This window comes from Ruegeria sp. CH10 (genome assembly GCF_056537125.1).
Window position 1 is genome coordinate 444,145 of the sequence record NZ_JBQFQY010000003.1, and the last position, 108,240, is coordinate 552,384.

The following is a 108,240-nucleotide window of genomic DNA, read 5'->3' on the forward strand; positions in this document are numbered from 1 at the left end:
TTTCGACAAAGGGATGCAGGCCTGCCAAATCCAGCCTGCGGTCATTGCCAAGCTGCTTCATCGAGGCAACGATGGCCCCCAAACCGCTGGAATCAATAAACTCGACACTGCTGAGATCCAGAACCACACGCTTTATGCGACCGTCGGCCTGATTTCGCATATCTTCCTTGAACTGAATGGCCATAGCGGCATCAATGCGGTCAGAATGGACCTTGATGATCTGAGTGTCGTCGGTCGTAGTACTTGTCAGGGCCATTCGCGACGGTCCTTTGATCTGAAATTCACTGGTAGAAATACGCTAGACGGCAAATCTTACCATTCGGTATCCATCGATACTGAAAAAGAGGAGGAACATCGTGATGAAACAGGTCGTAATCGCGGGTGCCGCACGCACTCCTATGGGTGGGTTTCAGGGTATGTTCGACGGAGTTCCGGCGGCGGAACTTGGCGGAACCGCCATCCGCGCTGCGTTAACGGGCGCTGGCACCGCGACGGTCGATGAGGTTCTGATGGGCTGTGTTCTGCCCGCAGGGCAGGGGCAAGCGCCCGCACGGCAGGCCGGTTTCGCGGCGGGTCTGGGCGAAGAGGTGCCGGCAACGACGCTCAACAAGATGTGCGGATCGGGGATGAAAGCCGCGATGATGGCCTTTGACCACATCGCGCTCGGCCATGCCGATACGATGGTCGCAGGCGGGATGGAGAGTATGACCAACGCCCCGTACCTTCTGCCGAAAATGCGTGGCGGCGCGCGGATCGGGCACGGTCAGGTGGTTGATCACATGTTCCTGGACGGGCTCGAGGACGCCTATGACAAAGGCCGGTTGATGGGTACATTCGCCGAGGACTGCGCCGAAGCCTATCAGTTCACTCGCGAGGCGCAGGATGAATACGCGCTGCAATCGCTGTCGAACGCCCTGACCGCGCAGGAAAGCGGTGCCTTTGCAGATGAGATAACATCTGTGACCACCCGCACCCGCAAGGGCGAGGTCACCTGCGCACAAGACGAACAACCCCAATCCGCACGCCCCGACAAGATCCCGACTCTGAAACCGGCCTTTCGCAAGGACGGAACCGTGACAGCCGCCAATTCCTCATCCATCTCGGATGGTGCGGCGGCCCTTGTGCTGGCCTCAGCGGACGCGGCCGAGGCGCAGGGCCTGACCGTCCGCGCCCGGATCGTCGGCCACGCCAGCCACGCGCAGGCACCGGGCCTTTTCACCACCGCGCCTGTTCCCGCAGCTCAAAAGCTCCTCTCTGCCATCGGTTGGTCCAAAGACGATGTGGACCTGTGGGAGGTGAACGAGGCTTTCGCCGTCGTCCCCATGGCCTTCATGCAGGAAATGGGCCTGCCGCGTGACAAGGTGAACGTCAACGGCGGCGCCTGCGCGCTGGGCCACCCAATCGGTGCCTCAGGTGCCCGGATCATGGTCACATTGCTCAACGCGTTGGAGAAACGAAACCTCAACCGTGGCATTGCGGCCATCTGCATCGGCGGCGGCGAAGGTACAGCCATCGCCATAGAACGCGTTTGACCCTTCTTCTTGTTTCAAATACGGCGGGGGTGAATTGAGCCATCGGCTCAAGAGGGGGCGGCGCCCCCTTGCCCCGTCGCAAAAAGGCACCACCATGACCACAGACTTCGCCACGCTTGCAAAAACCATAACTTCAATCACCGAAGGTGAAACGGACCAGATCGCACTGATGGCCACGATCGCCTGTGAGTTGCACCACGCCGATGACCGCTTCAACTGGACCGGCTTTTACCGCGTGACCGAGCCCAATCTGCTGAAGATCGGGCCCTATCAGGGTGGGCATGGCTGTCTGGTCATTCCCTTTGAACGCGGCGTCTGCGGCGCAGCGGCCCGGACCGGAGAAGTGCAGCTTGTTCCCGATGTGGACGCTTTTCCGGGCCATATCGCCTGCGCGTCCTCAACGCGTTCCGAGCTGGTGCTGCCGGTGCGGGATACATTGGGCACTGTGATTGCGGTGTTTGATATCGACAGTGATCAGCCCGACGCTTTTACGGAAACGGACGCGGCAGCACTCACCACGATTCTGAACAGCGTCTTTGCCAGATGAACTCGACCGAGCGCGCCCGGTCGACACTCTTTTCAGAACAAGAGATCAGGCGCCAAGCACCTTGGCTTTCTGTGCGGCAAATTCCTCATCCGTCAGATGGCCTTTGTCCTTGAGCGCGGCCAATCGCTCAAGCTCGTCTGCGGCAGATACGCTGGCAACGGACCGGATGTAGTCCTTTTGTGCCTCTTCGATCTGGGTCATGGTTTCAACGCTATGCTGGTGCATCTTGTCGCCGCGAATGATCAGGTAGCACAAGACGCCAAGCCATGGGATCAGGATCACAAAGGCGATCCAAACAGCCTTGCCGCCACCGCTCAGGTCTTTTGAGCGAAAGACATCGGCCACCACCGAAATCATCACCCAGAACCAGGCGACCATCAGGAACAGCCAGAAGATCGACCAGACGATATCGAAGAACCCAAGTCCGTTTTCCATTGTTTACATCCTTTGAATGCTAATGAGGAACGACACCTCTCAATAGTGCCCGTTTGTAACAGGCGTCGAGCTTTTTGGTTAGAGTGTTGTTACAAGTATCAATTTCATGGATAGCTCTTGGTTGTACTTGCGATGAATTGAGGGCGGAAAAATGCTGGGTTCAGATGGGCTATTCATCAACCGTGTGTATGATGCCCCGATCAGAAGAATTGCCGTTATGGGTGAACGATCTTCGGGCACAAACGTTAGTAAATTTGTGCTTGAACGCGCATTTCGCTTGGAAAAAGATGGAAAGCTTGGCTGGAAACACGGCTTTGTTCAGGGTTCTGGAATTGCTAAGGACACTTTGGTCGTTGTTTCTGTACGCGCGCCATATGACTGGGTCATCAGTATGTTCGACAAACCATGGCATTGTACCGAAACGATGCGAAATCTTGAGTTTCCTGGGTTTATTCGCGCCCCGTGGGATACCGTTGTGGATCGGCCCAAGGCATATTTTGGACTGCCGCGAAAAGAGTACGCAAGCGTGCCGTTGTTGCAGGACCGTGATCCTATGACCGGTAGACGATTTAGTAACCTAATGCAGATGCGGACTGCAAAGCTGAGACATTGGACGGGATTGCGCCATGACCTTTGCAATTTGGTTGTTTGGCGTTTCGAGTCGTTCAAAAAGACTCCGGAAGATATTATTCGAGCCGTTTCCAGAAGTTTTGATCTGGACGTCGACAAAGTTGAATGGCCTGTGCGGGCCTTGGGAAGTATGCGGCCTGATTTGCGCCAGGGTAAAATTCAAAAAGTAGAAGCCCAAGACATGCGTTTCATCAATTCTCAACTCGACCCGGCTTTGGAGAAAAGTCTTGGCTACCAACTACAAGAGCCTGGCGGTCAGTCATTTTGATCGTCACGGAATAGGCTAGTTTTCTCGCCTTAGATTACCGGTTCGGCCAGCCCCTCCAAAAAGGCATACTTTGGTGACCCGCGTGAAAAAACGCTTGGAAATTTCACCGACTCGGGTCATCGTGAAAAAAGACCGTCAATTTTCACGCACCCGGAGATGTCAGTGAACACCCAAGCCCCGAACCGAGCGACCCTTGGTGCCGATATCCGGGCCTTGCGCAAGGCGCGTGGGTTGACCTTGACCGAGATCGCAGAGCGGCTGAACCGGTCGGTCGGCTGGCTCAGCCAGGTTGAGCGGGACATGTCTGACCCCTCGATTTCCGATCTGCGGCAGATCGCGACATGTCTGGGTGTTCCGATGTCGATGCTGTTCGCCCATTCCGCGGCACCCGCAGATGAGCAGGGATACGTGGTGCGCGCAGGCTCACGCCGCCCGATGGGGTCGGGTGAGGAAGGGTTGATCGAAGAATTGCTCTCGCCCGATCTGACCGATGATTTTGAGATGGTGCATTCCACCTTTGAGCCTCGTTCCAAGATGCAAACCCCGGCCCACCGTCCGACGCAAGAGGTCGGCTATATGGTCTCGGGCCGATTGGACCTGATCATCGGAGGGCGGCAATTCTCGGTCGGGCCGGGTGACAGTTTCCGCATCAAACATGAACCCTATCAATGGGCGAACCCTTTTGATGAGCCCGCCGTGGCCATCTGGGTCATCGCCCCGCCGGTGTATTGAATGAGCTTTGAGGCATGGACCATATTCGCCCTGTTCTGGGTGGTGTTCGTCACCACGCCGGGGCCGAATGCGGTCAATTGCATCTCAAACGGGATGAGCCTGCCCTTTCCCAAAGCCATGCTGGGCGTGCTGGCGATCTTGACGCAGGCCAGTGCGTTTCTGATCCTGTCGGCGCTGGGCATCACGGCGCTGATTGCGGCTTCGCCCATGGGATTTTTCATTGCGAAACTGATCGGTGCCGGGTTCCTGATCTGGATGGGTATCCGCGGCTGGATCAACGCCAGCAAGCCCGCACCCGCGTCCGAGCGGCCCGCGCGCCACGTCTATCTGCACGCGCTGGCTGTAGCCACGATCAACCCCAAAAGCGTGGCCGGGTATCTGGCGGCGTTTTCACAATTCGTGCAGCCCGACGTGCCGGTCTGGCAGCAGATGGGGGTGATCATGCCCACTGCGCTGGTCATCACGACGCTCAGCTATACCGGGTTCACCCTGCTGGGCGCGCTGATGGGCAAAGCCGCGCTGGGCGCGGTGTTCAACATCTGGGTCCGCCGCATGATGGCGACCTGTTTCATCATCTACGGCGTGTTGCTGGGCACCAGCACATCGCCCACAGCAAGGGGGTAAAGACATGCACACCGGTTCCTGCCTCTGCGGCAAGGTTGCCTTCACCATTGACGGAGACCTCAGCCCGCCCAATGCCTGCCATTGCGGCCAATGCCGCAGGCAATCGGGACATCTTTGGGCCTCATGCGAGACGCATCAGGACAACCTCAGATTTACCTCGGACGAGACGCTGGGATGGTACCACGCCTCGGACATCGCCAAGCGCGGCTTTTGCAGCGCCTGCGGCTCGTTCCTGTTCTGGCAGCACAATGACGAGGACACGATTGCAGTTTCGGTGGGATCGTTGGACGAACCCACCGGGCTGAAACTCGCCCAGCACATCTTTGTGGCGGACAAGGGCGACTACTACGACATCACAGACGACCTGCCCAAGCGGGCACATTAATAGGGAAGCAAGACCATGAGTGATTTTCCAACCAAGGCCCGTGTGGTCATCATCGGCGGCGGCGTTGTCGGCTGTTCGTCGCTTTATCATCTGGCCAAAAAGGGCTGGACCGACTGCGTTCTGCTGGAAAAGAACGAACTGACCGCCGGCTCCACCTGGCACGCCGCGGGCAACGTGCCGACCTTTTCGACCTCTTGGGCGATCATGAACATGCAGCGCTATTCGACCGAGCTGTATGCGCGCCTTGCGGATGAGGTCGATTACCCGATGAACTACCACGTTTCGGGCTCGATCCGTCTGGCGCACAGCAAAGAGCGGATGCAGGAGTTCGAGCGCGCCCTGTCCATGGGCCGCTACCAAGGCATCCCGATGGAGATGTGGACGCCCGAACAGGCGAAAGAGCGGTATCCGTTCCTTGAAACCCATGACCTAGAAGGCGTGCTGTACGACCCGACCGATGGCGATATCGACCCGGCCCAGCTGACGCAAGCCTTTGCCAAAGGCGCGCGGGATTTGGGCCAGAAGATTATCCGCTTCTGCCCGGCGACCAATGTGACCCAGCATGACGATGGCACCTGGACCGTGCACACAGATCAGGGCGACATTGCCTGCGACTACGTGGTCAACGCCGCAGGTTACTATGCGCAGCGCGTGGGTGAGATGTTCAAGCCATACGGTGGTCGCACCGTGCCCGCGATGGTGATGAGCCATCAGTATTTGCTGACCGACGAAGTGCCCGAGGTTGAGGCGTGGTCGAAAGAAAACGGTGGCAAGCTGCCCCTACTGCGCGACGTGGATATTTCGTACTATCTGCGGCAGGAAAAGAATGGCTTCAACCTTGGTCCCTATGAGCCCAACTGCAAGGGCCACTGGATGACCGAAGATGACCCGATGCCCGAGGATTTCAGCTTCCAACTGTGGAACGACGATCTGGACCGGATCGAGGATATCATGATGGACGCGATGGAGCGGGTGCCGCTGATGGCAACTTCGGGTGTGGGTCGTGTCATCAACGGCCCGATCCCGTACGCGCCGGATGGTCTGCCGCTGATCGGCCCGATGCCCGGCGTGGCAAACGCGTTTGAGGCGCACAGCTTTACCTTCGGCATCGCGCAAGGTGGTGGTGCGGGTAAAGTGCTGGCCGAATGGATCGTCGATGGCGCGACCGAGTGGGACATGTGGGCCGTCGATCCGCGTCGCTACACCGACTACACCGATCAGGATTACTGCAACCAGAAGGGCATGGAGGTCTATGGTAACGAATACGCCATGCACTTCCCGCATCACGAATGGCCTGCGGCGCGGGATAAGAAGGTTTCGCCTGTTCACGCCAAGATCAAGGAACTGGGCGGTGTCATGGGCGCCTATAACGGCTGGGAGCGCGCCAACTGGTTCGCCAAGCCGGGCGACGACACCTCGCTTGAGGCCACGCACACATGGGGTCGGTCAGGCCCGTGGGAGCAGCGGATCAAGGAAGAATGCGAGGCGGTGCGCGATCATTGCGGCGTGCTGGACCTGCCGGGCTTCTCGCGCTTCATGGTCAAGGGCGACGGCGCGGCTGAGGCGCTGCGTGGTCTGGTTACGGGTGGTCTGCCCAAAGTGGGTCGGATCAATCTGGTCTATATCTCGGACGACCGGGGCCGCATCCTGACCGAAATGTCCTGCCTGCGTCTGGGCGAGGATGAGTTCGTCATGATCACCGCCGCCACTGCGCAATGGCATGACCGCGACATTCTGGTGAATGCGATGCCCTCGGGCGTCAGTGTCGAGGATGTCACCACCACCCGCGATACGCTGATCGTAACCGGCCCGAAATCGCGTGAGATCCTGTCGGGCCTGACCGATGCAGATCTGTCGCTGGGCTGGCTGACCCATCAGTCGGCCACCGTGGCGGGGCAGCCTGCTCATCTGATCCGCGTCTCCTTTGCCGGTGAGCTTGGATGGGAGGTTCACGCCCTGAACGACCACATGCCTGCGATCTATGACGCGATCCTCGGTGCGGGTGCCACACCGTTTGGCATGTATGCGCTGAACTCGCTGCGGATCGAGAAAGGCTACCGCGCGTGGAAGGGTGATCTGTCCACCGATTACTCGCTGCTGGAAGGCGGGCTGGGGCGGTTTGTCAAACTGGACAAACCGCAGGACTTCCCCGGCAAGGCCGCGATCCTGAACGAAAAGCAGCAGGGCGTGAAGAAGTCGTTCGTGACCCTGACGGTCGAGGCCGGTGACTGCGACGCGCCCTACATGTCCTGCATCTGGCAAGGCGATCAGATCGTGGGTGAGACGACGTCCGGAGCATGGGGTTATCGCGTCGGCAAATCCATCGCGCTGGGCATGGTCAAGGCCGAACTCGCCAACCCCGGCACCACGTTGGAGGTTGAAATCTACGGTCAGAAATACCCTGCCGTGGTGCAAGAAGATCAGCCCCTCTGGGATCCGGCCAACGACCGGCTGCGGGCCTGATCCATGACTGCTCCGCGCGTCATGCAAGGCGTCTACCTGACCCGTCACGGCGGGCCAGAGGCGCTGGAGTGGCGCGCGGATATTCCCGTGCCGCACCCCGGACCCGGCCAGGTTCTGGTTCGGGTCGCGGCAGCCGGGGTGAACAACACTGACATCAACACGCGCGTCGGTTGGTATTCGTCGGATGTGACCGGTGCGACCGACGCGGTGGATCAGGATGTAGAGGCCGGAGGCTGGGGTGGCGCGCTGCACTTCCCCCGCATTCAGGGCGGCGATCTGTGTGGCGTTGTCGAACAGGCCGCACCGGATACCGGGTTCCGCCCCGGTCAGCGCGTGACCTGCCCGATCAACCTGCCACGTCCGCGCCCCGGCAACCCGACCGGGTTTATTGCGCTGGGGTCGGAAATCGACGGGGCCTTTGCGCAGTATTGTCTGGTTGAAGCGTCTGATCTGTATGATGTCTCAGCCTCACCCTTGTCGGATATTGAGATTGCCGCCATTCCCTGCGCCTTTGGTACGGCTGAGAACCTGCTGACCCGGGCCGGTGTGACTTCAGGGCAAAAGGTGCTGATCACCGGTGCCTCGGGCGGAGTCGGCTTGGCAGCGGTACAACTGGCCGCGTTGCGCGGGGCCACGGTGTGGGGTGTGACCAGCCCCGCCAAGGCCGATGTGGTCAAAGGGCAGGGCGCGGTCGATATCTTTGCGCGCGATGCGACACTGCCTGCGGACATGTTTGACGTGGTGATTGATGTGGTGGGCGGACCCGCATGGCCCGGCCTGATCCTCGCCCTGAAACCGGGCGGTCATTATGCGGTGTCCGGCGCGATCGCCGGGCCGATGGTCCAGGCTGATCTGCGTGACATCTATCTGCGCGACATCACCATTCACGGCTGCACCCATCAGGCCTTTGACGTGTTTGGACGTCTGGTCGAGATGATCAATGCCGGTCGGATCAAGCCATTGATCTCAAAAACTTATCCGTTAAGGGATATCGCCACGGCGCAGCAGGATTTCCAATCCAAAGCCTATCCGGGCAAACTTGTCCTGATTCCGTGAAAGGGCTGGGAAAATGGCACAAATCACTCTACTGGATGGCTCTGTCGGGCAAGAGCTGGTCAAGCGCAGCGGTGAAAAGCCGACCCCTTTGTGGTCGACCCGGGTAATGATCGACCACCCCGAACTGGTCGGGGATGTGCATGCCGATTACTTCCTTCGCGGTGCGACCGTCGCCACCACGAATACCTACGCCGTTCACCGCTCGCGCCTTGTGCGCGAAGGGTTGGATGATCAGCTGGCCGCGCTGATCGATGCTGCGTTGACACAGGCTGAACAGGCGCGCGCGAAAACAGGCGGGCGGATCGCGGGGGCATTGGGGCCCTTACTGGCCAGCTACCGCCCGGACCTGAACCCCGACGTGACCGAGGCAGCCGAAAAATTCGGCGAACTGGCCGCCCTGATGGCCGGTCGGGTCGATCTGTTTCTGATCGAAACCGTCTCATCCGTGCAAGAGGCCGAAGGGGTCCTGCGCGGTGTGGCAGATCTGGGCAAACCCGTCTGGCTGGCGCTGTCGGTCATGGATGCGGATGGAACATATCTGCGCTCGGGCGAGCCCTTGTCAGAGATCGCGCCTTTGGTTGCCCAATTCGCGCCCGAGGCCGTGCTGATCAATTGCTCGCGCCCCGAGGCGATTCCGGCTGCGTTAAAGGTCATTGCCACACTGGGTCGGCCGTTTGGGGCCTATGCGAACGGTTTCACTGGGATCACCCAGCAGTTTCTCGAAGACGCGCCCACAGTCGATGCGTTGGAGCAACGGCAGGATTTGGGGCCTGATGCCTATGCCGATCATGCGATGGCCTGGGTCGAACAGGGCGCCAGCATTGTCGGCGGCTGTTGCGAGGTTGGCCCCGATCACATCGAAACCCTTGCCAAACGGCTGCGCGCCGCCGGGCATGAGATCGTCTAGGGAACCGCTGATGCCCAAGGCTGCGCCCTCATCCCCCCGGACCGATCAGCACCATTTCGATATTCTGGTCGCGCCGGGCTTTGTGCTGCTGGAGCTGGCGTCGCTGGTCGAGGTGCTGCGCCTGGCAAACCGGGTGTGCCCGGCCCCTCCGTTTACCTTTACCTACAGATCGCTCAGGGGTGGGCCGATTGCCAGCAGCAGCGACGCGGTGGTGCAGACCGAGCCCGTTTCAGCGCAGCCCCGGGCCGACTACCTGTTCGTGGTTGGCAATTCCGACCCGGACCACCCTGACCTGTCCCTTGGGCGCGTTGTCTCGGGCTACACATATCGCGGGGCGCAGGTGTTTCTGCTGGCCGAGGCCGCCAGCCGTTACATCAAAGAACAGGGCAAGGACAATATGGCGACCCATTGGGAGAACGCCTCGTTCCTGCGCGAGCGCGGTGCCCGGTTCGAGGCCAAGCTGTCTATCGCCACCGAACAGGGCGCCGTCGTCACCTGCGCCGGGATGGAGGCGACAACGGATGTGGCACTGGCCGTGATCGGGCGGCATATCTCGGGGCCGGCCAAAATGACGGTGGCAGACATCATGCTGCATGAAAACATCCGCGATTTTTCATCGATGCAGCCTTTTTCGGGCACGCGCCTGACGGCCACCGGGGATGCCAAGCTGGATCAGTGTATCAAGCTGATGCAGGCCAATATCGAAGACCCTCTGCCTATCAACCAGATTGTCGACGAATTGCACCTGTCCAACCGATCGCTCGAACGTAAGTTCAAAACGTTCTTTGGCACCACCCCCAACGGGTTTTATCGCGAAATGCGGCTGGCCAAGGCCAATAACCTGCTGCTGAACACCACCATGAGTGTGCGCGAGATCGGCCTGGCCTGCGGCTTTCCGAACGGGTTTTCCTCGGTCTACAAAAGCTTTTTTGGTGTGACGCCCTTTGTTTTGCGGCGCGAGAAACGGGCGGCTGCACATCGGTGATTTTCGCCAATAGAGTGACGCTTTTGGTGCATTTATTGTCGATCTTTCATGGCATTTTGCCCGAAACCTGACAGTGCGGAGATTTCAGGATGGTTGATCTTCCCAACAAGGCCCGTGTGGTCATCATCGGCGGCGGCGTCATCGGATGCTCGGTCGCGTATCACCTGACCAAAAAGGGCTGGAGCGATGTTGTCCTGCTGGAACGCAAGCAGTTGACCAGCGGCACCACATGGCACGCCGCCGGCCTGATCGCGCAGCTGCGGGCGACGGCAAACATGACCAAGCTGGCGAAATACAGTCAGGAGCTTTACGGCTCGCTCGAAGAGGAAACCGGTGTTGCGACCGGGTTCAAACGCTGTGGTTCGATCACCGTGGCCCTGACCGACGAGCGCAAGGAAGAGATTTACCGTCAGGCCGCCATGGCCCGCGCCTTTGGGGTCGAGGTTGAAGAAATTTCGAACGAGCGCGTGGCCGAACTGTATCCGCATCTGAACATCGAAGACGTCAAAGGTGCTGTTTACCTGCCGTTGGACGGGCAAGGCGATCCGGCGAACATCGCGCTGGCGCTGGCCAAGGGTGCGCGTCAACGCGGCGGGATCGTCAAGGAACGCGTAAAGGTCACTGACATTGTCCGACAAGGGCGCAAAGTGACCGGCGTGGACTGGGTTGTGGATGATGGCAGCGCCTCGGGCCATATCGAATGCGACATGGTGGTGAACTGCGCGGGGATGTGGGGGCATGAGGTCGGCCGGATGGCAGGCGTGAACGTTCCCCTGCACGCGTGCGAGCATTTCTATATCGTCACCGAAGGTATCGATGGCCTGACCCAGCTGCCGGTTCTGCGCGTGCCGGACGAATGCGCCTATTACAAGGAAGACGCGGGTAAAATTCTGCTGGGCGCGTTTGAACCCAACGCGAAACCCTGGGCGGTGGAAGGCATCCCCGACAGTTTCGAGTTCGACCAACTGCCCGAAGATTTCGACCATTTTGAGCCGATCCTTGAGGCCGCAGTGAACCGGATGCCGATGCTGGCCGAGGCGGGGATTCATACCTTCTTCAACGGGCCTGAATCCTTTACCCCCGACGATGCCTACCATCTGGGTCTTGCGCCCGAGATGGACAATGTCTGGGTCGCCGCCGGGTTCAACTCGATCGGTATCCAATCCGCCGGCGGTGCTGGCATGGCGCTGGCCGAGTGGATGGATAGTGGCGAAAAGCCCTTTGATCTGGGCGACGTGGATATTGGCCGGATGCAGCCGTTTCAGGGCAACAAACAGTACCTGTTTGAACGGTCCAAGGAAACGCTGGGCCTGCTCTACGCAGACCACTACCCCTATCGCCAGAAGGCCACCGCGCGCGGAGTACGGCGCACGCCCTTCCACCATCACCTGCTGGAGCAGGGTGCCGTCATGGGGGAACTGGCCGGGTGGGAGCGCGCCAATTGGTTCGCCAATGAAGGCCAGGAACGCGAATACCACTACAGCTGGAAACGCCAGAACTGGTTCGAAAACTCAGCCGCAGAACACCGTGCGGTGCGCGAGAATGTGGGCATGTATGACATGTCCTCCTTCGGCAAAATCCGCGTCGAAGGGCCGGATGCGGAACGGTTCATGAACTATATCGGCGGTGGCGATTATTCGGTTCCCAATGGCAAGATCGTCTATACCCAGTTCCTGAACCGCACAGGCGGGATTGAGGCGGACGTGACCGTCACCCGCCTGTCCGAGACCGCCTATCTGGTGGTCACGCCCGCAGCGACACGTCTGGCGGACCAGACCTGGATGATGCGTAACAAGGGTGATTTCAATGTGATCATCACCGATGTGACCGCAGGCGAAGGGGTTCTGGCCATCATGGGCCCGAACGCGCGCACGCTGCTGCAAAAGGTCTCGCCCAGTGATTTCTCAAACGCGGCCAACCCGTTCGGCACCGCGCAAGAGATCGAGATCGGCATGGGCCTCGCCCGCGCCCACCGCGTGACTTACGTGGGTGAACTTGGGTGGGAGATCTATGTCTCTTCTGACATGGCCGGACACGTGTTTGAGACGCTGCATGAGGCCGGACAGGACATGGGCCTCAAGCTTTGCGGCATGCATATGATGGACAGCTGCCGGATCGAGAAGGGCTTCCGCCACTTTGGTCACGACATCACCTGTGAAGACCATGTTGTGGATGCGGGGCTGGGCTTTGCCGTGAAAACTGACAAAGGCAGTGATTTTATTGGTCGCGAAGCAGTGATCGCACGCAAGGAAAGCGGGCCCAAAAGCCGTCTGGTTCAGTTCAAACTGGCTGATGCCGAGCCACTGTTGTTCCACAATGAGCCGATCATCCGGGATGGCGAATATGTGGGTTATCTGAGTTCGGGCAATTACGGCCACACCCTTGGCGCTGCCATTGGTCTGGGATATGTGCCATGCGAGGGTGAGAAACCAGCGGATGTGCTTTCGTCTACCTATGAGATCGACGTCTGCGGCGTAAAGGTCAGGGCCGAGGCCTCGCTGAAACCCATGTATGACCCAAAATCCGAACGCGTCAAACTGTGATGAGGGCCGAAGGGGGCGCTGCCCCCGCCGCCCGTTCCGGGCGACTCCCCCGGGATATTTAAGGCCAGATGAAGTCGGGATCCCTTGTTCATCTGTCCAAAAATATCCCGGAGCGCGAGGCAGAGCCTCGCATGTTGACAGGGCGCCACCAGCGTGACCTATCACGTTTCCTGATGACCTGCTTCACAGTTTTCGCAGTTTCCAACCCGGTCTGATTTGCCGTAGAGAAGCGCAATATCAATCGGAGACGTGCTGTGGCAGATACCCCTGTACCACCGAACAGAGAAGACACGCCCAAAGGGTTGGCGCTGGCCGTGACGGCCTATCTCCTGTGGGGGTTTTTGCCTTTGTATATGAAGGCTTTGTCCCATGTTGGCCCGATTGAAATCGTGTCGCATCGCATCATCTGGTCGGTTCCGGTGGCGGGGCTGCTCTTGGTGGCACTAGGGCGGACCCGAGATATTAAAGCTGCCGTGACGAACCCGAAAATGCTGGGCATGGCCTGTTTGACGGCTGCGCTGATTTCGGTGAATTGGGCGATATATGTCTGGGCGATCGCCAATGACCGGGCGCTGGATGCGGCGCTGGGCTATTACATCAATCCGCTGTTCAGCGTTGCTTTGGGTGCGGTTCTGCTGCGTGAGCCTTTGACGAAGACGCAATTGGTCGCCGTCGCGATTGCCGCGCTGGGCGTGCTGGTGCTGGTTGTTGAGGCGGGCAGCTTGCCCTGGCCCGCCTTAGGACTGATGGTGACGTGGGGCTTTTATGCCTTTTTCAAACGATCCCTGCCCATCGGCCCAAATCAGGGGTTTTTGCTTGAGGTTCTGATCCTGCTGATTCCGGCCCTGATGTATGTCACGTGGCTGGGCGTGCAAGGTACGGGGCATTTTGGCGTCGGGGCTTCGGACACGCTTTTGCTGGCCAGTGCCGGGGTTGTCACAGCCGTGCCGCTGCTGGTCTATGCCAACGGGGCCAAGCTGGTGCGGCTGTCGACCATGGGCATTCTGCAGTACATCGCGCCGACCATGATCTTTATCACCGCCATTACTTTGTTCGGCGAACAGATCGACCGGGGCCGCATGATCGCCTTCCCGCTGATCTGGACGGCGCTGGTGGTCTATTCGATCCCAATGATCCGGCAGATGCGGGCTCAGACCTGACGCAACAGCCGGGCGGCTTCTTCTGCCCAGATGGCATAGGTTTTGGGGCTGGGGTGATAGCCATCCGGTGCTGCCAAAGCAGGGTCATCGGGTAGATCCAGCTGCAGATGCCGCGCCTGCGGGTATTGGGCCGCGACCTGTTGCAATCCGCGATCCAGCCGCGCGGATTGTTTCCCCAGAACCCAGGCCAGCGGTTGCGGCAGGGCCGGAAAGCGGTGCATCTGTGGAACCGCTGTGACGACCAGCCTGCGCACGCCAAGCGGACCGGTGAGGCGCTGCAGCAATTCAGTTTGGCGGGCGATGAATTGTTGACGCGTTACACCTCGGGTCACGTCGTTTACGCCAAGCGCTGTGATCGCCATGTCAAACTGGCCGGTTAGGCCGCTCAGCCGGTCTATTGTGTCTGACGTGGTGTGCCCGGTTGTGGCCTCCAGCCGCCATTCGACCGCATAGTGTTTGGCCAGCTGTGAAACGAGATGCCCGGACAGGGCCTGCGTTTGCGTTCCGGCGCCGACGCCTGCTGCCGAACTGTCGCCCGCAATGAGCAGCCGCAGACGGGGGCCGCGACCTGCGCGCCCCTCGCGCGGGCCTGTGGGTTCGGGCAACAGCTGCGCCCTGCGGCGCACAGACAGGCCCTGTGCGGCCAAAACCGGCAACAAGGGAACCCGCAACAGCTGATCAGCGGCCACGGGCATGGTCAGCTCAGCGCGTTCTTGTATTCGAGGAAGCGGGGATCAGTCATAACCCGTGCCATCATCGCCTCTCGCAGGGCACCGATGGTTTTAGAGGGGCGCATGACGACCTCAAACTCCTGGATCAGCCCGTCATCGTTCAGGGTGATCAGGTCAACACCCACCGCATCCAGATCACCAACCTTGCACTGAAACTCCAGCGCCCAGTCGTTCCCCGCGCCCATCACGCGGCGGTAGCGAAAGTCGGAAAACACCTGCCCCACGTGGCCCAGCACCGCCGCCACCGGCGCACGCCCGGTCCATGTGCTGTAATAGGTGGGCGGGGAGAACCGGACATCTTCGGCCAGCAGGTCATGAATCAGGCTCTCATCGCCTTTGGCGACCACCTCTTGCATGCGTTCGATCGTGGGGTGCATGGGCTCTCCTCTCAGTTCGCGGTCAGAGTTGCTGAACCGCTCCGTTCAGGCAAGGCCGACGTTGCGGGAGGTGGCGCGCTGCGATAGGCAGGCGCGCATGAGCGAGACCTATGATCCCCCGATGACGCCCTTGGATGTGCTGCACGAGGATGCGCAGCTGATTGTGGTGAACAAACCGCCGGGCCTGTTGTCGGTGCCGGGACGGGGAGAACATCTGGCCGATTGTCTGCTGACCCGTGTACAGGCGGCGTTTCCACAGGCGTTGCTGGTGCATCGGCTGGACCGGGACACCTCGGGCGTGATGGTCTTTGCCCAGACCCCCCATGCGCAGCGTCATCTGAGCATGCAGTTCGAGGCTCGCCAGACCCGCAAGACCTATGTGGCGCGTGTCTGGGGACGGGTTGAGCCGAAAACCGGAACCGTCGATTTGCCGCTGATCGTCGATTGGCCCAACCGTCCGCGTCAGATGGTGTGTCATGAGACCGGCAAACCGGCTGTCACCGATTGGCGCGTGTTGAAACACGAAGGCGATACGACCCGTGTGCGCCTGTCCCCGAAAACGGGGCGGTCGCATCAGTTGCGGGTACATATGCTGGCGCTGGGCCACCCGATTTTAGGTGACCCGTTCTATGCCGAAGGCGCTGCGCGGGACTTTCCGCGCCTGATGCTGCATTCCGAGGAACTGCGCCTGAAGAACCCCGAAGGCGGTGTCTCGATGAAATTCCGCGCCAAGGCAGATTTCTGACCCTCAGGCCGCGCTGGTCCACAGCATTTTCAAATTACCCAACGAAAACCGTCTGCGCCGCGTGCGCGGGGCGCTGGGCTGGCGGGCGGCCATGATCTCGCGTTCGATCTCAAAGCCGCGCAGGGTGTGATCCTGTGCCCAGCGGTCCAGTTTCAGGGTCATCAGCACGTGATTGTCGTGATACGGCATCGGTGATCTCCTTTTTTCCGCGATCAACCTTTGCCCATTACTGCTGACACCACCTTGTCAGGGGGGTGTGCTAGAGTGTCAGCAGATGAACCGGAGACACCCATGCGCCGTTCCACCCGCTTGTTTGAGATCATTCAGATTCTGCGCGCCGCCGAGGCCCCTGTGACGGCGGACACGCTGGCCGAAAAACTTGAGGTGTCGGTGCGCACGGTCTATCGCGACATCGCTGCCCTGCAGGCGCAACGCACCCCGATTGAGGGCGAGGCGGGCGTCGGCTATCTGATGCGGCGCGGCTATGATCTGCCACCGCTGAATTTTGACGCCGAAGAGGTTGAGGCGCTGTGGGTTGGCTTGTCGATGCTGGCCCGGACCGGGGACAGCACGTTGCAACAGGCCGCTGATCGGGTGTGCCGCAAGATCGAGGCGCTGCGTGTGCCCACCGACTGGTTGCAGGTCGCGCCATGGGGTGCGCCGCTGGACGACCCGGAAAAGGGCTGTATCCCCGTCGTCAATTACCGCGAGGCCATTCGGGATGAACGCAAGATTCGCATCACCTATATCAGTGGCGAAGGCGTTCAGACCGAACGTGTCATCCGTCCCGTTGCCCTGATCTATCATATCGAATGCACCATGCTGGCGGCCTGGTGCGAGCTGCGCAACGGATTTCGCCATTTCCGTACAGATCGTGTCTGGGCCTGCGAACTGACGGGCGATCACTTTTGCGGACAGGGGCAACCTCTGCGGGCAATCTGGCAGGAACAGACGGACTGGGATCAGACGACGCGGGTGTCCTGAATGGCGGGTATTTGCCGCATTCACCGGATTGTTGCTTGAGAACACAGGCTGACAAGGCGATATACTGCTTTGAACAAGACGTACCCGGTAAACGGGTGCCAGAGCAGAAGGTGATACCATGACGATTTCCAAGTTTGTTTTGTCTGCCGGGCTGTGCTCGGCTTTGTTTCTGGGCGCCTGTACGGACCCGGGCACGCTGAACCTGCCGGCCGATCCCAACCAGAACGCTAAACAAGGCGCGATTCTGGGTGGTCTGATCGGCGCCGGGGTAGGCGCGATCGCAAATGATTCCGATCCGCTGTTGGGCGCGCTGGCCGGGGGCGCCATTGGCGCAGCCGGTGGCGGTGTGATCGGCAACCAGTTGGACAAGCAAGCGGCCGAGCTGCGCCAGCAACTGGCCAATCAGGGTATCACCGTGACCAATGCGGGTGACCGCCTGATCGTGACCGTGCCCAATGACATCACCTTTGACACCGACAGCGCGACGGTCCGCCCGGCGCTGCGGGCCGATCTGGTGCGGGTGGGTCAGAACCTGACGCGCTATCCGAATTCGAACGTGCAGGTCATCGGCAATACCGACAGTGATGGCTCGGCGGCGTATAATCAGGGTCTGTCCGAGCGTCGCGCGCGCTCGGTTGCGGATATCCTGCAGGCCAACGGCGTCAACGGCGCGCGGATCACCACAATCGGTCAGGGTGAAAGCCGCCCCATTGCGTCCAACCTGACACCCGAGGGCAAGGCCCAGAACCGCCGCGTGGATATCGAGATCATCCCCAGCGGCTGATCCAATCAAACAGGGCACCTTCGGGTGCCCTTTTTTGCACAGTGACTGCGCGTCATGTGGTCTTTGGCTACCCGCCCTGTTGCGCTAGCTATTGGGAAACATCATGACGGAGTTTTCCAATGTCCGAACCGATCCTGCTGAGCCTGTCGGGTTCCCTGCGCCAAACCGCCACCAACCGCAAATTGCTGCGCGAAGCAGCACGTCTGTTCAATCCCGGCACGCATATCGAGGCTGATCTGAACCTGCCGCTCTATGACGGTGATCTGGAGGCTGGCGAAGGTATTCCCGCAGCCGTGCAGACCCTGTCGGATCAGATCGCGCAGGCGCATGCGGTGATCATTTCGACACCGGAATACAACAAGGGCCCCTCGGGCGTTCTGAAGAACGCGCTGGATTGGGTGAGCCGGACCAAGGGTAGCCCCTGGGCCGATAAACCGGTGGCCGTGATGTCTGCGGCAGCGGGCCGTGCAGGTGGCGAACGCGCGCAGATGGTGCTGCGTGGGTATATGGTGCCGTTCCAGCCGCGTATCCTGCAGGGGCCGGAAATCCATCTGGCCGACAGCTCCAACGAATTCGACGAAAACGGCAAGCTGACCAGCGAGCGTTATGAGAGCAGTCTGAAGGTCCTGATGGATAAACTGCGGGCCGAGGCAGGCTTCTGACTATATGAAACCATTAAATAACATTGGTTTTTTCTCGAAAGCCAAATTACATAATCTCAAAACAGGACATATCTAAGACGCAATTTTTTCCTAACTTCTAACCATGGAACGGCCCGTTTTTACATTTAGACAAGCGCAGTCTGCATTTGACCTGATCTCGCATTTGCAATCGTTTGATGATGAGCGTTTGATGCGCGTTGGTGGTGACGCACTTGTGAGAATTGTGCGCGAATGTGCGTGCCGTTTTGAGCGTCAGACCGATGCCGCATGCTTCGAAGCGCTTGCCACTTCGGCGTTAGACGCGGCAGAGGAATCGGAGATTGCAGTCGCTTTGCTTGTTGCTAACGCACTCCAACAAGGGTTGTGGGCCGATGACACGGCTGAGTTTGCCGAGGCAGCGGTTGAACGCGTTTGCAACGCACCCAGAAGTCTCCGCACGGCGGTTTTGCGCGGTTTGGATACCGTTCAGGACTTTACCAATCCGTACGAACAGGCGGTGTACCTCGTGCCGAACGAAGACCGCCTGACCCGGCCTATGGATCAGATTTTACCATCTCTATGCAAGATCGCACGCAACATGGACCAGTCGACACGCAGCAGTGTTGCTGCCGCCGATTATGGGGATCGTACAGACGAACACCTGAGAGCGTTGAATGAAGTTCTTTCTACTGCTGACTGCCGGTTTCCTGATGGCGAAATGTGGTTTCCAAGCGAAGTCGTCGAACTTGTGGCGCATGTCAGAAGTACCCCTGGATTTGTTCCCTGCACGGCCCTTTTATTGGCAAATGCCCTTCCGGTCATGGATCACTTCGGATGGTTCGAGTTTCGTTGGGAAAATCTTGCTGTTGAGTATAATGCCTTGCCTGACAGCGTTCGTCCGACCATTCTGGCGGGGATAAGGTATCTCTACGAAGAGGATACCACATTCCTGCAGCACTCACCGGGGGCGTCCTGGGATCCCGTTCTCGCTCCGGGCCGCATGATACATTTGGTTGATCTTCCCGAAGACTGAAATTTGGATTGAGGCGCATTGAAAAGGGGTGCGCCGCCTCGGTCAGAGTGACGCCTCGGGCCGGAAATCTTCGGGGATGGTATCGCGGCCGTCCAGCATCAGATCGGCCATGACCTCAGCCACCTTCGGGGCCATGCCGAACCCGATCTTGAACCCGCCATTGGCGATGAACTGGCCCGGATGCAGCGGATGCGCCCCCAGCATGGGCGCACGGCTTTTGCTGCGGGGGCGGACCCCGGCCCAGCGGTCGATCACCTGCGCGCCATGCAACAGCGGCAGAGCCCGTACGGCGCGGTCCAGAACATCGTCCAATGCGCTGTCTGTTGCGGTCGGATCATCATATTCGCGTTCCGAGGTGGACCCGATGGCCAGCGTTCCGTCCGCGTGGGGAATGATGTGAAGGGCATCTGCAAAGAGCTGCGGCACCTCTCCGGCGTCGAACCGCAGCAGCGCCGCCTGGCCCTTGACGCCATTGCCGACAGGTTTGCCCAGTGCGGTGCTTAACTCTTGCAGGCCCGCGACCCCTGTTGCGTGGATGACCTGCCCCTTGTCGGGGGCTTCTGTCTGAATGTGAACGCCCATGACCTGCAACGCGGCAACCAGAGCAGCACAGGCGCGGCGCGGGTGCATGCGGGCGCTGAGCGTATCGTGGATCACGAACCCTGTCGGGCTGGGCGGGCACCACGCCCCCAGCGCTTCGGCCGCGACCACACGCCATTCGGCACGGCCCTGCCACAGCTTAGCTGCGGTTTCGGCACGGGCATGGGCCAGTTCCAGTGTCCGGGCATCGGCGATGGGCTGCAATCGCCCCAGACGTGCATATCCGGGCGAAACGCCTCCTGTTTCTTCGATCTGCGCCCAAAAGGGTTCTGCCATGATCAGGCTGTCGAACTGAAAGGCTTTCTTGGCATTCCAGTTCTCGGGCACATGCGGGGCCAATGCACCGACCAGCCCGCCGCTGGACCCCGATCCGGGGCCAAACGGGTCGACCACCTGCACCTTGGCACCGCGCCGGGCACAGGTCCAGGCGATGGACAGGCCAAAGATGCCCGCCCCGCGCACCGTTACATCGACCATTGCCAATCCCCTTTTCCTTGTTCAGTGTCGCGCCGCTTAGCTACAGGATTCCCCGATGGCAGACCAGCATGCAGACCTGACATGGCGAGACGGGCAAATCCCCGTCTCAGAGCGGTTCGATGACCCCTATTTCTCGTTGCAGAACGGGCTGGAAGAGACGCGGCATGTGTTCCTTGCGGGCAATGATCTGCCCGCCCGGTTTGCGCCGGGGTTCCATATTGCCGAACTAGGTTTTGGCACCGGGTTGAACATGCTGACCGTCTGGGCCGCGTGGGAGGCATCGGGACAGACGACGCCCCTGACCTTCACCAGTTTCGAGGCCTTCCCCATGGCGCCCGACGACATGTCCCGCGCCTTGGCGGCCTTCCCCGAGCTTGCCCACTTGAGCGACCGTTTTCTTGCCCGGTGGCAGGGCGGGCGTTGTGATCTGGGGACATTGCAGCTTGAGGTGATCGAAGGAGATGCGCGTAAGACCCTGCAGGTGTGGGACGGGGCCGCGGATGCGTGGTTTCTGGACGGGTTCTCACCGGCCAAAAACCCCGAGCTTTGGGGCGCGGACCTGATGCAGCAGGTGGCGGATCATACGGCCAAAGGTGGCAGTGCTGCGACTTATACTGCCGCCGGTTTCGTGCGGCGCGGGCTTGAGGAGGCCGGGTTCACTGTCACCCGTGCCCCCGGCTATGGCCGCAAACGCCACATGACCTGGGCGGTCAGGGAATGACGCAACAGAACAATATCCGCGCGGGTATCGCGCTGATGATCGCGGCGACGGTTGTGTTTGCGCTGCAGGACGGAATCTCGCGCCATCTGGCAGGCACTTACAACACCTATATGGTTGTCATGATCCGCTATTGGTTCTTCGCCGCCTTCGTGATCGCATTGGCTGCACGTGCGCCCGGAGGGCTGAAAGAGGCGGCCCGGACCAGCCAATTGCGACTTCAGATATTCCGGGGCCTTTTGCTGGCTACTGAGATCTGCGTCGCCGTCTTTGCCTTTACCGTCCTTGGGTTGATTGAAAGTATGGCGGTGTTCATCTGCTACCCACTGGTGGTCGCCGCGCTCAGCGGGCCGGTTCTGGGCGAAAAGGTCGGATGGCGGCGCTGGGCTGCGATTGGCGTAGGGTGCGCCGGTGTTCTGATCATCCTGCAGCCGGGCATGGGTGTGTTTAACCCGTGGGCTATTGTGCCGCTGATCTCGGCGTTTCTGTTCGCGCTTTATGGGCTTCTGACCCGCTATGCCGCCCGCAAGGACAGCGCTGCTACCAGCTTTTTCTGGACCGGGGTTGCGGGGGCCGTTGCGATGACACTGGTGGGCATGTGGTTCTGGGAGCCGATGGCCCGTGCGGATTGGGCATGGATGGGCGCGTTGTGCGTCAGCGGTGTCCTGGGCCACTGGTTGCTGATCAAGTGCTATGAGATGGCCGAGGCCAGTGCAGTGCAGCCCTTTGCCTATTTCCATCTGGTCTGGACGGCCATGATCGGCATTGCGGTCTTTGGCGAGGCACTGCGACCAGCGGTTATTCTGGGCGCAGCGCTGGTTGTTGCGGCGGGCCTGTTTACCCTATGGCGCGAACGACGCCAGGGTTGAGCCCGTCAACTCCTGCGAGAAGGGCACGGGCAATGCAGCTTGCCCCAAACGCGCGCGGTAGACCGGCAGGCTTTCGGCCACCCGCATCACGTAATTGCGGGTCTCGCTGAACGGGATCGTCTCAATCCAGTCGACCACGTCGATCTCACCGGCGCGCGGATCACCGTACCGACCCATCCACGAAATCGGGCGGCGCGGCCCGGCGTTATAGCCTGCGGCCATCATTACCACATTGCCGTTGAAATCCTCGGCGAGGCTGGACAGGTAGTTGGCCCCCAGCTTGGCGTTATACTGCCAGTCCGAGGTCAGCTTGCCCGTATTGTGACCGCTGAGAATGCCCATATTCTTGGCGACCAGCTGCGCTGTAGCAGGCATCACCTGCATCAAGCCACGCGCACCTGCGCCGCTGATCACGACCGGATCAAATTCGCTTTCGCGGCGGGCGATAGCCAGCGTCATCTCTTGCGCCATGGGCAGGCCAAGGTCAGCAACGGGGTGCACCGGGTAATAGGCCGCGGGCAACACAGTGCCCGCCGTGGCCGCGCGTTTAGCGATCATCACGGCCAGATGCGGCTCTTTCAATTCGATCACCAGATCGCCCAACTGCGTAGCCTGAACCGGATCAAGTCCTTCGACCAGATGGGTCAGGAACCGCTCCGACAGGTTGTCTTCGCCCGCACGCAGTAACAGCAGACCCGCCTCCAACACGCTGGAATTGGCGAAATCTGCCTGTTTCCAATGGGGCGCGCGGCGGGGATTGGCCAGCTCACTGTCAAACGGTCGCCCGATCTGCTCGGCTGCCAGCAATCCGTAGAACGAGGTCTGGTAATCAGCGCCCATGGCGTAGGCATCATACGCCTTCTCGGCATCGCCCAGATCAGCATAGGCCCGGCCCAGCCAATAGCCGCCGCGCCCTTTTGAGATCGGCGAGGCAACAGCGTCCGAGAAGTTCTGGAAATGCCGCACCGCCGTGGCCGGATCGTTCAGCTTGCGCAGGGCAAGAAACCCGGCCAGCCATTCCAAATCAGCATAACCATAGCCCATTTCCGGCGTCATGTGATGGTTGGCAGCCACCTGATAGGCGCGCTGCACATCCCCCTGACGCATCTCAAGCCGCGCCAGACGGCGACGCCCCTCGGCCCATTTGTCGGGCTCGCCCAATGCATCGGGCCCGGTCGAGCGTGCCAGCATCAGGTCAATCGCGCTGTCGTCCAGCTCTTTCTTGTCGCGCCAGACGAACCGGTCAAAGGCCAGCCCCGGTGCATCGGCCAGCGATTGCGGAACCGCAGCCACCTTGCCATCCACGCCGGGCTGGCGTTTTTGCAGGGCGATCCGTGCCTCGGCCAGTTTGCGCTGATCGGTACTGACCAAAGTCAGCATCTGTCCGGCGCTGACAAGGTGATTGTCCCACAGCATGCGGTCCAGCCGCGCCGCATGATGCGGTTTCAACAGCGAGCCAAAATTCTCAAGGTAGTCCTTCTGCAGCCCCGCCCCCATGGGCATCGTGCGCCAGGCGGCAACAACATCGGCCTCAGCATCCCCGTTCCGCCCTTTGGCCTTCAGCGCCACGGCATAGTTCAGCGCACCTTCGGCCGTCTGGGGCGGATTATCGGCGTAGAACCTCAGCACCCGGTCCGGGTCGGCACCGGTAAAGGCGGGCTCGCTCTTGCGCCGCAGCCACGCCAGACCGGGCCAATCCGGTCTGCGGTCCAGAAACACCAGCACATCGCCCGAACTGCCAAAGCCCTGCCGCAGCCAGTGCCACACGATGATGTCACGACTGACCGAGCCGCGCTGGCCCGACACACGCAGGGCTGCGTTCCAGTCGCCCTTGCGCATTTCGTTCATCCCGGCGCGCAGATCGCCCACCGCATCGGCCTGCGCCTGTCCGATTGACCCCAGAATCACCGCTATCAAAAGCGCCAGAACGCGTGTCATGCCTTGCATTTCCCAACCAACCAAGGATAGAGCCATTCAGGATAAACCTTGCGCCGCCGGGATCAACTCACATCAGTTCAAATGTGATGGCCCGAGGCACAAAAATTGCTAACCGCACACGAAGGAGCGTGTCATGTTCAAAGGCTCAATGCCAGCCCTCGTCACCCCGTTCACAAACGGCGAGTTGGACTTGAAGACGCTCAAACACCTGGTCGAATGGCAAATTCAGGAAGGGTCCACCGGTCTGGTTCCCGTTGGCACCACCGGCGAAAGCCCGACGCTCAGCCACGAAGAACATGAAACCGTCGTGGCCGAGGTGGTCAAAGCCGCCAACGGGCGCGTTCCGGTGATTGCCGGTGCGGGATCGAACAACACGGTTGAGGCAATCCGTTTCGTGCGATTCGCCGAGAAAATCGGCGCTGATGCGGCGCTGGTCGTCACGCCCTACTACAACAAGCCCACGCAAAAGGGCCTGATCGCGCATTACCGCGCGCTGCATGACTGCGCCGATATTCCGATCATCATCTACAACATCCCCGGTCGCTCGGTCATCGACATGACCCCCGCAACCATGGGCGAACTGGCAGAGCTGCCGCGCATCATCGGTGTCAAGGACGCCACCGGTGATCTGGCGCGGGTCAGCCAGCAGCGCGCATCCTGTGGGCCGGACTTCTGCCAGCTGTCCGGCGAAGACGCTACCGCGCTGGGCTTCAACGCCCATGGCGGCGTCGGCTGCATTTCGGTCACCGCAAACGTCGCGCCGAAACTCTGCGCGGAATTCCAGCAGGCCACGCTGGACGGCGACTATGACAAAGCGCTGGAATACCAAGACCGCCTGATGCCCCTGCACGAGGCGATCTTCATCGAACCCGGCCTTGTCGGTGCAAAATACGCGCTGTCCAAACTGGGCCTCTGCAGCACCGAGGTCCGCTCGCCGCTGACGGAGCTGGAAGACAGCACCAAAGCCGCCATCGAGGCCGCAATGAAACACGCGGGCTTGCTATAAACCACAGCAACCACCCGGATCCGTACTTCATCTGGCTATAAATATCCCGGGGGTGAATTGAGCCGCAGGCTCAAGAGGGGGCTGGCCCCCTCCCTTCACCGTTTTCCGTAATACAGCCCAATAACATGTTCGGCCTGCGCAAAGAACAACCAGCGTGACACGACCACTCCGGTCAGATGTGAAAGCACTGCAAACAGTGCAAAGATATGTTTTATCACAATGCCCGAAACCGGGATCAGGATCAGCAACAGTGGCAGCGCAAACCCCAGACCAAAGGCGATGACCCGCAGTTTCTGCGCATGTTTGCGGCCAACCACATGGACGAATTCCCGCAACAGGTAATTGGTGCCTGTATGGGGCGGCTCAAAGGCGCGTACCGTACCGCGATCGCCCAGTCCCGTAGCTGTACCCAGTGTCGTGCCTGACCGGGCCAACGCACCATCACCTTTGGCCCAGTAGGCAAGCTGAACCGCGCCCGCAATGGCCAGCAACCAAGGGGCCAGAGCTTCGGCCCCGGCCAGCAACGCGCCCCCTGCAAGGCTGAACGACAAAAACATCGCGGGTGTCAGGTTCATGTTCCAGCGAGGGATGGTTTTCAGCTGGGTGTATATCATCGACGTGGTTAACACGGTGGCCAGACTCAGCAGTGAACCGACCCAGCCGAGCGCCGTCCAGTGGCTGCCCACAAACACAGCGCCAAGTGCATAAAGCCCCATGACAAGCAGCGCGCCAACGGCACAGACACCCTCGCGGCTCAGCCAGCTTGATTTCCACTGACTGAACGCTTTCCACGCCCGTTCCGGATGTCCCAGATGGAAGGTCGAGGCCAGCAAACCGCCCACCGCCAGCGCAAAGGCAATGGCGTAGAACACAAAGGCTATGACGCCGGTCACCGCAGGCTGGCCGAGGCCAAGGAAGAATAGCAGGCCAAAGCCCAGCCCGGAGAAAGTCGTGAAGATGATGACAGAAGGGGCCGGGTGCATCAGAGCTTCTCCAGGGTTTTGTCGAGCCAGCCGAGGAAGCCTTTGGGTTCTTCGGCGACAGGGGCCAGCAGCGGGGCCAGAATATCGATCTGGTCCTCGATCTGATCCTTGGGCCGCGGTGGAAGGTATTTGTTGACGGGTTTGGTGCCCATTTCAGGCATCAGGTCCATACCCTCGCGTTCGGCCACCAGTTTGCTGACATCGCTGTCAGGATCGCCGAGATCGCCGAAATGGCGTGCGCCCGCCGGGCAGGTGCGCACGCAGGAGGGGACGCGGTCCACCTCGGGCAGGTTCTCATTATAGATACGGTCGACGCAAAGCGTGCATTTCTTCATCACGCCCTCAGCCGCGTCCAGTTCCCGCGCGCCATAGGGGCAGGACCAGGCGCAGAGACCGCAGCCGATACAGTCGTTTTCATTGACCAGAACGATCCCGTCTTCGACCCGTTTGTAACTGGCCCCGGTTGGGCAGACCGTGACGCAAGGGGCGTCTTCGCAATGCAGGCAGGATTTGGGGAAGTGGATCAGTTGTGCCGCGCCTTCGGCTGGCTGCACTTCGTAGGAGTGCACGCGGTTCAGGAAGGTGCCCGAAGGGTCGGCCCCGTAGGCGTCCTGATCCGAAAGTGGCGCGCCGTAGTTTTCTGTGTTCCAGCCTTTGCAAGAGATTACGCAGGCATGGCAGCCGACGCAGGTATCGAGGTCGATGACGAGGCCCATTTTGCGATCGGTCGATGGGGGGAGCTGAGTCATGTGTTTTGACCTCCGCGCAGGTGGTGAGGGTAGGGGCGAGGGGCCAGCCCCTCGCGCTCCCCGGGATATTTTTGGCCAGATGAAGTTTGGATCCTGCTCATTTGCCCACCTTCCATGCCAGGTCTTTGGGGCCAGTGCCTACAGGGGACTGGATCGGGGCGAATTCAGGCTGGCTTGCGGCGTCGGATGGCGGATTGGCCTTTTCGATGTTTACCTTGAGGTCGAACCACGCGGCCTGTCCGGTGATCGGGTCGGAATTGGCCCAGCGCATCCCGTCGCCTTTGGGCGGCAGCAATTCGTGGATCAGGTGATTCAGCAGGAAGCCCTTTGTGGCCTCGGGCGCGTCCTCTTGCAGGGCCCAGGCACCTTTGCGTTTGCCGATGGCGTTCCATGTCCAGACTGTGTTGTCGTTCAGTGCCGCCATCTCCATGACCGGGACGGTGATTTCGCCGTGCGGAGAGGTGACTTTGGCCCAGTCGCCGTCCTTAAGGTTATGTTCGCGCATCAGTTTGGTGGGCACGTAAAGCGGGTTGCGCCCGTGCAGCTGACGCAGCCATGCGTTCTGGGTGCCCCAGCTGTGATACATCGCCATCGGGCGCTGGGTCAGGGCGTTAACGGTGAAGCCTTCGTTGCCCTGCTGGTCGGTCTCATACCAGATGGGCAACGGGTCCATCGTGTCTTTGAGGCGCTGGCGCAGGTGGTCTGGGGGCTGGCGGTCCCCGTGCCCTTCGGCTGCCAGCTGGAATTTGCGCATCGGCTCAGAATAGAGCTGGAACAGATAGGGTTGGGGGCTGTCATAAATGCCCATGCCGACGGCCCAGTCCTGATAGGCCGCGTTCCACGGTTTGTAGTAATCAGCGCCTTCGGGAATGTGCGCAACGTAGAAACCACCGTTGTCGATGTAACGATTCAGCTGATCCGGGTTGACCGCGCCGCGGCCTTCCTTGTCGCCATCCTCGCCCCGGAACCCGGCCAGAGGGCCGATGCCGGGTTTGCGTTCGTGGTTAACGATATAGTCCGCGTAATCTTTCCACTTTGGCGTGCCGTCTTCGTGGGTGAAGCCCGGCAGGCTCATGCGGTTGGCCAGTTCGATCAGCACCGACTGGAACCCGCGCACATCGCGGTCTGGCTCGATCACGGGCCAGCGGATCGCGTCGGCGGCGGCGTCGGCCTCGCAGATCGGGCGGTCCAGCAGCGAGATACAGTCGTGGCGCTCCAGATAGGTGGTGTCGGGCAGGATCAGGTCGGCATAGGCGACCATTTCCGATGAATAGGCATCGGAATAGATGATTTTGGGGATGACGTATTTGCCGTCTTCGGTCTTGGCCGACAGCATCTCCATCACGCCCTTGGTGTTCATGGACGAGTTCCACGACATGTTCGCCATATACATGAACAGCGTGTCGATCTTGTAGGGATCACCGGCGGCGGCGTTCGAGATCACCATATGCATCAGCCCGTGGGCGGACATCGGGTTTTCCCAGGTGAAGGCCTTGTCGATGCGCTGGGCGTTGCCCTGTTCGTCCAACAGCAGGTCTTCGGGACCGCGCGGGAAGCCGAGGTGCGGGCCCTCTAGCGGGCGGCCCGGGCGGCGGTCTCCGTGTGGGGTGGGGTGCGCCTCGACCGGTTTGGGGTAGGGCGGTTTGAAGCGGAAACCGCCGGGGACCTCAACCGTGCCCAACAGGATTTGCAGCACATGCAGGGCGCGGCAGGTCTGGAAGCCGTTGGCATGGGCCGAAATTCCGCGCATGGCATGGAAGCTGACCGGGCGGCCCGTCATTTTGCTGTGTTTTTCGCCCCGGAAATCGGTCCATTCGTGGTCCAACTCGATGGCCTCGTCAAAGGCGACGCGGGCGATCTCAGCCGCGATGGCGCGGATGCGTTTTGCGGGGATTCCGCAGCGCTCGGCCACATTTTCCGGCGCGTGATCGTCGGACAGGTACTTCTTGGCCATCAGGTGAAAGACCGGGCGATGGGTGACGCCGTCTTTGTCGTAGGTTGCTGACAGGTCCGGGCGGACACCGGGTTTGTCAAAGGCGGTTGGTTCGCCGGTCACGCGGTCGATCACCAGCGGCTTGCCATCAGCGTCGCGCAGGAACAGACCTTTTTCGGGACCCTCGGCAGCGTTCACCAGTACCGGGGCGTTGGTGTAGCGGCTGAGATAGTCGAGGTCGATCTTACCCGCCTTCATCAGCACATGGATCAGCGACAGGATGAACAGCCCGTCGGTGCCGGGCGTTATCCCGACCCAATCGTCAGCGACAGCGTTATAGCCCGAGCGGATCGGGTTGACCCCGATCACCCGCGCGCCGCGTGCCTTGATCTTGCCAATCCCCATCTTGATCGGGTTGCTGTCATGGTCCTCGGCCACGCCGAACAGCATGAACAGCTTGGTATGCTCCCAATCGGGCTGGCCGAATTCCCAGAACGCGCCGCCCATCGTGTAGATGCCACCCGCCGCCATGTTGACGGAACAGAATCCGCCATGGGCCGCGTAGTTGGGGGTGCCGAAATGCTGGGCCCAGAAGCTGGTGAAAGACTGCGACTGATCGCGACCCGTGAAAAAGGCCAGTTTCTGAGGGGCTGTTTCGTGCAACTCGTTCAGCCAGCCGACAGCGGTGCTGATCGCCTCGTCCCACTCGATCTCGCGGAATTCCCCCGATCCGCGCGGCCCCACGCGGCGCAGCGGTTTGCGCAGACGCGACGGCGCGTTGACCTGCATGATCCCCGCGCTGCCTTTGGCACACAGAACGCCCTTGTTCACAGGGTGGTCGCGGTTGCCCTCGATATAGGCGACCTTGCCGTCCTTCATGTGCACGTTAATGCCGCAGCGACAGGCGCACATGTAACAGGTGGTGCGCCGAATCTCGTCCGAGACTTTGGGGCTGGTATCGATTGTCGGTTGCTCGATTTTCATCTGGCGTCCTTCTGTCGCGACAGCGTGTCAGGTGAGGAATGTTATTCCGGCAAGTATAAGTCCCGCAATAAAAAGCGTTTCTGCGACGATCAGGGCGATTGCGGGGCCCCCGACCGAAAGGATCTGTTTCAGGTTGGTCTTCATCCCAACGGCGGCAATCGCGATCAGCAGCAACCAGCGCGAGACCTGGCTGAGCAGTTCAGCGATAGACGGTGGGATCAGACCGAATGAGCTGGCCGCTGCCAGCGCAAGAAAGCCCAGGACAAAGCCGGGCAGGATCGGAGGGCGTTTGCCGGTTTCATCTGCTTCGGCAACGCGGCGGATGATTAGGGATGCCACCAGCACCACCGGGGCCAACATCGCCACGCGGAACAGTTTGACCAAAGTCGCGGTGTCGCCCGTCTGTTCCGAGATTGAGAAGCCCGCGCCCACCACCTGCGCCACATCGTGGATCGTACCGCCCAGAAAGACACCGCCTGCGATGTCGGTCATGCCCAGCATGCGGACAAGGATCGGATAGGCAACCATTGCAACGGTCGACAGGACGGTGACTCCCAAAACGGTAAAGATCAAACGTTCCTCGGATCGGTCATCTTTGGGCAGGATGGCGCTGATGGCCATCGCGGCAGAGGCACCACAGATGGCAACAGACCCAGCGGTCAGAAAGGCAAAGCGCCATTGATGGCCGAAAAACCGGGCAACCAACAGGCCGAAAGCGATGGTGGCCAGCACGCCGCCGACAACCAGCACGATCAGGTCCAGGCCCAGACCCATCATCAGCGTCATTGACACGCGCACACCCAAAAGCGCGACACCCAATCGCAGCAGGGTACTGGCGGCAAAGCCGATGCCGGGGACGGTCTTGCCTTCTTCGCCGAGAAAGCTGAGAGCAATGCCCAGCAGCAAGGCCATCAGCATGGCGGGGGTTGCGTAGTGTTCGGATAGAAATTTGGCCGTGACAGCGACTGTGATGGCAACCAGCACACCCGGAAACAGAATGCGAAGTGTTTGGGTGCCGTTGGCACCGAACAGGGCTTTCAGATCAGGTTTGGCCGACATCTTTTTAAGTTGCCCTCTGCAGGTCATTGCGAAAGCGGCGAACAAGGCGCCGTGGATGTGCATTGAACTGGCTGACACTTAGATGGCTCGGGGCTGGGGTGTTTCGCTTGTTACGATCATGGGATGATCATCGCCCCGCCATTGGGGCGATGATCCTGATTTTTAGACCCTTTAGGCTGCGGGTTAAGCCCCCGCTTGCGGAGTCATATCCTCGGCCGAGATCCCGGCCACGGCGACCGGCTTCTTCATTGCGTCGCGGCGGAAGGGCTCACCCAGTTCCTGGTTGATCATGGCTTCGATCAGGGTGGTGATGCCGTTCTTCTGATCCACGATCGCCTGATTCAGCGCTGCGGTCAGCTCGTCCTGAGTGCGGGCGACAACCCCTTTCAGGCCGCAGGCCTGCGCGATCCCGGCATAGGACACTTTGGTGTCCAGCTCGGTGCCAACGAAGTTGTCGTCAAACCACAGGGTCGAGTTCCGCTTTTCCGCACCCCACTGGTAGTTGCGGAAGACGATCTGGGTCACGGCGGGCCATTCGTCACGGCCAATAGCGGTCAGTTCGGTCACGGCGATGCCAAAGGCACCGTCACCCGAGAAGCCGACAACAGGCACGTCCGGGCAACCGATCTTGGCGCCGATCACCGACGGCAGACCATAGCCGCAGGGGCCGAACAGGCCCGGGGCCAGATATTTGCGGCCTTCGTCAAAGGACGGATAGGCGTTGCCGATGGCGCAGTTGTTGCCGATGTCGGACGAAATGATCGCCTCTTTCGGCAGGGCAGCCTGAATTGCGCGCCATGCCATGCGGGGGCTCATCCAGTCGGGCTTGGCGGCACGGGCGCGTTCGTTCCAGGTGGTGCCGGGATCGTCCTGCTCGTGGTCCATCGAGGTCAGTTCCTGCGCCCAACGCGACTTGGTTTCGGCGATTTTCGCCTTGCGTGCGTCGCGGCCTTCGTCGCCAGCGGTGTCCGAGAGCTGTGCCAGAATGTTGGTGGCTACGGTGGCGGCGTCGCCCACGACGCCGACCGAGATCTTCTTGGTCAGGCCGATGCGATCCGGGTTGATGTCCACCTGAATGATTTTCGCGTCTGTCGGCCAATACTCCAGACCATAGCCGGGCAGGGTCGAGAACGGGTTCAGACGGGTGCCGAGGCACAGAACAACGTCGGCCTCTTTGATCAGCTCCATCGCAGCTTTCGACCCGTTATAGCCCAGCGGGCCGGCAAACAGCGGGTGCGAACCGGGGAAAGCGTCGTTGTGCTGGTAGCCAACGCAAACCGGGGCATCCAGACGTTCGGCCAGCGCTTTCGAGGCTTCGATGCCGCCAGCGGACAGAACCGCACCGGCACCGTTCAGAATGACTGGGTTCTTGGCATCCGACAGCAGCGCGGCGGCTTCTGTCACGGCCGATGCACCGCCCGAAGGCAGTTCGAATTCGACAACGGCGGGCAGCTCGATATCGACGACCTGAGTGAAGAAATCACGCGGCACGTTGATCTGCGCCGGGGCCGAGGCGCGCTTGGCTTTGGTGATCACGCGGCTGAGAACTTCGGCCATGCGCGACGGGTCGCGCACTTCTTCCTGATAGCAGACGCAGTCCGCGAACATGCGCATCTGTTCCATTTCCTGAAAACCGCCCTGACCCATGGTCTTGTTTGCGGCCTGCGGTGTGACCAGCAGCAGCGGCGTGTGGTTCCAATAGGCGGTTTTGACGGCGGTGACAAAGTTGGTGATGCCGGGCCCGTTCTGCGCGATCATCATCGACATTTTGCCGGTGGCGCGGGTGTAGCCATCGGCCATCATGCCGCCCGAACCTTCATGCGCGCAATCCCAGAATGTGATACCAGCCTGCCCGAAGATGTCCGAGATTGGCATCATGGCCGAACCGATGATGCCAAAGGCATGCTCGATTCCGTGCATTTGCAGAACCTTAACAAAGGCTTCTTCTGTGGTCATTTTCATCAGGATGATCTCCGCGCATAGATGAGTTGAGCCGGGCCATCAGCCCAGCCTTTGGGTATGGTTTTGGCGTAAGGTGCAGGGTCGCGTTAGGGCCAGAATTTGAACCGGGATAGGTCCAGTGTTGGGTCAGCTTGCTGTGATGGCGTCCGCGATCAGTTGAACCCCCGGCGCGATGCGTTTTTGCGGGATCGAAGAATAGCCAAGGCGATAGAAATTCTGCGGGCGGTCCGGCCCTGCGAAAAAGGGCGCGCCGGGCTCGATATGGACGCTTTGATCCTGCAACCTGCGCGCCAGTTTCGTGGTATCGACATTATCAGGCGCTGACATCCACAGGGATGATCCGCCCATTATTCCCCGGCCTGCAGCCGTCAGCCCGTGTTCTTCGACAGCGGCATCCAGGATTTCGCGGCGGCGGGCCAGCACCTTGGACATGCGCCGGATCTGGGCGTCGTAATGGCCCAGCGACAGGAAATAGGCGGCCGTGCGCTGGATATGCCCCGGCGGGTGGCGCAGTACCAGCGACCGCAACGCGCGGGCCTCGCGGATAAATGGCTCGGACCCGACCATGTAGCCCAGCCGCAACCCCGGAAACAGCGATTTTGAAAAGCTGCCCACATAGATCACCCGCCCATCACGGTCCATAGATTTGAGCGCGGGGGACGGCGCGCCCAAAAAGGCCATTTCGAATTCGTAATCGTCTTCGACCACCATCGCGTCCAATTCCCGGGCGCGGGTCAGCAGATCGGTGCGGCGGTCAACGGGCATGGTTGCGGTGGTCGGGCTTTGATGGCTGGGGGTGGTGAAGATGACATCGGTCTCATCCGGCAGGGCCTCGGGCGGCAGGCCGTCACGATCCACCGGAACCGGCACCACCCTGCAATCGGAGTGATTCAGCAGGCTGCGCAGAGCGTAATAGCAGGGGTCTTCGATCACCGCGGTGCGATCCCGGTTCATCAGGATGCGGGCGGCCAGCCAAAGTGCGTTCTGCGCGCCCATGGTGATCAGGATTTCCTCGGGCCGGGCGGCGATGCCGCGACGGGGCAGGGTGTGGCGGGCGATGAACTCGACCAGCAGCGGGTCATCCTGATCTACATAGTCGCCGGTCAGCGAATCGAAATCCTTGTGCCCCAGGGCCCGCACGGCGCAGAGCCGCCAATTGGCGTGGTCAAACAGCGATTGGTCGGCCTGCCCATAGATGAAAGGATAGCGATAATCGCGCCAGTCGCTGGGCTTTGCCAGCACATCCCCGTCCGAGAATCTGCGCGCCAGCGCCCGGGTCCAGTCGACAATCTCATCCCCGCGCGGTGTGGGTGTGTATTTTGGCGGGACCGGCGCATTTTGCGACACGTAATACCCGGACCGGCCTTTCGCCGTCAGGTAATCATTCGCCAGCAATTCCGTATAGGCCAGCGTCACCGTGATCCGGCTAACCCCCAGATGCGCCGCCAGTTTGCGGGAGGAGGGCAGCTTTTCCCCCATGTGAAACCGGCCCGACAGGATGCCCTCGGCAATCATCTGCTGAATCTGGGCCTGCAGCGTGCCCTGACCGTTGAGTTCCAGAAAGAAAGTGTCGACCGATATGCTCATAGGGCTTTATAGGTTGGACTTATGGGATGGGCAATCTGGACTTACCGGGCCCAGACGTTTTCAAGGGCGCTGTTGACAGGGAAATTTAATTCACCTAAATAACTAGAAATCTAGTTTAATAGGTGAGCAAAATGTGGGAAGCTGCTGCTGTGGGATTTTCAGCCATGGGGTCCGAGGCCCGGCTGAAGGTTCTGAAAACTCTGGTCCGGGCCGGGCAGGCCGGTTTGACCGTTGGCGACATACAAGAGCGGACGGGAATGGCACCGTCGACTCTGGCGCATCATTTGCGGTTTCTGGCGGCCGGCGGCGTTGTCGAGCAGGAGAAGGTCGGGCGCAGCACGATCAATCGCGCCTGCTATGATGAGCTGCGAAACCTCGCGCAGTTCATTCTGGCCGAATGCTGCGCGGATGAACAATCGGAGTGCTGTTCGGATGACACTGCCGAGTGCTGCACCGGCGATGTGGATAGGGCTGTGATCAATGGCTGAGTTGACGCAAAGCCCAAAGGCTCCGGCCAAGGTACTTGATCTGATCAAGACGCCCTGGGCGCTGATCGTGGCGATTTTGCTGGCCGTGGCCGTGCTGGACCCCGGCAATTGGGTCGAAGTGGTCACCTTTGCGGGCAAGGCGCTGGCCCATACCGGGCAGTATATCCTGTTTGCGGTCTTGCTGCTGTCCTACCTCAAGGCCACCGGGGCCGAAGTGATGGTCGCGCGCGCCTTTGAGGGGCGCGAGACGCGGATGATCTTTCTGGCCGCGCTGTTTGGCGGGCTGGCTCCGTTCTGTTCCTGTGAGGTCATTCCCTTCATTGCCGGGCTGCTGGCGCTGGGCGCGCCTTTGTCGGCGGTGATGGCGTTCTGGCTCAGCTCACCTTTGATCGACCCGCCGACCTTGCTGATCACTGCGGGCGCTCTGGGGTGGCCCTTTGCCATCGGCAAAGCGGTGGCTGCCGTGGCGCTGGGTTTGTTCGGCGGGTTCGTCGTGCGTGGCCTGATGCGCTCGGGCGCTTTTGCCGAACCGCTGCGGGTCTACAAACCGGCGGGGTGTTGCGGGTGTGGTCCGAAGCAGGAGGACAAGCCGGTCTGGCGGTTCTGGCAAGAGCCCGAGCGCCGTCAGCGGTTCAAGTCTGAATTTGCCCAGAACGCGATGTTCCTGCTGAAATGGCTGGCCTTGGCTTATGTGCTTGAGGCGCTGCTGGTCAGCTATGTTCCGGCAGACCTGATCGTCCGCGTGGTTGGCGGTGAGGGCGTCCTACCCATCGTGATTGCCGCTTTGGTCGGGATGCCTGCTTACCTGAACTCTTACGTCGCGCCGCCGCTGCTGGCGGGGTTGACCGAACAGGGGATGAGCGCAGGTGCGGCGATGTCCTTCATGATCGCGGGCGCGGTGAGTTCGATCCCGGCGATGGCCGCAGTCTGGTCGCTGGTAAAGCCCAAAGTGTTCGCGACCTATCTGGGGCTGGGCATTACGGGGGCCATTATCGCAGGGATCATCTTTCAGATGATCTAAAGGAAAAACCGCCCGGAGATGCCTCCGGGCGGTTTTGCTTATTGGGTGGCCTCGCAAAGGCTCGGCAATTTCAGGCGATACCGTGCCTCGCCGCTTTTGACGTAGACGCGTTTTTCGACGCAGGCGGTCGCGCTGACCGTGCGGGCGATATGTTCTTTCGGTTCGTTAATCGAGGTGGCTGTGCCGTCGGGCAGTTGCACCGAAGCGATGACGCCGTATTTCAGATCCCCGTTCACAGGCGTCGCCGACAGGACCGATACAGTCAGGTAGGAGTCATGTTCGTGTTCGCCATCGTCATTGAACACAAGCAATCCAGCGGCGATCGAAAGGGTGCCAACGATTGCCACGGCCAACAGGCCCCAGGTCTTGAGAAACGCATAGATCGAAACGGCCCGATGCGGGCCAAAGATTTTCGACAAAAAGGTCAGCATGGTTCACCAGAAAAAAGCCCCGGTCAGGTCTGGCCGGGGCTGTTTGTCATTCAGGGACGCAGATCGTCGTCGTCTTCATCCTCGGCCCCGCCCTTGGGCAGGTTGAAGAAGCTGTCGGCGTCGAGTATCGGCTCATCGTCTTTCTCTTCTGCCGGATCATCCGACAGCGAGAAGGTTTCCAGACCCTCGATGGCCGTCGGGATCTTGGGTGCAGCGTCCATTTCCAGCGACTGCTCGGTCGAGACCAGCTTGCGACGCTCATCATCGCTCATGACGCCGCCTTCGGCGGCTTTCTTGGCGGCGGCTTTCTGAACAATCGCATCCAGTTCGGACTGTTTACACAGACCCAGCGCGACCGGGTCGATCGGCTGCATGTTGGCGATATTCCAATGGGTCCGTTCGCGGATCGACTGGATGGTGGGCTTGGTGGTGCCGACCAGCTTGGCGATCTGACCATCGCTGAGCTCGGGGTGGAATTTTACCAGCCACAGGATCGAGTTCGGGCGGTCCTGGCGTTTGGACAGCGGGGTATAGCGCGGACCACGGCGTTTTTCTTCACCTGCGGCAGCGGCGTTGAACTTGAGCTTCAGCTTGTGCAGCGGGTTGTTCTGCGCCGAGTCGATCTCGTCCTGGGTCAGCTGGTTGTTGGCGATGGGATCAAACCCTTTGACGCCAGCGGCCACGTCGCCGTCCGCGATGCCCTGCACCTCAAGCTCGTGCATGCCTACGAAATCCGCGATCTGCTTGAAGCTGATCGTGGTGTTGTCCACCAGCCATACGGCTGTTGCCTTGGCCATAAGCGGTTTTGCCATCAGCCCGTCTCCTATAAATACATCTGTCCCGTCGCCGGAATTCGGCGGCCCCGTGGTCTTGGGGCAGGTTTCCGTTGTCGGGGAACTTCGGGACTATATAGTCGCGTCAGGTTCAGAAGGGAAGAGGCGAATGCGCTGGGTCATTTTGTGGGTGTTGAGCGCCGTGGCCGCGGTGGCCGAGGGCGAGACGGCGGGTGAGTTCGACTATTACGTCCTGTCGCTCAGCTGGTCGCCCAATTGGTGCGCGCGCGAAGGCGATGCGCGGGGATCGGATCAATGCGATGCGCGTCATGACCATGGCTGGATATTGCACGGGCTCTGGCCTCAGTTCCATCAGGGCTGGCCATCCTATTGCCGTACGCCCGAGGCGCCGCCGTCGCGCAGCATGACCCGCGCGATGGAGGATATTCAGGGCAGTGCGGGTCTTGCCTGGCACCAATGGAAGAAACACGGCACTTGTTCCGGACTGAGAGCGCCGGACTATTTCGCCCTGTCGCGGCAGGCCTATGACGCCGTTGCGCGGCCACAGGTGTTCCGCAAGCTGGACACTTCGGTGAAACTGCCCGCCTCGGTCGTGGAAGAGGCCTTCGTGAAGGCCAATCCGGGGCTAGAGCCGGATATGATCACCGTCACCTGCAAGCAGGGCTATATCGAAGAGGTCCGCCTGTGCCTGTCCCGCGCCCTTGATCCGGTGCCCTGCGGTCGCGACGTAATCCGCGATTGCACGGCGACGGATGCGCTATTCGATCCGATTCGTTAAAGTTTGCGGTCCTGACACTCGCGCGCATAGTCCAGCGCTTTGGCCGTGCCTTTCAGATCGATGGCCATCACCACCTCGCCTGCCGGGTTGTAGACCGTCAGCGTCTTGTTCTTCGCGATGGCATCCACAAAACTGCGGTCGGTGAAAAAGACGGTCGCACCGGGCACATCGCGCTGGTTGAACCCGATGGCGGTGGCATCAAAGCTTCGACCGTCCAGTTCAAAGCGGATCGGATAGCTCTGCCCTTGCTCAATATCGCCCCATGCCTTGTTGTAGACGGCGAAATACCCGCGATTGTCCAGTGCGTCATAGCCGATCCGCACCACCGAGAGGTCCTGATACACCGTCTGGATCAGGCACCCGTTGCCGAGCGCGGGGTCCATCATGATGTTCCAGCCTTCGACAAAGCCCTTGTCGATGAGCTCTTGCGCGAAGGCAGCGGTTGCGGTGAAGGCGGCGAAGGTAAGTGCGAGAAGGCGGGTCATAAAGATAGTCCAGGCATACGATCTTGTCATCGTGCCAACGGTAGTACGCTGGAAACGAGAAATTTAGCTAGTTTGGCTTGTAGGTTTGTCGACCTGCACACGTGATACTTTCTGCTGAGGTCAGATAGCAATAGTTTACCGTTTTCACTGAACCTACCGCGTTAGTCACGATCCAAAGGCCCCCATCCAAAGCGCCAATTAGTATTGTCGAGTTTCCACGGCTCGGAATTGTAATGTTTGCGGGCGAAGTGTCAGATGTATTGGGTCTGTACGCAATTGCTTTCTTGCATTTGAAATCTCGTAGGCCCGGTCGAGGCGAAACAGAAAAGCAATAGTTTATGGTTCTTATTGTGTCTGCAAAGGCGGTTACTACCCAGACGCCTCTTCCAGCATCGACCAGAGTGGTAGAGTTTCCAGAGCCAGGTAGTTTTATGCCACTAGATTCAACTCCATCCCCAATCGTGCAGGCGGTCAACAGAGCTAGCATGCTGAAAATTCTTAATATTGTCATCTTGGTTAAGACCTATAGAAAATCACTGGTTACCAGAATACACAATACTTTGGAATGGTGTTCCGAATTAAGGCCTCAGCATAGCAACAATAGGCGCACCACGCTTTTGTAGAACTACAACTCCTTCCGCGCCCGCAACGCCGCCGTGATCGTCCCGTCATCCAGATAATCCAGCTCTCCGCCGATCGGCACGCCTTGTGCCAGTGAGGTCAGGCGAACCTGTCCCTCCAGCTGATCCGCGATGTAGTGAGCGGTGGTCTGGCCGTCGACAGTGGCGTTCAGGGCGAGGATGACCTCGGTGATCCCTTCGGCCATGACCCGGTCCTTGAGGCGCGGGATGCGCAGCTCATCCGGGCCAACTCCGTCCAGCGCCGACAACGTGCCGCCCAGCACGTGATAGCGGCCTTTGAAGACGCCTGCGCGCTCCATCGCCCACAGGTCGGCCACGTCCTCGACCACGCACAGCTCTCCGGTTGCGCGGGCCTCGGCGTTGCAGATGTCGCAGATGTCGGTGGTGCCCACGTTGCCGCAGTTCAGGCATTCGCGGGCGGTGATGGCGACCTGCTGCATGGCGTCCGACAGAGGCGTCAGCAGCTGGGCGCGTTTGCGGATCAGGTGCAGCACCGCGCGGCGGGCCGAGCGGGGGCCGAGGCCGGGCAGTTTGGCCATCAGGTCGATCAGATTGTCGATGTCGCTGTTCGAGCTCACGGCCTGTCCTGTCTGGGGCCAGAGGGAGCCTCCGGCCGGGATAATTGGAAAGAGATGAAGGTCAGAACGGCAGCTTGATGTCCGCTGGCAGACCCATGCTTTCGGTCAGCTTGGCCATTTCCGCCTGAGAACGCTCGGCCGCCTTGGTCTGGGCGTCCTTGATAGCAGCCAGTATCAGGTCTTCCACCACTTCCTTGTCGTCGCCGTTAAAGATCGAGGGATCAATGTCCAGACCTTTGAGCTCGCCCTTGGCGGTGGCGGTGGCTTTGACCAGACCTGCACCGGATTCACCGACCACCATCAGGTTGTTCAGCTCTTCCTGCATTTCGGTCATCTTGGTTTGCAGGTCCTGTGCGGATTTCATCATCTTGGCCATGTCGCCCAGACCGCCTAGTCCTTTGAGCATCGTGTTTTCTCCTGTGGTTCGGTTTGCAGCCTAAATACGGGCGCTGTGCATGCGGCACAAGGGCTCCCGCCCGTCGTCAAGGTCTTTGGCAAGACCTTTCCTCCCCTTGGGCCAGTCAGGGGTATCGGCGTCAGCCGATGGCCCGTGGCGGGCGCGGGAGGGCTTGTTGGTTTTGGCAGGCCAATGTCAGTCTTCCTCGAACGGATCCCATTCGTCCTCGACCTCGGGCAGGGCTTCGGTTTCGACCTTGGCGGCGCGTTGTTCGGGGGTTTCTATGCTTTTGATCCGGGCCTTGGGGAAATGCATCAGGACAGCCTGAACCAAAGGGTGCTGCTCGGCCTCGGCCTTGACCGCCAGGTCGGCGGCATCGCGCAGCTCGGCGATGGTTGCGGCCTCTCCGTTGGCCACGATCGTGACCGCCCAGCGGTTTCCGGTCCAGCGTTGCAATGCCGTTCCCAACCGTGCGGCAAGGTCGGTGGGCGCAGAATCCGTCGGCGTGAACTCAATCCGACCTGGCTGGTATGAGACCAGCCGGACACCGTTTTCAACCTCGACCAGCAGCTTCACATCCCGGTTCGTGCGGATGAGTTCGACCACATGCTCAAAGCTGGGGTAGCGGGCCAGAGCCGTCTGCACATCCTGCGCCAGAGCAGCAGTTGGCGCGCCAGCACTGCCGCGCGCGGGCGGCACATAGCTCGTGGCTACCGAGGCGGCGTGTGTCGGGGCGGGTACCCCTCCGCCGGGCCCGCCGTTGGGCGGTGGGGGTGGAGCATCCTGCAGCCGTTTGATCAGCTCTTCCGGGCTGGGTAGGTCGGCCACATGGGTCAGGCGGATCACGGCCATTTCGGCGGCCATCATGGCGTTGGGGGCGGCCGAGACCTCCTCGAGCGCTTTCAGCAGCATCTGCCACATGCGGGTCAGAACGCGCATCGGCAGGGCCTCGGCCATTTGCTGCCCGCGAGCGCGTTCATCGGGGGAAACTGTCGGGTCTTCCGCCGCATCGGGTGTGATTTTGACGACCGAGACCCAGTGTGTGATCTCGGCCAGATCGCGCAGCACGGCCAGCGGGTCGGCCCCTTCGGCATATTGCGCGCCAAGTTCGGTCAGCGCGCCGGCGGCGTCCCCACGCAGGATCATGTCCATCAGGTCCAGCACACGCCCGCGGTCGGCCAGACCCAGCATGGCGCGCACCTGATCGGCACTGGTTTCTCCGGCGCCGTGGGAAATGGCCTGATCCAGCAGCGAGGTTGCATCCCGTGCCGATCCTTCGGCGGCGCGGGTGATCAGGGCCAGAGCATCCTCAGCGATTTGCGCGTTCTCGGCCGCTGCGATCTTGTTCAGCAGGCCGATCATGTCCTCGGGCTCGATCCGCCGCAGGTCAAAGCGCTGACAGCGGGACAATACCGTCACCGGCACTTTGCGAATCTCGGTGGTTGCAAAGATGAACTTCACATGTTCGGGCGGTTCCTCAAGCGTCTTGAGCAGCGCGTTGAAGGCGCTGGTCGACAGCATGTGGACCTCATCGATGATATAGATCTTGTAACGGGCGCTGGCGGCACGGTACCGCACACTGTCGATGATCTCGCGGATGTCGTTCACGCCGGTGCGGCTGGCGGCGTCCATCTCCATCACGTCGACATGGCGGCCTTCCATGATGGCGGTGCAGTGTTCGCACTGGCCGCAAGGCTCGGTCGTTGGGCCACCAGTACCATCGGGTCCGATGCAGTTCATGCCCTTGGCAATGATCCGGGCCGTCGTGGTTTTGCCGGTGCCGCGAATGCCGGTCATGATGAAGGCTTGCGCGATCCGATCCGCCTCGAACGCGTTTTTCAGGGTGCGCACCATGGCGTCCTGACCGACCAGATCGGCAAAGGTTTCCGGGCGGTATTTGCGGGCAAGAACCTGATAGGCGGGGCTGGGCGTGTCGGTCATGGGGGCTCTGTCGGATTCGGGTTCCGATGCAGCGTAGAGACCCCCGCCGCCCGCGTCCACCGCCGCAATGGGTGAAATTCGGTTTGCATCGCGCTTTGCGCATCGTAGAAGCGCATCTGAAAAAAGGGGCACGCATATGAGTCATTTTGCGATTCATGCAGTGAACGTGGGAAACGGGCTGCTTGCCCTGTCGCCTCTGCCGGGTCGGGCGGGGGGCTACGTATGGGATTTCTCGGTCCTGCGGGAATGGCAGCCGAAGCTGGTGATTTCGATGACCACTGGTGCGGAGATGCAGCAGGCAGGCGCCTCTCGCCTTGGGGATGATCTTCGCGATGCGGGTATCCAATGGGCGCATTTGCCGGTTGCCGATTTTGGCACGCCGCCCTCTGATATTCAGGCCGTCTGGCCCGATGTCAGCACCGCAGCGAAAGAGGTATTGGCCGGTGCGGGGCGGGTGCTGGTCCATTGTCGGGGCGGGTGCGGACGCTCGGGAATGGTCGTGCTACGCCTGATGGTCGAACTGGGCGAGTTGCCGGACGCGGCGCTGAAGCGCCTGCGCGCGGTTCGCCCTTGTGCGGTCGAAACCGAAGGTCAGATGGAATGGGCGGTGCAAGCCCATCGCGCCACCCCGGAAGGATAGATTAGAGAGCCACCCGCTGTTCCGGCCGGACCGCCGCCCCGGTTGCCAGTTTCGACACTTGCAGCATTGCGCAAGGAGGCGTCGGCAACATCTGAGCCGGGCGGGTGGTGAACTCTGGCCCGAACAGCATTTCTGCGTAGTCCTCCAGCGCGTCGATGGGGGCGTCAGCCTCGGCCCCGCCGAACATGAGGATTTGGTCTCTGTTCGCCCGATACCGAACAGCACATCCTTGCGGGCAATGGGCCAGCTCTGCGCTGCCTTCAAATTCGAAATCGTCGGATGTGGCCGGTATTGCGCTTTCCATGGCTTGCACGATGGCGCGGGCCATCTGCGCCAGGGCCGGGCAGGTCTTGCCGGTTTTCTGGCATAGGGTGGCTGAGAATTCGTGCGTCTTTGTCTTCCAGATCATACTGCGCCCTCCGCGCATTGAGCGGGGCAAAGATCAGGTGTGACAGCGAACTGACGACCTGCCCGGACACCCCGCCCGAGTTACAGTTGTGTTCGATGGCAGGTCTCCTGACTTGCGGGTCATCGCGTTGCCGACCTTCCCAGCCTTTCGGCCAGTGGTATTTTGGCATTGCTCACCGCTTACAGTTGCGGGGGCAGTCGCGGCCTTGGTTCATATCGGCATAGCCAATCAGAACCGCACCGTGTTCCCTTTTCATCCCGCCCCGAAGATCGGGGACGAGAACCATCGCGCAATCGCTAGCGGGTGCAGGTGACCCGAGTCAAGCGCGCAATTGACGCGACGAGGTGGACGCATGGTCATGTTGCGCCCCTGTTGACTTGGGTCGGGAAATCGGGCCGGTATAGAAAAGTGAACCGTCTGGTTCAGAATCGGGAGCCGCGCCATGCTGGACACCGCGCAGACTGTATCGACGCAGGACTTCGAATTCCCCTCGGGCACAGGCACGCTGTCTGCGCGTCTTTATGCGCCGGTGGCTGATCCTGAAGTTGCCGTTGTGATTCACGGTGCGACAGGTGTGCCGCGCGACTATTACCAGCACTTTGCCCGGTGGTTGGCGGCCGAACAGGGCATGGCTTGCATGACCTATGACTACAGCGATTTTGGCCATTCGCTGAAGGGGCCGTTAAAGGCATCCACGGTCACAATGGCGGATTGGGCTTTGATCGATATGCCTGCGGCGCGAACCGAGATGCGGAGACGGTTTCCCGAGGCTCAGCAGTGGAGCATCGGTCATTCCGTCGGTGGTATGTTGGGGCCTGTTCAGCCGGATATTGATCTGATCGACCGTATGATCTGTGTCTGCTCCGGGCCTGTGACAGTGTCTGACCATCCTTGGCCTTACCGGGCGCTGGCTTTGTTGTTCTGGTACGGTCATGCGCCGCTTGCAGTAAAAGCGCTCGGCTATCTGCCGGGCAAAGCCTTGGGCTTTGGCGCTGATTTGCCAGCCAGCGTCTATTGGCAATGGCGCCGTTGGTGCACCGCGCCCCGCAATTACCTGCCCGAGATCGGCCAAACCCTGCCCGACGCGGGGTGGGCGCAATCGAGAACCCCGGTGGATTTGTACACGTTTGACGACGATGATGTCGTGCCGCCGAACGCGGTGTGGCGGCTGGCCGATCTGTACGGACCGCACGCGCGCCGCCATCTCTTGTCACCGGGGGATTTCGGTCTGACCAAAGTGGGCCATATCGGCGCGTTCGCCCGACGCAGCGCAGCCGTCTGGCCAAAGCTGATCGCATAGCGCGTATTATTCTTCTTGTGGGGATGAAGTGAGAGGTTGGACATCGACCCAAGCGGGGCTCGTTGTGGCTGCTTCCTTCCGGACCTGACCAGGTTGGCGAGGCGCTCGCCCGCGCCAACCTCTCAGGGCTTGATATAAGTAAGGAACCGGTGGAACGCAACCCGTCACAGGGCCAATCGGATTTGTAAAAACCCCTCGGCGTCTTCGCCCAGCACCTGCGGACGATAAGCATCCAGTTCTGAGATATGTTGCGTCGCTTTCGAGCCGGTTCGGATCAGTGCGGTGGCGCCGCCGGGTATCGGAGCAAACCGAAACGGCCGGGATACATGGTGCAAAGGGTCCTGTGGCAGGTTGCCTGCGATATAGGCCTGTAAGACCTCCTGCACTGACAGGATCGGAAGGGGGATTCGTTCTGCCCGCTCCAAATGCGGGAAGTGACCACCGCCATTGGCTCTGTAATTGTTCAGAGCAACCACAAAACGCTGATCAGGGCGCAGCGGGTTGCCCTGAAACAGGATGTTCCGAACCCGGGAGGCCTGGGGATGGATGGTTTGCCCTGACGGATCAAACCGGGCGGGCTGCGTCAGGTCAATCTGGCAGCTGAGCCCATGAAGAATATCAAAGTTATGGCCCACGCGGCGGGGGTCTACCAAGTCGGTTTCCTGCCCGGGTATGATCTGATTGAACACACTGGCCGACATTTCCAACCAGTCGCCGAGCTGAGTGCCGTCAAGGATCAGCGCCTGTAGTTCGTTGGGAAAGACATACAGGTCCTTGACGTGGCGCAGGCAAATCTCGCCCGCCGGCACGTCGGTAAAGAACCGGGGCCCGGCCCGTCCACCGAATTTAGACGGGGCGATGGCCGAGATCAGCGGCAACTGCGCATAGGCCGTGCCCTGCAGATAAGGCCGTAGACCCGCGGCCTGTGCGGCTGCGGCCAGCGCTAGACCCCTGTCTTCGGAGCAGAAACTGAAATAGCTGTGCAAGTGTTGCTCGGTGTGTCCCACCGGCTGCGCGGCTTTGCGGCGGGTTTCGGTATGAGCCTTTTCGAACAGGCAAATCAGGTCAGGGTCTTCGGTTACGGATTCCTCCGTGGAAGGATCCAAAGGGCACACCGATCGAAGCTCAGACCGGTGGTTGGCGACCACCCAGCGCCCGTCTGCGGCTTGCTGAACACTCAGGTCGATCACCCCAAGGTAAGACCCGGCCGATCCCGGCATGACCACGGGCTTTCCATGAACACGTCCGCGCACAGCGTCGACATGCTGCCACCCCTCATAGGACGGCCCCGGCAGCGTCAGGTGGGCATGCCCGGCGATGATCGCGTCGATGCCGTCAATGCCAGCTAACGGGACAATAGCGTTTTCCAGATCGGGTTCGGGATCAGACGGTCCCAGCCCCGTATGCGCCAGCGCAAAGACAAGGTCGCAGCCTGCGACCCTCAGCTTGGTCACTTTTTTGCGGGCGCAGACAAGAATATCCTCAAGATCGACGCGGCCTTGCAGCTTGTGAGCCTCCCATTTGGCAGTTTGCGTCGGCAAGACCGAGAAGAGACCGATTTTAATTTCGCTCTGCTGCCCATCAACTTCGGTTTTGCGGGTTAGGATTGCGTGGCTTTGCCAGGTTTGACGCGCGTCCCGACGAAGCGCATTGCTGCACAAAACAGGGCAGGGGGCATCAGTCAGAATTTGGTCCAAAACATCAAGGCCAAAGCCGAAATCATGGTTTCCCAGACCAATCGCGTCAAAACCCAGCTGATGAACAGCCTGCATAAAGATATGCGGGCCGTTATCCGGATCTGCGGCCCACTCCCCGATCGGCGTGCCCTGCAGCGAATCTCCGTTATCAAGCAAAACGACCTGGGCGCCTCTGGCTTGGGCTTCCTCCCGGGCCGAGCGGATCAGGTTCGCGGTCCGGGCAAATCCAAAAGTTGGGTCCGGGGTGTCGGTGTAATAGTCAAAACCGCACAGGTTCATATGCAGATCAGACGTGCCTAAAATCCGTATGCTGATTTCAGGGCGGGGCGGATGGGGAGAGTAAGTCAAATTTCTACTATTAGAAGTTATATGTTAAGATTATTCGCTAAAAAGTATAGTTAATGCAACTTGTAAGCTTTGCCTGCGTTAATTTGACGACTTCGGGTTTCAGGGTACTGGCAATTGCCATTGCAACCTGTGCGCAGCCGTGGCAGCCCTGTGCTGACGACCCAAAGGAACATCTATGAAACACGCGGAACTTGTGACGTTTGGCGGCTCGGGCCTGGATCGGGCGGCTCATATCCGCGGAGATTCCGGGCAATTGGCGCAGATGCACAGCCATCCAAAGGCCAGCTGTCTGTTGCTGTGGAAGGGTAAGCCGTTGGTTCAGGGCGACGGGCTGGATAAACTGGCGCTGATCCCGATGACGCACGATCTGGTTGGTCGGGGGCCGGGCGGGCATATCGAAACGCCGGTTTTTCTGGGGATATCGGATGAGGCTCCGGTGTTTGCCATGGACATCTCCAAATGGTCGCCGCAGGGGCTGGACCTGTCTCAGGTCGGTGCCTTTGTCGATTCAACCGAGCAGCAGCACCCGGATTTGCCGCAGGGCCATGTGTTTGCCGAACTGCGCCGGATCATGACCCGCCTGTCCCCCCGTGATGCAGAGCTGGCAGCGACGGCCAAGGCCGTGATCGGGTGGCACGAAACCCACCGGTTCTGCGCCCGCTGTGGTGACGCCAGCGAGATCACGCAAGCCGGGTGGCAGCGGACTTGCCCGTCTTGCAGCGGGCATCATTTTCCGCGTACGGACCCGGTTGTGATCATGTTGATCACGCATGGGGATTCGGTTCTGATGGGCCGCTCTCCGGGCTGGCCCGAGGGGATGTATTCCCTGCTGGCCGGATTTGTTGAACCCGGCGAAACGCTTGAGGCCGCCGTGCGCCGCGAGGTGATGGAGGAGGCGGGCGTTCCTGTCGGTGCGGTCAGCTACCTGTCCAGCCAGCCCTGGCCGTTTCCGGCCTCGCTGATGTTCGGTTGTGCCGGAGAGGCCCTGTCGCGCGAGATCACCATTGACCCGGTTGAGATCGAAGATGCCATGTGGGTCAGCAAGCCCGAGATGATGCAGGCCTTTGCAGGTGAGCATCCCAAGCTGCTGCCCGCCCGCAAGGGGGCCATCGCGCATTTCCTGCTGCAAAACTGGCTTGCGGATACGCTGGACTGACAAAATAATACGCCCATAGCTAAAGAGACCCACGAAGAGACATGCAGTTTACAGCGCGCGAAGATATCGAAGCCCCGATCAATGCTGTATTCGAAATGGTCGCCGATTTTGAGCGGTTCGAACGTATGGCCATGCGCCGCGGGATCGAAGTACGTCGCCTGTCAGGCCACATGGGCGTGGTTCAGGGCACGCAATGGGAAACGCAATTCAGGATGCGGGGCAAACCCCGCCATGTGGCGATTGAGATGGTGGAATGCGATCCCCCGTCCTTGTTGCGTTTCGATGCGATCAGCAAAGGGATGAACGGGGTGACAATTGTAGAATTCCTGGCCCTGTCTCAACGCCGCACACGTCTGAGCATCGACATGTCTTTGGCTGCTCGTTCCCTGCCAGCCCGACTGTTGTTGCAATCCTTGCGGCTGGGTCAGTCGCGGTTTCGCCGCCGGTTCCAGCTGCGCCTGAACGAGTTTGCCCGCGAAATTGAAGAGCGGCACTTGCATGGAGGTTGACTGGGTGATCCGCCCGGTGAGTTCGGACGGAGCGGGGTGTTCCTGACATTCTGCGGGAAATTTAGCTGCCTGAAACGCCAAAGGTCTGTCACATTCCGCCGCCCTAGGCTTTGTGGATAAAAGATCGCACAAGGGCAAAGTGAACAAATCGTTCAAGATCGCGTGAAACGCCCGGTTTAGCCGCGCGGTTGTGCTGCCGGGTAGACGCCCAGTACTTCGACATTTGTGGTGAAGTGTTCCAGTTCATCCATGGCCAGCCGCACGTTGTGGTCATCCGGGTGGCCGACGATATCGGCGTAAAACTGTGTCGCGGTAAAGGACCCGTCGACCATATAGCTTTCCAGCTTGGTCATGTTGACGCCATTGGTCGCGAACCCGCCCATCGCCTTGTACAGCGCAGCAGGGATGTTGCGGACCTGAAAGACAAAGCTGGTGATCATTCCGTGCGGGCCGCGCCGGGTGTCATCAGCCTGCCGGGACATGACCAGAAAGCGTGTGGTATTGTTGTCCTGATCCTCGATATGCCGGGCCAGCAGGTTCAAACCGTAAATCTCACCCGCCAGTTCACTGGCGAGGGCTGCAGAATGCAAATCCCCCTGTTCGGCCACTTCGCGCGCGGCACGGGCATTGTCGGGGCTGACGCGGCCCCGAATATTGTGCTGTTTCAGAAACCCCGCACATTGCGGCAGCAGAACCAGATGCGAATGCGCTTCGGTGATGTCGCTCAGCGTTGCGCCCGGCACGGCAAGCAGATTGATATGCACACGGACGAACGCCTCATCGATAATGTGCAACCCGCTATGGGGCAGCAGACGATGGATATCGGCGACCCGGCCATAGGTGGTGTTTTCCACCGGCAACATCGCCAGTTCAGCCTCGCCCGACCGGACCGATTCGATCACATCTTCGAACGTCCGGCAGGGCAGGGCCTCCATATCCGGGCGGGCGTTTCGGCAGGCTTCGTGGCTGTAGGCGCCAAGTTCCCCCTGAAATGCAATACGTTTGGTCATTTTGTGGTTTCCGTGCGTCAAGTTACAAAGTCGGGCGTTTAGTCGCGGTGTCTATACCTTGCCTCTCGTCAGGGGAAGCCTTAGACCTCTGCACAGACAGCTGAAATGGACAAGCGATCAATGTTCGACACGATGACAGTTACCAAGGCCGCAGCCGGCCTGTTTGGCACCTTTCTGGTGTTGCTTATTGCCAAGTGGGCCGCCGAGGGTCTGTATCATGCGGATGGGCATGGTGAAACGGCCTCTTATATTATCGAGACCGAAAGCGCGGGCGAAAGCGCCGATGGTGAAGAAGTTGTGTTCGAAGACCTGCTTGCCGCTGCCGATCCGGAAAAAGGCGCGCGGGTGTTCCGCAAATGCACCGCATGCCACAAGCTGGAGGACGGCGCGAACGGCACTGGCCCGTATCTTTATGCGATTGTGGATCGCCCCGTCGCATCGGCCAAGGGTTTCACCGGCTACTCGGCCTCGATGCAGGCGCATGGCGGCAACTGGACACCCGAAGCTCTGGACGCCTTCCTGACCCGTCCCAGCGCTTATATCTCGGGCACGTCAATGAGCTTTGCGGGCCTGAAAAAACCGCAAGAGCGGGCCGATCTGATTGCGTATCTGCAGACCATCGGCAACTGATCCTGCGATCAATTGGAAGAAATTTCGAAACCGCTGCCCTGTGCAGCGGTTTTAATTTTTGTGTCAGCACATCTTCACAAAGCGTTCACGCATTCTAAACTTGCACCTGACAGTGCTGGTCATTTAGCTGGCGCGCATAAGATTATTGAGACAGGCGAAGCAGGGGATGAGCAATATGAGATCCAACAGAGTTGTCGTGCAGGCGCGTGTCGTGGATTTCGCAGGTCGGTTACATGCTTTGTTGATCGGGTTCTGTGTGATCGCTCTGATTGCGGCCACCCCTTTGTTTGCTGAAGACAAGATCATCAAAAGCCATGGGTTCTCGGAATTCGGTGACCTGAAATATCCCGAAGGCTTTGCACATTTCGACTATGTGAACCCGAACGCGCCACGTGGCGGAGAGTTGTCTTATGCCGCACAAGGCACCTTTGACAGCTTCAACCCGTTCACTCGGCAGGGACGGGCTGGCGCCCGATCTGCAGACCAATACGAATCGTTGTTGGTCCCATCTTATGATGAGCCTGCCTCATATTATGGTCTCTTGGCCGAAAGCCTAGAGTATCCGGAAAGTCAGGATTGGGTCATCTTCAATATGCGGCCCGAGGCTCGGTTTTCCGACGGAACACCGGTGACTGCCGAGGATGTCGTCTTTTCTCATAACCTGCTGCTGGACCAGGGCCTGAAGTCCTACGCAGATGCGGTTCGCAAGCGTATTCCGCGTGCCGAAGCGTTGGATGAGCACCGGGTCAAATTCTACTTTGCGCCAGACATCCCGCGCCGGGCTTTGATCTCGCAGGTTGGCGGTACGCCGGTGTTTTCGAAAGCCTGGTTCGAGGCCGATCCGGAAAACAGGCGTTTGGACAAATCCCGGTTGGTTCCCGGGATCGGGTCGGCCCCGTATTTGCTGGACAGCTACGACATCAACCGACGTATCGTTTACAAGCGCAACCCTGACTATTGGGGTGATGACATCAATGTAAATGTGGGTCGCAACAACTACGATACCATTCGCATCGAGTATTTCAGCGACTCCATAGCGGCAATGGAAGGGTTCAAGGCAGGCACTTTCACGCTGCGGCAGGAAAACAATTCGAAAAGCTGGGCCACAGCCTACGATTTTCCGGCGATTACGAATGGTTCGGTGGTGCGGGCTGAGCTAGAAGACGGCAGCGTCCCGGCTGCGACCGGGTTCATCATGAACCTCGACCGTCCCAAGTTTCAGGACCCGCGCGTGCGTGAAGCCGTTCAGCTTGCCTATAACTTTGAATGGACCAACGAAAGTTTGCAATATGGCCTGTTCCAGCAGCGCGACTCGTTTTGGGAAGGCACACATCTGGAAGCAAAGGGCGTTCCAGAGGGACGCGAGCTGGAGGTTCTTCAAAGCTTGGGTGACGCTGTAGACCCAGCGGTTCTGACGGACGAACCGGTCATGGCCCATGAATCCCGTCCTGCGCGGCAGAATGACCGACGTAACCTGCGCGCCGCTATGGCGCTTTTGGACGAGGCGGGCTGGATTGTCGGCACGGACGGCATCCGGCGCAACGCAAACGGAGAGGTTCTTTCCATCGAGTTTCTGTCGGATCAGCCGACCTTGGACCGGATCATTCAACCCTTTGTCGACAATCTGCGCGCCATGGGCATTGATGCGATCTATAACCGTGTGGACAACGCGCAGTTTACATTGCGCCGCCGGGATCGGGACTTTGATATGATCAATGGTGGGTATCAGAAGTCTCTTCAGCCTTCGACCGGCCTTTACCAGCAATACGGGACCGAGGCGGCGTCCTATTCTGTTTTCAACCCGTCCGGCGCGCATGGTCCTGATATCGAACCGTTGATCGACAACATCGTAGCAGCAACGGAAAGCGAAGAGCTTTTCGCAAACGTGCGCGCGTTGGATCGTGTTCTGCGGGCCAAACGGATCATGGTGCCCACTTGGTACCTGGGTAAGCACTGGGTCGCCTATTGGGACATGTATGAACATCCCGAAAACCTGCCACCGTACGCGTTGGGTGTGGAAGATCTGTGGTGGATCAATGCAGAGAAAGAAGCCAAATTGAAATCTTCAGGCGCGTTGAGGTAATCCACCCCCATGGGAGCCTATATTCTAAGACGCCTGTTGCTGGTCATTCCGACTCTGCTTGGGATCATGATTGTCAACTTTACGCTGGTGCAGTTCGTACCCGGTGGCCCGATTGAACAGATCATCGCGCAGATGGAAGGTGGCGGTGACGTGTTTGAGGGGATCGCGGGCGGTGGCAGCGATATCCAGCAACAGTCCGGCGGCGTCAATGATCGCTATGTCGGAGCACGTGGCCTGCCACCTGAGTTCATTGAAGAGTTGGAAAAAGAGTTCGGGTTCGACAAACCTCCGCTTGAGCGATTCCTCGACATGATGGGCAACTATCTGACGCTGGATTTCGGCCAAAGCTATTTTCGCTCGATCAGTGTGATTGATCTGGTTCTGGAGAAGATGCCGGTGTCGATCTCTCTGGGGCTGTGGTCGACGCTGATCGCCTATCTGGTGTCGATCCCGCTGGGTATCCGCAAGGCGATCAAGGATGGGTCGACCTTCGACACCTGGACCAGTGGGGCCATCATCGTGGCCTATGCCATTCCCGGCTTTCTATTCGCTATCCTGCTGCTGGTGCTGTTTGCTGGTGGGTCCTATTGGCAAATCTTCCCGTTGCGGGGGCTGACATCCGACAATTGGGACAGCCTCAGCCTGATGGGCAAGATCGCGGATTATTTCTGGCACATTACACTGCCCGTGATTGCCCTGACGATTTCCGCGTTTGCAACGCTGACATTGCTGACCAAAAACTCATTTCTGGATGAGATCAAAAAGCAATACGTCATGACCGCCCGCGCCAAGGGGCTGAGCGAGCGTAAGGTGCTGTATGGCCATGTCTTCCGCAACGCGATGCTGATCGTCATTGCGGGTTTTCCGGCGGTGTTCATCGGCGTGTTCTTCAGCGGCTCGATCATTATCGAGACGATTTTCTCGCTGGACGGTCTGGGCCGTCTGGGGTTTGAGGCCGCCGTCGCGCGCGACTATCCGGTGATCTTTGGCACGCTGTTTATCTTCGGCCTGATGAGCCTTGTTGTCGGCATCATCAGTGACCTGATGTATGTGCTGGTCGACCCGCGCATCGATTTCGAAAAGCGGGAGGGGTAAATGGCACTGTCCCCACTCAACCAGCGCCGTTGGCGCAATTTCCGCCGCAATGGGCGCGCTTTCTGGTCGCTGATCATCTTCTCGGTGCTGTTCGGCCTGTCGCTGTTCGCCGAGTTTATCGCCAATGACAAACCGATTCTGGTGAACTATCGCGGCGAATACTACACGCCGATTTTCAACTTTTACCCCGAAACGGCCTTTGGAGGCGATTTCCAGACCGAGGCGATCTATCGCGACCCCGAGGTGCAGTGTCTGATCGACAGTGGCGGGATCGAAGACTGTTTCGACGACCCCGAAGGCATCATTGAACAGATCGATGCCGGAACGTATCAGGCCGACGGGTTTGAGCGTGGTTGGGCCCTCTGGCCGCTGATCCCCTATTCCTTCAACACCAGCGTCGATCGCCCGGGTGCAGCCCCTCTGCCGCCCAACGGGCAGAACCTGCTGGGCACAGATGACACCAAACGCGATGTGCTGGCGCGGGTGATCTACGGGTTCCGCCTGTCGATCCTGTTCACATTGATGGTCACGGGTGTCGCCAGCATCATCGGTATTTTCGCCGGGGCCATACAGGGGTTCTTTGGCGGCTGGCTTGATCTGGTGTTTCAGCGCGTGATCGAAATCTGGTCGGCCACGCCCTCGCTGTATGTCATCATCATCATGTTCGCCATTCTGGGGCGCAGTTTCTGGCTGTTGGTGATCCTGATGATCCTGTTCAGTTGGACCGGGCTGGTCAGCGTTGTCCGGGCCGAGTTCCTAAGGGCGCGCAACCTGGAATATGTGCGCGCGGCCCGTGCGCTGGGCGTGGGCAACATGACCATCATGTTCCGCCATATGCTGCCCAATGCCATGGTCGCGACGCTGACATTCATGCCCTTCATCGTGACAGGCACCATCGGTGGTCTCGCCTCGTTGGATTTCCTTGGCTTTGGCCTGCCATCCTCGGCCCCGTCACTGGGGGAACTGACCTTGCAGGCAAAACAGAACCTGCAAGCGCCTTGGCTGGCCTTCACCGCGTTTTTCACCTTTGCCATCATGTTGTCGCTGCTGGTCTTCATTTTCGAAGGCGTGCGCGATGCGTTTGATCCCAGAAAGACCTTCTCATGAGCCTTTTGGATGTGAAAAACCTCAAGGTCTCGTTCAAGCAGGACGGGCAGATCAGCGCGGCGGTCAAAGGCGTGTCTTTCACCGTTGATCGCGGGGAAACTGTGGCGCTGGTGGGTGAATCCGGCTCGGGCAAGTCTGTGACCGCCCTGTCGACGGTGTCCTTGCTGGGGGACAGCGCGATTGTCGAAGGCTCGGTCAGCTACGACGGGGATGAGATGATCGGCGCATCGCCTGACAAGTTGATGGATGTGCGCGGCAATGACATCAGCTTTATCTTCCAAGAGCCGATGACCTCGCTCAACCCGCTGCATACGATCCAAAAGCAGATGGCGGAATCGCTGGCCTTGCATCAGGGTCTGAGCGGCGACGCCGCGCGCGACCGGATCGTCGAACTGCTGACCAAGGTGGGCATCCGCGACCCGCGCGAGCGGCTGGACAGCTATCCGCATCAGCTGTCGGGCGGGCAGCGTCAGCGGGTCATGATCGCCATGGCGCTGGCCAATAAGCCGGACATTCTGATCGCGGATGAGCCGACAACGGCGCTGGACGTGACCATTCAGGCGCAAATCCTCGAATTGCTGGCCGAGCTGCAGAAGTCGGAAAACATGGGGATGCTGTTCATCACGCATGATCTGGGCATCGTGCGCCGCATCGCCGACCGGGTCTGCGTGATGAAAGATGGTGAGATTGTCGAGACCGGCATCACAACCGAGATTTTTGACAACCCGCAGCACCCCTATACGCACAAACTGCTAGGGGCCGAGCCCTCGGGCCAGCCTGATCCGGTGGCGGCGGATGCCGAAGAGGTCGCCCGGACCGATCACCTGAAGGTCTGGTTCCCGATCCAGCGCGGTTTCCTGAAACGCACCGTTGGGCATGTGAAGGCGGTGAACGACGCGACGCTCAGCGTGCGCGCGGGTGAGACGCTGGGCATCGTGGGCGAAAGTGGTTCGGGCAAGACGACGCTGGCGCTGGCGATCATGCGCCTGATTGCCTCCGAGGGTGAGATCACCTTCCGCGATCAGGATGTGCGCCGCTGGTCCACGCGCGAATTGCGACGGCTGCGCAAGGATATGCAGATCGTGTTTCAGGACCCGTTCGGCAGCCTCAGCCCCCGGATGACCTGTATGCAGATCATTGCCGAGGGGTTGGCGATCCACAATGTCGATCCGCATCGCGCGCCGCGTGATCTGGTGGCCGAGGTGATGGACGAGGTTGGTTTGGATCCTGCCGCAATGGACCGTTACCCGCATGAATTCTCGGGCGGTCAGCGCCAGCGGATTGCGATTGCGCGCGCCATGGTGCTGCGGCCCAAGCTCTTGGTGCTGGACGAACCCACCAGCGCGCTGGACATGACCGTGCAGGTGCAGATCGTCGATCTGCTGCGCGATCTGCAACGGAAATACGGGCTAGCCTATCTGTTCATCAGCCACGACCTCAAGGTCGTACGCGCCATGTCCCACAACGTGATCGTCATGCGCAACGGCGATGTGGTGGAAATGGGTGCGGCCGAAGACCTGTTCGAAAATGCCCAGACCGATTATACGCGCGAGTTGATTGCGGCGGCGGGCTGAATTCAGCCCGCCACTTTCACTTAGGCATTTGCCGTTTCTTTTGCGGCCGGTTTCGGCACCGGCCCTCGCAATTCTTCATAGTGATCAAAGCTCAGCTTGACCCAGCCGGTGCCGCGTGTGGCGCTGGCGAGGGTGCGGTGCAGCTCATCCTCGGCGACGGCGGGCAGCTGGGCGTTGAAAATCTCCCAGCCCGAGGCGTTGGGGTTGCCCTCAAAGCCCAACACCTGACCTTGCAGAGAGCTGATGGTTGGAACCAGATCGCCGACGAAATCCGAGGGCAGATGAATCTCGGCGTTCAGGATCGGTTGCAGCACCACGGGTTTGGCTTGTGGCAACGCCTCGCGCACTGCGTTCTTGCCCGCGGTGCGGAATGCATAGTCGGAACTGTCCACATTGTGGTGTTTGCCGTCGCTCAGCGTGACCTTCACGTCGACCACGGGGAAGCCTTCGGGCCCCTGCACCAGCGCATCCTTGGCCCCGTGTTCGACCGAGGGGATATAGTTGCGCGGCACCGCGCCGCCCTTGACCACCTCTTCGAACTGGAAACCCGCTCCGCGTGGCATCGGTGCGACCGAGATGACCACGTCGGCAAATTGCCCCGCCCCGCCGGATTGCTTGCGGTGACGGTGGCGATGTTTGATGGGTGCGCGGATTGTCTCGCGATAGGCGGTGTCGGCCTGATCGGCGGTGATTTCGATGCCGAAATCCTCGGCCAGTTTGGCGGTTACGCGCCGCATATGCTGCGGCCCTTGTGAGCCCAGAATGGCATGACCGCTCAACTCATCCTGCCCCAGATGCAGGCCTGGGTCGATTTCGACCAGACGGGTCAGCGCATTTGACAGGCGCACGTCATCGCGTTCATGCGCGGGGGACACGACTTGCCGATGTGCAGCGGGATGAGAGGACGCCCATTCCGGCAGCGGTGTTGCACCTGAGCTATCGTAGATGTTGCCGGGATTGAGATGATCGGATTTGACCGCCAGCCCGATTTGCCCGGCGGGCAGGTCCGCGATCTGGGTCTTGGCGTCCAGTGTGGTCAGGTTGCCGACCGTTTCGCCACCCAGATTTTCATGGGCCTTCACGCCTGCGCCCAACCCACGCAGTACCACGATCTTGCCGATATGTTTCTTTACATCGGCAAACCCGGCAATGGCGCGGGCATCCTCGGCCGCCTCATCGCGATCTGCGGCGATGTTGAACTCGGGCGCTTCGTGCCGCAGGGCTTTCATCAGGCGGGTCAAGCCGTTGCCATGGCTCGCCGCGCCCAGACAGGCCGGGATCAGCTGATGGTTCTGCAATACCTGCGCGGCCAGATCATAGACCTCGGCGCTGGGGGGCTGCTTGTCCTCGATCAGCTGTTCCAGCAGGTGATCGTCGAAATCCGACAGGGTTTCCAGCAATTCGGTGCGCGCTTCCTGTTCGCGATCCTCGACCGATTGCGGCAACTCGATCAGGGCCGAGGGCTGCCCCTCCTGATACTTCCACGCCCGCTCCGAGATCAGATCGACTGCACCGATGATCGTGTCACCCTCGCGGATCGGGACCTGCCGCAGGGCGATGTGATGGGTGCAATAGGTCTGCAGCGCCGAGATAATGTCGCGGATGCGACCATTGGGGCTGTCCATGCGGTTGATGAACAGGAAGCAGGGAATGCCGGCCTCTTCGACCAGCCTCAGATAGGGGGCGCATAGTACGGCCGCGTTGGGGTCGGGCGGAACAACAACGACCGCCGCGTCCGAGATCGCCATGGCAGGGCCCACATAAGCAAGGTTATCGCCGCCCCCGTCGACGTCGATGGCGCACCATGGCTCGTCCAAGTAAGAAAAACCGTGCAGGTGCACGGTTCCGGATACGTCGAATGTGGTGGGCCGCCCGTCGAGGCGGCTGATGGCCTCGACCAGAGTGGTTTTGCCCGATTGGCTGGGGCCGAGGACGGTAAAAACGCGCATGAGTGCTGTCCCTCTTTCAGGTTGCAGATATACCTGCACGAAAAGGGCCAACCAACGCGGATGCGCGGGTGTGAACTGTCTGCGAATTCGCCTGCCTCGGGGTGCGGTCGCACGCCCCGAGTGTGGAGAAAACCAGAGGCCTGCGTCAAGCCCCTGTGCCGGTATCAGAGGGGCAGGCCAGCAATCCGGCCCGCCGAATAAAGGTCAGATCGCCGAACTGTGGCCCGCCTTGCTGAGGTCATAGGCGTCGAAGTTACGTGCGATCATACGGGTCAGGGCGCGGGCCTCATGCGGGATGAACAGGCCATCTTCGGTGACGCGCAGCAGCCCGTCGAAGGTCGCATTGGTGTCTGTGTACATGGTCTGCAACTCGGCCTCGGTGATGTCGTGGTCTCGCAGAATCTCGGCCGAGTTGATCTGGAAATCGCACATCAGCGCTTCGATCAGGCGCGAGCGTAAAACGTCCTGCCCTTTGAACACATGCCCGCGTGAGGTCGAGAAACGCCCTTCGCGAATGGCTTTTGTATGGGCCGATGTGGCGGGTGCGTTTTGCGCATAACCCTGCGGGAAGCGCGAGATCGAGCTGGCACCCACACCGATCAAAACCTCGGCCTGATCGTCCGTATAGCCCTGGAAGTTTCGCTTGAGCCGCCCGGCATTCAGCGCGTGCGTCAGGCCATCATCCTGTGTGGCAAAGTGGTCAATGCCGATCTCGGCGTAGTTGTCCCACATGAACAGGCGGCGGGCAGTGTCGAACAGGTCCAGACGCTGCTCGGGGGTCGGAAGCGCGTCTGACGGGATAAGCTGTTGCCGCTTGGCCATCCACGGCACATGCGCATAGCCATAAAGCGCCACGCGATCCGGGCTGAGCGACAGCAGCTTTTGCACGCTTTCAGTCATTCGTGATTTGGTCTGATGCGGTAGACCATACAGGATGTCTGCGTTCAGGCTGCGGATCCCGCGCGCGCGGATCATATCGACGGCGTCGCGTGTGGTGTCATAGCTTTGGATGCGCCCGATGGTCTTTTGAATCTCATCATCGAAGTCCTGAACCCCGATCGAGGCACGGTTCATCCCGGCCTCGGCCAGCGCGTCCAGACGGGCCTCGTCGATCTCATTCGGGTCGATCTCAACCGAAAACTCGGCGTTTGGCCCCAGCGGAACTACATCGAGAATCCGTGCGGCCAGATCACGCATCAGATCCGCGTTCAGCAAGGTGGGCGTGCCACCGCCCCAGTGCAGGCGCGACAGTGTCACGTCATCGGGCAGATGCGCAGCCAGCAGGTCCAACTCGGCCTTAAGCACATCGACATAGGCGATCACCGGATTATCCGACTGGGTGCCCTGTGTCCGACAGGCGCAGAACCAGCACAGCCTGCGACAGAAGGGAACGTGGATATACAGCGATACCTCGCTTCCGGGTTTTATTCCGGAAATCCAGTCGCCAAAAAGACTTGGCCCCACATCATTGCTGAAATGGGGGGCCGTGGGGTAGCTTGTGTAACGCGGGACTTTCGCGTCAAATAGTCCAAGCTTTGCCAATTGTGGTTTCACTATCATGGCGATACACTTACTGGACGCAACAGCTAGATGCTTTGACAGAGATCAAGTGAAGACGCGCATGACACCGACATTTAAAATTGACCACGCCAACTGCGAAGAATGCCCGATCCGGCATCGTGCCGTCTGTGCGCATTGTGACACGCATGAGCTGGAAGAGCTTGAAGGCATTAAATATTATCGCAGTTTCGAAGCGGGCCAGACGATCATCTGGTCCGGAGATCAGATGAATTTCGTGGGCTCTGTTGTGTCGGGAATCGCCTCGTTGACCCAGACAATGGAAGATGGGCGCACGCAAATGGTCGGGCTTTTGCTGCCCAGCGATTTCGTCGGACGCCCGGGCCGCGACTCGGCCGCTTATGACGTTCAGGCGACCACGAATGTGGTCATGTGCTGCTTTCGCAAAAAGCCTTTCGAAGAATTGATGAGCACGACGCCGCATATTGCACATCGCCTGCTGCAGATGACTTTGGACGAGTTGGACGCCGCGCGCGAATGGATGCTGGTTCTGGGGCGCAAAACCGCACGTGAAAAGATCGCCAGCCTGTTGTCCATCATTGCCCGGCGTGATGCCTCGATCCGGCAAGGTGGTAATAGCGGCCCCATCGTGTTCGATCTGCCACTGACGCGTGAGGCGATGGCGGATTATCTGGGTCTGACACTGGAAACGGTCAGCCGTCAGATATCGGCCCTGAAAAAGGACCAGGTCATTTTGCTTGAGGGCAAGCGCCACGTCACCATCCCGGATATGGGTCGCCTGATGGAAGAGGCCGGAGACGATACGGATGGCGGGTTCCTGGTCTGAGGCCAGCGCGCCTGACCCAACCCACCAAAGACTAGGGGGACGCCATGGGGTTTACTAGTATTCTGGCAATGCTGTTTATCGGTGCCATTGCCGGGTGGCTGTCCGGAAAAATCATGGAAGGCCGGGGCTTTGGCCTGATCGGTAACATAATTGTCGGTATCGTCGGTGCCTTTGTCTCTGGCCTGATTTTTCCGGCGCTGGGCTTTGCGGTTGGCGGCGGCATGATCTCTTCGATCTTTTTTGCCACCATCGGTGCTGTCATCCTGCTGTTCCTGATCGGACTAGTTAAGAAATAGCCGAGGCAGGCTTTGGCCGTGGAAACCCTGTTAGTGTGCCATAAACACCGGCACCGGGGATTGTTCCAACATGTTACGTGTTGCGCCGCCCAGAATGGCTTCGCGGAACCGCGAATGGCCATAGGCGCCCATAACTATCATGTCTGCCGAAGTATCCGTGGCGTGCCGTTTCAACACATCCGACACCCGTGACATGGTTTTACTGAGCACGTCAATTTCGATTTTGACCCCGTGTCGGGCCAGCATCTGCGACAACATTCCGCCCGGGTCTGATCGGTCAGGCCCGTGACGCGGAGGATCGATCACGACGATGCGCACAAGCTCGGATTCGATCAGGAAAGGCAGCGCCTGGCGGATCGCCCGCATCGCCTCGACGCTTTCGTTCCAGGCCAGCAGGGTCGTGCGGGGGCGGTCGAATGGCTCAGTGTTTTCCGGTGTCACCAGAACCGGCGCGTGTCCTTCGAACATCGCGGCTTCGATAATGGGTTCCGCCTCGGCGCCGCGATCCTTGCCATAAGGTTGCGGCAGGATCACCAGATCCGAGAAACGGGCCCGATGGGCGACATGGCGGCCGATATCCGAAATCTGAGCGACCCCGCTTTCGGCTGACCAGCGCGTGTTGGTTCGGCCCAGATAGGTTTTCGCATAGGCCAGAATCTCATCCGCTTCGGCATTGGCGCGGTTCAGCGTCTCTTGCAGGATCAGGGCGTTGGCCCCGGCATAATAATAGCCAGTCTGGCTGCGGTCGACGCCCAGACACAGCGCCTCGGCATGGGCATCCTGCGCGGCTGCCAGCGCGGCCATCTGGGCAAGGGCAGGGTCGCTTTGCTCAGTTTCCGTCATGACTGTGAGAAGAGATTTGTAAGCCATTGCGACCTCATGCCTTCAGAATGTGCTCATCCCGGGCCTTAAGGCCCGTTTACGTCACAACGATAGACACAGAAATCACGTGATTGTCTTGACACAGATCAAAGCAAGTCACGCGCCAATCAGAGAAAACCGCAGCCAGTCAAACAGGTCCCGCGACAAAAAGAGAATCGCGTGGGGCATGGCAAAGGGACGCAATATGTCAAATTACATCAAGCTGATCGTGCTTGGTCTGGTCGTGATATTCGCAGCGATCGGGACCAACTATGCACGCGATTTGGCGTATCAGGTGCACGCATTTCTGGTGATGTTGATCGCCGGTGGTTTGTTCATCTGGACGCTTCGAAAAACCGATGAGCCAGATATCCTCGTAGATCGCTCGGGCGAATACATGGACGGCGTGATCCGTTACGGTGTCATCGCAACAGCCTTTTGGGGCGTGGTCGGGTTCCTTGCAGGGACCTTTATCGCGTTTCAGCTGGCCTTTCCGACGCTGAACTTCGAATGGGCACAGGGGTACCTGAACTTTGGCCGTTTGCGCCCGCTGCACACCTCGGCGGTGATTTTTGCCTTTGGCGGTAACGCGCTGCTGGCAACATCGTTCTATGTGGTCCAGCGCACCAGCGCTGCGCGCCTGTGGGGCGGTAATCTGGCGTGGTTCGTGTTCTGGGGCTATCAGTTGTTCATCGTGCTGGCGGCGACCGGATATGTTCTGGGCGGTACGCAGTCCAAGGAATATGCGGAACCCGAATGGTATGTTGACCTGTGGCTGACCATCGTCTGGGTGGCTTACTTGGCTGTGTTCCTGGGCACCGTGGTCAAGCGGAAAGAGCCGCATATCTACGTGGCGAACTGGTTCTACCTGGCCTTTATCGTGACCGTTGCGATGCTGCACGTTGTCAACAACCTGACCATCCCGGTCAGCATCTGGGGCTCGAAATCGGTCATCGTCTGGTCGGGCGTACAAGACGCCATGATCCAGTGGTGGTACGGCCACAACGCTGTGGGCTTTTTCCTGACCGCGGGCTTCCTGGGCATGATGTACTATTTCATCCCGAAACAGGCCGAACGTCCGGTCTTTAGCTATAAGCTGTCGATCATTCACTTCTGGGCGCTGATCTTCCTGTATATCTGGGCCGGTCCGCACCACCTGCACTATACCGCGCTGCCGGATTGGGCCTCGACGCTGGGCATGGTGTTCTCGGTCGTGCTGTGGATGCCGTCGTGGGGTGGTATGATCAACGGTCTGATGACCCTGTCGGGCGCATGGGACAAGCTGCGCACCGACCCGGTGATCCGGATGATGGTGATCTCGGTCGGCTTCTATGGCATGTCCACTTTCGAAGGGCCGATGATGTCGATCCGCGCTGTGAACTCTCTCAGCCACTATACCGACTGGACCATCGGCCACGTGCATTCAGGCGCGCTGGGCTGGAACGGTATGATCACCTTTGGTGCGCTCTACTATCTGGTGCCTGTATTGTGGAAGCGCGAGCGTCTGTATTCGCTGCAGATGGTCAGCTGGCACTTCTGGCTCGCCACCATCGGCATCGTGCTCTACGCCGCGTCGATGTGGGTCACCGGTATCATGGAAGGCCTGATGTGGCGCGAAGTGGATGCCAACGGCTTCCTGGTGAACTCGTTCGCTGACACCGTGGCTGCCAAGTTCCCGATGTACGTGGTGCGTGCGCTGGGTGGCGTGATGTTCGTCGCCGGTGCGTTGATCATGTGCTACAACCTGTGGATGACTGTGCGCAAGGCACCGGCCAAAGAGGCCAGCCTGACCGTCGCGGTCCCGGCTGAATAAGGAGGGCCGGAGCAATGGCAATTCTCGACAAACATAAGATCCTCGAGACCAACGCGACCCTCCTGCTGGTGTTCAGCTTTCTGGTCGTGACCATCGGTGGCATCGTGCAGATCACCCCGCTGTTCTACCTTGAGAACACCATCGAGAAGGTGGAGGGCATGCGCCCTTACACCCCTCTCGAAATGGCGGGGCGCGAGATCTATCTGCGTGAAGGCTGCTATGTCTGCCACAGCCAGATGATCCGCCCAATGCGGGATGAGGTCGAACGCTATGGCCATTATTCGCTGGCGGCTGAGTCGATGTATGACCACCCGTTCCAGTGGGGGTCCAAGCGGACCGGTCCTGATCTGGCGCGTGTTGGTGGCCGCTATTCGGACCAGTGGCATGTGGACCACCTGCGTGATCCGCAGTCGGTTGTGCCGGAATCGGTGATGCCGAAATATGGCTTCCTTGAGCATCGCAAGCTTGACGGCGAGTACATCGCCGATGTGATGAAAGCGAACGCGGTTCTGGGCACGCCCTATACCGAGGAAATGCTTGAAAACGCGCAGGCCGACTTCCGTGCGCAGGCCGATCCGGACAGCGACTATGACGGTCTGCTGGAACGCTATGGTGACAAGGTCAGCGTGCGCAACTTCGATGGTCAGTCTGAACTGACCGAGGCTGATGCGTTGGTCGCTTATCTGCAGATGCTGGGGACATTGGTTGATTTCTCGACCTTCACCCCGGACGCAAGCCGCTAAGGAGGGTGTGATGGAAGAATATACTCTCTTACGGCAGTTCGCGGATAGCTGGATGTTGTTGCTTCTGTTTACGTTTTTCCTTGGGATCGTGATTTGGGTTTTCCGCCCGGGGTCCAGCAAGGAATACAAAGATACCGCCAACATCCCGTTCAGGCATCAAGATAAACCCGCCGAATCCAAGGAGGCGCGGCCATGAGCAAGACACCTGAGAAACTGCCGGGTGATCCCAAGACCACCGGGCACAGCTGGGACGGTCTGGAAGAGTTCGACAACCCGATGCCGCGCTGGTGGCTGTGGACCCTTTACGTCACTATCATTTGGGGCGTGATCTACACGATCATGTATCCTGCCTGGCCGCTGGTTCAGTCGGCGACCGCGGGTGTGACCGGATGGTCTTCGCGCGGTGAAGTGCAGGAGGACATCGTTTCCTTTGAAGAGGCCAACGCGCCCTGGAATGCCCGGCTGGTGGACACACCGCTTGAGAGCATTTCAGCCGATGCCGATTTGCAGCAATATGCTGTGAACGCGGGCGGTGCTGTGTTCCGGACCTGGTGCGCGCAGTGCCACGGCTCGGGCGCGCAGGGTGCGCCAGGCTTCCCGAACCTGCTGGACGACGCCTGGCTGTGGGGCGGTACACTTGAGGATATCGAGTTTACTATCGCCCATGGTATCCGGAACGAGGAAAGCGACGATGCGCGCTATTCCGAGATGCCGGCCTTTGGTGAGCTGCTTGAGAAAGAAGAAATCACCCAAGTGGTTCAGTACGTCATGTCCCTGACCAACGCCCAGAGCGACGACGCGGCGGCGCAGGCAGGCAAAGTTGTCTTCGAAGACAATTGCGCAGCGTGCCACGGCGAAGATGGCAAGGGTGATGCCTTCCAGGGTGCACCGAACCTGACTGATGCGATCTGGCTGTACGGCGGCAGCGAAGAGGCCTTGACCGAAACGGTCACCTACAGCCGCTTTGGCGTGATGCCCGCCTGGGAAAATCGCCTTACCGACGCGCAGATCCGCGCGGTTACCGCCTATGTCCACCAATTGGGTGGCGGTCAGTAAGGGCAAAAGAATACCTTCGGGCGGTTCGCCGTCCGAAGGTTCAGGCACCGGCTGTTCCATCTGTTCGCGCGTTTCCTGAACAGCCGGTGCTTACCCTCTATCTTACAAATCACGGATGAGGCGGTCTAGGCGCGGCCCTTGGTTTGTGAGGTGCAGTGCGAAAAGCGTGCGCGTTTCCCCTCTTTCCACCAGTGGTTTTCCGGTAGCCAGCGTTGTTTCTGCACATCGCGGCGATCCCGTGGGTCTGGTTCGCCCTCAACACGTGTCTGCGTGGCGGTCATGAATGTACGCGCAAGAATAGAAAGCATCTGACGTCTCCTGAATGTAACTTCATCTGTATTCAAGATTGATCTGCGAGCGTTAAAATGCGACTCAATTGCCTAATTGCTATGTAAGTCAGGATTACATATGGATTGGATGAAGATGCCTCCGATGGCGGCGCTGAGGGCCTTTAGCGCCTTTGCAGACAGCCGAAACGTAGTGCAGGCAGGTGCGATGCTGAATGTTAGCCACGCTGCCATCAGCCAACAGTTGCGGGCCCTGGAAAACCATCTTGGGGTGGTTCTGCTGGACCGGCGCGGCAAATCCATGACCCTGACCGCCGAGGGCGAGAAACTGGCCCGCGCCCTGCATCTTGGGTTCGGTGCAATCGGTGACGCGGTGGCTGATCTGATGCATATTGCCCAAGATCGCCCGGTTCACGTGTCGCTGACCCCATCCTTTGCCGCATCGTGGCTGATGCCGCGCCTGCCTGCGTTTCAGGCCAAACATCCAGACATTCCCCTGGTGCTGGACCCGTCGCCGCATCTTGTTACTCTGCGGCCCGGCGGTGTGGATATCGCCATCCGGTACGGAGATGGTGATTGGCCGGGTTTGAACTCGGAACTGCTGCTGCAAAGCCCGATTGTCATCGTCGCGGCGCCGTCCTTGTTGCAAGGCCGGACCCGGATGACCCCGGATGAGTTGAGCCAACTGCCCTGGCTGGAAGAGCTTGGCACAACCGAAGCGACCTCATGGCTGGCGCGTCAGGGGGTCGCGCACAATCCCGGGGCCGGACGCATCGCGCTGCCCGGCAATCTTGTTCTTGAGGGGCTGCGCGCCGGTCAGGGCGTCACGGCAACGGCGCGGCATTTTGTCGAGACCGACATACGAGAAGGGCGTATTGTTGAACTGTTTTGCGAACCGGGCGGGCAGGGATATCATATCGTCACAGGCGATACGCCGCTGCGCCCGGCGGTGAAGACACTTGTCGGGTGGCTCAGACGACAATCCGGTCGCATGTGACAAAAGGTGTCTGTGCGATGCGCTTTTGACACATGTCAAAGTGAGCGGACGTGTGATCTGGGACAAGTCGCTAAAATCAGCCACATCTGGAGCCAGCTCGTGAGCGATTCCGACCCCGCCCCCAGCCTTTATGCTGCCAGGGAGCCTATCTTTCCCCGACGCGTAGCCGGGCCGTTTCGAAACCTGAAATGGATTATCCTCGCGGTCACGTTGGGGATTTACTATCTTACGCCCTGGATCAGATGGGACCGCGGTCCCAGTCTGCCGGATCAGGCGGTGTTGCTGGATCTGGCAAACCGTCGTTTCTATTTCTTCTGGATCGAGATCTGGCCGCACGAGTTCTATTTTGTGGCCGGGCTGCTGATCATGGCCGGTCTTGGGCTTTTCCTGTTTACCTCAGCATTGGGTCGCGTGTGGTGCGGCTATGCCTGCCCGCAGACCGTCTGGACCGACCTGTATATTCTGGTCGAACGCTGGATTGAGGGCGACCGCAACGCCCGTCTGCGTTTGCACCGTCAAGAAAAGCTGGATTTTCGCAAGGCTCGGTTGCGGGTTACGAAGTGGACCGTCTGGTTTCTGATCGGTGTGGCGACTGGCGGGGCCTGGGTGTTCTATTTTGCCGATGCCCCCACGTTGCTGCGTGATCTGGTTACCGGGAATGCGCATCCGGTCGCCTATACAACGGTCCTGATCCTGACTGGCACGACGTTCCTGTTCGGCGGTTTTGCGCGGGAACAGATTTGTATCTACGCCTGCCCCTGGCCGCGTATTCAGGCCGCGATGATGGATGAGGATACGCTGGTCGTAGGTTACCGCGAATGGCGGGGTGAGCCGCGTGGCAAGGGCAAGCGGACAGCTGATTCCGAGCTGGGCGATTGCATTGACTGTATGGCCTGCGTGAATGTCTGCCCCGTGGGCATCGACATTCGCGACGGTCAGCAGTTGGAGTGTATTACCTGCGCCCTGTGTATCGACGCCTGCGATGACATGATGGCCAAGATCGGCAAGCCGCGCGGGTTGATCGACTACATGGCGCTCAGCGATGAAACCAATGAGCGTGCGGGCAAGCCACCCAAGAACGTATGGAAACACATCCTGCGGCCCCGGACCATCATGTATACCGCCATGTGGTCGGCGGTGGGCTTTGCGCTGCTGTTTGCACTGTTTATCCGCTCGGACATCGATCTGACGGTGGCCCCGGTGCGCAACCCGACCTTTGTGACCCTGTCTGACGGAACGATCCGCAACACCTATGACGTGCGCCTGCGCAACAAGCATGGCGAAGAGCGTCCGTTCAAATTGTCTCTGGCCGGTGATCCGGCGCTGCAGGTGCAGATCGAAGGGATTGACGGAGACACTGTCAATGTCGCGGCGGATACGGCACAATTGACCCGTGTTTATATCGTGACCTCAGGCGATACCGGGCCTGCCGCTGCTGATGTGACCTCGGTCCGAATCTGGGTCGAAGACCTGGAAAGCGGTGAGCGCGCCTATAAGGACACCACGTTCAACGGACGAGGAAACTAAGATGGCCAAAGAACGCAAATTTACCGGAAAGCACGCTCTGGCAGTGTTTGTCGGTGCCTTCGGTGTGATCATCGCGGTGAACATGGTTCTGGCCTATAACGCGGTGAAGACCTTTCCGGGCCTTGAGGTCAAGAACTCGTACATCGCCAGTCAGGAGTTCAACGAGCGTCTGAAGGAACATCAGGCGTTGGGGTGGTTTGTCCGGGCTGAGGTCTCGGGCGGGTTGCTGATCCTGCATATCACCGACAAAACCGGCGCACCGGTGCAGGTGGCCGAATTGCAGGCCGTTGTAGGCCGCGCAACCCATGTGAATGAGGATTTCTCACCCGATTTCACCTTTGACGGTCAGGCTTATGCGACACCTGCGTCGTTGGGTGAGGGGAACTGGAATATCCGTCTGGTGGCCCGCGATAGTTCCGGCGCCGAGTTCGCGCAGCGCGTGCCGCTGTATGTGAAGGGCTGATCGGATGACGGCGCAGCTGACATCGGGTACGGCGGCGTGTCCGGGGTGCATTGCCAGCCCGGCGGAACCGGCCCGGCCCATTCCGCAGGATGTGCAGATTGCGCTGTCTCTGCCGGGTATCCACTGCTCGGCCTGTATTGCCACGGTCGAGCGTGAGCTGAACGCCCATCCCGGCGTCGAAGACGCCCGCGTCAACCTGACCCTGAAACGCGCGATGGTCAAAGCGGCCCCGGATCTGCGGGCAGCGGATCTGATTCCGGTTCTGGAAGGCGCAGGGTTCGAAGCGCATGAGCTGGACCCCGGCGCGCTGTCCGCCACGCAGTCGGACAAGGCAGGCCGCGATCTGCTGATGCGGTTGGCGGTGGCCGGATTTGCCTCGATGAACGTGATGCTGTTGTCGGTGTCGGTCTGGTCGGGCGCATCAGACGCCACGCGCGACATGTTCCACTGGATTTCAGCGGCGATTGCCCTGCCAGCGATTGCCTTTTCGGCGCAACCCTTCTTTGCGAATGCCTGGTCGGCTTTGCGTGTGCGCCGCCTGAACATGGATGTGCCGATCGTTTTGGCGATCTTGCTGGCGCTGGTGACATCGCTGTGGGAAACCGCGCTCAGCGGTGAGCATGCCTATTTCGATGCCGCTCTCACACTGACCTTCTTTTTGCTGGCCGGCCGCTATCTGGACTATCGCACCCGCGCTGCTGCCCGATCTGCGGCTGAGGAGCTTACCGCGCTGGAAGTCCCCCGCGCCATTCGTGTGGTGGATGGGGTCGAGGAAGAAGTTGCTGTTGCAACCCTGAACGTGGGCGATCTGATCCTTATCCGCCCCGGCGGGCGGATGCCTGTGGATGGTGAAATCGTATCGGGTCAGTCGGAACTCGACCGGTCCCTGCTGACGGGGGAAACCCTGCCGGTTTTTGCCGAGGCGGGAACGACCGTCAGCGCTGGTGAGGTCAACCTGACCGGCCCTCTGACCATCCGCGCGACGGCGGTGGGTGAAGATACCTCGCTGCACCGCATGGCCGATCTGGTGGCCATCGCGGAATCGGGGCGGTCGCGCTACACCTCGCTGGCCGACAAGGCCGCCAAGCTCTATGCGCCCGGTGTGCATATCCTGTCTGCGCTCAGCTTTGTGGGCTGGTATATCTATTCCGGTGACGTGCGGACGGCGCTGAATATCGCCGCTGCCGTTCTGATCATAACATGCCCCTGTGCGCTGGGTCTGGCCGTGCCTGCGGTGACCACGGCGGCCTCGGGGCGGTTGTTTCGCAAGGGGATGCTGATCAAGCACGCCACTGCGCTGGAACGTCTGGCCGAGGTCGATACGGTTGTTTTCGACAAGACCGGCACGCTGACTTCGGGCACGCCGGAACTGACCAACCTCGGCGATCATTCCCGCGCTGACCTTGCGGTCGCGCTGGCGCTGGCCGAGGCGTCCTCGCACCCGCTGTCGGTTGCTTTGACCAAGGCCGCGCGCGAGGCGGGGATCAAACCCGCCACGCTGAAAGATGTTACCGAGGTCCCGGGCTATGGCACCGAGGGCACCCATCGCGGTCAGCGTGTGCGTCTGGGCCGCGCGGCATGGACCGGCGCGGAAGAGGGCGACCAGACCGCCGCATGGCTGTCTATGGCGGGGCAGGCGCCCACACCGTTCCTGTTCTCGGACAGCCTGCGCCCCGGCGCGGCGGACGCGGTGCAAGCGCTGCGCGATGCGGGGAAAGAGGTGATCCTGATCTCGGGCGATACGCAGGGCGCGGTTCAGGCGCTGGCCGCGAAGCTTGGTATCGACAACTGGGTTGCGCAGGCATTGCCGCAGGACAAAGCGACCCGTGTGCAGGACCTCAGCGATCAGGGTCATCATGTTCTGATGGTGGGCGACGGTCTGAACGACACCGCAGCACTGGCTGCGGCGCATGTGTCAATCTCGCCGGCCTCGGCGCTGGATGCGGCGCGGGTGGCCTCCGACATCGTGCTGCTGGGCAATGATCTGTCGCCCATCGCCGATGCCTGCGACACGGCGGAAAAAGCCACCAAACGGATTCGTGAAAATTTCCGTATCGCCACCGTTTACAATATCATCGCGGTCCCGCTGGCGGTGGTCGGGCTGGCCACCCCGCTGATCGCGGCGCTGGCGATGTCGACCTCGTCGATCACCGTGTCCCTGAATGCCCTGCGGCTGAGGTAACCTTATGGAAGTTCTGGCCTATCTCATACCGATTTCCCTGTTTTTGGGCGGGGTTGGACTGGTGGCGTTTGTCTACACGGTGCGCTCAAACCAGTATGATGACCCCGAGGGCGACGCGCGCCGCATCCTGAGCGACGAATGGGACGACAAGCCCAAGCCCTGACAGCCCTTGAAATTACCGCAATGCCCGGTTATGTCCGGCCCATCCGCTAGCAGAGAGACCCAAGCCACATGGCAACTATGAATCCGATCCAGTTCATTCAGCAAGTCCGCGCCGAAGTCGCCAAGGTCGTATGGCCCACGCGCCGCGAGGTTTTGCTGACCACGGTTATGGTGTTCATCATGGCGGCGCTGACGGCTGTGTTCTTTGCCCTGGTCGATCTGGGCATTCGCGGCGGGCTGCAGCTGATCCTGGGCGCGTTCAACTAAACAGCTCTGGGCCGGTGGAAACGCCGCTGCCCCCTTGCACCGCGCGCAATGTCAGAGTAGTGACGCGGGACTATTCGGAATGGGCGTGCGGCGATTCGGGCTGCGCGCCGCTTTTTATTCCGGGTCACGTGATGGAATTTCAATGACAGGCACGCGTTGCCGCTGCCTGAGAAAAACAAGGACGACAGGTTCATGGCGAAACGGTGGTACTCGGTCAGCGTTCTTTCGAATTTCGAAAAGAAGATCGCAGAACAGATCCGCACGTCGGTTGCAGAACACGGCCTTGAGGACGACATCGACGAGGTTCTGGTGCCCACCGAAGAGGTGATCGAAGTGCGCCGGGGCAAAAAGGTCACGACCGAACGCCGTTTCATGCCCGGCTATGTACTGGTGCATATGGAGATGTCGGATCAGGGCTATCACCTTGTGAACTCGATCAACCGCGTTACCGGTTTCCTTGGCCCCCAAGGCCGCCCGATGCCGATGCGTGATGCCGAGGTAAACCAGATCCTCAACCGCGTTCAGGAAGGCGAAGAAGCGCCCAAGCTGATGATCAGCTTTGAGGTTGGCGAGAAGGTCAAGGTCAATGACGGCCCGTTCGAAGATTTCGACGGCATGGTCGAAGGCGTGGACGACGAAGCGCAGAAGCTGAAAGTTTCGGTTTCGATCTTCGGTCGCGAAACCCCGGTCGAACTGGACTTTACGCAGGTGACCAAGCAAAGCTGACCGTTTCCGCGCGTTTTGCAAAAGAATTTGAACCCGCCGATCCCAATCGGCGGGTTTTTTCTTGAAAACCCCGGCAAATTTAGGCAGGGATATTTTGGTAAGAAAATTTTACCAAACGGGGAAGCGCATGAATCTTTCGGATTGTCACAACTTTCAGCAGTTCCGCAAGCTGGCCAAAAAGCGCCTGCCCGGACCGATCTTTCACTATATCGACGGTGCCGCCGATGATGAGCTGACCTATCGGCGTAATACCTCGGCCTTTGATGACGTCGACCTGGTGCCCAACGTGCTGGTTGGTGTGGATGAGGTAGACATGAGCGTTGAGGTCATGGGTCAAAAGTTGGACATGCCGATCTATTGCGCCCCCACTGCTCTGCAACGCCTGTTCCACCATGAAGGGGAACGCGCTGTGGCCCGCGCCGCCGACAAATACGGCACTATGTTCGGAGTGTCCTCGCTGGCGACCGTGACAGTGGAGGAAATCGCCCAGATCACCAACACGCCCAAGATGTTCCAGTTCTACTTCCATAAGGACCGGGGCCTGAATGACGCGTTGCTAGAGCGGGCACGGGCGGCGAACTTTAACGTGATGGCCCTGACCGTGGACACCATCACCGGGGGCAACCGTGAACGCGACCTGCACACCGGCTTTACCTCGCCGCCGAAACTGACGCCGTCGTCACTGCTGAGCTTTGCGACCCATCCGATGTGGGCGTGGAACTTTCTGACCAAGGAAAAGTTCGACATGCCGCACCTGTCGGGCCACGTCAGCGCAGGCACCAATCTGGCGGTGTCGGTGGGGGAATACTTCTCGACCATGCTGGATCAGTCGATGAACTGGAAAGATGCTGAGAAACTGTGCGCACAGTGGAACGGTCAATTTGCCCTCAAAGGCATTATGAGCGTCGAGGACGCCAAGCGCGCGGTCGACATTGGCTGTACGGGGATCATGGTGTCAAACCACGGTGGCCGTCAGTTGGACGGCTCGCGCGCGCCGTTCGATCAACTGGCCGAGATCTGCGACGCAGTAGGCGACAAGATCGACGTCATCTGCGAAGGTGGCATTCAGCGTGGGACCCATGTGCTCAAGGCGCTGTCGGTTGGGGCCAAGGCTTGCTCGGGCGGTCGTCTGTACCTGTACGCGCTGGCGGCTGCGGGGCAGGCGGGTGTCGAAAAGGCACTGGGCAACCTGCGCACCGAGATCGAACGCGACATGAAGCTGATGGGTGTCACCAAGTTGGATCAGTTGAACCGCGAGAATTTGCGGTATCGGTGATGAGTGCAACGGCCTGTCTGATGGGTCCGGCTGCAAGAGGCGTGCTTTTTGAAAAGTCCTGAAAACAGCTTAGGGTTGAAGTCCCATTGAGTCTGCATTTATGAGAGCAAGTACTGATTTTTGCGAGGATTTCCTATGTTTCGAATATTTGGCGCAATAGCCCTTTTCTGCGGCATGCTGAGTTCACCAATGGTATCGGCTCAGAGCTTGTCCGGTCCACAGAAAAACGCTGTCAGATCAGCCCAGAATTACCTGAGTTTTTCGGGTTTTCGAGGGTTGGTCTTATTGAGCAGCTTTCCTCCGCATACGGTGACGGCTATGAGGTTGCCGACGCCACAATCGCCGTTGACAGCATGAATATCGATTGGAACGCACAGGCGGTTAAGTCCGCTCAGCAGTATCTGCAGATTTCAGGGTTTTCCTGCAGGGGGCTAATCGATCAGCTTTCCTCGGATTACGGCGACAAGTACACCAAAGATCAAGCGACCTTTGAGGCTCAACAAGCAGGGGCTTGTTGAGCTTTAGGCGAACATAGCTGTTCGGTTTCAAAGGGTCGGATTCAGTAATTGATGATGGTTTTTCTAAAACAGCAGTGTTGTGGGGCAGGCCCTTGCCAACCCCATCATTCCTCTATAAATGCCGCCTCTATCGTCTTCGGGCGAGATTCTCTCGTGGGAGGTTGCTGGGATCGCGATCCCGGATCGGACCACGCAACATAATCTGGGCGAAACGCGTTTCGCCCGAGTTGAAAGGAAAACCAAATGGCCAAGAAGCTTGCTGGTACAATGAAACTGCAGGTTCCTGCAGGTCAGGCGAACCCGTCGCCGCCAGTTGGTCCGGCGCTGGGTCAGCGCGGCATCAACATCATGGAATTCTGCAAGGCGTTCAACGCCAAGACCGCAGACATGGAGCAAGGCGCCCCTTGCCCGACCGTGATCACCTATTATCAGGACAAGTCCTTCACTATGGACATCAAGACGCCGCCCGCGTCTTATTACCTGAAAAAAGCGGCCGGCCTGAAGCCGGTCGGCAAGCGTAACCGCCCTCGTGGTGCGGAAAACCCAGGTCGTGAGACTGTGGCCACCGTGACCTCGAAGCAGGTTCGCGAAATCGCCGAAGCCAAAATGAAAGATCTCAACGCCAACGACGTCGAAGGCGCAATGCAGATCATCCTGGGCTCGGCCCGCTCTATGGGCATCGAGGTGAAGTAAGATGGCAAAACTCGGTAAACGTACCCGCGCTGCGCGCGAAGCTGTCGCTGGCAAAGAAAACCTGTCGGTAGAAGAAGCTGTTTCCCTGGTCAAAGGCAATGCAACCTCGAAATTCGACGAGACCATCGAGATCGCGCTGAACCTGGGCGTTGACACCCGTCACGCTGACCAGATGGTTCGTGGCGTCGTCGGCCTGCCCAACGGCACCGGCAAAGCGATGCGCGTTGCTGTGTTCGCGCGTGGCCCCAAAGCTGACGAAGCGAAAGAAGCTGGCGCAGATATCATTGGCGCAGAAGACCTGATGGAAACCATTCAGGGCGGCACCATCGAATTCGACCGCTGCATTGCTACCCCGGACATGATGCCCATCGTCGGTCGTCTGGGTAAGGTTCTGGGCCCCCGTAACCTGATGCCGAACCCCAAAGTTGGCACCGTGACCATGGACGTGAAAGCAGCCGTGGAAGCAGCCAAGGGCGGTGAAGTTCAGTTCAAAGCGGAAAAAGGCGGCGTTGTGCACGCCGGTGTTGGCAAAGCGTCGTTTGACGAAGCCAAGCTGGTTGAAAACGTCCGTGCTTTCATCTCGGCTGTGGCCAAAGCCAAGCCGTCGGGCGCCAAAGGCACCTACATGAAGAAAATCGCGCTGAGCTCGACCATGGGCCCGGGCGTGACTCTGGATGTGGCGGCTGCGTCTGGCGAATAAGCCTGAACGTTTAGAAAAGATTTGGTCCCGGGTGGTGCACACTGCCCGGGATTTTTATTGGAATGTTCGAATTTCACGACGAGTCTGTTTGCGCGCAACGAATGCGCGCTAAAGGTAAGCACGCAACACGGCTGCTTCGCGGGCGTTGATAGTGGTTGCTGCGGTCTTCTGAAACACCTCATGAGCGTGCTCGATAGAGGGGAATAGGGTCAGAAGCTCCAACGCCTGTGGCGAAGAGCGCGCCTTCTTTGAAACTTCACCATAATAATAGCTTTCTGTCAGGGCGCCGTTGGACCGGACGATATGGTGCCCGTCCAGCATGAAATGGGTGTAGGAAATCCGCTCGGTTGGGCGGATCGACACCCCGGGAAGGCCGCACAGGTGTTTGGCGGCCACAAAAACTTCGGGGGTGGCGAACAGCATGTCCGAGGCGGGTGCTTTGATGAGCATCCGGTGCTGCTGAGAGACAATCAGGTCACGAGAATTGCCCAGAGCCCCGGCCTCGATCAGGACCGGGGCGAACGCTCCTTGTCCCGGAACAGCGGTGGTGCCGATCCACAGGATCGGCTGCATCCCGCCATCGCGTGTCCAGACGCGTTGACCTTTTTCCAACTGCTCCACTGCGATATCGCCCCGATCTGTTTCGATCAGCGTGCCGGGCCCGAAGCAGGTGATATAGTCGTCATAGGCCGAGGAGCCCGCGTTGGACCCGGTGATTTTGATATACGATGTGCCCGGAACCAAAGGGGCCGAGGTGGCAAAGCCCCAGACATCCTGCGTGACCCCGTTCTGGGAAAAGACGTAGATGTCGATCTCGGGGCCGGTTGGTGCGCCGGTTTCGTCCAGCGCGCGCACCGTGATGAGGGATTCAGATTCCACAGGCGTTCCGTTGGCGACGATTCCACCACCATCGGTGATGACGTGGCCTGCTGCTTGGTCGTCGTCAAAGACATCGGGACTGCCGCTGGTGTCGTCCAGGGTTACTGTGGTGCCGAACCCGCCCGAAAACTCAAAGATCGTGCCGTCCGGCGTGTCCGAATTGTTGATGATCGGGTTGCCTTCGATGGTTTCGTCAGGACTGAAGGTGACGACCAAACTTTCGCTGTCTTGTGCGAAGAAACTGCGGGTGACCATTTGAGCGACTGACCTTTCCGATACTGGTAACCTCGGGCCGGGCCTGTGGCCGCCCGTTTGAAACTGTTGGCCTCAGTAAGAAGAGCGCGCGCTCTGCCAGTCAATCGGGTAAGACCCCAACGATTCTACACGATTACGTTAGATTTGCCTCTTAGAGGTCGAAGGCGATATGCAGCCGGGTGGCAAGGCGGTGCTGCCGGTCACGTTCATAGTCGCTATAGGTTTGATCGGTCTGAGACAGGGTCAGCCAGTCTTTCAGCAATCGGCCCCGGATACAGTGGTCCAGTATGTCGCGGTTGATCGGGTGTCTGTAGCGGCGAAAGAACATGTCCTTGTTGCGTCTGGTGATGCCACTGCGATCCACATCCCGGGCCGCAGTCTCGCGAAAAATGTCTGATTTCAGAAAATCGACAATATCATAAACAGCCAGTTTCTCGCTGGCTTCGGTGAAATCCAGACCGAAGGTTTGACCCTGTCCCAAAATCAGGTTCTGCCCGTGAAAATCGCCATGCGCCAGCACCCGGATTTCGGCGATCCCCTTGAGGCGCTCTCCCTCGGCCAGCATGACGTCCAGCATCCGCTGGCCCTGATTGACGATTTCTGGCGGTACATTGGTAAGCAGTTCGCGGATACTGTCCGTCATCCATTTGGGGCGAAATCCGTAGTCGATCGGCGGTTGGCGTCCGTGAAAGTCATTCAGCCAAGCGCCGGCGCGGCGAAAGACCTGAGCGACCTGATCGTCATCCGTGCTGTTGTGGATCAGGTCAACGGCGGTAGGCCGGTCTATGAACTCGGTGACGAAAAACGTCTCGGACGGGCTTAGGTAAAATGGCGTGACGACCTGCGTTGACGCATTGCTCTGAAAATAGCCGTGCAGATCGGTCAGCAGAGCAAATTCCTTGCGCAGCCGACCGGTATTTGGCGAAACGGTATCGATTTTCAGCGCGTAGTCCCGGTTTTGTCCGCTCAGCTTTAGCACCATGCGCGTGTCGGCAAAGTCATGTGAGCGGTACACGCATTCGAAGTCTTGAAATTGGCCTGTTCTGCGGTGGCGGGCGAATTCCTCCACGCAAGAGGCAGCGCGCGCCTTTTCGTCCTCAGTCATTGCCAGCATAGAAGCGACCGTACAGCCCTGTTATTCACGGTTTCCTGCACGACAGGACCGCAGTTGCCCCCCCCTGTCAACGGCAAGCTTTGGTCTTGCCTTCAACGCTTCGATACCCATATCGGATATATTACAAGGGCGACCCATCCGGCGCAGGCCGGAATGGGCAAATCAAAGCAATTTACCTCTTGGAAACCCACGCCATCTGCCCTAAAGAGACTTGCGGAGTAAAGCGTGCGATTCGTCGTGCGCTTTATTTCGTTTCGTCCAAGACGGTGGGTGGTGCCATCTGGCCCCTTAATTCCCTGCCTGAGACGGGTAAGACCAAAGAATTCTGAGGGTCGCGATCCTCGGGCGCATTTTGGCCAATCCCGTAACAACGGACCTGAACGCTGTGGTTTCAGCCGCAGCAAATATGAGCCGGGATGTCCATCATCCCAAACTTGGAGAGAACTGTGGATAGAGCCCAGAAAGAGAAAGTGGTCGAGGAACTCGGCCAAATCTTCGAAAGCTCTGGCGTCGTAGTGGTTGCCCATTACGCCGGTCTGACAGTTGCCGAGATGCAGGACCTTCGCGCGCGTGCTCGTGACGCGGGTGGTGCCGTGCGTGTTGCCAAGAACAGGCTCGCCAAAATCGCCCTCGACGGAAAGCCATGTGAAAGCATTGGTGACCTGCTGACGGGTATGACCGTTCTGACCTATTCCGAGGACCCCGTGGCAGCAGCCAAGGTGGCCGAGGACTTCGCCAAAGAGAACCAAAAGTTCGAAATTCTTGGCGGTGCAATGGGTGAGAACGCTCTGGACCGGGCTGGTGTTACAGCCGTGTCGAAAATGCCGTCGCGTGAAGAGCTTATTGCTACGATCGCCGGTATGCTTGGCGCGCCTGCTTCGAACATCGCCGGTGCAATTGGCGCACCTGCAAGCAACATCGCAAGCATCCTTTCCACCATCGAAGAGAAGGCGGAAGCTGCGTAAGCGGTTGGCACTGAATGATCTGCGTAGGGAATACACCCTGACGTTGGAACACACACTGTAAACGGAAAGAGCTGATAAAATGGCTGATCTGAAAGCACTCGCAGAAAGCATCGTGGGTCTGACCCTGCTGGAAGCACAAGAACTGAAAACCATCCTCAAAGACGAATACGGCATCGAGCCCGCAGCTGGCGGCGCAGTTGTCATGGCAGCTGGTGGCGACGCCGGCGGCGCAGCTGAGGAAGAAAAAACCGAATTCGACGTCGTTCTGAAGAACGCCGGCGCTTCGAAAATCAACGTGATCAAAGAAGTTCGCGGCATCACCGGTCTGGGCCTGAAAGAAGCCAAAGAGCTGGTCGAAGCTGGCGGCAAGATCAAAGAAGGCGTCGACAAAGCCGAAGCCGAAGAGATCAAAGGCAAGCTGGAAGCAGCTGGCGCCGAGGTCGAGCTGGCCTAAGCCTGCTTATTGGCGCGTCGCTGATGTGCCGAAAAATTTGGCTGGGTCCGGAGAAATCCGGGTCCAGCCGAACCTGTCTTAGAAAGGGCCTCATGGGGTGGGGCGTTTTCTAAGACGCGGTTCTTGGATCGGGAGGCTGCCTTCGGGACGGTGGCCATGAATTGATCCGGACGTGTCGTCTCGAATGTGCAGGATGCCGGGGCCCGACGGTGTCTTTGCCCGCTGAGAACTTGAAAGGTGACATCTGACATGGCTCAAACGTTCCTTGGCCAGAAACGTCTTCGTAAATACTACGGCAAAATCCGCGAAGTGCTGGAGATGCCGAACCTCATTGAGGTCCAGAAATCTTCTTATGATCTTTTCCTGCGCTCCGGCGATGCAGAGCAGCCCACTGACGGCGAAGGCATCAAAGGCGTGTTCCAGTCGGTTTTCCCGATCAAGGATTTCAACGAAACCTCCGTTCTGGAGTTCGTGAAATACGATCTGGAAAAACCTAAATACGATGTCGAAGAGTGCATGCAGCGCGACATGACCTACAGCGCGCCGCTGAAGGTCACTCTGCGTCTGATCGTGTTTGATGTCGATGAGGACACCGGCGCGAAATCGGTCAAGGACATCAAGGAACAGGACGTGTTCATGGGCGACATGCCCCTGATGACACCGAACGGTACGTTCATCGTGAACGGAACCGAGCGTGTGATCGTGTCCCAGATGCACCGCTCGCCCGGTGTGTTCTTTGACCACGACAAGGGCAAGACCCATTCCTCGGGCAAGCTGCTGTTTGCCTGCCGCATCATCCCGTATCGCGGCAGCTGGCTGGACTTTGAGTTCGACGCCAAGGACATCGTATTCGCCCGTATCGACCGTCGCCGCAAACTGCCTGTGACAACCCTGCTGTACGCGCTGGGTCTGGATCAGGAAGCGATCATGGACGCGTATTACAACACCGTGTCCTACAAGCTGGACAAGAAGAAAGGCTGGGTCACGCCCTTCTTCCCCGAGCGTGTGCGCGGCACCCGTCCGACATACGACCTGATCGACGCAAAATCGGGTGAAGTGATTGCCGAAGCAGGCAAGAAAGTCACCCCGCGCGCGGTCAAGAAGCTGATCGAAGAAGGCGTGGTCACCGACCTGCTGGTGCCCTTCGACAACATCGTGGGCAAGTACGTCGCCAAGGACATCATCAACGAAGAAAACGGCGCGATCTATGTCGAAGCCGGTGATGAGCTGACCCTGGAATACGACAAGGACGGCGACCTGATCGGCGGCACCGTGAAAGAGCTGATCGATGCGGGCATCACCGACATCCCGGTTCTGGACATCGACAACGTCAATGTCGGCCCCTACATGCGCAACACCATGGCGGCCGATAAAAACATGGGCCGCGACACCGCGTTGATGGACATCTACCGCGTCATGCGCCCGGGTGAGCCGCCCACCGTCGAAGCGGCTTCGGCCCTGTTCGACACGCTGTTCTTCGACAGCGAGCGGTATGACCTGTCCGCCGTTGGCCGCGTGAAGATGAACATGCGTCTGGCTCTGGACGCGCCGGACACCCTGCGCACGCTGCGCCGCGAAGACATCGTGGCCTGCATCAAGGCGCTGGTGGAACTGCGTGACGGCAAAGGCGACGTGGACGATATCGACCACCTCGGCAACCGTCGTGTGCGTTCGGTCGGCGAGTTGATGGAAAACCAGTACCGCGTCGGTCTGCTGCGCATGGAGCGCGCGATCAAAGAGCGTATGTCGTCGGTCGAGATTGACACCGTCATGCCGCAGGACCTGATAAACGCGAAACCGGCAGCCGCTGCTGTCCGCGAATTCTTTGGCTCGTCGCAGCTATCGCAGTTCATGGACCAGACCAACCCGCTGTCCGAGGTTACCCACAAACGCCGCCTCTCGGCGCTTGGCCCCGGTGGTCTGACGCGTGAGCGTGCGGGCTTTGAGGTGCGCGACGTACACCCGACCCACTATGGCCGGATGTGCCCGATTGAAACGCCCGAAGGCCCGAACATTGGTCTGATCAACTCGCTGGCGACCTTTGCCCGTGTGAACAAGTATGGCTTCATCGAAACACCCTATCGCGTCGTCAAAGACGCCGAGGTGACCGATGAGGTTCACTACATGTCCGCGACTGAGGAAATGCGTCACACCGTGGCGCAGGCGAACGCGACGCTGGATGCGGATGGCAAGTTCATCAACGATCTGGTGTCGACCCGTCAGGCCGGTGACTACACCCTTGCCCCGCGCGAGAATGTGGACCTGATCGACGTGTCGCCGAAGCAGCTGGTCTCGGTCGCCGCATCGCTGATCCCGTTCCTTGAAAATGACGACGCCAACCGCGCTCTGATGGGCTCGAACATGCAACGTCAGGCGGTTCCGCTGCTGCGGGCCGAGGCGCCGCTAGTCGGTACCGGCATTGAGGAAAAGGTTGCGATCGACTCGGGTGCTGCGATTCAAGCGAAACGCGCCGGTATCATCGACCAGGTCGATGCCCAGCGTATCGTTATCCGCGCCACCGAAGATCTGGAACTGGGGGACGCTGGCGTTGACATCTATCGTCTGCGCAAGTTCCAGCGGTCCAACCAGAACACCTGCATCAACCAGCGTCCACTGATCAAGGTGGGTGACACCGTCCAGAAGGGCGAGGTCATTGCCGACGGTCCGTCGACCGATATGGGTGAACTGGCCCTTGGTAAGAACGTGGTCGTCGCGTTCATGCCGTGGAACGGTTACAACTACGAAGACTCGATCCTGATCTCGGAACGTATCGCGCGTGACGACGTCTTTACCTCGGTCCATATCGAGGAGTTTGAAGTCGCCGCCCGTGACACCAAGCTGGGCCCGGAAGAGATCACCCGCGACATTCCGAACGTCGGTGAAGAAGCGCTGCGCAACCTCGACGAGGCGGGCATCGTTTACATCGGCGCGGATGTTGAGCCGGGCGATATTCTGGTCGGCAAGATCACTCCGAAGGGCGAAAGCCCGATGACCCCGGAAGAAAAGCTGCTGCGCGCCATCTTTGGCGAAAAAGCATCTGACGTGCGCGACACCTCGCTGCGCGTGAAGCCGGGTGATTACGGTACGGTTGTTGAGGTTCGCGTCTTCAACCGTCACGGCGTCGAGAAAGACGAGCGTGCGCTGCAGATCGAGCGTGAGGAAGTCGAACGTCTGGCCCGTGACCGGGACGACGAGCTGGCGATCCTTGACCGCAACATCTATGCGCGTCTGCAAGGCCTGATCCTGGGTAAAACCGCTGTCAAAGGCCCGAAAGGCGTCAAGGCAGGGTCGGTGATCACCGAGGAGCTGCTGGAAACCCTGACCCGTGGTCAGTGGTGGCAGCTGGCGCTGGAAGGCGAGCAGGACGCACAGATCGTTGAGGCTCTGAACGAGCAGTACGAAGTGCAAAAGCGTGCTCTGGACGCCCGTTTCGAAGACAAGGTCGAGAAGGTCCGCCGCGGCGACGATCTGCCCCCGGGTGTGATGAAGATGGTCAAAGTCTTCATCGCCGTGAAGCGCAAGCTACAGCCGGGCGACAAGATGGCCGGTCGTCACGGGAACAAGGGTGTTATTTCCAAGGTGGTTCCGATGGAAGACATGCCGTTCCTGGCCGATGGTACGCCGGTCGACTTCTGTCTGAACCCGCTGGGTGTGCCGTCGCGTATGAACGTTGGTCAGATCCTTGAAACCCACATGGGTTGGGCCGTACGCGGTCTGGGTCTGAACATCGATGAGGCTCTGGGTGAATACCGCCGTTCCGGCGATCTGACCCCGGTGCGCGAAGCGATGAAACTGGCCTATGGCGAGAATGTCTACGAAGAAGGCATCACCGGTCTGGACGAAGATGGCCTGATCGAGGCTGCGGGCAACGTGACCCGCGGTGTTCCGATCGCAACCCCGGTCTTTGACGGTGCCAAAGAGGCGGACGTCAACGATGCGTTGGTACGTGCAGGCTTCTCGGAAAGCGGTCAGTCGGTTCTGTTCGACGGTCGCACCGGTGAGCAATTTGCGCGTCCGGTGACCGTGGGCATCAAGTACCTGCTGAAACTGCACCACCTTGTGGACGACAAAATCCACGCGCGTTCGACCGGGCCGTACAGCCTGGTGACCCAGCAGCCGCTGGGTGGTAAGGCGCAGTTCGGTGGTCAGCGCTTTGGTGAGATGGAAGTCTGGGCTCTGGAAGCTTACGGCGCCGCCTACACCCTGCAGGAGATGTTGACCGTGAAATCGGATGACGTCGCCGGCCGGACCAAGGTCTATGAGTCGATCGTCAAGGGCGAGGATAACTTTGAAGCGGGCGTACCGGAATCGTTCAACGTTCTGGTGAAAGAAGTCCGTGGCCTCGGCCTGAATATGGAACTCCTGGATGCGGAGGAAGAGTAGGGGCGGCAACGCCCCACACTCATCCCATCCCAATTTGTAAGGATGCAAAATGAACCAGGAAATCACCAACAACCCGTTCAACCCGCTGACGCCTCCGAAGGTTTTCGACGAGATCAAGGTCTCGTTGGCGTCGCCTGAGCGGATCCTGTCTTGGTCCTATGGCGAGATCAAGAAACCCGAAACCATCAACTACCGGACGTTCAAGCCCGAGCGTGACGGTCTGTTCTGCGCGCGTATCTTTGGCCCGATCAAAGATTACGAATGCCTGTGCGGCAAATATAAGCGGATGAAGTATCGCGGCGTTGTCTGCGAGAAATGCGGTGTGGAAGTCACCCTGCAGAAAGTCCGCCGCGAGCGTATGGGCCATATCGAACTGGCCGCGCCCGTTGCACATATCTGGTTCCTGAAATCGCTGCCGTCCCGCATCGGTCTGATGCTGGACATGACGCTGCGTGATCTGGAACGCGTTCTGTACTTTGAAAACTATGTCGTCATCGAGCCTGGTCTGACTGACCTGACCTACGGCCAGATGCTGACCGAAGAAGAGTACATGGATGCGCAAGATGCCTACGGCATGGACGCGTTCACCGCCAATATCGGTGCCGAAGCCATCCGTGAGATGCTGGCCCAGATCGATCTCGAAGCCGAAGCCGAACAGCTGCGCGCTGATCTGGCCGAAGCAACCGGCGAACTGAAGCCCAAGAAGATCATCAAGCGTCTGAAGGTTGTTGAATCCTTCCTCGAGTCGGGCAACCGGCCCGAATGGATGGTGATGACCGTGATCCCGGTCATTCCGCCGGAACTGCGTCCGCTGGTTCCGCTGGATGGTGGCCGTTTCGCGACCTCGGATCTGAACGATCTGTATCGCCGCGTCATCAACCGGAACAACCGTCTGAAGCGTCTGATCGAACTGCGCGCGCCTGACATCATCGTCCGCAACGAAAAGCGGATGCTGCAGGAATCCGTGGATGCTCTGTTCGACAACGGCCGTCGTGGCCGCGTGATCACCGGCGCCAACAAGCGTCCGCTGAAATCGCTCTCGGACATGCTGAAAGGTAAGCAGGGTCGCTTCCGTCAGAACCTTCTGGGTAAACGCGTCGACTTCTCGGGCCGTTCGGTCATTGTGACCGGCCCGGAGCTGAAGCTGCATCAGTGTGGTCTGCCCAAGAAGATGGCGCTGGAACTGTTCAAGCCGTTCATCTATTCGCGCCTTGAAGCCAAGGGTCTGTCTTCGACCGTGAAACAAGCGAAGAAACTGGTCGAGAAAGAGCGTCCCGAAGTGTGGGATATCCTCGACGAGGTGATCCGTGAACACCCTGTTATGCTGAACCGTGCGCCGACGCTGCACCGTCTTGGCATTCAGGCGTTCGAACCGGTCCTGATTGAAGGTAAAGCCATCCAGCTGCACCCGCTGGTCTGTTCGGCCTTTAACGCCGACTTCGACGGTGACCAGATGGCCGTTCACGTCCCGCTGAGCCTTGAGGCCCAGCTGGAAGCCCGTGTTCTGATGATGTCGACGAATAACGTTCTGTCGCCTGCAAACGGTGCGCCGATCATCGTTCCGTCGCAGGATATGATCCTGGGTCTGTACTATGTGACCCTGGAACGCGAAGGGATGCCGGGCGAAGGCAAGGTGTTCGGGTCGATCGACGAAGTTCAGCACGCGCTGGATTCCGGCGAAGTGCACCTGCACACCAAGATCACCGCGCGGATCACGCAGATCGACGACGAAGGCAACGAAGTTCAGAAGCGTTACGAGACTACTCCGGGCCGTCTGCGTCTGGGTGCGTTGCTGCCAATGAACAACAAAGCCCCGTTCGAGCTGGTCAACCGCCTGCTGCGGAAGAAAGAAGTGCAGCAGGTCATCGACACGGTCTACCGCTATTGCGGTCAGAAAGAGTCGGTTATCTTCTGTGACCAGATCATGTCGATGGGCTTCAAAGAAGCGTTCAAGGCGGGCATCTCGTTCGGTAAAGACGACATGGTTATCCCCGACGACAAGTGGGGCATCGTTGATGACACCCGCAGTCAGGTGAAGGACTTTGAACAGCAGTACATGGACGGCCTGATCACTCAGGGCGAAAAGTACAACAAAGTTGTTGATGCCTGGTCGAAGTGTAACGACCGCGTGACTGAGGCGATGATGAGCACCATTTCGTCGTCTGAACGGGCAGAGAATGGGTCCGAACAGGAACCGAACTCGGTCTACATGATGGCCCACTCGGGCGCGCGTGGCTCGGTCACTCAGATGAAACAGCTGGGCGGTATGCGCGGCCTGATGGCCAAGCCGAACGGTGACATCATCGAGACGCCGATCATCTCGAACTTTAAAGAAGGTCTGACCGTTCTCGAGTACTTCAACTCGACCCACGGTGCCCGTAAGGGTCTGTCGGATACCGCTCTGAAGACGGCGAACTCGGGTTACCTGACCCGTCGTCTGGTGGACGTGGCGCAAGACTGTATCGTTCGTGAGATCGACTGTGGCACCGAGCGCGCCATCACCGCCGAAGCAGCCGTGAACGACGGTGAGGTTGTCGCCTCGCTGGCCGAACGTGTGCTGGGCCGTGTGGCCGCAGACGATGTCCTGCGTCCGGGCACCGATGAGGTGATCGTGGCTGCAGGTCAGCTGATCGACGAGCGCATGGCAGATACCATCGACGAAGCCGGTGTTGCCTCGATGCGCATCCGCTCGCCTCTGACCTGTGAGTCCGAGGAAGGCGTTTGTGCAACCTGCTACGGTCGTGACCTTGCGCGCGGTACCATGGTGAACACGGGTGAAGCTGTCGGCATCATCGCCGCCCAGTCCATCGGTGAACCCGGTACGCAGCTGACGATGCGGACCTTCCACATCGGTGGTGTTGCCCAAGGTGGTCAGCAGTCGTTCCAGGAAGCCAGCCAGGAAGGTATCGTTTCCTTCGAGAACCCGCAGATTCTGGTCAATGCCGCAGGCGAAAGCCTGGTCATGGGCCGGAACATGAAGCTGGTGATCAGCGACGAGCATGGCGAAGAGCGGGCCAGCCACAAGCTGAGCTACGGTTCGAAGCTGTTCGTCAAGGACGGCGCAACGGTGGCCCGTGGCGACAAACTGTTCGAATGGGACCCCTACACCCTGCCGATCATCGCCGAGAAAGCCGGTACTGCGAAATACGTTGACCTTGTTTCGGGCCTTGCCGTCCGCGACGAGACCGACGAAGCCACCGGTATGACCCAGAAGATCGTGATCGACTGGCGCGCCGCCCCCAAAGGCAGCGACCTCAAGCCCGAGATCATTCTGGTCGGTGAAGATGGCGAGCCGGTCCGCAACGACGCGGGCAACCCGGTTCACTATCCGATGTCGGTGGATGCGATCCTGTCGGTCGAAGATGGCCAGCAGATCGAAGCCGGTGACGTTGTTGCGCGTATCCCGCGCGAAGGCGCTAAGACCAAGGACATCACTGGTGGTCTGCCGCGTGTGGCCGAACTGTTCGAAGCCCGTCGTCCGAAAGATCACGCGATCATCGCAGAAGCCGATGGTTACGTGCGCTTTGGCCGCGACTACAAGAACAAGCGCCGCATCAGCATCGAACCGGCGGACGAGTCCATGGAGACCATCGAATACATGGTGCCCAAGGGCAAGCACATCCCGGTCGCCGAAGGGGACTTCATCCAGAAGGGTGAATACCTGATGGACGGTAACCCAGCCCCGCATGACATCCTGTCCATCATGGGTGTCGAAGCGCTGGCGGATTACATGATCGACGAGGTGCAGGATGTTTATCGTCTGCAGGGCGTGAAGATCAACGACAAGCACATCGAGGTCATCGTGCGCCAGATGCTGCAGAAGTGGGAGATCCTGGATTCAGGCGATTCCACCCTGCTGAAAGGCGAACATGTCGACAAGCAAGAGTTTGACGCAGCCAACGAGAAGACCATCGCCCGCGGTGGTCGTCCGGCACAGGGCGAGCCGATCCTTCTGGGGATCACCAAAGCCTCGCTGCAGACGCGTTCGTTCATCTCGGCGGCGTCGTTCCAGGAAACCACCCGCGTTCTGACCGAGGCTTCGGTTCAGGGCAAGAAGGACAAGCTGGTTGGCCTGAAAGAGAACGTCATCGTCGGTCGCCTGATCCCCGCCGGTACCGGCGGTGCGACCCAGGCCGTGCGCCAGGTTGCTCAAGGCCGCGACAACGTCGTTATCGAAGCCCGCCGGGAAGAGGCCGAAGCGGCCGCTGCCCTGGCTGCGCCGACCATCGACGACGACATGGTTGGCGACGAGCTGGACGTTCTGGTGGAAACACCGGAAAGCCGCGAATAGACTTCGCCATAGAAAAACACAGAAGGCCCTGCGGATACGCGGGGCCTTTTCTTTTGTGGGCGAGTGTCTACAGGGGATTTTCTAAGGGTGCTCAATCCAACACCAATGTCCGCTTTGAGCCCAACGCGGTCATCGCATTTTTGTGCTGCGCGCGCTCGCAGTGCGAAAATCGCCGCACATGCTTGGTTCATGACACCGCGCGAGACAAATCTGCCGATTGCTTGTCTGAGCTGAGTGATTGTTCACCAACGCAAAGCGGCGCTTCGCTGAAGAACCCGCCATTCAAAGTGAGTTTTAGACTACATCTTTCGCACAATTTGGATGACTGATTGCGGTCGGAGGCGGCATCAAGATCGGCGTTAAATATCGCTCAAAAAACTCTGTCGAAGTCTTTTGGCTCTATTGGCTTCAGCGATGGACTTCTCCCTGGTCACTCCCTCACACCCTGCTTCAGCAGGAACTGGTTTTTGAAATTTTGCAGCCCCGGCATAACGTCGGCCTTTGCAATATCGTCACTCGCGTGGATTTCATGCTCAAGAAATTCCTTTAGTGCGTCACCGTCGTCGCTGACGAGTTCGATAATCAGGTCATAACGGCCCGCGACCCATAGGATGAAAACAACCCGGGGATTCTTTTCAAGCCGCTCTGCCACCTGCCGTGGGGTCGCGCCAGCCGCTACATTCAATCCAATCATCGCGTCGGTTGTGTACTCTGTGGCCACAGGATCCGACATCGCAACGATCCGCAACATGTTGTTGTCTCGCAGCCCGCTCACCCTGTTACGAATGGTTCCTTCGGAGACATCCAACCGCTGCGCAATTTCAGAAAAGGCCATCCGACCATCTTGCTGCAAAAGCCGGATGATCTGCTGGTTCAAGTCATCCCTTGGAGATCGAATGCGCTGAGTAGCGCTCATGTTCGATTGCTTTTTTACCGCCATAAACCTGATGCTCGATTGCTGTATTCGTAACTGAGGTTAAGTGAGAGCATCGAAATCCGCAATCATCCCCTGCAAATTCTCCTGAAGGAAGTGCGGAAAACGACATCTTTCGAGCTAAACACCGCAAAATCCAAGTGCCCTATTTCGGAATCTTTGCCGAGTTACCCGTAGTATTCTACTGAAATTGCGGATCTCATTACCGGCGCGGCAAGAAAATTCGAAATTCGTACTTACGTGCCGCTTTTAGACCAGATTGTTTCTAATTCTTGCCAGAAAATCTGGAATCATAGCGAATATCGAAAAGTTTACAGCTGAAAGTGTGCGATATTCGTAGGCTAAGAATTTCAACCCCGGCGCGGTGGGACAGAGCCTGCAAACAGGCCATCCGCGAGAAACGGTGAAAACCATGCGCATACCATTGGATCGAAGGGTGCGGTGGCAGTGTCGAAGGGAGGACAAATGACAATTGCCGAGGAAAGAGTGCAAGCCGTTAGCGGGCCTCAGCACGGGCTCACCGCGGGGGCGTATCGCAGCGAAGAGTTCTGGCAGCAGGAATGCCAGACGGTTCTGGCCAAGAACTGGGTGTTCATCGGCTTTGCACATCAGATAGCCAAACCAGGCGATGTGCAGCCTGTCACTTGCGCCGACTTGCCACTGCTGGCGGTACGCGGTCGTGATGGCGACATCCAGGTTTTTCACAATGTTTGCTTGCACCGCTGCATGACATTGGTCGATAAACCCAAGAATGTCGGTAAGCTGATCCGCTGCCCGTATCATGCATGGGCCTATGATCTGGATGGACGCCTGCGGGCGGCACCGCATTTTGCCGGAACCGGCAAGCAGGAGTTCGATGGTTTTGACATAAAAGAGCACCGGCTGAAACCCGTACGCACCCATGTCTGGCATGATTGGATTTTCGTCAATCTGGATGGGAACGCACCTGATTTCGAAGACTATGCCGCGCCTTTGATCAGTCGGCTGGAGGGAATGGATTTCACTAGAGTGGAACCAATTGGACTGCTCGACTTTGGTGAAATTGACACCAACTGGAAACTGATCATGGAGAACTTTATCGAACCCTACCACGTCCAGTTTGTACATGCCTCAACCACCGAACAACCGTTGGAAAACCACTATACCCTCATCGACGGCAACTGCATCGGCAGCGCGGTGGATCTGAACGAAGAACTAGGCACATCCGGCAGTCTGGGTGTCAGCTCTCGATATCTGACACTGTACCCCAACTTCATTCTGGGTCGTTATTTCCCTGATCAACTGGGCGTCTATCTGAACGTGCCCATTGGTCCCGGAAAGATGCGCCAGTACCGGGCACTTTACACCACCGAAGGCCAACAGCTGAACGCCGAGGAAATAGAGGCCCTCAGAAACCTTTGGTGGGATGTCCACAAAGAAGATCACGAGATGGTTGAACGCATGTTTGAGGGCCGCAAATCCCCGGTTGCCGAAGATGGGGGTCTGTTGTCGCCCGCTTGGGAGGACAGCGTGCGCGCCTTTCAGGATCTGATCGAGCGGGACGTGGCCGGTGCTTAATCAAGAAGGAACAAGACCAATGAACAAGTCCATATCCAAAGGGTTTCGTCTGGCCCATACGATGATGCGGGTTACAGATATGGAGAAGTCACTGGACTTCTACTGCGGAATTCTGGGCATGGAAGTGTTGCGACGCACGGATTACCCCGAAGGCAAATTCACCAACACGTTTATCGGCTACGGGCCCGAGGCCGAGTTTCCCACGCTGGAGCTGACAGCCAATTGGGATCAGGACACGCCCTATGACAAAGGCGACGGCTGGGGTCACATCTGCATCGAAACGCCAGATGTTTATGCCGCGTGCGAACAGCTGGCGGCAGAGGGAGTAAACATCACCCGCCAGCCGGGACCGATGAAAAACGGCACAAGAGTCATTGCATTTTGCGAGGACCCCGACGGTTACAAGGTCGAATTGAACGAATCCATACTGAAACATCTGGCACAGGAAGGCTGACCAAATGGGTGACACACCTCAACTTTTCAAATTCGATCTGGTTCAAAATCGCTACGATTCGATGGGTGACAGCGACACCTACATCAAACCGATGGTGACCAGCGAATTCAGCAAGTCCATGTGCGGCGGTATCAACGTCCTGAACAACATCAAGGTGCCGTGGGATCTGACCTGTGACGAGATCATTTATTGTCTTGAGGGCACCTTCCGGCTGGTTTGCGACGGCAAAAGCTATGTCTGCAATCGTGGTGATGTGCTGTTTGTCCCCAAGGACAATCACATTTCCTACGAGGCGGACGGCAAGTGCGTGATCTTCTATGCCGCCTACCCTCACAATTGGAAACAGCTTGCCGGGATCACCCAAGTTCCGGGCATTGACCCTGACGATTTTGTCCCCGGCTGAACACCATTTTCGCTGAGCGACAGAACAAACGAAACCACTGCAACCACTGAGAAGTCACGCTCAGTGATTGATATTTGATTGATTGTTCGATCGGAGGACACCGAATGCCCAAGGACAATACCAACGCCCGCATGTACTACGAGACATTCAACGACGCAGTCGAGCGTAACCGCCCGCGTATCCCGGAAGTTCAGCAGCGTTTGGAGAAGGCTGGCGTTAAGTACGTGATGGCCGCCTGGATTGACCTGCACGGAATCCCAAAAACCAAACCCGTACCGATGAGCGATTTTGAACCGCTGTGCCTTGGGAAAGGCCCGCAATTCGCGGTGCATTCGATTTCTTACGTGCCTGAACTTAGCCCTGCGGACAGCGATCAGGTGGTCGTGCCGGATCTCGAGGCCGTCTACATCTGTCCGTGGGACACATCGATGGCGATTATATTCTCGGACCTCTACTGGGAAGATGCCCCTTACAATGTCTGCCCGCGCCAGGCCCTGAAACGTGCCATGCACGAGGCCGCGCTGGAAGGGTACACAGGTTATGCCGGGGTCGAGCCCGAGTTCATCGTCATGAAATACGACGACGCCGGACAGCCTGTGAAAGCCTTTGACGACGACCCAGCGGACGGGTTTCGCCCGCGTCGTCAGGCCTTTGGCTATGATGTGGAATACTCCATTGACTCGATGCCGTTCCTGAAAACCCTGATCGACATCATCGAAGGTTTGGGCTGGAACTTGCACGATGTGGTGGCCGAGGGTGCATATTCCCAGTTTGAGCTCGATTTCCACTACACGAACTTGCTGGAGATGTCTGACCGGCTGGCATTTCTGCGCATTACCCTGAAAGAGGTCGCCAAAAAGCACGGGATGTTCGTAACCTTTATGCCAAAACCGACCGTGGGTGACTGGCGATCGGGTGCGCATATCAACATGTCGATGCAGCATGAAAGCCGTCCAGGCGAGAACATCTTTGAAACGCCCGATGGCGAATGGAGCGACGAAAGTCGCTGGGCCGTCGGCGGATTGATGCAGCATGCAGAAGCGATCACCGCGATCACCTGCCCGACCGTGAATTCCTATAATGGTCTAGTACCTCGTGTCGGGGGGTTTGAGGGCGGCACCGTCACCTGGGCCCCGACCAATATCACTTATGGCTTCAACAATCGCTCGGCCCAATTCCGCCTGCCACAGAGCCGCCACTGCATCGAAAACCGTGCCTGCGACATGACCATGAACGTCTATCTGGCAATGGCGATGCACCTGACCTGTAGTGTGAAGGGGATCAAAGAAAAGATCGACCCGGGCGAACCAACGGATTTTGATCTTTACTCCAAGACCGAAGCTGAACTTGTCGAGCTTGGAATCCGCCGATTGCCGCGAACCCTGTTTAACGCGATTGAAGCCCTGCGCGGCGATGCAATGGCGGAACATGTTATGGGACCGGTGATGCGTAACTCTTATCTCGAATACAAAAACGACGAGTGGGAGCGGTATCACCAATCGGTCACCGATTGGGAAGTGCAGGAGTATCTGCGACTCTACTGAGGCAGGAGATGACCAGATGGTGTCGGACTTTGAGACATACGAGCTTGGCGACCTTCCACTTTTGTCGGGGGAGGTATTGAAGGATGCCAAGCTTGCCTATCAGACTTACGGTACATTGTCGGCCACCCGTGACAATGTCATCGTTCTGCCCACGTTTTATACAGGTACAAATTCCCGTAACGAGGGGTTCTTTGGCCCGGGTCGCGCGATTGATCCAGCGCGGCACTTCATCGTCAGTCCGAACATGTTCGGCAATGGTCGGTCGTCGTCGCCCTCGAATACGCCAGCGCCGCAGGACGGCCCGCGTTTTCCGCTGGTGCAGATGTGGGACAACATCACTGCCCAGCATCGGTTGATCCATGATCACCTGGGGATCGAGAAAGTCGCCCTTGTCGCTGGTTGGTCAATGGCGGGCTGTCAATCCTATCAGTGGGCGGCGCAGTACCCGGACATGGTACAAGCGATCTTACCTTTCTGTGCTTCGGCCAAAACCTCACCGCATAATTTCGTCTTCCTCGAGGGGGTCAAGGCTGCCCTTTGTGCGGACCAGAATTGGAACGGCGGCAACTATAGCAGCCCGCCTGAGGCCGGGCTCAAGGCTTTTGGTCGGGTCTACGCAGGCTGGGCTTTCTCTCAGACCTTTTACCGCGAGAGGCTTTATGAGCAGCTCGGGTTCCAATCCATTGAAGAGCTCATGCAAGATTGGGAACAGGACCATGTGCAAGGCTGGGACGCCAACGATCTGCTGGCCAAGCTTGCCACTTGGCAGGCGGGCGACATCTCAGCCGGGTCGCTTTACGATGGCGACTATAAACTGGCGCTAGGTGCCATCAAGGCTCGTGCCATTCTGATGCCCTGCACTCAGGATCTCTATTTTCCCCCAGAGGACAATGAAATTGAGGCCCGCCACATACCTCGCGCCATCTTCCGCCCTTACAATTCCCCTTGGGGCCATTGCGCTGCCAATCCAGGCAATGACAAAGGCTTCACTGCGCAGCTAGATGCCAATATTCGTGAACTTCTTGAAGAGTAACGCGAGCTGAATAACTGCAGGACTGTGCGCATTCACGAGCTAACGATTTTTTCTTTCACGTGAGGGGCAACAATACGGCAACTGGTACGCAAACATGGTGTTTCAGGTATAGGCGCGCTTTGGTTTAATCGGTATATTTTTAAAGCCCACTTTAACGCGCACTGCAAATGCCGATACTAGTCGCAGCATTCGAAACATTGGCCTCTTTACGGCCCACTGCGGTTGCAGCGATGACACAATTCACATATCTCAGAGACAGGCCATTCCCTTAAATCGTAAAATCGCCCCGTCAGCGCTGTGCTGATAACTGGGCGCGGAGGGAGGAATGAAGGGCATATCATGCCAAGAGTCCAACTTCCCGCAGTTATCCCCAAACCAAAAGCACGGAATAAAGGGGGGTATCATCGGACAGAAGCGACCCCTGTTACCGAAGCAGGTCTGGGCAATCCGGACACGGCTCGAACTGGCGGGCAATCTACGTGATCTGGCTTTGTTCAACCTCGCCATCGACAGTAAGTTGCGCGGTTGCGGCCTAGTCAAACTGGTGGTGGCCGATCTGGTCGAGGATGACCGCGTTCGGGAACGTGTTTCTGTGGTCCAGAGCAAGACCAAGCGGGCGGTGCAGTTCGAACTGACGGAAAACACCCATGATACGATTGCTGTGTGGATCAAATCGCCGGAAATGATTGGCTGCCGCTTCATGTTTGCGAGCCGGTTTCGTGACCGCCCGCATATCTCGACCCGCAAGTATGGCCGACTTGTGCGGGATTGGGTGGCCGCGATTGGGCTGGAACCGAGCGGATATGGAAGCCATTCGCTGCGCCGGACCAAGGCGGCAGAAATCAATCGGAAAACAGGAAATCTCAGAGCGGTTCAACTACTGCTTGGTCACACAAAGGTCGACAAAGCTGTCCGATACCTTGGCGTCGAACTTGAAGACGCCCTAAATTTCGCCGAACAAATCGACGTCTGAATTATGTTGGCGGGCGCCTCATGCCGTTCGCCAATCCAGATCACACCTACAGCCGCTCCGCAGTAGCGGTTCGGAATGAGCCCAACCCGGTTCCGCAAACTCTAGCGGCTCGCGCACAAAGGACCAAAATCGCTGCATCTGCACGCTTCGCAACGCTGCGATGTGACGGGGATAACGGTCATTGATGCGCAAAGCCGCGAAGATTGGTGCCACAACTTACAGGGCGCGTACAAACTCTGTTTCGTTGGGGCGCGCAAATGTCTGCATGCCTGCTAATTTGCGGCATCTGACAATGCCGTATCAAGGCTTTTTGAAACTTGATCCACGTCTTTCGTAGTCAGGCACAGAGGCGGCACCATACGCAGGCATTGCTGGAAGGGGCCGGATTTCGACAGAATGACACTTTGGGAGCGGCAGGCCTCAAACACCTCAGTGGTCATGTCCTTATCCGGCTCTTTGCTGTCACGATCCTTGACGAATTCGATGGCCAGCATCAGGCCCTTGCCGCGTACATCGCCGATGGCTTTGTGCTTGTCCTTGAGGTCATGCAGGCGCTCCAGCAGCATGCTGCCGACTTTGGCTGCGTTCTCTTGCAGTCCTTCATCCTTCATTACGGTCAGCACAGCGCGCGCCGCGGCGGCCGAAGTGGGGTTGGCCCCGTAGGTGTGGAACATAAATTTCTCGGCCATCGGCTCGGCGATGTGCTTCTTGGCGACAACCGCACCGATGGGGAAGCCATTACCCAAACCTTTGGCCAGGACGACGATATCAGGCACCACGCCATCAGCCTCGAATCCCCAGAAATGCGCGCCGGTGCGGCCAAAGCCCGATTGCACCTCGTCGGCAATATAAAGCCCGCCTGCCGCGCGCACCTTCTCGGCCGCGCCGGACATGTAGCCCTTGGGCATTTCGATGATGCCGCCATAGCCCTGCACGCTTTCAACGAACATGCCTGCGACCTTGCCGGAGGTCGCCGTGTTGATGGTGTGGTCGATCTCATCGAGGTAGGGCTGTGTACCGGGGCCAAAGATGCCGCGGTATTGGTTGGGTTCGGGCACGAAGGCCACGTTGCCGGGCATGCCGGGGTGACGCCAGCCCGAGATGCCGGTGATCGACTGCGCCGCAGCCGTTGGTCCGTGATAGGCGGTGCGCAGAGCCAGCAGATCAAGGTTGCCCGTATAGGTCCGCGCCATCGTCATCGCCAGATCAATCGCCTCGGATCCTGAATTGGTCAGATGCACCACCCAGTCATGACCTTTGGGCATGGTCGCGGCCAGTTCTTCGGCCAGATGGGCCGGAGTGGGGTGGTAGAACATGGTCGTGCAATGGGTGAGTTCTTGAGCCTGCGCCGTCGCAGCCGCCACCACGCGCGGGTGCGAATGGCCGACCGAGATGCAGACATTCATGCCCAGAAGATCGGTATATTTGCGCCCATCCGTATCCCACAGATACTGCCCCCGTCCTTTCTGGAACACGATCGGTTTGCGGAAAGGAGTAAAGCGGGTCAGCGAGGCGGCGTAATACTGGTCGCGCCGCGCGGCGGTGTTCGAGAAATCCCAGTCGGTGTGGAGGGGGTGATCGGTCATGTGCGTGCTCCGGCTGTCAGTCGTGAGTTGCTTGGATCAAAGGGGGCTTCGGGCAAAATGGTTGCGGTGCGATGCTGGCCGAGGATCGAGATCGTCAGCCCGTCGCGCGCGGTTGCATCGCGCAGATAGGCCAACGCCAGCACCTTGCCTGTGCGGTGGCCATAGGCGCCCGAGGTGACGATGCCCACCGGCTGGCCGTCGCGCCAAATGGTATGGGCGTAGAAGGGATCAACCTCGCCTGCCTCAACCTCCAACAATACCATGTCCCAGGCGTTCTCGCGGGCCAGCTCCGCACGCAGGTCTTTACGAACGAAAGGCGTCAATCCGGCCTCAAGGGGGCTGCGCTCGGTGGTCAGGTCGCTGCCCCACCCGCGATAACCCTTTTCCAACCGCATCGAATTGGCGGCGTAGGCCCCATAGAAGCCAAGGCCATGGGGTTTGGCTACCTCTTCAAGCTTGATGAAGAGCGCGACGGCCTGGTCGCGCGCTACATGCAGCTCCCAGCCGCATTCCCCCAGATAGGAAACCCGCAGGGCACGCACGGGGATGCCGGCAATTTCGGTTTTCTCGGCAGTGAGCCAGGGCATGGCGGCAAGCTTGGGCAACACCTCGGGCGATTTCGGCCCCATGACGCCGATCACCGCCAGGTCTTCGCAACGGTTGGTGACGGTCACATCGAATGCCGCGGCGACCTTGGTCAGCTGGTCCAGGTCGATTTCCTCGGCTGCCGCCGCTGAGGTCAGATAGGCGTGATCCTCGGCCAGTCGGGTGGCGGTGAATTCCGACAGAACCCCACCCGTCGGTGTCAGAACATGGGTCAACCCGATACGCCCCGGTTTCACGGCGCGGTTGGCACCGAGCGCCTCAAGAAACGCCGCCACATCCGGCCCCGTGACATCGAATTTCGAGAAGACCGATAGGTCGGAAATGGCCACGCGGTTGGTGGCGGCGTCAACCTCGGCGGCCACGGCATCGAACCAATTTGCCCGGCGGAAAGTCTCATCGGCTACGGCACCGGGCATATCGGTGAACCAGTTGGGCCGTTCCCAGCCATGGGCTGCCCCCATCACTGCGCCGCGCTCTGCCATCAGGTCGTGCAGAGGCGAAACGCGTAGGCCGCGCCCGGCCGGGCGTTCTTCGTGCGGGTAATGAACACCGAATTGCAGGCCGAAACATTCAATGGCCTTGGCCACGCGGTACTCGCGATCCGCCCACGACCCAAACCGGCGGCTATCCACCGCGAGTGCATCCATCGGCGGCGCGCCATGTGTCATCCAGTGGGCCAGGAACCAGCCTGCGCCGCCGCCCTCCATCACCCCCATGGACGAGCCTGTCAGCAGCCACGCGTTGTCCAACCCATGGGCCGGGCCGATCAGCGGGTTGGCGTCGGGCGTAAAGGTGATCGGGCCATTGATAACCGTTTTCACCCCGCCGGTTTCCAGCGATGGGATACGTTCCATAGCGGCCATGATGATATGCTCGACCCGGTCCAGATCGGGCGGCATAAGATCCGCGCCGAACTCGGGCGGTACGCCATCGACAGACCAGACCTGCGCCTCTTTCTCATAGGGGCCAAGGATCAAGCCATCGCGCTCCTGCCGCACATACCAGCTTTCCTCGGGGTCGCGGATGATGGGCAATTCCGGCAGGCCTTGCGCGATCCGGTCTTTGACCGCCTTTACGGTATCGGTAACCAGATACTGATGCAGCACCGGGACAGAGGGGATGTTCAGGCCCATCATATGCCCGATCTCCCACCCCCAAGTGCCCGCCGCGTTCACCACATGCACGGTTTTCACGGCGCCTTTAGGCGTATCGATCACCCAATGCGCCCCTGCGCGGCGGATCGCGGTTACGGGGTAATTGCGCCAGATCTGCGCGCCACCATTGCGGGCAACTTCGGCCATCGCCTGTGTTGCAAGCGTTGGGTCGACGTGACCATCATCCGGTTCATAGATGCCGCCGATCATCCCGTCGAGTTTTGCCAATGGGTGCAGTTCGGCAATACGCTCGGGTGTCAGGACCTCTAGCGGATAGCCGGTAAAATCCGACAGTCCCGCCACGTGGCGGAACTCATCCATGCGATCCGGGTTTCGCGTTATCCGCATTGCGCCCGAGCGGTGGAATCCGCAATCCCGCCCTGTCTCTTCCGGCAGGATATCGCGGTAGAGGCGCACCGAGGTGGCACGCAGTTCCTGAATGGTTGGGTTATGCGCGAAATGGGTGCATAGCCCCGCCGCGTGCCAGGTCGAGCCGTGGGTCAGGTCGTTTTTCTCGACCAGCAGTACATCGGACCAACCGGCCTTGATCAGATGATACATAAGCGACACGCCCATCGCGCCGCCTCCGATGATGACAACCTGGCATCTGGTCATGCGCGCATCCTTTCGCCTGAGGGGTCAAAGGGCGGACGACGCAGCGGCTCTGCGCTGTAGTCCTGCCCGGCGACCCGGATCGTGAATTTCCTCTCGCAGGTCTGGCTGAGCGTCTCGCCCGGCGCGACTGCGATCAAGGCAAAGCAGAGGTTCAACCCCGTGCGCGGCCCTCGCCCGCCCGAGGTGGTCAACCCCACATGGCAGTCGCCTTCGAAAACAGGTTCGTCATGCAGCATCAGGGCCTCGCCTACGACGTTCAGCAACACCAGACGTTGCGAGACGCCTTCAGCCTTTTGATGTTCCAGCGCCGCCCTGCCCGCGAAATCCTTGGACCAGTCGATGGTGAAACCAAGCCCGGCCTCCAGCGGCGTGATCTCTGGCCCCAGCTCATGCCCCCAGTGTTTGAAACCCTTTTCCAGACGACAGGCATCGAGCGCATAGTGTCCAAGGGGTTTCGCACCCGCGCCAATCAGCGCATCGAACAGCGCCGGGGCGTCAGCATTGGCAACCGTAAGTTCCCAGCCAAGCTCGCCTACGAAACTGACGCGGGTGGCCCGGCAGGGAGTGCCGTCTAAGCGGGCCTCGGCAGCATGAGCGAACGCCATCTCAGGCAACTCGCCCAGACCTTGCAGCAACGCCCGGCTGCCCGCGCCCATGACGCCAATGGTGCAGAAATCCTCGGTCACGTCGCGGATGGATACATCGCCCGTCAGGTAGCGGCGCAGGTAGGCGAGATCGCGGGCGCGGGTGGCGGCGCCCGAGGTCAGATGGAATGCTTCTGCCCCCAGCCGCGTCACGCTTACATCCATCTCGATCCCGCCGCGCGTATTGACGATCTGGGTGTAAACCACACGGCCCTCAGGCACATCCATCTGCGCCGTGGTCAGGTGGTTGAGAGCCGCCAGCGCACCGGGACCGGTGATGTCGAGCTTGGTGAAGGGCGAAAGCTCGATCAACGCCGTACCCTGATCCATCACCGCCGCTTCGGCCCGTGCCAGCGGCCACCAGCCCTGCGCGCCAACGGAGTAATCCTGCGCTGCGCCATAGTAAAGGCCGCGTTCCCACCCGGCGGTGAGGCCGAAATGTGCGCCATGCGCGGCCCAGTGGTTGTGCAAAGCGGTTTTGCGCAGCCCGCGCCCGGATTTGGGTTGCCTATAGGGCCAGTGCAGGTTGAAGAGGTCGGCGACAGCCTCCTGCATCCTCGTGGCCATGTGTTCGGGCGTCGCGGTGGCGGGGTCGACGCGGGCGATATCGACCTCCCACATATCCATCGGGGGGATACCATCAACCATCCAATCAGCCAGCGCGCGGCCGATCCCGGCCGAGGACATCACACCGACCGAGTTCATGCCAGCGGCCACAAACAGTCCGTCAATCTCGGTCTCACCCACCAAGGGCCGCGTGTCGGCGGTAAAGCTTTCCGGCCCGTTCATGAAGTGCTGAATGCCCGTGGTTTCCAGCGCCGGGCACAGCTCCAGCGCGGCTTGCATGAAGGGGGCGAATTGGTCCCAATCTTCGGCCATTTCAAGGAAGGGGCGGTCACCCTCGGGGCCATAAGCGTCCCAGCATTTGGCGTTGGGCTCAAAGCCGCCAATCACCAGTTTTCCCGCGTCGCCCTTGACATAAATACCCCTATCCAGATCGCGGATCACCGGGAATGGATTGGGCAGATCGGGCATAGGTTCGGTCACGACATACATATGCTCGACTGCCTGCAAAGGCAGTGCCACGCCGACACTGGCGGCCAACTCGCGCGACCACGCGCCGGTCGCGATGACCACCTGATCGGCGTTCAATTCGGTGCCATCTGCAAGGGTAACGCCGACGATGCGCCCGCCCGTTTTGCGCAGCGTCTGAACGCCCGTATTCTCGCGGATCACCACCCCGCGATCCCGCGCGCCCCTGGCATAGGCCATGCACAGATCGACCGGGTTCACATTCGCATCTTCGGGCACAAAAAGCGCGCCTACATGGCTGCTCGGATCCAGCAGAGGCACAGGCACATCCGAGGCGTCGACCATCTGCGGGGTCAAACCCTGCGTTTGTCCCAGATCCGCGATGCGGTGCAACTCGTCCAGACGCGCAGGATCTCGCGCCAACCAATAGCCGCCCGTCCGACGGTATCCGGTGGACATGCCGGTTTCGGCCTCAAGGGCTGGGAACACCTCCAACGCGGCAGAGGCCAACCGGGTCATGTTCGGGGTCGCCCTCAGCGGACCTACGATTCCAGCCGCGTGCCATGAGGTGCCCGAGGTCAGCTGATTGCGTTCCAGAACGGTAACATCATCTGCGCCGCGCCTGGCCAGATGATAAGCCACGCTCAGCCCGATGACGCCGCCGCCGATGATGAGGGTCCGCGGCATCAGAAATAGTCCCGATCCGGCTGTTCCGCCTTGCGCATCGCGATGTAGTCCTGCAGGGCCGCGTCAATCTCAGGATCGAGGCCGGGGTCTTCGTACCCCGCCAACCGCTCTTTCCAGATCGCATTCGCCCGCATTGCGGCGTCCTTTTCACCGGCGGCCTGCCATTGTTCGAATGAATTGTCATCCGGCGTCCACGGGCGGAACAGGGCCGACATGAAATTGGCCTGCGTGTGTTCTGACCCCAGAAAATGCTGCCCCGGACCGGTTGCGGCGATGGCCTCCATCGCCTGGGCGTTCTCACTCATGTCGATGCCGTCGAAGAACCGACCGATCTTGCCGCAGAGATCGTGATCAATGATCGTTTTCTCGAACGAGGTCACAAGACCGCCTTCCAGCCAGCCCGTTGCGTGATTTATCAGATTGGCCCCGGCGAACATCGACATCATCAGGCCCCACGCCGCCTCTTGCTGACTTTGCGCATCGGGCAGTTTCGACGCGCTGAGCGTGCCCACAGTGTGCAGCGGCACCCCCAGCCTGCGGGCGAGCTGGCCAGCAGCCAACACCATCAACCCGGCTTCGGGCGTGCCAAAGGTAGGCGCGCCGGATTTCATCGACATGGTCGAGGCAAAGCTGCCCATCAGACAAGGCGCGCCGGGGTTCACCAACTGGGTCAGTGTCATGGCCGCCAGGGTTTCCGCCAGCACCTGTGCCAAAGTGCCGGCAACAGTTGAGGGCGACATCGCCCCGGTCAGAACCCATGGGGTGCAGGCCACCGGCTGTCCCGCTCGGGCATAGGTCTTGAGCGCGCCGGACATATGGCTGTCCATCACCAGCGGTGCGTTCGTGTTCGAGACACAGTAGAGCACGGCGTTTTCGGCCACGAACTCCTCTCCGAATACAATCCGCGCCATGTCGATGGCGTGACCCGCGCGTTCTGCTCCGATGAAGGCCCCCATAAAGGCCCGGTCAGAATGGCGGATATGGCCGTACAGCATGTCCAGATGGCGTTTGTTCGCAGGCAGGTCCACCGGCTCGCACACGACACCGCCGGAGTGGTGCAACCAGGGCAGTGTATGATGCAGCTTGACCAGATCTATGAAGTCCTCATGAGATGCATAGCGCCGCCCCCGGTCCAGATCATGCACGAAGGGAGGGCCCCATGAGGGGCAAAGAACGCTGGCATCGCCGCCAAGCTGGACGTTGTTGGCCGGATTGCGCGCGTGCTGTGTAAACTGAGTGGGGGCGGTGGCAGTAATGGTCTTGCGGCAAAAACCGGGGGAGAAACGCACGCGGGTGCCGTCTATATCGCAACCGGCATCTGCAAAAATCTGCAGGATCTCGGGGTCGTCCTGAAACTCCATCCCCGTCTCGGACAGGATGGAATCGGCATTGGCCTCGATCTGCTCCAGCCCCGCCTCGCCAAGCACATTGAAGGTTGAAAGCCTGCGCAGGATGAACGGCGTGCGCGGCTCCTGCGCTCCAAGATGATTGGCAGATTTGCGTCGGCGAGATGTGCGTTGGCGTGTCATGCCGGAACTCTTGACCAGCGCTTGACACAAACCAAGAAAATACGATCAGTATAAATTATTCTTATACTAAGGATGCGTTATGCTGGATCGCCGGAAACTGTCACCAAGCCTGATGCGCTCGCTTGAAGTCTTCGTTGCAGTTGCTGAGACAGGACAGATGCGGGCCGGTGCAAAACTTCTTAACCTTTCACAACCCGCAGCTTCGCAACACATCACAGCGCTTGAGAAGGCCTTCGATACCACTTTGCTGGATCGCAGCACCCGCCCGGCGCGATTGACTTATGCGGGTACGCGCCTGCATGGCAAAGCCCAGAAAATTCTGCATGCCATGTCGGATATGGAAACCGAATTGCGCCATGTTGGTCAGAACCGCTTGACCCTTCTGCGTGTCAGCATGCAAGCGTCAATCGCAACAACACTGACACCAGCTTTGATTGATCTTGCACAGCAGGACTTCCAGATCGAAGACATCACGCTGCACGCCGGTCAAAGTGGAAATCACGAACACCTCTTGCGTACCAAACAAGCAGATCTGGCGATCACCTCGAACCCGTTCCTTGATATGGATGGGTTGGAGCGTCACCAGGTGCTGAGCGAACGATACCTGCTGGTGCTTCCTGAGACCTATGATGGTCCAACAGACACTCTTGAGGTGATTCAATCGCAGCTGCCGCTTGTGCGGTTCGGAGACACAACAAACGCAGGACGCCAGATTGCTCAACACCTGCGTCGACTCAGGTTCGAACCTGACAGAGTCATTCAGGCAGATCGCTCAAGTATGGTCACATCCTGTGTGTCTGCCGGTCAGGGGTTCAGCCTGCTGACGCCGACGCTGCTGATTGATGGGCTGGTGGAAAACATGAGGCTCAGGCTGTTGAACCTCCCCGTTTCCGGCCTCTCCCGGACTTTGACAGTGGTTGCCAGAAAAGGCGAGTTGCAGGATCTACCAAAGGTGTTTGCCGAGACGTCTGGCAGAATACTACTCCAACAAATCGCACAGCAGATGGGTGACATCGCCAAGTTGAACGTGGACCGTCGCAGGTGACACTGATAAAACAGCTCAATCATAACCCCCATCGCAACAGTCTCTGCAGCGCAAAAGAGCCGATGCCACAAACGCAAACAAATGCCGCGTTAGCCAAAGTTCGAAATCGATTGACGGCAAAGTCCCGCGTCTGGTTTTTCGAAATAGGTTGTGGCGAAAGCTCGGTTTCGACTTGGGTCAAATCTCAACAAACAAACGTCCGGTCTGGCGCCATCGGCTCCACTGCAGCGTGAATTGTGCCACACCTGCGAGCAAATGCTGCGTCAGCAATAGCCGCGTGAGTAAAAGACGGCTCTGACCGCAAAGCCAACCTTTTGTGATGCCTGAGCAGCTCAGCCTCACACGCATTAGGCGGTCGGGTTTAGGCCGTAGGTTGGTTGTGTTTACCGGCTGACCGAATCCAACGAAAGGGGCAGTTGACAAAATCACTGTGCGCTCTGTCTATGGGTTGAGCTTTAGATAGTCCTGGAAGCCGCCACTATGACCCCAAACGTAAAAGGTGCGCTGTTGATGATGGGCAGCATGGCGGGTTTTACCATCAATGATACGTTGATCAAACTGGCCGGTGAGCAAGTGCCTCTGTTTCAGATGGTGGCCATGCGGGGGGTGGTGGCGACGGCTCTTGTCTATCTGATGGCGCGGTATCTTGGGGCGCTGCATCTGAATTTTCCGCATCATGACAAATGGCTGATCGCGGCGCGTTGCCTGGCCGAACTGGCGGCCACGTTCTTTTTCCTGACGGCACTTTTGCATATGCCGTTGGCCAATGTGACGGCGGTATTGCAGGCCTTGCCGCTGACCGTGACGCTTGGGGCGGTGCTGTTTTTCCGCGAACGGATCGGGTGGCGGCGGGTGCTGGCCATTGCGCTGGGGTTCATCGGGATGCTGCTGATCGTGCGACCGGGCCCTGACGGGTTCGATCTTTATGCGATTTATGCGCTGATTGCGGTCGCGTCCGTTACTGTCCGCGATCTGATCACGCGGCGGATGTCCGTCCATGTGCCTTCGCTGGCAGTGACCCTTGCGACTTCGCTGAGCATCACGCTGGCCGCCGCGATCGCCGCGTCTGTGTCGGGCTGGCAGCCGGTACCCCCTGCGGCCGGGGCCATGGTCGCCTGCGCGGCGGTATTCGTACTTGCGGGATATTTGTGCAGCGTCATGGTGATGCGCGTGGGCGAGGTCGGGTTTATTGCGCCGTTTCGCTATTCAAGCCTGATCTGGGCGTTGGCCCTGGGCTGGCTTGTGTTCGGCGACTGGCCGGATATCATCACTCTGCTGGGCGCGGGCCTGGTCGTCGGCGCCGGGCTGTTCACACTATTGCGTGAAAGACGGGCTCATGCGGGTGAATGAGCCCGCCGAACCGCATCCTGATCAATGGCAAAGCGCGCGATGAATTCGCCCTCAAGCTCGGGCGTCAGGGGGGAAAGCTCGGTTGCGCTGTTGCGCGCGTGCGGAGAGTCATTGAACTGGTTCAACGTCCGCACCCACATGGGCGCGTCGGGGTAGCTGACCGCCGGCATGAAGTTCCCGATCCGGTTGTGGGTGAAGTTCATGATCGTCAGCTCGCATCCCCCGCGCACATGCATGGCAAAGCCAATCCCCAGCAGGGACCGAAAGACGGGCGCCGCCTGAATGCCATCGGCCCCGAACCTGGCCAGAAACCCCTGATTGTAGTCGATGGCGACGGTCTTGTTGTTTTGCAGCAAGCTTTTGTTTTCATCTGCGGCAATGCGCAGGCGTTCGATGAAATCCACCGATACAGCGTCATCGTCGTCATGACGGAATTGAATGCACGGCGCATCCGGGTTGTCGCGTGCGGCGTTCAATACGTCTTTCATGACCCGGCGGTGGCGCATCGGACGGCGGGCGAGGATCTCAACCTGTTTCATACCTGCGGTCAGGTCGTGCAGCCGGTCAAGGGCGGGTTTGGGCAGGCATTCCCCGATGACAATCTTCAACTGGTAGTCTTCGTCCGTCTGTTCGCGCAGGCAGGGCAGGGTGGTGGTTTCGAACAGGCGGAACCGTTCCTCAAGCCGGGCGGGGTTGTACAGGTAAGCGCGTCGTTCCTCGATCGTGTCATGTTCGACCTGAAAGCCGCCATGGGCGGGGTAGGAAAAGCGGCACAGGCCGATGATTTGCATGGTTCATCCGTGGTTCAGACCGTCGCTGTGACTATGCCCGCGCGTCCCGAAAGCCGCAACGTGCATCGGGGGTGGAAACTGCAAGAACCGGCGCGTAGATAGGGGGCACAGGTGGCGTGACTTTCTGACAGGGGGTTACTGTTGACACTTGGCCCGACTCCCCCTATTACGCGCCCATCTCGGTACCGGGGGCCGCCCCAAAACCGATCTCAGTAATGGACTGGTCAAGACCCGGACAATTTTGCAGTTCGCGTCCTCTGATAACCAACCGCGACGTTCACCTCGGAATGGGAACGCTCGCGGGTTTTGCGCTTGTGGACGCATGAGTGCAGCAAAGTTTAACCGCACGCAATGCGCGTGCATGTCATGTGTGTTGCAAAACGGGGAAGAAACCGGAATGCCAACTATTCAACAGCTGATCCGCAAACCGCGGCAGCCCAAAGTCAAACGCTCGAAGTCCATGCACCTGGAGCAGTGCCCGCAGAAACGCGGCGTCTGCACCCGTGTGTATACCACCACACCGAAGAAACCGAACTCGGCTATGCGTAAGGTTGCCAAGGTGCGCCTGACCAACGGGTTCGAGGTCATCTCGTACATCCCCGGTGAAAGCCACAACCTGCAGGAACACTCGGTTGTTCTGATCCGTGGCGGCCGTGTGAAAGACCTTCCCGGTGTGCGTTACCACATCCTGCGCGGTGTTCTGGATACTCAGGGCGTCAAAGATCGTAAGCAACGCCGTTCGAAATACGGCGCGAAGCGTCCCAAGTAAGAAGGAGAGGCTGATATGTCACGTCGTCACGCCGCCGAAAAACGCGAAGTCCTGCCTGACGCCAAATTTGGCGACAAGGTACTGACCAAATTCATGAACAACCTGATGATCGACGGCAAGAAGTCGGTCGCAGAGCGCATCGTCTACAACGCCTTTGACCGCGTTGAAGGCAAGATCAAGCGCGCACCGGTCGAAGTGTTCCACGAAGCGCTCGACAACATCAAACCGTCGGTTGAGGTTCGCTCGCGCCGGGTTGGTGGTGCAACTTATCAGGTTCCGGTCGAAGTGCGCCCCGAGCGCCGCGAAGCACTGGCCATCCGCTGGCTGATCACTGCTGCGCGCGGCCGCAACGAAAACACCATGGAAGAACGCCTCGCCGGCGAACTGCTGGACGCTGTACAGTCCCGCGGTACCGCCGTGAAGAAGCGCGAAGACACCCACAAGATGGCCGAGGCGAACAAAGCCTTCAGCCACTACCGTTGGTAATTCAGAGGCTTATCAAAAATGGCACGCGAATATCCGCTCGAACTGTACCGTAACTTCGGTATCATGGCGCACATCGACGCAGGTAAGACCACCTGCTCGGAGCGTATCCTGTATTACACTGGTAAATCCCACAACATCGGTGAGGTGCACGATGGTGCAGCCACCATGGACTGGATGGAGCAGGAGCAGGAACGCGGCATCACCATCACCTCGGCTGCGACCACCACCTTCTGGGAACGCACCGAAGACGGTCAGACCGCCGATACCCCCAAGCACCGCCTGAACATCATCGACACCCCCGGCCACGTTGACTTCACCATCGAAGTCGAACGCTCGCTGGCGGTTCTCGACGGTGCCGTCTGCGTTCTGGACGCAAACGCCGGTGTTGAACCCCAGACCGAAACCGTGTGGCGTCAGGCTGACCGCTACAAGGTTCCGCGTATGGTTTTCGTCAACAAAATGGACAAGATCGGCGCAGACTTCTTCAACTGCGTTCGCATGATCGAAGACCGCACCGGCGCACGCGCTGTTCCGGTTGGTATTCCGATCGGCGCCGAGTCCGAGCTGGAAGGTCTGATCGACCTGGTCACCATGGAAGAGTGGCTGTGGCAGGGCGAAGATCTGGGCGCAAGCTGGATCAAAGCCCCCATCCGCGACAGCCTGAAAGACATGGCTGACGAATGGCGCGGCAAGATGATCGAAGCGGCCGTCGAAATGGACGACGACGCGATGATGGAATACCTGGAAGGCAATGAGCCCGACGTTCCGACCCTGCGCAAATTGCTGCGCAAAGGTACCCTGGACATCGCGTTTGTTCCGGTTCTGGGTGGTTCGGCGTTCAAGAACAAAGGCGTTCAGCCGCTGCTGAATGCTGTGATCGACTATCTGCCCAGCCCGCTGGACGTTGTTGATTACATGGGCTTCAAACCCGGCGACGAGGAAGAAGTTCGTGACATCGCCCGTCGTGCCGATGACGCGATGGCATTCTCGGGTCTGGCGTTCAAAATCATGAACGACCCCTTCGTTGGCTCGCTGACCTTCACCCGGATCTACTCGGGCACCATGAACAAGGGCGACTCGATCCTGAACTCGACCAAAGGTAAGAAAGAGCGCATCGGTCGTATGATGATGATGCACTCGAACAACCGGGAAGAGATCGAAGAAGCGTTTGCAGGCGACATCATCGCGCTGGCGGGTCTGAAAGACACCACCACCGGTGACACCCTGTGTGATGCGAAGGATCCGGTGGTTCTGGAAACCATGACCTTCCCCGATCCGGTGATCGAAATCGCGGTTGAGCCCAAAACCAAGGGCGACCAAGAGAAGATGTCCCAGGGTCTGGCCCGTCTGGCCGCCGAAGACCCGTCCTTCCGTGTGGAAACTGATCTGGAATCCGGTCAGACCATCATGAAAGGCATGGGCGAACTTCACCTGGACATCCTGGTTGACCGTCTGAAGCGCGAGTTCAAGGTTGAAGCGAACATTGGTGCACCGCAGGTGGCCTATCGTGAAACTATCTCGATGCCGGTCGAGCACACCTACACCCACAAGAAACAGTCGGGTGGTTCGGGTCAGTTCGCGGAAGTCAAGCTGGAGATCCAGCCGACCGAAGCGGGCGAAGGCTATTCGTTCGAGAGCCGCATCGTTGGTGGTGCCGTTCCGAAGGAATACATCCCCGGTGTTGAAAAAGGCATCAACTCGGTCATGGACAGCGGCCCGCTGGCTGGCTTCCCCGTGATCGACTTCAAGGTTGCCCTGCTGGACGGTAAGTTCCACGACGTTGACTCGAGCGTTCTGGCGTTCGAAATCGCATCGCGGATGTGTATGCGTGAAGGCATGCGCAAAGCTGGCGCGAAGCTGCTGGAACCGATCATGAAGGTCGAAGTGATCACCCCGGAAGAATACACCGGCGGTATCATCGGCGACCTGACCTCGCGTCGTGGCCAGGTGTCTGGTCAGGAGCCGCGCGGTAACGCCATCGCGATCGACGCATTCGTTCCGCTGGCGAACATGTTCGGCTACATCAACACCCTGCGTTCGATGTCGTCGGGCCGTGCCCAGTTCACCATGCAGTTCGATCACTACGATCCGGTTCCGCAGAACATCTCGGACGAGATCCAGGCGAAATACGCATAACCCAAAATTTGAGGGAGCTCCGGTCGGGGGCTCCCTTCATTACCGAAAAAGGAGGCCATCATGGCAAAGGAAAAGTTTGAGCGTACAAAACCGCACGTCAACATCGGCACGATTGGGCATGTTGACCACGGTAAAACGACGCTGACCGCAG

99 protein-coding genes, 1 other RNA gene and 1 riboswitch (1 of these 101 only partly in view) are annotated in these 108,240 nt (G+C 59.4%); of the genes, 65 read left to right on the forward strand and 35 right to left on the reverse strand.

Annotated features, from left to right (window positions below; all coding sequences use genetic code 11):
• On the reverse strand, positions 1-256 hold the 5' portion of the coding sequence (locus ACRZ94_RS12430) for an STAS domain-containing protein (RefSeq protein WP_480653748.1). It extends 83 nt beyond the left edge of the window; the window shows 256 of its 339 coding nt (coding positions 1-256); it begins with the start codon at positions 254-256; its stop codon lies beyond the left edge, outside the window.
• Positions 257-359: 103 nt separating this feature from the next.
• On the opposite strand from ACRZ94_RS12430, the gene ACRZ94_RS12435 reads away from it, so the two are divergent.
• Both ACRZ94_RS12435 and ACRZ94_RS12440 read left to right on the forward strand, forming a co-directional pair.
• A complete protein-coding gene (locus ACRZ94_RS12435) occupies positions 360-1,532 on the forward strand; it encodes a thiolase family protein (protein ID WP_480653750.1) in 1,173 nt (390 codons plus the stop codon).
• A 94-nt stretch (positions 1,533-1,626) separates the two neighbouring features.
• Positions 1,627-2,079: a GAF domain-containing protein gene (locus ACRZ94_RS12440; RefSeq protein ID WP_480797474.1), complete on the forward strand. Its 453-nt coding sequence runs from the start codon at positions 1,627-1,629 to the stop codon at positions 2,077-2,079.
• A gap of 45 nt (positions 2,080-2,124) precedes the next feature.
• Here ACRZ94_RS12440 and ACRZ94_RS12445 read toward each other — a convergent pair whose 3' ends face one another.
• Positions 2,125-2,514, reverse strand: a complete 390-nt coding sequence (locus ACRZ94_RS12445) for an SHOCT domain-containing protein (protein ID WP_480653754.1) — start codon at positions 2,512-2,514, stop codon at positions 2,125-2,127.
• Positions 2,515-2,665: 151 nt separating this feature from the next.
• Between ACRZ94_RS12445 and ACRZ94_RS12450 the strand changes: the two genes are divergently transcribed.
• The 10 genes from ACRZ94_RS12450 (at position 2,666) to rarD (ending at position 14,267) form a co-directional block, all read left to right on the forward strand.
• Positions 2,666-3,412, forward strand: a complete 747-nt coding sequence (locus ACRZ94_RS12450; protein ID WP_480653756.1) for a hypothetical protein — start codon at positions 2,666-2,668, stop codon at positions 3,410-3,412.
• 156 nt (positions 3,413-3,568) lie between these two features.
• On the forward strand, positions 3,569-4,144 hold the full coding sequence (locus ACRZ94_RS12455; protein ID WP_480653758.1) for a helix-turn-helix domain-containing protein: 576 nt from the start codon (positions 3,569-3,571) through the stop codon (positions 4,142-4,144).
• Positions 4,145-4,768, forward strand: a complete 624-nt coding sequence (locus ACRZ94_RS12460) for a LysE family translocator (RefSeq protein WP_480653760.1) — start codon at positions 4,145-4,147, stop codon at positions 4,766-4,768.
• Between the two features lie 4 nt (positions 4,769-4,772).
• On the forward strand, positions 4,773-5,153 hold the full coding sequence (locus ACRZ94_RS12465) for a GFA family protein (RefSeq protein ID WP_480653762.1): 381 nt from the start codon (positions 4,773-4,775) through the stop codon (positions 5,151-5,153).
• A 15-nt stretch (positions 5,154-5,168) separates the two neighbouring features.
• On the forward strand, positions 5,169-7,616 hold the full coding sequence (locus ACRZ94_RS12470; protein ID WP_480653764.1) for a GcvT family protein: 2,448 nt from the start codon (positions 5,169-5,171) through the stop codon (positions 7,614-7,616).
• A 3-nt stretch (positions 7,617-7,619) separates the two neighbouring features.
• Positions 7,620-8,672, forward strand: a complete 1,053-nt coding sequence (locus ACRZ94_RS12475) for a zinc-binding dehydrogenase (protein WP_480653765.1) — start codon at positions 7,620-7,622, stop codon at positions 8,670-8,672.
• Between the two features lie 13 nt (positions 8,673-8,685).
• Positions 8,686-9,579, forward strand: a complete 894-nt coding sequence (locus ACRZ94_RS12480; protein WP_480653767.1) for a homocysteine S-methyltransferase family protein — start codon at positions 8,686-8,688, stop codon at positions 9,577-9,579.
• A gap of 10 nt (positions 9,580-9,589) precedes the next feature.
• Positions 9,590-10,564: a GlxA family transcriptional regulator gene (locus ACRZ94_RS12485; RefSeq protein ID WP_480653769.1), complete on the forward strand. Its 975-nt coding sequence runs from the start codon at positions 9,590-9,592 to the stop codon at positions 10,562-10,564.
• 89 nt (positions 10,565-10,653) lie between these two features.
• Entirely contained in the window at positions 10,654-13,107 is a 2,454-nt protein-coding gene (locus tag ACRZ94_RS12490) for a GcvT family protein (RefSeq protein WP_480797475.1), read from the forward strand.
• A gap of 254 nt (positions 13,108-13,361) precedes the next feature.
• Positions 13,362-14,267, forward strand: a complete 906-nt coding sequence (gene rarD / locus ACRZ94_RS12495) for an EamA family transporter RarD (protein WP_480797476.1) — start codon at positions 13,362-13,364, stop codon at positions 14,265-14,267.
• Here the strand turns inward: rarD and ACRZ94_RS12500 are convergent.
• The gene (locus ACRZ94_RS12500) at positions 14,258-14,962 is read right to left on the reverse strand and encodes an SGNH/GDSL hydrolase family protein (protein WP_480797477.1); all 705 of its coding nucleotides are present in this window, start codon (positions 14,960-14,962) and stop codon (positions 14,258-14,260) included. The two genes, rarD and ACRZ94_RS12500, sit on opposite strands and share 10 nt — an antisense overlap.
• 2 nt (positions 14,963-14,964) lie before the next feature.
• Positions 14,965-15,375 (reverse strand): nuclear transport factor 2 family protein, encoded by a 411-nt coding sequence (locus ACRZ94_RS12505; RefSeq protein WP_480797478.1) that lies wholly within the window; start codon positions 15,373-15,375, stop codon positions 14,965-14,967.
• Positions 15,376-15,472: 97 nt separating this feature from the next.
• Here ACRZ94_RS12505 and ACRZ94_RS12510 point away from each other — a divergent pair, with 97 nt between their 5' ends.
• Positions 15,473-16,120, forward strand: a complete 648-nt coding sequence (locus ACRZ94_RS12510) for an RluA family pseudouridine synthase (RefSeq protein ID WP_480653778.1) — start codon at positions 15,473-15,475, stop codon at positions 16,118-16,120.
• Between the two features lie 3 nt (positions 16,121-16,123).
• Here the strand turns inward: ACRZ94_RS12510 and ACRZ94_RS12515 are convergent, their stop codons facing one another.
• On the reverse strand, positions 16,124-16,309 hold the full coding sequence (locus ACRZ94_RS12515) for a hypothetical protein (RefSeq protein ID WP_480653780.1): 186 nt from the start codon (positions 16,307-16,309) through the stop codon (positions 16,124-16,126).
• Positions 16,310-16,411: 102 nt separating this feature from the next.
• On the opposite strand from ACRZ94_RS12515, the gene ACRZ94_RS12520 reads away from it, so the two are divergent.
• The 4 genes from ACRZ94_RS12520 (at position 16,412) to ACRZ94_RS12535 (ending at position 19,562) form a co-directional block, all read left to right on the forward strand.
• On the forward strand, positions 16,412-17,104 hold the full coding sequence (locus tag ACRZ94_RS12520) for a helix-turn-helix transcriptional regulator (RefSeq protein ID WP_480653782.1): 693 nt from the start codon (positions 16,412-16,414) through the stop codon (positions 17,102-17,104).
• 118 nt (positions 17,105-17,222) lie between these two features.
• A complete protein-coding gene (locus ACRZ94_RS12525; protein ID WP_480653784.1) occupies positions 17,223-17,888 on the forward strand; it encodes a YiaD family glycine zipper/OmpA-like lipoprotein in 666 nt (221 codons plus the stop codon).
• Between the two features lie 119 nt (positions 17,889-18,007).
• Positions 18,008-18,550: an NADPH-dependent FMN reductase gene (locus tag ACRZ94_RS12530; RefSeq protein ID WP_480797479.1), complete on the forward strand. Its 543-nt coding sequence runs from the start codon at positions 18,008-18,010 to the stop codon at positions 18,548-18,550.
• 103 nt (positions 18,551-18,653) lie between these two features.
• Entirely contained in the window at positions 18,654-19,562 is a 909-nt protein-coding gene (locus ACRZ94_RS12535; RefSeq protein WP_480653788.1) for a hypothetical protein, read from the forward strand.
• Between the two features lie 42 nt (positions 19,563-19,604).
• Here ACRZ94_RS12535 and ACRZ94_RS12540 read toward each other — a convergent pair whose 3' ends face one another.
• Positions 19,605-20,639 (reverse strand): NAD(P)/FAD-dependent oxidoreductase, encoded by a 1,035-nt coding sequence (locus ACRZ94_RS12540; protein ID WP_480797480.1) that lies wholly within the window; start codon positions 20,637-20,639, stop codon positions 19,605-19,607.
• 55 nt (positions 20,640-20,694) lie between these two features.
• On the opposite strand from ACRZ94_RS12540, the gene mnmC2 reads away from it, so the two are divergent.
• Both mnmC2 and ACRZ94_RS12550 read left to right on the forward strand, forming a co-directional pair.
• Positions 20,695-21,360: a tRNA (5-methylaminomethyl-2-thiouridine)(34)-methyltransferase MnmC2 gene (mnmC2, locus tag ACRZ94_RS12545; RefSeq protein ID WP_480797481.1), complete on the forward strand. Its 666-nt coding sequence runs from the start codon at positions 20,695-20,697 to the stop codon at positions 21,358-21,360.
• Complete coding sequence (locus ACRZ94_RS12550) at positions 21,357-22,226, forward strand: DMT family transporter (RefSeq protein WP_480797482.1); 870 nt, start codon at positions 21,357-21,359, stop codon at positions 22,224-22,226. Before mnmC2 ends, ACRZ94_RS12550 begins: the two co-directional genes overlap by 4 nt.
• Here ACRZ94_RS12550 and ACRZ94_RS12555 read toward each other — a convergent pair.
• Positions 22,200-24,164: a lytic transglycosylase domain-containing protein gene (locus tag ACRZ94_RS12555; RefSeq protein ID WP_480797483.1), complete on the reverse strand. Its 1,965-nt coding sequence runs from the start codon at positions 24,162-24,164 to the stop codon at positions 22,200-22,202. The two genes, ACRZ94_RS12550 and ACRZ94_RS12555, sit on opposite strands and share 27 nt — an antisense overlap.
• Before the next feature lie 133 nt (positions 24,165-24,297).
• Here ACRZ94_RS12555 and dapA point away from each other — a divergent pair, with 133 nt between their 5' ends.
• Positions 24,298-25,170 (forward strand): 4-hydroxy-tetrahydrodipicolinate synthase, encoded by an 873-nt coding sequence (gene dapA, locus ACRZ94_RS12560; RefSeq protein WP_480797484.1) that lies wholly within the window; start codon positions 24,298-24,300, stop codon positions 25,168-25,170.
• Positions 25,171-25,265: 95 nt separating this feature from the next.
• Here dapA and ACRZ94_RS12565 read toward each other — a convergent pair whose 3' ends face one another.
• From ACRZ94_RS12565 to pdxR, 6 genes are all read right to left on the reverse strand, one after another.
• On the reverse strand, positions 25,266-26,153 hold the full coding sequence (locus ACRZ94_RS12565; RefSeq protein ID WP_480797485.1) for a dimethyl sulfoxide reductase anchor subunit family protein: 888 nt from the start codon (positions 26,151-26,153) through the stop codon (positions 25,266-25,268).
• On the reverse strand, positions 26,153-26,902 hold the full coding sequence (locus ACRZ94_RS12570) for a 4Fe-4S dicluster domain-containing protein (RefSeq protein ID WP_480797486.1): 750 nt from the start codon (positions 26,900-26,902) through the stop codon (positions 26,153-26,155). The genes ACRZ94_RS12565 and ACRZ94_RS12570 overlap by 1 nt, the downstream gene beginning before the upstream one ends.
• Before the next feature lie 97 nt (positions 26,903-26,999).
• Positions 27,000-29,819, reverse strand: coding sequence for a molybdopterin oxidoreductase family protein (locus ACRZ94_RS12575; RefSeq protein ID WP_480797487.1), 2,820 nt, complete (start codon positions 29,817-29,819; stop codon positions 27,000-27,002).
• Between the two features lie 27 nt (positions 29,820-29,846).
• Positions 29,847-30,878 (reverse strand): YeiH family protein, encoded by a 1,032-nt coding sequence (locus ACRZ94_RS12580; RefSeq protein ID WP_480797488.1) that lies wholly within the window; start codon positions 30,876-30,878, stop codon positions 29,847-29,849.
• A 183-nt stretch (positions 30,879-31,061) separates the two neighbouring features.
• Positions 31,062-32,840 (reverse strand): sulfoacetaldehyde acetyltransferase, encoded by a 1,779-nt coding sequence (xsc, locus tag ACRZ94_RS12585; protein ID WP_480653805.1) that lies wholly within the window; start codon positions 32,838-32,840, stop codon positions 31,062-31,064.
• 126 nt (positions 32,841-32,966) lie between these two features.
• The gene (gene pdxR / locus ACRZ94_RS12590) at positions 32,967-34,427 is read right to left on the reverse strand and encodes a MocR-like pyridoxine biosynthesis transcription factor PdxR (protein ID WP_480797489.1); all 1,461 of its coding nucleotides are present in this window, start codon (positions 34,425-34,427) and stop codon (positions 32,967-32,969) included.
• Positions 34,428-34,558: 131 nt separating this feature from the next.
• On the opposite strand from pdxR, the gene ACRZ94_RS12595 reads away from it, so the two are divergent.
• Both ACRZ94_RS12595 and ACRZ94_RS12600 read left to right on the forward strand, forming a co-directional pair.
• On the forward strand, positions 34,559-34,915 hold the full coding sequence (locus ACRZ94_RS12595) for an ArsR/SmtB family transcription factor (RefSeq protein WP_480797490.1): 357 nt from the start codon (positions 34,559-34,561) through the stop codon (positions 34,913-34,915).
• The gene (locus ACRZ94_RS12600) at positions 34,908-35,936 is read left to right on the forward strand and encodes a permease (protein ID WP_480797491.1); all 1,029 of its coding nucleotides are present in this window, start codon (positions 34,908-34,910) and stop codon (positions 35,934-35,936) included. Before ACRZ94_RS12595 ends, ACRZ94_RS12600 begins: the two co-directional genes overlap by 8 nt.
• A gap of 38 nt (positions 35,937-35,974) precedes the next feature.
• Here the strand turns inward: ACRZ94_RS12600 and ACRZ94_RS12605 are convergent, their stop codons facing one another.
• Positions 35,975-36,367: a hypothetical protein gene (locus ACRZ94_RS12605; protein ID WP_480653813.1), complete on the reverse strand. Its 393-nt coding sequence runs from the start codon at positions 36,365-36,367 to the stop codon at positions 35,975-35,977.
• 50 nt (positions 36,368-36,417) lie between these two features.
• Positions 36,418-37,179 (reverse strand): DUF1013 domain-containing protein, encoded by a 762-nt coding sequence (locus ACRZ94_RS12610; RefSeq protein WP_480653815.1) that lies wholly within the window; start codon positions 37,177-37,179, stop codon positions 36,418-36,420.
• A gap of 130 nt (positions 37,180-37,309) precedes the next feature.
• Here ACRZ94_RS12610 and ACRZ94_RS12615 point away from each other — a divergent pair, with 130 nt between their 5' ends.
• Positions 37,310-37,939, forward strand: coding sequence for a ribonuclease T2 family protein (locus ACRZ94_RS12615; RefSeq protein WP_480653817.1), 630 nt, complete (start codon positions 37,310-37,312; stop codon positions 37,937-37,939).
• On the opposite strand, the gene ACRZ94_RS12620 is transcribed toward ACRZ94_RS12615, so the two are convergent.
• The 4 genes from ACRZ94_RS12620 to ACRZ94_RS12635 all read right to left on the reverse strand — a co-directional run bounded on the left by ACRZ94_RS12620 (position 37,936) and on the right by ACRZ94_RS12635 (position 41,981).
• Positions 37,936-38,424 carry a hypothetical protein gene (locus tag ACRZ94_RS12620; protein ID WP_480797492.1) on the reverse strand — a complete coding sequence of 163 codons (489 nt, stop codon included), beginning with the start codon at positions 38,422-38,424 and terminating at the stop codon, positions 37,936-37,938. The genes ACRZ94_RS12615 and ACRZ94_RS12620 overlap by 4 nt on opposite strands.
• A gap of 625 nt (positions 38,425-39,049) precedes the next feature.
• Entirely contained in the window at positions 39,050-39,643 is a 594-nt protein-coding gene (gene recR, locus ACRZ94_RS12625) for a recombination mediator RecR (protein WP_480797493.1), read from the reverse strand.
• Between the two features lie 61 nt (positions 39,644-39,704).
• Entirely contained in the window at positions 39,705-40,049 is a 345-nt protein-coding gene (locus ACRZ94_RS12630; RefSeq protein ID WP_170328851.1) for a YbaB/EbfC family nucleoid-associated protein, read from the reverse strand.
• 186 nt (positions 40,050-40,235) lie between these two features.
• Positions 40,236-41,981 carry a DNA polymerase III subunit gamma/tau gene (locus ACRZ94_RS12635; RefSeq protein ID WP_480797494.1) on the reverse strand — a complete coding sequence of 582 codons (1,746 nt, stop codon included), beginning with the start codon at positions 41,979-41,981 and terminating at the stop codon, positions 40,236-40,238.
• 136 nt (positions 41,982-42,117) lie between these two features.
• On the opposite strand from ACRZ94_RS12635, the gene ACRZ94_RS12640 reads away from it, so the two are divergent.
• A complete protein-coding gene (locus ACRZ94_RS12640; RefSeq protein ID WP_480797495.1) occupies positions 42,118-42,621 on the forward strand; it encodes a protein-tyrosine phosphatase family protein in 504 nt (167 codons plus the stop codon).
• Between the two features lies 1 nt (position 42,622).
• Here the strand turns inward: ACRZ94_RS12640 and ACRZ94_RS12645 are convergent, their stop codons facing one another.
• Complete coding sequence (locus tag ACRZ94_RS12645) at positions 42,623-43,030, reverse strand: hypothetical protein (protein WP_480653828.1); 408 nt, start codon at positions 43,028-43,030, stop codon at positions 42,623-42,625.
• An 80-nt stretch (positions 43,031-43,110) separates the two neighbouring features.
• Positions 43,111-43,332: riboswitch (cobalamin riboswitch) on the reverse strand.
• Positions 43,333-43,472: 140 nt separating this feature from the next.
• Here ACRZ94_RS12645 and ACRZ94_RS12650 point away from each other — a divergent pair.
• The gene (locus ACRZ94_RS12650) at positions 43,473-44,330 is read left to right on the forward strand and encodes an alpha/beta hydrolase family protein (protein ID WP_480653830.1); all 858 of its coding nucleotides are present in this window, start codon (positions 43,473-43,475) and stop codon (positions 44,328-44,330) included.
• A gap of 26 nt (positions 44,331-44,356) precedes the next feature.
• Here the strand turns inward: ACRZ94_RS12650 and ffs are convergent.
• Positions 44,357-44,455, reverse strand: an RNA gene (gene ffs / locus ACRZ94_RS12655) — signal recognition particle sRNA small type.
• A 39-nt stretch (positions 44,456-44,494) separates the two neighbouring features.
• Positions 44,495-46,375 carry a bifunctional 2',3'-cyclic-nucleotide 2'-phosphodiesterase/3'-nucleotidase gene (locus ACRZ94_RS12660; protein ID WP_480797496.1) on the reverse strand — a complete coding sequence of 627 codons (1,881 nt, stop codon included), beginning with the start codon at positions 46,373-46,375 and terminating at the stop codon, positions 44,495-44,497.
• 175 nt (positions 46,376-46,550) lie between these two features.
• Between ACRZ94_RS12660 and nudC the strand changes: the two genes are divergently transcribed.
• Together nudC and ACRZ94_RS12670 are read left to right on the forward strand one after the other, a co-directional pair.
• On the forward strand, positions 46,551-47,531 hold the full coding sequence (nudC, locus tag ACRZ94_RS12665) for an NAD(+) diphosphatase (protein WP_480797497.1): 981 nt from the start codon (positions 46,551-46,553) through the stop codon (positions 47,529-47,531).
• A gap of 41 nt (positions 47,532-47,572) precedes the next feature.
• Positions 47,573-48,040, forward strand: a complete 468-nt coding sequence (locus tag ACRZ94_RS12670; protein ID WP_480797498.1) for an SRPBCC family protein — start codon at positions 47,573-47,575, stop codon at positions 48,038-48,040.
• A gap of 176 nt (positions 48,041-48,216) precedes the next feature.
• Here ACRZ94_RS12670 and ACRZ94_RS12675 read toward each other — a convergent pair whose 3' ends face one another.
• On the reverse strand, positions 48,217-49,050 hold the full coding sequence (locus tag ACRZ94_RS12675; protein ID WP_480653838.1) for a prephenate dehydratase: 834 nt from the start codon (positions 49,048-49,050) through the stop codon (positions 48,217-48,219).
• A gap of 120 nt (positions 49,051-49,170) precedes the next feature.
• Between ACRZ94_RS12675 and ACRZ94_RS12680 the strand changes: the two genes are divergently transcribed.
• The 5 genes from ACRZ94_RS12680 (at position 49,171) to ACRZ94_RS12700 (ending at position 55,539) form a co-directional block, all read left to right on the forward strand.
• A complete protein-coding gene (locus ACRZ94_RS12680; RefSeq protein ID WP_480797512.1) occupies positions 49,171-49,680 on the forward strand; it encodes a c-type cytochrome in 510 nt (169 codons plus the stop codon).
• Positions 49,681-49,855: 175 nt separating this feature from the next.
• Positions 49,856-51,763, forward strand: coding sequence for an extracellular solute-binding protein (locus tag ACRZ94_RS12685; protein WP_480653839.1), 1,908 nt, complete (start codon positions 49,856-49,858; stop codon positions 51,761-51,763).
• Between the two features lie 9 nt (positions 51,764-51,772).
• The gene (locus tag ACRZ94_RS12690; protein WP_480653841.1) at positions 51,773-52,858 is read left to right on the forward strand and encodes a microcin C ABC transporter permease YejB; all 1,086 of its coding nucleotides are present in this window, start codon (positions 51,773-51,775) and stop codon (positions 52,856-52,858) included.
• On the forward strand, positions 52,859-53,965 hold the full coding sequence (locus tag ACRZ94_RS12695; RefSeq protein ID WP_480797499.1) for an ABC transporter permease: 1,107 nt from the start codon (positions 52,859-52,861) through the stop codon (positions 53,963-53,965).
• Positions 53,962-55,539 (forward strand): ABC transporter ATP-binding protein, encoded by a 1,578-nt coding sequence (locus ACRZ94_RS12700; protein WP_480797500.1) that lies wholly within the window; start codon positions 53,962-53,964, stop codon positions 55,537-55,539. The genes ACRZ94_RS12695 and ACRZ94_RS12700 overlap by 4 nt, the downstream gene beginning before the upstream one ends.
• Positions 55,540-55,559: 20 nt before the next feature.
• On the opposite strand, the gene ACRZ94_RS12705 is transcribed toward ACRZ94_RS12700, so the two are convergent.
• Together ACRZ94_RS12705 and hemN are read right to left on the reverse strand one after the other, a co-directional pair.
• A complete protein-coding gene (locus tag ACRZ94_RS12705) occupies positions 55,560-57,488 on the reverse strand; it encodes an elongation factor G (protein WP_480797501.1) in 1,929 nt (642 codons plus the stop codon).
• A 204-nt stretch (positions 57,489-57,692) separates the two neighbouring features.
• Positions 57,693-59,048: an oxygen-independent coproporphyrinogen III oxidase gene (gene hemN, locus ACRZ94_RS12710; protein WP_480653849.1), complete on the reverse strand. Its 1,356-nt coding sequence runs from the start codon at positions 59,046-59,048 to the stop codon at positions 57,693-57,695.
• A 61-nt stretch (positions 59,049-59,109) separates the two neighbouring features.
• Between hemN and fnrL the strand changes: the two genes are divergently transcribed.
• The gene (gene fnrL, locus ACRZ94_RS12715; RefSeq protein ID WP_480653851.1) at positions 59,110-59,853 is read left to right on the forward strand and encodes a transcriptional regulator FnrL; all 744 of its coding nucleotides are present in this window, start codon (positions 59,110-59,112) and stop codon (positions 59,851-59,853) included.
• Positions 59,854-59,897: 44 nt separating this feature from the next.
• Complete coding sequence (locus ACRZ94_RS12720) at positions 59,898-60,149, forward strand: GlsB/YeaQ/YmgE family stress response membrane protein (protein ID WP_480653853.1); 252 nt, start codon at positions 59,898-59,900, stop codon at positions 60,147-60,149.
• A 30-nt stretch (positions 60,150-60,179) separates the two neighbouring features.
• On the opposite strand, the gene ACRZ94_RS12725 is transcribed toward ACRZ94_RS12720, so the two are convergent.
• Positions 60,180-61,019, reverse strand: coding sequence for a universal stress protein (locus tag ACRZ94_RS12725; protein WP_480653855.1), 840 nt, complete (start codon positions 61,017-61,019; stop codon positions 60,180-60,182).
• A 196-nt stretch (positions 61,020-61,215) separates the two neighbouring features.
• On the opposite strand from ACRZ94_RS12725, the gene ccoN reads away from it, so the two are divergent.
• From ccoN to ccoP, 4 genes are read left to right on the forward strand one after another with little or no spacing between them, the layout of a single operon-like run.
• Positions 61,216-62,823: a cytochrome-c oxidase, cbb3-type subunit I gene (ccoN, locus tag ACRZ94_RS12730; protein WP_480653857.1), complete on the forward strand. Its 1,608-nt coding sequence runs from the start codon at positions 61,216-61,218 to the stop codon at positions 62,821-62,823.
• Positions 62,824-62,837: 14 nt separating this feature from the next.
• Entirely contained in the window at positions 62,838-63,566 is a 729-nt protein-coding gene (ccoO, locus tag ACRZ94_RS12735) for a cytochrome-c oxidase, cbb3-type subunit II (protein ID WP_480653859.1), read from the forward strand.
• A 10-nt stretch (positions 63,567-63,576) separates the two neighbouring features.
• Positions 63,577-63,762, forward strand: coding sequence for a cbb3-type cytochrome c oxidase subunit 3 (locus tag ACRZ94_RS12740; RefSeq protein ID WP_480653861.1), 186 nt, complete (start codon positions 63,577-63,579; stop codon positions 63,760-63,762).
• Complete coding sequence (gene ccoP, locus ACRZ94_RS12745) at positions 63,759-64,622, forward strand: cytochrome-c oxidase, cbb3-type subunit III (protein WP_480653863.1); 864 nt, start codon at positions 63,759-63,761, stop codon at positions 64,620-64,622. Before ACRZ94_RS12740 ends, ccoP begins: the two co-directional genes overlap by 4 nt.
• Before the next feature lie 125 nt (positions 64,623-64,747).
• Here the strand turns inward: ccoP and ACRZ94_RS12750 are convergent, their stop codons facing one another.
• Positions 64,748-64,930, reverse strand: coding sequence for a hypothetical protein (locus ACRZ94_RS12750; RefSeq protein WP_480653864.1), 183 nt, complete (start codon positions 64,928-64,930; stop codon positions 64,748-64,750).
• A 100-nt stretch (positions 64,931-65,030) separates the two neighbouring features.
• Between ACRZ94_RS12750 and ACRZ94_RS12755 the strand changes: the two genes are divergently transcribed.
• From ACRZ94_RS12755 to rplA, 11 genes are all read left to right on the forward strand, one after another.
• Positions 65,031-65,906 carry a LysR family transcriptional regulator gene (locus ACRZ94_RS12755; RefSeq protein ID WP_480653866.1) on the forward strand — a complete coding sequence of 292 codons (876 nt, stop codon included), beginning with the start codon at positions 65,031-65,033 and terminating at the stop codon, positions 65,904-65,906.
• Positions 65,907-66,005: 99 nt separating this feature from the next.
• Positions 66,006-67,433, forward strand: a complete 1,428-nt coding sequence (ccoG, locus tag ACRZ94_RS12760) for a cytochrome c oxidase accessory protein CcoG (RefSeq protein WP_480653867.1) — start codon at positions 66,006-66,008, stop codon at positions 67,431-67,433.
• Between the two features lies 1 nt (position 67,434).
• Positions 67,435-67,896 carry a FixH family protein gene (locus ACRZ94_RS12765; protein WP_480653869.1) on the forward strand — a complete coding sequence of 154 codons (462 nt, stop codon included), beginning with the start codon at positions 67,435-67,437 and terminating at the stop codon, positions 67,894-67,896.
• A 4-nt stretch (positions 67,897-67,900) separates the two neighbouring features.
• Positions 67,901-70,078, forward strand: a complete 2,178-nt coding sequence (locus ACRZ94_RS12770) for a heavy metal translocating P-type ATPase (protein WP_480653871.1) — start codon at positions 67,901-67,903, stop codon at positions 70,076-70,078.
• A 4-nt stretch (positions 70,079-70,082) separates the two neighbouring features.
• Positions 70,083-70,241, forward strand: a complete 159-nt coding sequence (gene ccoS / locus ACRZ94_RS12775) for a cbb3-type cytochrome oxidase assembly protein CcoS (RefSeq protein WP_170355309.1) — start codon at positions 70,083-70,085, stop codon at positions 70,239-70,241.
• 68 nt (positions 70,242-70,309) lie between these two features.
• A complete protein-coding gene (secE, locus tag ACRZ94_RS12780; protein ID WP_480653873.1) occupies positions 70,310-70,507 on the forward strand; it encodes a preprotein translocase subunit SecE in 198 nt (65 codons plus the stop codon).
• Positions 70,508-70,699: 192 nt separating this feature from the next.
• Entirely contained in the window at positions 70,700-71,233 is a 534-nt protein-coding gene (nusG, locus tag ACRZ94_RS12785) for a transcription termination/antitermination protein NusG (protein ID WP_480575707.1), read from the forward strand.
• A 127-nt stretch (positions 71,234-71,360) separates the two neighbouring features.
• A complete protein-coding gene (locus ACRZ94_RS12790) occupies positions 71,361-72,509 on the forward strand; it encodes an alpha-hydroxy acid oxidase (protein ID WP_480653875.1) in 1,149 nt (382 codons plus the stop codon).
• A 236-nt stretch (positions 72,510-72,745) separates the two neighbouring features.
• A complete protein-coding gene (locus ACRZ94_RS12795; protein ID WP_480797513.1) occupies positions 72,746-73,027 on the forward strand; it encodes an Ltp family lipoprotein in 282 nt (93 codons plus the stop codon).
• A 243-nt stretch (positions 73,028-73,270) separates the two neighbouring features.
• Positions 73,271-73,720: a 50S ribosomal protein L11 gene (gene rplK, locus ACRZ94_RS12800; RefSeq protein WP_037314971.1), complete on the forward strand. Its 450-nt coding sequence runs from the start codon at positions 73,271-73,273 to the stop codon at positions 73,718-73,720.
• Between the two features lies 1 nt (position 73,721).
• Positions 73,722-74,420 carry a 50S ribosomal protein L1 gene (gene rplA, locus ACRZ94_RS12805; RefSeq protein ID WP_480653879.1) on the forward strand — a complete coding sequence of 233 codons (699 nt, stop codon included), beginning with the start codon at positions 73,722-73,724 and terminating at the stop codon, positions 74,418-74,420.
• 108 nt (positions 74,421-74,528) lie between these two features.
• Here rplA and ACRZ94_RS12810 read toward each other — a convergent pair whose 3' ends face one another.
• Both ACRZ94_RS12810 and ACRZ94_RS12815 read right to left on the reverse strand, forming a co-directional pair.
• The gene (locus tag ACRZ94_RS12810; RefSeq protein WP_480653881.1) at positions 74,529-75,554 is read right to left on the reverse strand and encodes a Hint domain-containing protein; all 1,026 of its coding nucleotides are present in this window, start codon (positions 75,552-75,554) and stop codon (positions 74,529-74,531) included.
• Positions 75,555-75,705: 151 nt separating this feature from the next.
• Positions 75,706-76,668 (reverse strand): phosphotransferase, encoded by a 963-nt coding sequence (locus ACRZ94_RS12815; protein ID WP_480797502.1) that lies wholly within the window; start codon positions 76,666-76,668, stop codon positions 75,706-75,708.
• 446 nt (positions 76,669-77,114) lie between these two features.
• Here ACRZ94_RS12815 and rplJ point away from each other — a divergent pair, with 446 nt between their 5' ends.
• The 4 genes from rplJ (at position 77,115) to rpoC (ending at position 86,761) form a co-directional block, all read left to right on the forward strand.
• Positions 77,115-77,633 (forward strand): 50S ribosomal protein L10, encoded by a 519-nt coding sequence (gene rplJ / locus ACRZ94_RS12820; protein WP_170355300.1) that lies wholly within the window; start codon positions 77,115-77,117, stop codon positions 77,631-77,633.
• A gap of 79 nt (positions 77,634-77,712) precedes the next feature.
• A complete protein-coding gene (gene rplL, locus ACRZ94_RS12825) occupies positions 77,713-78,087 on the forward strand; it encodes a 50S ribosomal protein L7/L12 (protein ID WP_480653885.1) in 375 nt (124 codons plus the stop codon).
• Between the two features lie 249 nt (positions 78,088-78,336).
• The gene (rpoB, locus tag ACRZ94_RS12830; protein WP_480797503.1) at positions 78,337-82,470 is read left to right on the forward strand and encodes a DNA-directed RNA polymerase subunit beta; all 4,134 of its coding nucleotides are present in this window, start codon (positions 78,337-78,339) and stop codon (positions 82,468-82,470) included.
• A gap of 49 nt (positions 82,471-82,519) precedes the next feature.
• Positions 82,520-86,761 carry a DNA-directed RNA polymerase subunit beta' gene (rpoC, locus tag ACRZ94_RS12835; RefSeq protein ID WP_480653889.1) on the forward strand — a complete coding sequence of 1,414 codons (4,242 nt, stop codon included), beginning with the start codon at positions 82,520-82,522 and terminating at the stop codon, positions 86,759-86,761.
• 430 nt (positions 86,762-87,191) lie between these two features.
• On the opposite strand, the gene ACRZ94_RS12840 is transcribed toward rpoC, so the two are convergent.
• Complete coding sequence (locus ACRZ94_RS12840; RefSeq protein WP_480653891.1) at positions 87,192-87,638, reverse strand: Lrp/AsnC family transcriptional regulator; 447 nt, start codon at positions 87,636-87,638, stop codon at positions 87,192-87,194.
• A gap of 522 nt (positions 87,639-88,160) precedes the next feature.
• On the opposite strand from ACRZ94_RS12840, the gene ACRZ94_RS12845 reads away from it, so the two are divergent.
• The 6 genes from ACRZ94_RS12845 (at position 88,161) to ACRZ94_RS12870 (ending at position 93,659) form a co-directional block, all read left to right on the forward strand.
• Positions 88,161-89,252 carry an aromatic ring-hydroxylating oxygenase subunit alpha gene (locus tag ACRZ94_RS12845; protein ID WP_480653893.1) on the forward strand — a complete coding sequence of 364 codons (1,092 nt, stop codon included), beginning with the start codon at positions 88,161-88,163 and terminating at the stop codon, positions 89,250-89,252.
• Between the two features lie 19 nt (positions 89,253-89,271).
• Positions 89,272-89,706 carry a lactoylglutathione lyase gene (gene gloA, locus ACRZ94_RS12850; RefSeq protein WP_480653895.1) on the forward strand — a complete coding sequence of 145 codons (435 nt, stop codon included), beginning with the start codon at positions 89,272-89,274 and terminating at the stop codon, positions 89,704-89,706.
• Between the two features lie 4 nt (positions 89,707-89,710).
• Positions 89,711-90,109: a cupin domain-containing protein gene (locus ACRZ94_RS12855; protein WP_306201564.1), complete on the forward strand. Its 399-nt coding sequence runs from the start codon at positions 89,711-89,713 to the stop codon at positions 90,107-90,109.
• Between the two features lie 104 nt (positions 90,110-90,213).
• The gene (locus ACRZ94_RS12860; RefSeq protein ID WP_480653897.1) at positions 90,214-91,653 is read left to right on the forward strand and encodes a glutamine synthetase family protein; all 1,440 of its coding nucleotides are present in this window, start codon (positions 90,214-90,216) and stop codon (positions 91,651-91,653) included.
• 16 nt (positions 91,654-91,669) lie between these two features.
• Positions 91,670-92,686, forward strand: a complete 1,017-nt coding sequence (locus ACRZ94_RS12865; protein WP_480797504.1) for an alpha/beta fold hydrolase — start codon at positions 91,670-91,672, stop codon at positions 92,684-92,686.
• A gap of 325 nt (positions 92,687-93,011) precedes the next feature.
• Positions 93,012-93,659: a tyrosine-type recombinase/integrase gene (locus ACRZ94_RS12870; RefSeq protein ID WP_480797505.1), complete on the forward strand. Its 648-nt coding sequence runs from the start codon at positions 93,012-93,014 to the stop codon at positions 93,657-93,659.
• Positions 93,660-93,931: 272 nt separating this feature from the next.
• Here ACRZ94_RS12870 and ACRZ94_RS12875 read toward each other — a convergent pair whose 3' ends face one another.
• From ACRZ94_RS12875 to ACRZ94_RS12890, 4 genes are read right to left on the reverse strand one after another with little or no spacing between them, the layout of a single operon-like run.
• A complete protein-coding gene (locus tag ACRZ94_RS12875) occupies positions 93,932-95,245 on the reverse strand; it encodes an aspartate aminotransferase family protein (RefSeq protein WP_480797506.1) in 1,314 nt (437 codons plus the stop codon).
• Positions 95,242-97,620 carry a GcvT family protein gene (locus ACRZ94_RS12880; protein ID WP_480797507.1) on the reverse strand — a complete coding sequence of 793 codons (2,379 nt, stop codon included), beginning with the start codon at positions 97,618-97,620 and terminating at the stop codon, positions 95,242-95,244. Before ACRZ94_RS12880 ends, ACRZ94_RS12875 begins: the two co-directional genes overlap by 4 nt.
• Positions 97,617-99,983, reverse strand: coding sequence for a GcvT family protein (locus tag ACRZ94_RS12885; protein WP_480797508.1), 2,367 nt, complete (start codon positions 99,981-99,983; stop codon positions 97,617-97,619). Before ACRZ94_RS12885 ends, ACRZ94_RS12880 begins: the two co-directional genes overlap by 4 nt.
• Positions 99,983-101,512, reverse strand: a complete 1,530-nt coding sequence (locus tag ACRZ94_RS12890) for a trimethylamine methyltransferase family protein (protein ID WP_480653907.1) — start codon at positions 101,510-101,512, stop codon at positions 99,983-99,985. Before ACRZ94_RS12890 ends, ACRZ94_RS12885 begins: the two co-directional genes overlap by 1 nt.
• Before the next feature lie 79 nt (positions 101,513-101,591).
• Here ACRZ94_RS12890 and ACRZ94_RS12895 point away from each other — a divergent pair, with 79 nt between their 5' ends.
• Both ACRZ94_RS12895 and ACRZ94_RS12900 read left to right on the forward strand, forming a co-directional pair.
• Positions 101,592-102,557, forward strand: coding sequence for a LysR family transcriptional regulator (locus ACRZ94_RS12895; protein WP_480653909.1), 966 nt, complete (start codon positions 101,592-101,594; stop codon positions 102,555-102,557).
• 480 nt (positions 102,558-103,037) lie between these two features.
• Positions 103,038-103,907, forward strand: a complete 870-nt coding sequence (locus ACRZ94_RS12900) for a DMT family transporter (RefSeq protein ID WP_480653911.1) — start codon at positions 103,038-103,040, stop codon at positions 103,905-103,907.
• Here ACRZ94_RS12900 and ACRZ94_RS12905 read toward each other — a convergent pair.
• Positions 103,892-104,698 (reverse strand): putative rhamnosyl transferase, encoded by an 807-nt coding sequence (locus ACRZ94_RS12905; RefSeq protein ID WP_480653913.1) that lies wholly within the window; start codon positions 104,696-104,698, stop codon positions 103,892-103,894. The two genes, ACRZ94_RS12900 and ACRZ94_RS12905, sit on opposite strands and share 16 nt — an antisense overlap.
• 397 nt (positions 104,699-105,095) lie before the next feature.
• Between ACRZ94_RS12905 and rpsL the strand changes: the two genes are divergently transcribed.
• The 4 genes from rpsL to ACRZ94_RS12925 form a co-directional block, all read left to right on the forward strand.
• The gene (gene rpsL, locus ACRZ94_RS12910; protein ID WP_005621086.1) at positions 105,096-105,467 is read left to right on the forward strand and encodes a 30S ribosomal protein S12; all 372 of its coding nucleotides are present in this window, start codon (positions 105,096-105,098) and stop codon (positions 105,465-105,467) included.
• 15 nt (positions 105,468-105,482) lie between these two features.
• Positions 105,483-105,953, forward strand: a complete 471-nt coding sequence (gene rpsG, locus ACRZ94_RS12915; RefSeq protein WP_008756926.1) for a 30S ribosomal protein S7 — start codon at positions 105,483-105,485, stop codon at positions 105,951-105,953.
• 18 nt (positions 105,954-105,971) lie between these two features.
• Positions 105,972-108,089, forward strand: a complete 2,118-nt coding sequence (gene fusA / locus ACRZ94_RS12920) for an elongation factor G (RefSeq protein ID WP_480797509.1) — start codon at positions 105,972-105,974, stop codon at positions 108,087-108,089.
• A gap of 60 nt (positions 108,090-108,149) precedes the next feature.
• On the forward strand, positions 108,150-108,240 hold a 91-nt coding region (locus ACRZ94_RS12925; protein WP_215675807.1), incomplete at its 3' end, for a GTP-binding protein.

Coding starts and splice junctions, on each gene's coding strand:
- ACRZ94_RS12435 (WP_480653750.1), top strand. CDS start 360: ATGAAACAGGTCGTAATCGCGGGTGCCGCACGCACTCCTATGGGTGGG.
- ACRZ94_RS12440 (WP_480797474.1), top strand. CDS start 1,627: ATGACCACAGACTTCGCCACGCTTGCAAAAACCATAACTTCAATCACC.
- ACRZ94_RS12445 (WP_480653754.1), bottom strand. CDS start 2,514: ATGGAAAACGGACTTGGGTTCTTCGATATCGTCTGGTCGATCTTCTGG.
- ACRZ94_RS12450 (WP_480653756.1), top strand. CDS start 2,666: ATGCTGGGTTCAGATGGGCTATTCATCAACCGTGTGTATGATGCCCCG.
- ACRZ94_RS12455 (WP_480653758.1), top strand. CDS start 3,569: ATGTCAGTGAACACCCAAGCCCCGAACCGAGCGACCCTTGGTGCCGAT.
- ACRZ94_RS12460 (WP_480653760.1), top strand. CDS start 4,145: ATGAGCTTTGAGGCATGGACCATATTCGCCCTGTTCTGGGTGGTGTTC.
- ACRZ94_RS12465 (WP_480653762.1), top strand. CDS start 4,773: ATGCACACCGGTTCCTGCCTCTGCGGCAAGGTTGCCTTCACCATTGAC.
- ACRZ94_RS12470 (WP_480653764.1), top strand. CDS start 5,169: ATGAGTGATTTTCCAACCAAGGCCCGTGTGGTCATCATCGGCGGCGGC.
- ACRZ94_RS12475 (WP_480653765.1), top strand. CDS start 7,620: ATGACTGCTCCGCGCGTCATGCAAGGCGTCTACCTGACCCGTCACGGC.
- ACRZ94_RS12480 (WP_480653767.1), top strand. CDS start 8,686: ATGGCACAAATCACTCTACTGGATGGCTCTGTCGGGCAAGAGCTGGTC.
- ACRZ94_RS12485 (WP_480653769.1), top strand. CDS start 9,590: ATGCCCAAGGCTGCGCCCTCATCCCCCCGGACCGATCAGCACCATTTC.
- ACRZ94_RS12490 (WP_480797475.1), top strand. CDS start 10,654: ATGGTTGATCTTCCCAACAAGGCCCGTGTGGTCATCATCGGCGGCGGC.
- ACRZ94_RS12500 (WP_480797477.1), bottom strand. CDS start 14,962: ATGCCCGTGGCCGCTGATCAGCTGTTGCGGGTTCCCTTGTTGCCGGTT.
- ACRZ94_RS12505 (WP_480797478.1), bottom strand. CDS start 15,375: ATGCACCCCACGATCGAACGCATGCAAGAGGTGGTCGCCAAAGGCGAT.
- ACRZ94_RS12510 (WP_480653778.1), top strand. CDS start 15,473: ATGAGCGAGACCTATGATCCCCCGATGACGCCCTTGGATGTGCTGCAC.
- ACRZ94_RS12515 (WP_480653780.1), bottom strand. CDS start 16,309: ATGCCGTATCACGACAATCACGTGCTGATGACCCTGAAACTGGACCGC.
- ACRZ94_RS12520 (WP_480653782.1), top strand. CDS start 16,412: ATGCGCCGTTCCACCCGCTTGTTTGAGATCATTCAGATTCTGCGCGCC.
- ACRZ94_RS12525 (WP_480653784.1), top strand. CDS start 17,223: ATGACGATTTCCAAGTTTGTTTTGTCTGCCGGGCTGTGCTCGGCTTTG.
- ACRZ94_RS12530 (WP_480797479.1), top strand. CDS start 18,008: ATGTCCGAACCGATCCTGCTGAGCCTGTCGGGTTCCCTGCGCCAAACC.
- ACRZ94_RS12535 (WP_480653788.1), top strand. CDS start 18,654: ATGGAACGGCCCGTTTTTACATTTAGACAAGCGCAGTCTGCATTTGAC.
- ACRZ94_RS12540 (WP_480797480.1), bottom strand. CDS start 20,639: ATGGTCGATGTAACGGTGCGCGGGGCGGGCATCTTTGGCCTGTCCATC.
- mnmC2 (WP_480797481.1), top strand. CDS start 20,695: ATGGCAGACCAGCATGCAGACCTGACATGGCGAGACGGGCAAATCCCC.
- ACRZ94_RS12550 (WP_480797482.1), top strand. CDS start 21,357: ATGACGCAACAGAACAATATCCGCGCGGGTATCGCGCTGATGATCGCG.
- ACRZ94_RS12555 (WP_480797483.1), bottom strand. CDS start 24,164: ATGACACGCGTTCTGGCGCTTTTGATAGCGGTGATTCTGGGGTCAATC.
- dapA (WP_480797484.1), top strand. CDS start 24,298: ATGTTCAAAGGCTCAATGCCAGCCCTCGTCACCCCGTTCACAAACGGC.
- ACRZ94_RS12565 (WP_480797485.1), bottom strand. CDS start 26,153: ATGCACCCGGCCCCTTCTGTCATCATCTTCACGACTTTCTCCGGGCTG.
- ACRZ94_RS12570 (WP_480797486.1), bottom strand. CDS start 26,902: ATGACTCAGCTCCCCCCATCGACCGATCGCAAAATGGGCCTCGTCATC.
- ACRZ94_RS12575 (WP_480797487.1), bottom strand. CDS start 29,819: ATGAAAATCGAGCAACCGACAATCGATACCAGCCCCAAAGTCTCGGAC.
- ACRZ94_RS12580 (WP_480797488.1), bottom strand. CDS start 30,878: ATGTCGGCCAAACCTGATCTGAAAGCCCTGTTCGGTGCCAACGGCACC.
- xsc (WP_480653805.1), bottom strand. CDS start 32,840: ATGAAAATGACCACAGAAGAAGCCTTTGTTAAGGTTCTGCAAATGCAC.
- pdxR (WP_480797489.1), bottom strand. CDS start 34,427: ATGAGCATATCGGTCGACACTTTCTTTCTGGAACTCAACGGTCAGGGC.
- ACRZ94_RS12595 (WP_480797490.1), top strand. CDS start 34,559: ATGTGGGAAGCTGCTGCTGTGGGATTTTCAGCCATGGGGTCCGAGGCC.
- ACRZ94_RS12600 (WP_480797491.1), top strand. CDS start 34,908: ATGGCTGAGTTGACGCAAAGCCCAAAGGCTCCGGCCAAGGTACTTGAT.
- ACRZ94_RS12605 (WP_480653813.1), bottom strand. CDS start 36,367: ATGCTGACCTTTTTGTCGAAAATCTTTGGCCCGCATCGGGCCGTTTCG.
- ACRZ94_RS12610 (WP_480653815.1), bottom strand. CDS start 37,179: ATGGCAAAACCGCTTATGGCCAAGGCAACAGCCGTATGGCTGGTGGAC.
- ACRZ94_RS12615 (WP_480653817.1), top strand. CDS start 37,310: ATGCGCTGGGTCATTTTGTGGGTGTTGAGCGCCGTGGCCGCGGTGGCC.
- ACRZ94_RS12620 (WP_480797492.1), bottom strand. CDS start 38,424: ATGACCCGCCTTCTCGCACTTACCTTCGCCGCCTTCACCGCAACCGCT.
- ACRZ94_RS12630 (WP_170328851.1), bottom strand. CDS start 40,049: ATGCTCAAAGGACTAGGCGGTCTGGGCGACATGGCCAAGATGATGAAA.
- ACRZ94_RS12635 (WP_480797494.1), bottom strand. CDS start 41,981: ATGACCGACACGCCCAGCCCCGCCTATCAGGTTCTTGCCCGCAAATAC.
- ACRZ94_RS12640 (WP_480797495.1), top strand. CDS start 42,118: ATGAGTCATTTTGCGATTCATGCAGTGAACGTGGGAAACGGGCTGCTT.
- ACRZ94_RS12645 (WP_480653828.1), bottom strand. CDS start 43,030: ATGATCTGGAAGACAAAGACGCACGAATTCTCAGCCACCCTATGCCAG.
- ACRZ94_RS12650 (WP_480653830.1), top strand. CDS start 43,473: ATGCTGGACACCGCGCAGACTGTATCGACGCAGGACTTCGAATTCCCC.
- nudC (WP_480797497.1), top strand. CDS start 46,551: ATGAAACACGCGGAACTTGTGACGTTTGGCGGCTCGGGCCTGGATCGG.
- ACRZ94_RS12670 (WP_480797498.1), top strand. CDS start 47,573: ATGCAGTTTACAGCGCGCGAAGATATCGAAGCCCCGATCAATGCTGTA.
- ACRZ94_RS12675 (WP_480653838.1), bottom strand. CDS start 49,050: ATGACCAAACGTATTGCATTTCAGGGGGAACTTGGCGCCTACAGCCAC.
- ACRZ94_RS12680 (WP_480797512.1), top strand. CDS start 49,171: ATGTTCGACACGATGACAGTTACCAAGGCCGCAGCCGGCCTGTTTGGC.
- ACRZ94_RS12685 (WP_480653839.1), top strand. CDS start 49,856: ATGAGATCCAACAGAGTTGTCGTGCAGGCGCGTGTCGTGGATTTCGCA.
- ACRZ94_RS12690 (WP_480653841.1), top strand. CDS start 51,773: ATGGGAGCCTATATTCTAAGACGCCTGTTGCTGGTCATTCCGACTCTG.
- ACRZ94_RS12695 (WP_480797499.1), top strand. CDS start 52,859: ATGGCACTGTCCCCACTCAACCAGCGCCGTTGGCGCAATTTCCGCCGC.
- ACRZ94_RS12700 (WP_480797500.1), top strand. CDS start 53,962: ATGAGCCTTTTGGATGTGAAAAACCTCAAGGTCTCGTTCAAGCAGGAC.
- ACRZ94_RS12705 (WP_480797501.1), bottom strand. CDS start 57,488: ATGCGCGTTTTTACCGTCCTCGGCCCCAGCCAATCGGGCAAAACCACT.
- hemN (WP_480653849.1), bottom strand. CDS start 59,048: ATGATAGTGAAACCACAATTGGCAAAGCTTGGACTATTTGACGCGAAA.
- fnrL (WP_480653851.1), top strand. CDS start 59,110: ATGACACCGACATTTAAAATTGACCACGCCAACTGCGAAGAATGCCCG.
- ACRZ94_RS12720 (WP_480653853.1), top strand. CDS start 59,898: ATGGGGTTTACTAGTATTCTGGCAATGCTGTTTATCGGTGCCATTGCC.
- ACRZ94_RS12725 (WP_480653855.1), bottom strand. CDS start 61,019: ATGGCTTACAAATCTCTTCTCACAGTCATGACGGAAACTGAGCAAAGC.
- ccoN (WP_480653857.1), top strand. CDS start 61,216: ATGTCAAATTACATCAAGCTGATCGTGCTTGGTCTGGTCGTGATATTC.
- ccoO (WP_480653859.1), top strand. CDS start 62,838: ATGGCAATTCTCGACAAACATAAGATCCTCGAGACCAACGCGACCCTC.
- ACRZ94_RS12740 (WP_480653861.1), top strand. CDS start 63,577: ATGGAAGAATATACTCTCTTACGGCAGTTCGCGGATAGCTGGATGTTG.
- ccoP (WP_480653863.1), top strand. CDS start 63,759: ATGAGCAAGACACCTGAGAAACTGCCGGGTGATCCCAAGACCACCGGG.
- ACRZ94_RS12750 (WP_480653864.1), bottom strand. CDS start 64,930: ATGCTTTCTATTCTTGCGCGTACATTCATGACCGCCACGCAGACACGT.
- ACRZ94_RS12755 (WP_480653866.1), top strand. CDS start 65,031: ATGGATTGGATGAAGATGCCTCCGATGGCGGCGCTGAGGGCCTTTAGC.
- ACRZ94_RS12765 (WP_480653869.1), top strand. CDS start 67,435: ATGGCCAAAGAACGCAAATTTACCGGAAAGCACGCTCTGGCAGTGTTT.
- ACRZ94_RS12770 (WP_480653871.1), top strand. CDS start 67,901: ATGACGGCGCAGCTGACATCGGGTACGGCGGCGTGTCCGGGGTGCATT.
- ccoS (WP_170355309.1), top strand. CDS start 70,083: ATGGAAGTTCTGGCCTATCTCATACCGATTTCCCTGTTTTTGGGCGGG.
- secE (WP_480653873.1), top strand. CDS start 70,310: ATGGCAACTATGAATCCGATCCAGTTCATTCAGCAAGTCCGCGCCGAA.
- nusG (WP_480575707.1), top strand. CDS start 70,700: ATGGCGAAACGGTGGTACTCGGTCAGCGTTCTTTCGAATTTCGAAAAG.
- ACRZ94_RS12790 (WP_480653875.1), top strand. CDS start 71,361: ATGAATCTTTCGGATTGTCACAACTTTCAGCAGTTCCGCAAGCTGGCC.
- rplK (WP_037314971.1), top strand. CDS start 73,271: ATGGCCAAGAAGCTTGCTGGTACAATGAAACTGCAGGTTCCTGCAGGT.
- rplA (WP_480653879.1), top strand. CDS start 73,722: ATGGCAAAACTCGGTAAACGTACCCGCGCTGCGCGCGAAGCTGTCGCT.
- ACRZ94_RS12810 (WP_480653881.1), bottom strand. CDS start 75,554: ATGGTCACCCGCAGTTTCTTCGCACAAGACAGCGAAAGTTTGGTCGTC.
- ACRZ94_RS12815 (WP_480797502.1), bottom strand. CDS start 76,668: ATGCTGGCAATGACTGAGGACGAAAAGGCGCGCGCTGCCTCTTGCGTG.
- rplL (WP_480653885.1), top strand. CDS start 77,713: ATGGCTGATCTGAAAGCACTCGCAGAAAGCATCGTGGGTCTGACCCTG.
- rpoB (WP_480797503.1), top strand. CDS start 78,337: ATGGCTCAAACGTTCCTTGGCCAGAAACGTCTTCGTAAATACTACGGC.
- rpoC (WP_480653889.1), top strand. CDS start 82,520: ATGAACCAGGAAATCACCAACAACCCGTTCAACCCGCTGACGCCTCCG.
- ACRZ94_RS12845 (WP_480653893.1), top strand. CDS start 88,161: ATGACAATTGCCGAGGAAAGAGTGCAAGCCGTTAGCGGGCCTCAGCAC.
- gloA (WP_480653895.1), top strand. CDS start 89,272: ATGAACAAGTCCATATCCAAAGGGTTTCGTCTGGCCCATACGATGATG.
- ACRZ94_RS12855 (WP_306201564.1), top strand. CDS start 89,711: ATGGGTGACACACCTCAACTTTTCAAATTCGATCTGGTTCAAAATCGC.
- ACRZ94_RS12860 (WP_480653897.1), top strand. CDS start 90,214: ATGCCCAAGGACAATACCAACGCCCGCATGTACTACGAGACATTCAAC.
- ACRZ94_RS12865 (WP_480797504.1), top strand. CDS start 91,670: ATGGTGTCGGACTTTGAGACATACGAGCTTGGCGACCTTCCACTTTTG.
- ACRZ94_RS12870 (WP_480797505.1), top strand. CDS start 93,012: ATGAAGGGCATATCATGCCAAGAGTCCAACTTCCCGCAGTTATCCCCA.
- ACRZ94_RS12875 (WP_480797506.1), bottom strand. CDS start 95,245: ATGACCGATCACCCCCTCCACACCGACTGGGATTTCTCGAACACCGCC.
- ACRZ94_RS12880 (WP_480797507.1), bottom strand. CDS start 97,620: ATGACCAGATGCCAGGTTGTCATCATCGGAGGCGGCGCGATGGGCGTG.
- ACRZ94_RS12885 (WP_480797508.1), bottom strand. CDS start 99,983: ATGCCGCGGACCCTCATCATCGGCGGCGGCGTCATCGGGCTGAGCGTG.
- ACRZ94_RS12890 (WP_480653907.1), bottom strand. CDS start 101,512: ATGACACGCCAACGCACATCTCGCCGACGCAAATCTGCCAATCATCTT.
- ACRZ94_RS12895 (WP_480653909.1), top strand. CDS start 101,592: ATGCTGGATCGCCGGAAACTGTCACCAAGCCTGATGCGCTCGCTTGAA.
- ACRZ94_RS12900 (WP_480653911.1), top strand. CDS start 103,038: ATGACCCCAAACGTAAAAGGTGCGCTGTTGATGATGGGCAGCATGGCG.
- ACRZ94_RS12905 (WP_480653913.1), bottom strand. CDS start 104,698: ATGCAAATCATCGGCCTGTGCCGCTTTTCCTACCCCGCCCATGGCGGC.
- rpsL (WP_005621086.1), top strand. CDS start 105,096: ATGCCAACTATTCAACAGCTGATCCGCAAACCGCGGCAGCCCAAAGTC.
- rpsG (WP_008756926.1), top strand. CDS start 105,483: ATGTCACGTCGTCACGCCGCCGAAAAACGCGAAGTCCTGCCTGACGCC.
- fusA (WP_480797509.1), top strand. CDS start 105,972: ATGGCACGCGAATATCCGCTCGAACTGTACCGTAACTTCGGTATCATG.